The organism is Mycobacterium sp. NGS66 (genome assembly GCF_059812225.1).
In genome coordinates this window covers 1-114,184 of sequence record NZ_JCALCG010000014.1, presented here as the reverse complement: position 1 = coordinate 114,184, position 114,184 = coordinate 1, and the positions used below count along the sequence as shown (strand labels likewise).

The window sequence follows — 114,184 nt, the reverse complement described above, 5'->3', positions numbered from 1 at the left end:
TCGGGGAAGTACAGCCGATCATCGTGGTCGGTCTCGGTGACTACCAGGCAGTGGTCACTTTCTGCGACGAGGACGTCGTCGAACCACACCTGACCCGTGTGAGGGCACGGAGTCGCTTCGATGCGGTAGTCGGGGTGATCGGGCCATGCTGATTTGACCTGCACTGTCATGCCGTCACTGGCCTACGCATCGATGAAGGTGGACGGACGACGAGTTGCTCGAGGCCGACGACGGGAAAGTTCAGCGCACTCGCGTAAACGCCCGCCAGCACGTCAGCAACGTCCTCGGGCGTCATCAGCTGCTCCTGAAGCAGACCGCGCGCGATCCAATCTTGGACAACCACGCCCAATAGGTCGGGGTCAAACGCCGCGGTGAACTCCGTCGGCATGGTCCCTCCCACCGTGACGCAGCAGAACCGGAAACCCGGATGCTCGTTGCGCCAAGCGTTCAGGCTCTCGGACAGCGCTGCCTTACTGGAGGAATAGGCGCCGAGGGCAGTCCGCGGCTGCCCCACGGTTTCGGAGGACAGTGCACTGACGATCGCTGCGGGCGCAAGCACCGGGACACAAGACTTGATCACTTGGTGGACGCTGATGACGTTGGTACGCATCACGTCAAGCCAGTCATCGGCGGAGGTGTCGGCGAACATCCGCAACGGGGCGTAACCCACCGATATGAACAGCACGTCGATGCCGCCCAGCGTGTCTCGCGCGACATCAGCGAGGTGTGCGCAACCCTCCATGCTTCGCACATCTGCGGTCACGGCCCTACCGCAGCCGGCTTCGGCGACAACCTCTTCCAGCCGATCCCGTCGGCGTGCCGCAATGAGCAGCTCCGCGCCCTCCTTACCCGCGCGCACGGCGAAAGCCCGCCCAATCCCGGCCGATGCGCCCACGACCACGACGCGCTTGCCGGCCAAGGTCCGGTCACTCATGGCGCCCTCCTTCTCGCGTTCGCAGGCCAACCCGCCTTCGCTCTTTGGAGAACACTAGTACATGTGTTGTTCAGTTGCGCCGGTGATCCGCCGCGAATCAGCTATCTTACGCGACAAATATGCCCGATGTGTTCTATCCATGCCGCGATGAGCAGCTTCGAGGGCGCGATCACTGAGCATTTCTACATATATCGTTCGTTTGTTTAGTATGAGTCTTTGCCGGTTCGCTCGCACGAAAAGGGGCTTGGGCGTGGACTTGGGTGTGGCGGGGCGCAACTTCGTTCTCGTCGGCGGCACCACCGGGATAGGGTTCGCCGCCGCCCGGCAACTCGCCGAAAACGGCGCGAACGTCGCACTTTTGGCTCGAAATGGCGACCGCGCCCGCGAACGCGCACAGCAACTGAGCGCCGCCCACCACGTCCGTGCGGTCGGCATCGCCGTTGACGCCGCCGCCAACGGTGACGGCGTGGACCGAGCAATCGACCACGCTGCCACGAGCCTCGGTCCGCTACGAGGTCTAGCGGTCACGGCAGGTCCGATGAATCAGCAGGGACCGTTCCTCGAACACGGCGACGAATCATGGGACTGGTACTACCAGCTAATCCTGATGGCGACCGTCCGCTCTTGCCGGGCCGTCATCCCCCACCTGCAGCGCAACGGCGGCGGGACGATCGTGACCACCGCCGCGTACTCGGTACGGGCGCCAAAGATTCTGATTCCTCCCTACAACGCGCTGAAGGCGGCGGTCCTGACGTTGTCGAAGATCCTGGCCAAAACGCACGGCCCCGACGGCATCAGGGTGAACACCGTATGCCCAGGACTGTTCGACACCGAGGTGAACGACTTCATTCGCGCTCAGCGGGCGGCGGAATACGACGTTCCGCTGGAGGACGCGATCTACACACACACCTGGCAAGCAATCCGGACTGGAACATGCGGGTCGCCCTTGGCCGCGGGGGCCGTCCTATTGAGGCGGGTGAGCTGATCGCATTCCTGCTCGGCGAGCGCGCAGCCTTCATGACTGGTGCGGCCATCAACATCGATGGCGGCACGGACTTCTGAGGCGCTCGAACCGGCTGGCGCGGCGAGTTTCAGATTCCGATCTCGTCCGCGAGCAGTCCGCGGTGGAACGTGGGGTCGCCCAGCAGGTGGCCGGAGGATTTCGCTCGCTTGTAGTACAGATGCGCGGGGTGGTCCCAGGTGAAACCGATACCACCGTGAATCTGGATGTTGGCCGCGGCGGCGCGCGCATACGCGTCGGAGCTGCATGCCTTGGCCAGAGACGCGACCGCCGGCAGCTCGTCGGAGAGTTGGGCTGCTGCACGTGCCGCGTAATGCGCAACACCGCGCGCACATTCGACGTCCAGCAACACATCGGCGCACTTGTGGCGGATGGCTTGGAAAGATCCGATCGGCTTGCCGAATTGTCTGCGCACCTTGGCGTAGTCGACTGCCAGCTCGAGGCATCGCTGTGCCCCCCCGACATGTTCGGCCGAAAGCGCGGCACAGCCGAGCGCCAGGGTCCGCATCAGCACCGGCCACGCCGCACCTTCGCGACCGACCAGCGACGCCGGCGTTGCGTCGAAGTCGATGCGCGCCTGCTTGCGCGTCTGGTCCAGGGTCGACAACGGCCGGCGAGTAACACTGTGAAAGCGGTCGACTGCGAAGAGCGACAACCCCGCATCGGTGTGGGCCGCCACAAAGACCACGTCGGCACTGCAACCATCGAGCACATACGCTTTGGTTCCGTCGAGAACCCAACCCTCGCTTGTGGTGCGCGCCCGTGTCCGGATCGCGCCGATTTCCCAGCGGCCCGACCCTTCGGTGATCGCCACCGTAGCGACAGTGCCGCCGGACGCGATGCTCGGCAGGTAACGCGCCTTGGCGGCGTCGTCGGCGGAATGCATGATCAGGTTGGCCGCCAGCACAACCGACGCAAAATAGGGCGAAGGAAGCAGAGACCGGCCCATTTCCTCGAGGACAATTCCGAGTTCGACGAAGCTAAAGCCCTGCCCCCCGAATTCCTCAGGGATGGCCAACCCCACCAGGCCCATCTGGTCCGACATCTGAGCCCACACACTCGGGTCGTAGCCCATCGGCGATTCCATCTGCCGACGCACCTCGGTCTCATTGGCCTTGCTCGCCAGGAATGAGCGCACGGTACTGCGCAGTTCGTTCTGCTCTTCGGTGAACATGAAACTCATGGCATTGCCGGGCATTTCAGGTCGCCGGGCCGGCACGGCCGGTGGGGTCGACGCGAGGCACGTCAGCACCTCGGCGCAGGGTTTGCAGCCACGCGCCAGCGGCGGCGGGTGCCGGCACCGGCGCATCGAAGCGTCCTGGGTCCGCGGTCCAAAAGGCCTCCCAGGACGGGAAGGCGTCGTGGAAAGCGCCGTCGTGGTGCGGGGTATCGGGCCAGCGCATCTTGCGCGGACCAACGGGTGGGTCGGTAATGTCGCTCTGATACCAGAACAATGGTGTGCGGCGGGCGAAGTACCAACGGCCTTGGCGCCGTTCATAGCTGTCAAGATAAGCCAGCAATTCGATGACCCATTTCGACTGCGTCTCCAGGTCGTTGCGTGAGTACACGAGTCCACTGGCATTGTCGGCGTCATGTACGTCGATGACATGGCCGAGGACACCATGTGCGCTCCCCAATAGCGAGTGCCTGATCTGCGCGTCGTACCACTCTCGCATCGCCGCGCGGCCACGACCCTTGCCGGGCACGCCGACGTCGTCGACGAAAAGGTTTGCCAAGGAATCGAAGTCGCGCATGTCCAGCGCCACCGCGTACTTGGCTGCCAGTTGCCGGATCTCGTCAATGGCCTCCAACCGGGCGATGCGTGCCTCCAAGTCCGTCACGCCAATTCCCCGGATTCCAGTAGCTGCACCAGCCGGTTCTTGTCGATCTTGTTGGTGGTGGTGTACGGCAGCCTCTCGGCGTGGGGCAGGATCACCCACCTCTTCGGAATCTTGTAGGCGGCGAGTTCTTTTCGGCATGCGGCGAGGAGCTCGTCTTGCGACGTGTGCCGTCCTTCGTTGGGGACGACCACGGCACACACCACCGCGCCCCTATCCGCGTCGGGAACGCCGACAACATAAGCGACCCGGACACCGTCAACCCCGGTGATCACCGATTCGACCTCGACGGGCGCGACGTTGGCTCCCGCGGTCTTGATCATGTCGTCGGTGCGGCCGGTGAAATATAGGAACCCGTCATCATCCAGGTACCCGGCGTCCCTGGTGTGATACCAACCGTCGGCGTCGAACAGCTCCGCGCGCTGCCGTCCGATCATGCCGCGCATCATGGCCACACCTCGGACGCAAATCTCGCCCACCGTGCCATTGGGGACCTCCGCGCCGGAGTCATCGACAATCCGGTGTTCGTAGCCGGGTGCGGATACGCCGAGCGAACCGCGCTTGGCCTCGGGCACCGGCTCGTGCGGCGGCCACCACGTGTGAGAGCTGCAGGTTTCTGTCATCCCCAGCTGCGTTACCCGCAACGACGGGTCGGTGGCGCGCAGTTCCGGCGCCAGCAAAACCTGGTGGTATCCCTCGCGCAGGCTGGACAGGTCGGTGGAAGCGAAGTCCGGGTGATTCGCGAGGGCCGGACCTACATGTGGGAAACCCGTTGCGTAGGTGGCCCGTTCGGATTCGAGCAGGCGCAACGCATCACCGGCCTCGAATCGATGCTCGGTCAGAATCGTGACACCCGTCTGCATCGGTCCCAGTAGGCCGAAGACCAGTCCACCCACCCAGAAGAGCGCCATCGGGATGTAGACGCGGTCGTGGGGCTTCCACTCGTGCTGGGTGGCGATGAAGCGGGAGTGTGCAATCACCGTGGCGTGCGTGTGGATAACTCCCTTGGGATCCGATGTACTTCCCGACGTATAGATGACCACCAGGTCATCGGAGGGGCGCACGGTAGATTCACACGCCCGCAGGAATGCCTCGGACACCGGCTGCGGCCACGCCGTCGGCCAGCGCCGGTCGGTATCGCCGAGCGCAAAGACGTTGCGCAAGTGTGGCAGTTGCTCTATGGCTAGCCGCTCAGTCGAGGCGGGAAAGCCGCCGGCGGCTTCGCTGACCCGCGCAAGCATGTCTTTGCCGAGCAGCGAGTCGACAGACAACAGCGTGTGAATGTCGGCATCACGAAGCAGCCAACTCAACTCCTGCGGCTGGAAGAAAGTGTTGATGGGCACCGCGACGGCACCGATCCGGGTGGCGGCCAAGAACGCGACGACGAAATCGGGTCCGTTCGGTGCGATCACTCCGACGCGCACACCCTTGGTCACTCCCGCCGCCAACAGGCGCCGGGCCATCTCGGCGGACCGGGAATCGGCTTGCGCATAGGTGATCCGCTCGACGGTGCCGTCACCGACCGACGAGACGATGAAGTCGCTGTCGCCATAGGCCGCAACTAGACCGCGCAGCATCGCCGGCAGCACCGGTGGGTACGGCAGCGGGTCATAGCTGAACGTTCGATTCATGGCGCAACTGTCATTCGACTACCCACCGCGGTTCGCGCTTTTCGGCGAACGCGAGCATTCCTTCCCGGTAGTCGGGGTGGGTCAGCTGGTGTTGCAGGACGTAGCGGTAGGCGACATCGTGGGCCGCGTGCAGACCGACGTCGAGGCTTGCCCACATCGCCTTGATGGACGCCTGGACAGTCGCGGGCGACAGTTTCGCTATGTCCAAAGCGATCTCCCGCGCCCGCTGCTGCAGTCGCTCCGCGGGCACCACTTCGTTGATGAGTCCGATCTCATAGCCTCGTTGCGCGCTGATGCGCCCCTTCTTCGTCATCAGCGCCAGCTGCATCACCATCGACAGCGGCATTCTGCGTAGCAGGACAGCGGGCTCGAGCGCGAATACGTTGCCGACGCTCAAGTGGGTGTCGATCAGCTCGGCATGTTCGGCGGCGATGATCAGGTCGGAGTCGGCGACCTGATGCAGAGCGCCTCCGACGGCCATCCCGTTCAGTGCGCAGATGACCGGCTTCCACACGTTGTGGTGCAGCCGGGAGCCGGGAATCTTATTGCGGATGCCGTTCTCGGCAGTGGCCCGGATGTCCTGGCCCGCGGAGAACGCCCGGTCTCCGGCTCCGGTGATGATGGCGACTCGGATGTTAGGGTCTTCACGCACGCGTGCCCACGCGATGCCCAGTTCCGTGCGTGTCAGGTCGTCGGTGGCGTTGAGTCGCTCCGGACGGTTGATCGTGATCGTGGCGACCTGCTCACTGACATCGAACAAGATTCTTTTCATTTCCACGACATCCCCTGGCGTTGACGCGTAGTGACTAAACACTGTAGCAGCAAGTGTTTCATCGTATTCCTCACGGCATCCATTGCCCACCCGATACCGAAATCAGTTGGCCCGTGATGTGTTTGGCCGCCGGCGAGCACAGGAACGCGACTACGCCGGCGACATCAGCCGGGTCCCCGAGACGACCAGTCAACGTGGTCTGACGCATCTGCTGCAATTCATCCTCGCTCTTACGACTCAGCAGCCACGGTGTCGCCGTGGTGCCTACCACCACCGTGTTGACCCGTACCCCGTGCGCTCCTAACTGGACCGCCATCAGCCTGCTCAGACCTTCCACACCCGCCTTCGCGGCCGCATAGGCCGGCGGGCCGGTCCGCACGCCGTGCGCCGAGACCGAGCTGATGTTGACGATGACCCCGTTACGCTCGGCTACCATCTGCCGGGCGACGACCTGCGCCATGATGAACGTGCCCTTGAGGTTGACGTCGACGATGCGATCCCAGTCCTCGTCGGTTTGCTCGAGAAACGTGCCCGGCAGCGTCATCCCAGCGTTGTTGACCAACGCGGAGATTGGCCCGTACCTGCCCGCGAGGTCGCTAAGCGCGGCTTCCACCGCCGGGCGATCGGTGATGGACAACTCCAGCGGGATGAGCAGTCCCGACCGAGCGGCATCCGAATCATGCGAGCCTGCAATGGCTTTTGTGTTCACGTCGATGGCTGCCACCCGATGCCCGGTGGATATCAGCTCCGCGACGATGGCCTCACCAATGCCCCGCGCCCCCCCGGTAACGATTGCGAGTGGACGCGGTTCAACCGACACGTTCGTTCCGTCCGCGCGCGGCGGCGTGCTCGATGGCGGCGATCGACGGCCGTACCAGCTCCACGGACTCGGCCATCAGCTCAGACAGATCGTCCTGACCGCCGCCGGCGACCCACACATCGATCGCGGCGCGATTGGCGCCGTTGATCAGCGTTGCGGTCAGCCGCGGCCGCAGGTCCATTCCGATGTCGCTGTCCAGCCACCGCGCCACTTCTGCGGTGAGCTGATCGATCCAGTCCTCGTTGATTCGCAACATCGTCGCGCGCAGTGCTGGAACACTGTGATACATCCGCGCCCGCACCAAGAAGAGTTCGGGCTGGTCGGCGATCGCTTCCGCCACAGCCGACGAGGTTTCGGCAAGGGCTGTCCACAACGAATTTGACCGCGATGCACGAAACCGGCGGGTGGCCTCCTGAAGCCGTTCGGCGTAGCCGTCGAACAGAATGTCGTCCTTGGACGCGAAGTGATGAAAGACCGTGCGCGGCGCAACCCCGGCCGCGGCCGAGATCTGTTCGATCGTGGTCGCGTCATAACCCTGGTTCGTGAACAGTTCGATCGCCGCATGAATGAGCGCCTGTCGGTTGCGCAATCCGCGGGCTCGCCGTTGGTCCATGGTCAACCTCCTGCCAACGTGGCGGTACCTGAATTCAACGCGACGATCTCACCTTGCAGCGTTCGGAACCGCACAGAATTGCCGGTTCGCCACATCTCGGTGCGCAGCCCAGCATCCAACTGCACCGGCTTGGCAAACCGGCAACTGATGGACGTCAACGATTGCGGGTCCCCGTGGCCGATCTCGTTGATCACCGCCCGCGCGGCGAATCCCAGGGTGCAAAGCCCGTGGAGGAACACGTTGTTGAAGCCGAACTTGCGGGCTGCCGCCGGGTCGATGTGCAGCTGGTTGCGGTCGCCGGACAGCCGGTAGATAGCAGCCTGCTCGGGCCGGACCACGTCGTCGTATACCGCATCGGGCGTACCGTCGGGATCCGGCTCGGCCGCCGGTCCCCGCTGGCCACCGAATCCGCCCGCCCCGAGGACCATGGTCTGTGAGCGTGCGATGAACACGATGCCCTCGGCGTCGGTGCCATGGCTGGTCAGCTCCACGGCGGCGTGTTTGCCCTTGTCCCAGACCGCCGAAACCTCGGCCCGCACCGACAATTCCCCGCTGACACCGATCGGTCGGTGCAGTTCCAGCGACTGTGCGGAGTGGACGATCGGAAATGCGCCAAGGTCGAGCACAGTGCGGAGATCCCTAACGGCCCACCAGTTCGCGATGAGGGCAAACGTCGGCAGCACCGCTGGACCACACGCCTCGTTGAGCAGTGCAAGCTCGTCGGGCGGACGCGCGCCAACCCCGAGCGCATACAGGATCGCGTCCGTCGAATCCCACTTGAAGGTCGTCGGGCTCAACGCGGTTCCGACCACGGAGTCGGATAGGGCCACGACGCCTCCCAGAAGTGAACGAATTGACGCTATATGTTCAATCGTGCAATATAGTGGCAGTACCTGCAACTATTTGCCCGGCTGAAGGAAGGGACCGATATGAAGTTCGGTGTGTTCATCCTCGGCGACAAGCCCAACCACCTCAGCGAGCGAGAGGTGCTGGCCAACGTACTCGAGGAAGCACGCTGGGCAGAGGAGCTCGGCTACGACGAGGTCTGGCTGGCCGAACACCACTTCTCTCCGTACGGGATGCTCCCCGACCTGCCGCAGGTGGCTACCGCGATTGCAGCGCAGACCGAACGCATCCGCATCGGGACCGCATGCATGGTCGCGCCGTTCCACAATCCGATCCAACTCGCAGAACGCATCGCGCTCGTCGACGTCTTGTCCGGCGGACGCTTCGACGCCGGCTTCGGCCGCGGCTATCAAGCGCACGAGTTCAAGGGTTTTGGCATCTCGATGGATGAGGCCACCAGCCGCTACCAGGAGTGTGTGGAGATCGTTGACCGGCTGCTGACCGAGGAAAACGTCAGCTACCACGGCAAGTACTTTCAGCTCGAGGACGTGACCATCTATCCGCGACCGGCGCAGCAGACGATTCCGGTATGGGGCACGGTGATGAAGACGCCGTCAAGCTTTGAGTGGCTCGCCGAAAAGGGCTTCGGCGCGATCATCGGCAACCCCTACCAGGTCGACCCGGACCTGCAGGGCGCGCTGGACATCTACCTGAAGGTGCAGTCCGAGAAAGGACTCGACGCCGCCACCGGTAACGTATGGGCGCTGCTCAACGCGTTCTGCCACGAAGATGACGCGTTTGCCCGCAGCTACCCGCGCGAGAGTGTGGAGCTGTCCATCCAGACCCATCGCAAGTATTCGAGTCCGTTCGAGCGGGGCGGCGAGATACCGGCCGACTACAAGGCGTACTCGGACTGGTTCGAGAAGCACGACAAGCAGAGCTACGAGCAGGTGCTGAATTCACACCTGACGCTGATGGGCAATCCGGACCGCATCGTGGAGAAGATGCGTACCGTCATCGACATGGGTTGGCGCAACATCATTTTGCGGATGTCGCGGGGAGGGGCGATGGAACGCGCCAAGGTCTATGAGTCGATGAAGTTGTTCGCCCAAGAGGTGATCCCAGCGGCCACCGAGCTCGCGGCAGCTGCGGCTTGAGCCGGCAGCTGGCCGACCGCATCCGCGCGGTTCTTGCGCTCGACCCCGGGGCACCCGCGATCGAGTACCAGGGTTCTTGGACGAATTGGCAGGCACTGGCAGACATCGCTTCGGGAGTTGAAAGTCAGCTGACAGCAGTAGGTTTGGACGAGGGGTCTGCTGTCGGCCTGGTGCTACGCAACCATCCCGCGATGGTCGGGGCGATGCTCGGGGTGCTACTGGCCAACCGTTGCATCGTCACGATCAACCCATCACACGGGGACGCCGGACTGGCGTCGAGCATCCGTGAGCTGAGGTTGCCCGCGGTGGTCGCGTCGCCGACCGACTGGGAGCGCCGGGGAGTCGTCGATGCCGCCGCCGGCGCGATGGGGCTGCAGGCCACGGTCGACCCACTCTGTTGTCAACCGGTGCCCGGGCTCGAACGTCCGGGGCCGGGCCCGTTTCGAGATCCGGCCGAAGGCCCGGAAGCCGTAGCCGTCGAAATGCTAACCAGCGGCACCACCGGTCCACCGAAGCGAATCCCGCTGTCCTACAGATCTTTTGAACAGACCATCGCCGCAGCTGGCGCGCACTACAGCCCGGACCGAAGTCCGGAGCTCCGGTTGCGCTCAGGCGTCGCGATCGTCGCCTCGCCGCTGGTCCACATGTCCGGCCTGTTCCGCACGCTGCTCAACGTCTGCGAAGGCAGACGGATCGCGCTCCTGGAGCGATTTCGCGTGCCGGATTTTGTGGATCTGGTGGTGCGGCATCGGCCCCGCGCGGTCAGCCTGGTGCCGTCGGCGCTGTCGATGATCCTGGACGCCGGGGTGGCGCCGCAGGTGTTTTCCAGTGTCGAGGTGGTGACCTCGGGCACCGCACACCTGCCTGTCGACGTGCAGATCGCGTTCGAGGAACGCTACAACGTCGCGGTACTGCCGTCATACGGCGCAACGGAATTCGCCGGGGGCGTGGCGGGCTGGAACCTTGCCCTGCACCGCCAGTGGGCGAAAACCAAACGGGGAAGCGTCGGGCGCCCGCAGCGGGGTCGCGAAATCCGCATCATGTCAATCGAGGACGGCACCGAACTACCCGCCGGCCAGCAGGGCCGAATCGAGGTGCGCACCACCGGCGGCGATTGGGTGCCGACCACCGACCTCGGCCGAGTCGATGCCGACGGATTCGTGTTTGTCGACGGGCGCACCGACGACGTCATCATCCGCGGAGGCTTCAAGGTCACCCCCACCGACATCGTCAACGTCCTGCGCGCCCATCCGGCAGTGCGCGACGCCGGCGTGACCGGCCTTGCTGACGATCGGCTCGGCCAGGTGCCGGTCGCCGCGGTCGAGTTGGTCAATGGCGGCCAGGCCACACCGGAGGAACTTTTGACCTATGTGCGTGAACGAGTCAGTCGCTACCAGGTTCCCGACCGCTTGGTGGTGGTCGATGAGCTGCCCCGCACACCGTCGCTGAAGGTCAGCCAACCCGGCGTACGCAAACTATTCGAAGAGGTGCAAACGTGACCAGCGAAATCCGGGGCGCGGGCGCCGTTGTCGGTGTGGCCGACGAGGTTTCGCCAACCGGTGTGATTGACGTCCCCCTCCGGGAGCTCGAAGCGCGCGTCATCACCGCCGCGCTGGCCGACGCGGGGTTGTCGCTCGGTGACGTCGACGGGCTTTGCACCTGCACCGGCGGAACACTCATGCATTCGGTCGAGCTGGCCGAATACCTCGGAATAGCACCACGATTCACCGACGCCACCCAAACCGGGGGCGCCAGCTACGGGTTGTACGTCGAGCACGCCGCCGCAGCGATCGCGGCCGGCGAGGCCGAAACTGTGGTGATCGTGTATGCCTCGACCCCGCGTGCCGCCCGGAAGCGTGGCGAAAAGGGCCTGGGTGTTTTCGCGACCCCCGAAAGACTCGAATGGGAAACTCCCTTCGGGGTGATGCTTCCGATCAGTGCCTACGCGCTGGCTGCCAACCGGCACATGGCAACCTTCGGAACCACCGCCGAACAACTTGCGCAGATCGCGGTGGACACCAGACGCTGGGCGGCGATGAACCCGCGCGCTCACCTGCGCGAGACGATCACCGTAAACGACGTGATGAATTCCGGATTCATCGCCGAACCCGTGCACAAATTGGAGTGCTGCCTGGTTACCGACGGCGCCGCCGCCGTCGTGATCGCCGGCGCCGAACGGGCTCGCGATTTGGCCAAGCGGCCGGTCTTCGTCCTCGGTGCGGCATCGGCGGCCTCCCACGCGATGATCTCCCAGATGCCCGATCTCACCGTCACCCCGGGGGCGGTCTCCGGGCCGGCCGCGTTCAAGACCGCACAGCTCACCCCGGGTGACATCGATGTCGTGGAGCTGTACGACTCGTTCACCATCACGGTGCTGCTCGCACTCGAGGACCTGGGTTTTTGCCCCAAAGGCGAAGGCGGCCCCTTCGTGGGCGACGGTGCCTTAAGGCCCGGGGGGCCGCTGCCCGGCCAGACGACGGGCGGCGGTCTCGCCTACACCCATCCCGGAGCGTTCGGGGCGTTCCTACTTGTCGAGGCGGCGCGTCAGCTTCGTGGCGAGTGCGGGCAACGGCAGGTCGCGGACGCGAAAACGGCTGTGGCACATGGCACGGGCGGTGTGTTATCGGCGACATCCACAGTGATTCTGGGAACGGAGGCCACCCTGTGAGCGATTCGTTGCCGGTCCCCGAGCCCACCGCGGTGTCCGCGCCGTTCTGGGACGCCACCATGCGGGGCGAACTGACGATGCAGCGTTGCGAATCCTGCAACCGGCTCGTCTGGTACCCCCGGTTTGTCTGCCCGCACTGCGGCGGGTCAACGCTGCGATGGGAACGGCTGAGCGGGAACGGGGTCGTGTACGCGGTCAGCGTGCATCATCGGGCGGCGCTGCCCGCTTTCGCCGACAAGGTGCCCTACTCAGTGGTGCTGGTGGAACTGGACGAAGGAGTTCGGCTGATGTCCAACGTGTTTGGTCCCGCGCCCGCCGTTGGCGACCGCGTGGGAGTGGCATGGGCACCACTCGATGACGGTCGTAACCTTCCCGTCTTCGAGACAAAGTGAGTGTGGGCCCGACCTGATCCTGGAGCGCTGCTACTTCCACCGGATGCTGTTGGAGGAGCAGTCGCGACGCCGCGGCAACGGCAACTGAACGACAGCCCTCATCGAACGAATGAACAGATTTCGTCATATTGTAGACTCGTCGCACTGAGCGCATATCGCGAAGGAGCAGTGATGGCCACGCAGGTAGACCTCGGGATCGACACACTGAGTAGCGATCGCGCCGTCGAGTTGTACCGCCTGATGAGCAAGGTGAGCCACAGCGACCAGCGCGTCCGAAAAGGCCTGTCATCCGGCGAGATTGCCATGAGCTACTGGCCAGTCGAGGGACAGGAGGCGATGTCGGCCGGAGCCGCCCTTGCGCTCTCCAATAACGACCAGCTGGTCACCACCTATCGCGGTCTGGGTGATGTGGTGGCCAAGGGCATCGACCTGCCCAAGTACTTCGCCGAAATCCTCGGCCGATCCACCGGTTTGTCAAAGGGCAAGGCCGGGGCAATGGGCATCTTCGACCCCGATCACGGCGTCGCGTGGACCACCGGCATCGTCGGCGCGGGGCCGCTGATCGCGAATGGGATCGCCCTGGCCGCGGACATGAAGCGCACCGATCAGGTCGTACTGGTGAGCTTCGGTGACGGTGCGACGAGCATCGGCTACGTCCACGAGGCGATGAACATGGCGGCGCTCTGGTCACTCCCCGTGGTGTTCTTCTGCCAGAACAACGCGTGGGCCGAATGCACTCCGATGGCCGGCTATACGCGTTCGGCCCGACTATCCGACCGCGCCGCGGGCTACCCCATGCCAGGGGTAAGCGTCGACGGCACGGATCCGCAGGCCGTGTACCGCGCGGTCGCGGAGGCCGCCGAGCGCGCTCGGTCCGGCGGCGGCCCGTCCTTCGTCGAAGCCGTCGGCTACCGGCTGCAGGGTCACTACTTCGGCGACCAAATGCCCTACGCGGACCCGGACGAGCTTGCGGCGAAGCGAGCCGACCCGCCCTTCGCGCGCTATCGGCATCGTCTCATCGACGACGGTGTGGCCACCGAGCCGGAGCTGGACCGCATCGACACCGAATTGAAAGCCGAGATCGATGCGGCGTTTGCCGCCGCCCGCGACGCAGCGCCTCCCGCGGTCGACGAACTCACCCGGGATGTCTTCGCCACCGACGGCACGCAGCTAGCGGCGCCGGTGACGCGACGTGCCGGGGTGCCCGAAGGCGAAACGGAGAATCTTGGCCTCGTGCAAGCGATTCACCGCACGCTGGATCGGGCCATGGCAGCCGACGAATCGATCGTGCTTCTCGGAGAAGATATCGCCGACCCGTCGGGCGGCATGTTCAAGATCACCGCCGGGTTGTCCACCAAATACGGCGCCGACCGGGTGCGCGACACTCCGATCGCCGAGTCCTCGATCATCGGTGCCGCCGTCGGTGCCGCGCTGGGCGGGCTGCGACCCGTCGCTGAACTGATGTTCATGGACTTCCTGGGTGTCGCCATGGACCAGATCGCCAACCACGCCGCCAAAATTCGCTACATGTCCGGCGGGCGACAGGGCGCACCGATGGTCATCCGCGCCATGGTGGGCACCGCCGCCGGACCGCAACACTCGCAAGCGTTCGAAGCGTGGGCGATGCACACCCCAGGGATCAAGGTGGTGTGGCCCAGCACCGCCGCGGACGCGGTCGGCCTGCTCAATGCGTGCCTGGCAGACGATGATCCGTGCCTGTTCATCGAGTCGATGAAGCTTTACTACGGAGGCGGCAAGGGACCCGTGCCGACCGCCGACTATGTGATCCCGCTCGGGCAGGCCGACGTCAAACGGCCCGGCACCGACGTCACGCTGTGCACCTACGGCACCATGGTGCACGCGGCGCTCGATGCGGCCAACCAGCTTGAAACCAATGGCGTTTCGGTCGAGGTCGTCGATCTGCGGACCCTGGTGCCGCTGGATCTGGCCACGGTGATCGAATCGGTTCGCAAGACCCGCCGCCTGGTCGTCGCGCACGAATCGGTCGAATTCTGCGGGCCCGGAGCCGAACTCGCCGCCGCCGTGGGCACCGAACTGTTCGGCGTGCTGAGCAGCCCCATTCAACGGGTGGCCGGCACCTACACCCCGGTGCCGCGCGCGGCCACCCTGGAGGCGGCCTGCCGTCCCGATGCCGCTCAACTCGTCGAAGCCATCGGGAGGATTGTGTGATGGAGGTGCGGATGCCCAAGCCGGGCGACGCGATCACCGAAGCGGAGCTGACCGAGTTGTACGTGGAAGACGGCGCCCACGTCTCCGAGGGGGACCCGCTCTATCAAATCGCCACGGACAAAGTCGAAATGGATATCGAAGCGCCGACCTCGGGTGTCGTCTCCTGGAAGGTCAGCGCGGGCGAAACCTACCACGTCGGTGAGCTCCTCGCGATGATCGAGGACCGCCGGTGACCGCACTACCCGATTCGGTCGACATCGACCTGGGCACCCCCGAGCTCATCGCGCGGGTCGAGGGCGACACGCTGACCGTCACCATCAGTCGGCCCGAAAAGAAGAATGCCGTCACCGCCGACGGCTATCACGGGATCAAACGGGCCGCGATGATCGTCGCCGACGAGCCAGGCTTGAGCTTCTTGGTGATTACCGGTACCGGCGACGCGTTCTGCGCCGGCGGGGACATGAACGCAGTTGGTAACCCAGACCGGCAGTGGGACGCGTTCACCGAGTCCTACGACGGGACGCCGTTCGAAACGCTGGGCAGGATCCCCAAACTCGTAGTGTGCGCGGTCAATGGCATCGCACTCGGCGGCGGATTGGTGATGACGTTGTTCGCGGATCTAGTCGTGGCGTCCGATCGAGCCCGATTCCGTGTTCCCGACCTCACCCGCGGCGTATACGAGGCGTTCGTTGCCGCCCGATTGCCCCAAAGACTGGGCACCCTGAGGGCCAATCACCTTATCTACGGCAATGATTGGATCGATGCGCAAGAGGCCGAGCGCCTCGGTCTGGTCGGTAAGGTTGTGCCGCACGATTCCCTGCTGTCGGAGACTGCCGCCTTGCTCGCGCGAGTCCGAAAGACAGGCCCCGTAGCTCGCGCCGCGATCAAACGCGAGATGGCACGTGCGCTGCCACCCGTGGACGTCACGGGCTATTGGTCGTCCATTGGCACCGCCGAACAGATCGAGGCCTTCACCGCGTTCCTGCAGAAGCGATCCCCAGAATGGCCCGTCGGCCACGACCGCGACGCGTTCGTGCAATCGCGTCGACGAGAATGGCTACCCGCAGGAGACGAGGGTGATCGCCGATGACGGAGCTACCGGAGGGCACACCGGAGCTGACCGGGTGCGATGAAATCCTTGTTGCCGCAGACGGTCCCGTTCGGATCGTGACGTTGAACAACCCTGACAGCGCCAACGCGGTCAACAACAGAATGCACACCGCGTTCACCCGGCTGTGGGCCACGCTGGCCGAGGACCCCGACGCGCGCGCGGTGCTGATCACGGGGACGGGCGACTACTTCTCGGCGGGCGGCAACCTGGTCGAGTGGCTGGAAACGCACGTCAACAACCCGGTAACACGCCGTGCCGGAATGCGCGACGCACGGCGCATCGTGCGCGACATGATCGACTTTCCGTTGCCGGTCGTCGCGGCGGTCAACGGGCCTGCGGTCGGTTTTGGCTGCAGCATCGCGGTGTTGTGCGACATCGTGCTGATGTCGGACCGGGCGTACTTCGCCGACACCCACGTCGCGAGCGGCCTGGTGGCCGGAGACGGGGGTTCGGTGCTGTGGCCGTTGCTGATGAGCCTGCTGAAAGCCAAGGAATACCTGATGCTCGGCGAGCGCATCAACGCCGACAAGGCCGTTGAGCTGGGGCTGGCCAATCGTGTTGTCCCGCACGGGGAAATCAAGCGGCAGGGACTAGCGGTGGCCCAGCGACTCGCTGCGCTGCCCCCGCGGGCGGTTCAGGACACCAAACGAACGTTGAATCTGCACGCCCAGCGCGCGATCACCGGCATCCTCGAGTACGGGATATCGGCCGAGACGGAGTGTTTCACCACTCCCGAACACCGCGCCGCAATCGACAAGTTTCTCAACCGCCAGGGGTGATCCGATGGTCGACGACGCTGACGCGGACGCTCTGCTAATTCGCTACGAAGAGCGAGACGGCATCGCCGTCGTTCTATTGGATCGGCCGCGCTACCGCAATGCCTTGTGCTACGAATCGTGGACAGAGCTATCGATCACACTCGGTGGCGTCGTTGCGTACGGCGCACGCGGTGTGGTTTTGGCCGGCGCGGGCGGATTCTTCAGCTCCGGAGGGGATTTGAAGACCGGACCCGCCCGTGGCAGTGGGCCGCTAGGGCCCGCGGGCCGCGTCGAGCACGCGCAACGGGTGATGGAACAACTCAAAGCTGTGCCGGTGCCGACCATCGCGGCGGTCGAAGGCGCGGCGATTGGCCTCGGCTGGAGTCTGGCACTGTCGTGCGACCTAGTTGTCTGCGCGTCCGACGCCTACTTCGCCGCGCCGTTCGTGGCACGCGCGGTAGTACCCGACGGCGGCCTGGCGTGGCGCCTCACTCAACAGCTGGGCCGGCACCGCGCGGCGTCCCTCTTGCTCCGCGGCATACGGCTATCGGCCGCCGAGGCCGAACGGCTGGGACTCGTGACTGACGTCGTAGAGCCAGGTTCGGCGATCGCGCGTGCCCGGGCTATTGCCGATGAGCTCACGCAAGCCGATGCAGGCGCTGTGGAAATGACCAAACGGCTGATCAATTCGGCCGAGTGCGGGCAGCTTGCCGCATTCAATCCGCTTGAGCTGGCAATGGCGACCGTGGCGCAGCAACGTTCGGCGGCCGCCGAAGGACGAGCTCCCTACTCCTGATTTCAGCGTGGCATGCCCAAGCCGATGGTCGAGATCAGATCCCGCTGAATCTCGCTGGTACCTCCGCCGATCGCATGCAGCAGCGACAACAGCAGCCCCTCGGAGAAGTGCCCATGGAGGATTGAATCCGGATCATCCGGCATGAGTTCTCCTGCGGGACCGAGGATTTGGGCGCCTAGCGTCCGTAATTCGGCGGTCAGCTCGGAGTGATACAGCTTCGACAACGACGGCAACGCGGGATCCAAAGCACCCGCGGCCTGCAGATGCGCTACGCGGTAGGACAGGGCGCGGCCCGCCTCGACGCGTTCGACGGCGCGCGCCAGCGCGACGCGGGTAGTCGGTTCAGCCAGTGGATCGTGCGCCGAGCCCTGCTGCGCGTGGCACCAGTCGATGAGCTCGTCGAGATAGCGCTGAGCCTGCGCGGCCCTGGTGATATTTGAGCGTTCGACCTCCAGCAGCGCCTTCCCGACCGTCCACCCCTCGCCTTCGGCCCCAACGAGATTGGCCGCCGGTACCCGTACGCTGTCGAAGAACTCTTCGGCGAAGGTCGGATATCCGGTCATCGAGCGGATGGGTCGGCGAGTGATGCCCGGCGTCTCGAGGTCTACGAGGAAGAACGAGATTCCGGCCTGGCGCTTCTCTGTCACCGGCGAGGTGCGGGCCAAGACGAAGATCCAATCGGCGAGCACGCCGTTGCTCGTCCATGTCTTCTGTCCGTCCAGAACGTAATGGTCGCCGTCTCGACGAGCGGTCATGCGCAGTGCCGCCAGATCCGAGCCGGCCTCCGGTTCCGAATACCCCTGTGCCCACATACGTTCCGAGCGGGCGATGGCCGGCAGGTGCTCCGCCTTCTGCTCGCGCGTGCCGTATTTGAACAACACCGGCGCCAGCATGTTGACCCCGTTGGTGTTGACCAACGGTGCCCCGGCGTAGGCGAGCTCCTCCCTGATGACCACCTGTTCGACGACGCTCCGGCCGCCCCCGCCGTACTGGGCCGGCCAATGTGGCACGAACCATCCTTGGGCGTGCAGCGCCTGGCAGAACGCCACCGCACGGTCATGCGCATCGCGTGGGAGGTAGTCGGGATTGGCTGCGGTGCGGCGGAATTCATCAGGCAGGTTGCCGGCAATCCATGCACGGACCGAAGCCCGCAGGGACTCGGTCTCGTCGTCGCCGCCGAACCGGATGATCGGTTTAAGGGGCATGCTCAGATGCGTTCACTAGGCTTTGAGCCCTTCTTCATCAGCTCCATCATGAACTCCTGGAACTCTTTGCTGCCGGTCACCATCGCCTGAAGGTCGTTGCTGGCTTGCTGATGGGTCCGGAACCCCATGGTCTCCCAGGCCCGGATGACGCCGGACTTGACCGCCTGCAGCGTGATCAAGGGGGCCTTGGCGATCTGCGCGGCCAGTTCCTCGACGGTCGCCTCGAGTTGGTCGGCGGGTACCACCCGGTTGACCAGACCGAACTCCAAGGCTTCGGCGGCGGTCAACCGCTGGGCTGTGTAGAGGTATTCGGCGGCGCGCTTATAGTTCATGAAAACCCATGGCTCGAACATGGTTTCGGCGCCGGGTAGCCCGAAGCCAGGGACCAGAGGCATCTGGAACCACGCGTCTTCGGAACACACGGTGATTTCGGGAATCAGCGCCCAGGTCGTGCCCCCGCCGATCGCATAACCGTGCACTTGAGCGATCACCGGTTTGGGGAACTCCCACAGCTTGAGGACCGGCCAGAGAAATAGTTGGGCAGCAGACCGCCAGACTTTCCCCGATGCTTCCAGCTCGGCCTTGAATTCGGGATAGGCACCGGTGGGGACATGGCCAGAGCAAAAGCCCTTGCCGTTGGCTTTGATGATGACAACCTTGATGTTGTAGTCATATTGCGCGTCGTCGAGGGCTTGGTTGACGCTGTGGACCATTTCAGAGGTCTGGGCGTTGGCGGCGTCCGGATTGTTCAGGATGATCCGCGCGATATGGCCGTCCTTTTCGTAGACGACATGCTCGAGATCTCGGGTTTCCACGTTTGTTCGTCCTCCTCAACACCGGGTGGTCAATCACCGCAATGGTGCAACTATACAGATAATGTATTACTGTTCTTCTCCGAGAGGACGATGCCGATGACGACAACCGACTTGCGTTGGGATCCCTTCGACCGTGCCCTGCACAAGGACCCCTACGCCGTGTGGAAACGGCTGCGCGACGAAGCGCCGACCTACTACAACAAACAGTACGATTTCTACGCGCTCAGCCGGTTCACCGACGTGCTTGAGGCGTCGCTGGACACCGAGACGTTCTCGTCGGAGCACGGAGTCACCCTGGATGCGATCAGCGAGCAACCGTGGCCCTCGCCCAGGGCGATGATCATGATGGACCCGCCCGACCACACAGCGCTGCGAAAGATGGTCAACCGCACCTTTTTCCGAACCGAGGTTGCCCGACTCGAGGATCGGGTCCGCATGCTGTGCAGCCAATATCTGGATGCCTTCGTCGGCACCGATGGCTTCGACTATGTGCGCGACTTCTCGATGAAGTTACCGGTGATGGTGATCAGCTCGCTGCTGGGTTTTCCCGAGGAAGATCACGACAACCTGCGCGAGTGGTCTGATGCCCAGCTGCACCGCGATGAGGGCAGTACCCAGCTCAGCGAGGACGGCCAGGAGGCCAACGTCAAGCTGCTGGGCTACTACGCCGACCAGATCCAGCGCCGCAGGACCACACCGACCGACGACATCGTCGGTAACCTGATGAGCTCCGACCTTGTCCAGGCGGGTCGCCAGACCCGTCGCCTCGACGATCGTGAAGTGTTGATGTTCATCGCCATGATCAACGTCGCCGGGAATGAGACTGTGGCGCGACTACTGGGCTGGGCTGCGCTGACACTCGCGCGTTACCCCGAGCAGCGGGCCAAACTGGCCGCCAAGCCAGAACTGATCGGCAACGCGGTCGAGGAATTGCTGCGTTACGACGCCCCGTCGCCCGTCCAGGGCCGCTACACGAACCGCGCTGTCACCTACAACGGCACCCTCATTCCAGCGGGCTCGCGGGTCGCTCTACTGACCGGGTCGGCGGGCCGTGACGAGCGCCAGTACAAGAACCCGGACGTCTTTGACGTCGAGCGCACGGGAATCCGTCACATCAGCTTCGGTCATGGTTCACACTTCTGTCTGGGCGCGGCGCTGGCCCGCCTTGAGGCACGGGTTGCGTTGGAAGAGACGCTGAAGCGGTTCCCTAACTGGGATGTCGACGAAGAGGCGGTGACCTACGTGCACACCAATTCGGTGCGCGGTCCGGCCAGCGTGCCGATCCGGCTGTGATCCCCGATCTGACGGTTCGCACCGAGGACGCCGTCCGTTGGTTGGTATTGGACAGGCCGGACGCAGGCAATTCGGTGACGCGGGCCATGCAGCGCAGCCTGATTGAGAATCTGCAGGCCGCGTCCAACGATCCGGACATCAGAGCGGTGGTGCTCACCGGCCGAGGCGACCGGCACTTCTGCACCGGGCCGAATCTTGATGATCCAGGCATGCAACCCAAAAAGGACAGGGTCGCCGGCGATGCCGCCCGGATCTTACGTACCGGATCTCAGGCGGTAGTCTCGGCTTTGCTCGACTGCGAAAAGCCAGTGCTGTGCGCGCTCAACGGCATCGCCGCTGGAGTGGGCGCCAGCATGGTGTTCGCCTGCGACCTCGTCGTCGCCGCCGAAAGTGCCCGGCTCATGGCGCTTTTCACCCGCCGCGGCCTCGCACCCGACGGCGGCGCCGCCTATCTCCTGGCCCGCAAGGTGCCCTTCAATATCGCCAAGCAGCTGCTGTTTTTCGGCGAGGAGCTGTCTGCGCCCGAGGCCCACCGGATGGGCCTGGTCAACAAGGTGGTCGCCGACGGCGACCTCGAGGGCGAGGCGGCCGCATGGGCCCGGCGGCTTGCCAATGGACCCACACGCGCGCTAGCAGCGACCAAGGCAATGCTCAACCAAGCGTTTGACGTCGACCGCGAGGCGGCGTTTCGTACCGAGGCGCTGCTCGTGGAGCAGGTCGCCGGCACGGACGACGTCGCCGAAGGGATGACCGCTTTCGTCGAGCGACGCGATCCCGATTTCCGCGGCCGCTGACGTCCGCTTGCGAGTAAGACTGCTAAAGGCCCAGTTTCAAGCCCGCACCGGCGTCGACGAATATCTGTTGACCGGTAACGTACCGTGACTCGTCGGAGGCAAGGTAGACCACCAGGTGAGAGATGTCCTCGGGCTCGACCCATGGGACGGGCATCGCCTGCAGGATCGGGAACACCAGCTCGGCGTCCTCGCGAGTCGGTTCGGGGAGGTCCGGACGAAACGTCCGGTACATCGGAAGGTTATGCAGCATACCGGTATTGACGTTGGTCGGGTGCACGATGTTGATGCGGATCTGCTCTGGCGCCAGCGTCAAAGCCAACCCCTTGGTGTACTCCCCCAGCATCTTCTTGGCGAGACCGTAACCGGCACCCCCGGGACCCTGCGGTCCGCCCCCGGTGGCCAGGTCCTTCTGCGGAACCAACCCCGCGATGGAGCCGGTGACAATGACAGATGCACCGGCCCGCAGATGCTCGAAACTAGCGTGGACCGCGTTGACGACGCCGACAAAGTCGACATCGAACGCATCCATAAACCCGCGGGACGGAATATTGCTGCCCATCGGTAGGATTCCGGCATTCGCCACCACGACGTGGAGACCGCCCAACTCGGCGACCGCGTCGTCGATCGCCTTCTTCATCGACATGCGGTCGCGTACGTCGACGACCGCCGAGACCGCCCGGCGGCCAGACTTTTCCACCAGCTTGACGGTCTCCTCCAGGTCCTCCCGGGTAGCAAGCGGGTATTCGTTGGTCTCGATGTCGGCACAAATGTCCAGTGCGATGATGTCGGCGCCCTCGTCGGCCAGGTGAATCGCGTGGCTGCGGCCCTGTCCGCGCGCCGCTCCGGTTACCACGGCGACTTTGCCGCTCAGACGCTGCATCTGCTCCTCCATCATCATCTGATGAGCCGGATGGCTCGAACTCACGTCCCGCATGCGGCACAGTGCCGAACGCGCGGGCGCGACCCCGCGACATCATTGGATAATAGAACACTCAGTGTTAATCTGTCACGCGGTGGGCAAGGCAACTCGTCTGATCGGTATGAGGGAAAACTAGTGACGCTGCACCGAAACGCGGCATCGCTGGATGGCCGGGTGGCGGTCGTCACGGGCGCCGGGTCCGGAATCGGACGCGCGGTCGCCGCAGCATTCACGGAATTCGGCGCAAGAGTCTCGATCTGGGAAAGGGACGCGCACGCGGCATCGTCCGCGGCCGAGGAAATCGGCGGCCTCGCCTGCATCACTGACGTTCGCGACGAGGATCAGGTTGATGCGGCGCTCGCCGCCACCGTCGAGAAGCTGGGGACTCCAACCGTATTGGTCAACAACGCCGGCGGCGTCTTCTGGTCCGGTCTACTCGAAACGTCCATCAACGGGTGGGACGCGCTAATCCGCATTAACCTGACCCAGGTCTTGCTGTGCACGCAACGGGTCGCGCGCGCCATGGTCGAGGCGGGCGAAGGCGGCAGCATCATCAACGTCACCACGATCGAGGCGGTGCGGGCTGCACCCGGGTTTGCTGCCTATGCCGCAGCCAAGGCAGGGGTGGTGAACTTCACGAAAACCGCTGCACTCGAACTCGCCCCACACGGTATCCGAGTCAACGGAGTGGCGCCCGACTTCACCCTGACCGAGAGCCTGGCGAAGATGGCCCCCGCGGGTGTCGAGAATGCCAAGCTTATGGTGCCGATGGGCAGGGCCGGCCACGTTGACGAAATGGCGGGAGCGGCAGTCTTTCTGGCCAGCGGTCTCAGCGCGTATGTGACCGGACAGACGCTGCATGTCGATGGCGGAACATCGGCGGCGGGCGGCTGGTACCACCATCCGCAATCCGGGCACTACATACTCGGTCAGCCGACGCCGGTGCCCTAACACCCACGAGGACTGCGGAAGAGCATTCGATGGATCACGCTGGCCCAGTACGGGACATGTTGGCACGCGAAGAGATTCGCCAGCTGCCCTACCGTTACGCAGCCGCGATCGAAACTCGGGATGTCGAGGCAATGGCCGACCTGTTCGTCCCGCACGCGCGGTTCGGCGACCACGGGGAGGGCCGCGAGGGGCTGCGCCGGCTGATGTCCCACAGCGTTAACGCCAGCCTGTTCGCGGTCATCCTCGTCGCCAACCACCTCATCGAGCTCGACGCCGAGGACCGCGGGCACGGGCAGGTCTGGGCACAGTGCTTCGCACAGACCCACGCCGACGGCTTCATCGAACAGCTCATCAAGTACGAAGACAGTTACGAATACTATGACGAACATTGGCTTTTCGTGCATCGACGGCACCGGTTGTGCTACGGGGTCAGCCGTCAGACGTCACCCCTGACGCAACAGGCCGCGGAGTGGCCGCGAAACCAAACCGGTGTCGGGGACCTGCCGCTTGCCGATCCGGTGTTCGCCGCTTGGTGGCAGAGCATGGCAAACGCGGCCGCTCAGACCGACAAGGAACAGCGGCGGTGACCGGGGGCCGTTGTCTGATCGGTGGGCTTGCCTTCCCCGAAAGCCCCCTCGCCTTCGACGACGGTTCGGTTGTGGTGTCAGAGATGGCTGGGGGGAGGATCACCCGTGTTCGCCCGGACGGGTTCACCGAGACTGTCGCCGAGACCGGCGGTGGGCCCAACGGATTGGCTCGACTCGCGGACGGTCGACTGGTGGTCTGCCAGAACGGCGGTTCTACGTTCGGGCTCGGGCCGTGGCCTTACGACTTCGACGGCTGTGCAACGCTTTTCCGGCCGGTAGGTCCGCCCGACGAGCCCGTCGTTCCGGCATTGCAGCTTGTCGATCCGAGCGGTTTTGTCAGCACGCTCGCAACCGAGTTCAGCACGCGTTCGGGGAGCGTGCTGCCGTTGACGCGGCCCAGCGACATCTGCGTTGACAGCCATGGTGGCTTCTATGTCACCGATGGCGGAACGGTGCAGGGCCGCACCCGCAGCATGACCGGACTCCTCTATGGCACGCTCGATGGCGACCTGCGCGAAATCGTCTATCCGCTCGAGATGCCGAATGGGGTGGCGCTGTCACCCGACGGTTCGCTGTTGTACGTGGCGGAAACGCGCACGCGCCGCATCTGGGAATTCGAACTTGATGGACCTGGCGTCGTGCGTCGTTCGCGCGGGCTGGCCACGGTGCCCAGTGGCGGGCCGCTCAACGTCGGTGGGGCTGACGGGCTGTGCGTGGACGCGACGGGCCGAATCCTGGTCGCAACCCTGGGCACGGGTGGCGTCACCGTCTTCGCGCCCACGGGTGAGCAGTTGGGCACGATCGCCGCCGACGACCCACTGACGACCAACGTGGCTTTGAGTGCTGATGGACAGACAATGTTCATGACGCTTGCCTCATCCGGCCGTCTGATCGTGGTCGAAAACTGGCTGGACGCAGCGGGACTCGCGGGCACCGGCAAGCTATGAAGATGCCTTGGCACCTTCGCCGAAAGCATCCCGTCGCGTGGGCAAGCAGGACGCTTTTGGCATTGGGTGCGGTGGTACCGACCGCCCTTGGATCTACCGTGATCGCCATCATCGCGTTCTGGGCGCTGCCGACCGGCGCTGCGCTGAGCCAACGTCCCGTGCTGCAAATCAATATCGTTGCGGTCGCGATCTTTTTATCGCTCGTTATTCCTGTCGCCGTCGTTTCGGGATATTTCTGGTTGACCATGCCGGCCGACGCCGACGAGCGCGCCGGACAGCGCATCCTGCTGACCGCGCCGCTTCGACTGGCGATCATTCACGGGACTGTCTGGCTGACCGCCGCTTTGGTGCTCGTGCTCGTCAACCTCCGCAGGCCCTGGCTGGCAGCGACATTGGGCGTGAACATCCTATTGGGCGGAACGGTGACGACAGCGATGTCCTACTGGTTCTGCAGGCGCGCGTTACGATCGCACGTCGCGAAATTGCTGACGGATGAACCCCCAACCCAACCGCGCCCGCCAGGATTGCGGCTACGCGCGGTCAGCGCGTGGGTGGTGGGAACCGGGGTGCCCCTGGCGATGCTGATGCTGGTCGGGTCCAGCGCGCTGGTGGTCAACTACCAAAGCCACCGACTGGCGTTGGTGGTCTTGATCGTCGGGGCGTGCGCGATCGTCAGCGGACTCGCGGTCGCTACATTCACCGCCGCTACCACCGCGGATCCCATCGACGAGGTAAGGCGCGGCATGCAACACATCCAATGTGGCGACTTCGACGTGTCGGTCCCCGTCTTCGACGCCTCCGAACTCGGGCTGCTGCAGGCCGGGTTCAACACCATGGCCAGCGGACTTCGCGAACGCGAACGTCTCCGTGATCTGTTCGGCCGGCATGTCGGCCGGGACGTAGCGCGCCGCGCAGAGCAGGTCGCCCGCGACGACGACGAGACCACAATGGGCGGCGAGAAATGCGAAGTGGCCGTCTTGTTCGTCGACCTGGTTGGTTCGACACGACTGGCCAACACGCTAGAACCCGACGACCTGGTGATCATGCTCAACGAATTCTTTGCCGTGGTTGTCAGCGTCGTCGAACACCACAACGGATTGATCAACAAATTCGAGGGCGATGCCGCCCTCGCGGTTTTCGGCGCCCCGAACGCGAATGCCGAGTGCGCTACAGACGCACTCGCGGCAGCGCGTGAACTCGATATCCGGCTCAACCCGCCGGACGGGGACATCAAGGTCGGTATCGGGGTGTCTGCGGGCACGGCGGTGGCCGGCAACATCGGTGACCCCAACCGGTACGAATACACGGTGATCGGCGACCCGGTCAACGAGGCGGCACGACTCACCGAGGTCGCCAAGCTCTCCGTTGGTGTCGCGGCATCAGGTGCAGCACTGAGCCGAGCGAACGAGTCAGAGAGGGAGCGGTGGCGCGTCGTCGACTCCAAAGTCCTACGCGGCCGGGATGATTCAACCGACATCGCGGTCCCGCTCGATCGGCCGCTCAGACCTTCTGAGCCTTCTGCTCCTCCATTTTGTTCATGAAGGCCTCCATGCCGAGTCCGCCGTGACCCGCCATGACCTCGTCATAGTCATACTCGGCCGGGTTGCCGTTGTTCGGGCGCCACCCGGAGTCCGCCGTACAGGACTTGAAGCCCTCTTCGGGGAAGGCATACCAACGCCGAGTGTTGAGCTCGACGATCTTGGCGGCCTCGTCGTCGGGCACATCTGCCAGCATCTCCTCGGCGCGCGCGCGACTCTTGGGCCAGAACGAGTCGGAGTGCGGATAGTCACACTCCCAGGTGATGTTGTCGATTCCGATCTCGTGACGCATGGCCATCCCGACTTCGTCTTCGATGAAGCATCCGGAGATGTTGCGCCGGAACAACTCCGACGGCGCCACCGTCGGATGAATGTTCTGGTAGTACTTGTGTTTGCGCCAGACGTAGTCCGCGCGCTCGACCAGGTACGGCATCCAGCCGACGCCGCCTTCCGAGAACGCCACCTTAAGGTTTGGATGCTTATGGAATACCGGCGAGAAGATGAGTTCGGTGGCGGCAGCCATCGAGGTGGTGCCCATCAACGTGATCATCACCGCGAACGGCGCCTCCGGCGCGGTCTGAGGCGGGAATCCGCCGCTGCCGAAGTGCATCACCGCCGTCAGATTGGTCTCTTCCAACGTCGACCACACCGGCTCCCAGTAGGCGGTGTGATAACTGGGCAGCTTGAGGTTGGTCGGGTTGTCCGGGAGGCCAATCGCCCGGGCCCCCTTGGCTGCCACTCGCTCGATCTCGGCGACGATAAGCGCCGGGTCCCACAGCGGAGTAATCGCCATAGGGATGAAACGGGCGGGATCCGTGGAGCACCACTCATCGAGCGAGAAGTCGTTCCACGCTTTAACGCTCAGCAGCGCCAGTTCCTTGTCCTCGCCCTCGAGGAAGACCGTGCCGCAGAATCGCGGAAATGATGGGAAGCACAACATCGCATGGACGCCGTCGATGTCCATATCGGCCAAGCGAGCCTTCGGGTCATAGCACCCCGGAATCATGTCGGCGTAGCGGATCGGTTCGACCCCGAACTCTTCCGGTGGCCTGCCCGCGACAGCGTTCAGCCCGATGTTCGGATACGGTCGACCCTCGTAGACCCACTGCTGCATGGGTGGAGCACCCTCGCGCGGGAAATCGACAATGCGAGGACCGTCAGCGATGTACTTCTTCGGCAGCCTGTCGATCCAGACATGGGGTGGCTCGATGAGATGATCGTCGACTGACAGAAGCTTCATCGATGACTTTAGTGGCATCGTCCGGTCCTCATCTCTCCGATTAATGCGATACAGTACAGCTAAACACTATCTGCCTAATTGACTATACCGTCGGCTTCGAACTGAGCTCAAACGGGCGGCGCGGTGAGGAGAGACCATGGACCCGCATGAGCGCATACCCCGCGACGACTGGGCCGACCAAGACTTGCTCACCAAGGGCGAAGCGGCCGAACGCCTCTCGGCGGAGATAGCCGAAGTCAGCGCGAAACTCAGTGAGGCCCATGCGGGTGACGAGATCCTCGAACGGCGACTCAAGGGACTCAAAGAGGCGTACCAGCACCTGACCGAGCCGCGCGCTTAGGCGCGTGGCAGTCCGAGCACCCGCTGCGCGACGATGTTGCGTTGGATTTGCGCCGTGCCCCCGTAGATGCCGGCAGCGCGCGACCACAGGTAGATGTCCCATTCCAGGCCCTCGGTGAGAAGGGGCCCGCTGGCGCACAGATCCATCATGGTGTGGCCCAAGTATTGGTCAGCCCGGGCCATCAGCAGCTTGTCGACTGACCCCTCCGGCCCCGGAAGTTTTCCGTGCTGGCGTTCTGTGAGTGAGCGCTGAACCTTGATCTGCAGAGCCCGCAACTCCACGTAGGCCCGCCCAAGCCTGGCCCGCGCGGCAGGTGAGTCGACGAGCCAGCCCGTGCGGATGTCGTCCTCCAACCGCCGCAATTGCGTCGAAAGCCGGCTGACCCAGTTGATGTCGCCGGGACCGCGTTCGTAGGCGAGCAGCTGGTTGGCAATGGACCAGCCTTGGCCCCGCTCGCCCAGCAGATTGGCCGCGGGCACGTCGACGTCATCGAAGGTGACCTCGGTGAATTCGCGGTTTCGCGCGGCGTTGACAATCGGGCGCACTTGGATGCCCGGCGTCGACATCGGGACCAACAGCACCGAGATGCCTGCGTGCTTCGGTGCGTCGGGCTCAGTGCGGCACAGTAGGAAACACCAGTCGGCGACGGCCCCGAAGCTGGTCCAGATCTTGCGGCCGGTGACACGGAAGCGTTGATTGCCACCGATATCGATCAACTCGGCGCGGGTCTTTAGGCCCGCGAGGTCGGATCCCGCCTCGGGTTCGGAAAATCCCTGGCACCACCGAACCCGGCCGGACAACAGCCCGGGCAGCAGGGTGTCCCGCTGCTTGTCGGTACCGAACAAACGCAACGCATTGCTGAGGTGGCCGACCCCCTCGATAGGCGGGGCGCCGGCGCGGCCGAGTTCGTCGTTGAGTATCGCCTCGTAGATCGGCGCCTTGCCGTGCCCTCCATACTCGACGGGGAAAGACAGCCCGATATATCCAGCCTGGTAAAGCGTTTGATGCCAAGCATTTTGCGCATCAGCGCGGGCGGCGGGGTCATCTGGGATAGAGGCGTCCGCCGCGTGCTCGGATAGCCATTGCCTTAGCTCGGCGCGAAACTGCGCTTCGGGCGCGCTGTCATTGAAGTCCATCGCTATGCCAACTCCCGGTTGGCCAACCGCATCGCGGCGATCGCATCGTATTGAACTGCCTCGTCACCGAACAGACGCCGGTCCAGCAGCGTCCGACGCAGCCGCAGATGCGACACGTGCTCCCAGGTGATTGCGATTCCGCCGAATACCTGAACAGTGGTCTCGACGACCTCGCGGCCCGCCGCGGCGGCGTATGCCTTCGCCGTCATCGCTGCCAACCGTGCCTCGTCGACCGGCAGTTGGTCGATCGCCCACGCGGCGTGCCACAGGCAGCTGCGGGCGCCTTCGACTAGTACCAGGGCGTCTGCGAGCAGATGCCCTACCGCCTGGAATGAGCCGATCTTCACCCCGAACTGCGCGCGTTCGCCGGCGTAGCGCACCGCATCGTCGAGCGCACCTTGCATGACGCCGACAAGGTCTGCGGCGACCGCGGTCATCGCCAGCGCCTCGACACGCTGCCACCGCTCTCCATCGATCGGCTCCCCGGTTTGGACCCCCGAAGCGGCCAAATCGCAAGGCGTGCAGCGGAACACGCGGGTGAGGTCGAGCGCAGCCGCATTATCACCATCCAGCGGCGCGCAGACCAGCCTGCGTTTTCCGTCCATCCGGACCACGAGCAGCGCGTGGGCGGCGCCTGCCGCGTCGAATGCCACCGCCGGCTGATTCGCCACGGCGAGCCCTGTCAAGTCCATGTTCAGCACCGGCGCCACGCGCAGGCTTCCGTCCGCGACGAGCTGCAGTTCCTTCTCTGCGCGGGCAGCCTCCAGCAACTCGGTTGCCAGCACCGCTTGGCCCAGCACAGGCACGGCACTGAGAGTTCTGGCCAGCTGCTCGATGACGATGGCGGTTTCCACGCCGCTGGCCGCGAGGCCGCACAGGGCGGGCGAACGCAGGGTCGGCACACCAAGTTCCACAATCCGGTCCCACTGCGCGTCGAGCGCCTCATCCTTAGGAATCGCGCCCGGATCAGTGATGCCAATACTGTCCGCAAGTCGTGCGGCGGTGTGGTGCAGCAATTGCTGCTCATCGGTGAAGGCGATGTCCATGGTTAGCGCAACGACATCTCCACGCTCGTGTAGCCGCGTACGGTCGCGGTGAGCACTCGTTCGCACGCCCCTATGGAGTAGTCCGGGAACTTCCTGGCGATGTAGTCGAACACCAGCTGCGCCTCCCGTCGGGCCAACCATTGCCCAAGACAGATGTGGATTCCCCAGCCGAAATAGACGTCGGTGCCGCGGGGTCTCCCGATGATGAAACGGTCGGGTTCGTGGTATCGGCGTTCATCTCGGTTGGCGCTGCCCAGCAGCAGCAGCACCCAGTCGCCGACGTTCATCGTGATGCCGTGACGCTCGATCGGCCGTGTCAGTGTGCGGGCCACCCAATGACTCGGGGTGTCATACCGAAGTGCCTCGTTGACCGCGACGGGAATCACGCTGCGGTCTCGGACAATCCGCTGCCATTGGTCGGGATGCTCAGCGAGGGCGACCAACCCGTTGGAGATCAACTTCTGGGTGGTTTCTGATCCCGCGGCCGACAGCAGGTTGCAGAACATGAGCACCTCGTGCGCGGTCAGGCTGCGCTCCCCGCCGGCGTCGGGGTCATCGAAGGTGGCCCGCAAAACAATGCTGATCAGGTCGTCGCCCGGGTCGGTGCGGCGCCGTTCGATGAGGTCGCCGATGTACTCGCTGATCATCCGGTTGGCTTCGATGGCCTTGGCCGGCATGACCACTTCGCCTTCCTCGCGCGTCAGGAAGGCTTCCCACCAAACCCGCAGTTGCGCACGATCGGCCTGCGGCACGCCGAGTAAGTCGCCAATCACATCGGTGGGAACCGAGAACGCGAAAGCCTCCATGGCGTCGACGGTGGTCCCCGGGCGCAGCCGGTCCAGGTGCGTATTGACCACCGCTCGCAGGGTGGACTCCATCGCAGCCACGGCCTTCGGTGTGAAGAAGCCCTTGAGGACACCCCGAATACGGTCGTGGCGCGGGGGATCCATCGAGATTACGGAGTATTTGCGGCCGTTGTTGTCGGGGTTCTCCGGCGCCGGTCCCAGCTTGGACGAGAACGTTTCCCAATCCCGCAGCGCCTGCGAGACGTCATCGAACCTGGACAACACCCACCACCGGTCCTCGGGATCCCGGTAGACCGGTGCCTCATCGCGCAGTCGCCGGTACACGGGGTACGGATCGTCGAAGACCGCCTTCGAGAACGGCGAATACATCAATTCGCTGGTGGCCGGCACAGCCATGACTCTATCACTCGGTTGAACAATCGGACGTTTCGTGATCAGTTGCTCAATCTCCGAGGACGGCGTTCAATCAATTCGAGCCAGTTGCCGTCGGGATCGGTCGCCATCATCCCGCGGTTGCCACCCTCGAATGTCACCGTGCGTTCGGGTCGCGCCCGCCCCCCACACCGCTCAATGCGCGTGATGAGTTCGTTGGGATCCTCGACGAGAAACGACAAATGGGTAAATCCCACCGCATTCATCTGCCGGGGCTCAAGGTTCCGGTGAACCCCCGGGACTGCGTAACTCAGCAACTCGAGACGAAATCCGGCCCGCTGCAGGTAGACAAGGTCCAGCTGCAGACCGGGAACGTCTAGCAGTTGTGCTGTCTCGGGTCCGTCGATGTGCATCCGACTGAGCTCAGCGAATCCCAGCGCCTCGCAATAGAATTCGACTGACCGGTTCAGGTCGCTGACACATAGCCCGATGTGGGTCAGCCGATGGCCGACGGTCATGTGGTGTCGTCGATGAGTTCGTCGAGCAGGGCGTTGTGTTCGCCGAGGAGAGGCGGGCGCGTCGGGGCGGTCGTTGGTGCCGCGCCGAACACGTACGGTGTGCCGGGGTAGGTGAACGTCTGCTCTAACTCCGGGTGCCGTACCGGCAGCTGAAACCCGCGTGCGGCAACGTGTTCGTCCTCCAAGGCCTCATCGGGTGACAACACCGCGCCCGCCGGGAATCCGCGCCGCTGGCTTTCCAAGAAGTACTCCTTGGCAGGCATCCGGGAAGCAATCAACATAATCGCGTCGCGGGCCGCCGTCAGGATCGCGGTCGTTTCGTCGTCGGCGCCGATCAGCGCGATGTCTACCGGCACGTCGCGCGAGGCGGCAATTTCCAAGAAGATTGCCTCGGGCAACTCGTCGGTGAGACCCATTTCCGCCAGCCAGTCCGACAGATTTTTGAATTCGTGAGGCTTGCGGGGAAGCACGCCCGTCGTCGCATACGCGCCGTCCGCGCACTGAACTTGGGTCCGTTGACTTGGCGTGAAATACGCATGGCGGCCGGTCTGTCGAACGCACGTCTCGTTGTTGACCAGCCAGTGGTAGGTGGTCTGCTCGGAGCTGACGTTGCAGGCCGCGTTGACATTGACATCGACGAGCTGTCCCTGGCCGGTCTGGTCGCGGTGCGCCAGGGCGACTAGCGCACCGATCGCGCAGTACAGGCCGGCAAGGTTTGCCGACTGCTCGCCGGCGCCCCGGATCGGTGGCAACGAGTGGTCGTCGTAACCGCAGTTCCAGACCGGACCCCCGCCGGCGAGCATGGTGAGATCGGTGACCGGTTGGTCGGCCCGGACGCTGTTGAGCCCAAATGGACTGACGGCCACCCAGATCAGCGACGGATGCTCGGCGGCGAGCTGGTCGTAATTGAACGTGCCGTCGCTGACCGGGCCGGCCCCCGAAATCGCAATGTCGGCGCTGGCGATCAGGCGCTTCAGTATGTATATCCCCTGCGGCGCGTCGAGGTCGACGGTCACCGAACGCTTGCCGGCGTTGCCGCCCCACCATCGCAGGCTGGCATCCGACCCGGGAAGGTCGAGCGCGAACGGTGGCCGCGACCGATGTAAGGATCCGGTCGGAGGTTCGACGACAATGACATCCGCGCCCAGTTCGGCGAGTACCCGTCCCCCTATGGGAGTGAACTGGTCGCTGATCTCGACGACGCGAATTCCCGTTAGTGCGTTCAGATCACACCCTGCTTCTTCAGTTCGTCCAGCTCGTGGTCGCTGTGCCCGAGCAGCCCGCTCAGCACATCGCGGTTGTGTTCGCCGAGGCAGGGCGCGGCCCGTGTAACCGTCCACGGCGAGGCCGACAAGCGCAGCGGCAGACCCTCGACGCGCACCGTCCCGATCTCGGGATGCTCGACCGTCGGGAAGAGGCCCCATTCCGCTAGGTCAGGATCTTCGTCGATGCGTTCACCGGGTGACTTGACGACACTGGCCGGGACTCCCGCGGTGGTGAGTTCACTTGCCAGCAGCGAGGCTTCGCGCGTCCGGGTGCATGCGCAGATCAACTCGTCGAGTTCGTCAGCGCCGCGCAACCTCTGTTCGAGCGTGGCGAAACGTTCGGCGGTCAGTTCCGGCTGGTCCAATACTTTGGCCAGCAGGGCGACGTCGCGCTCGTCACGGCAGGCTATGGCGATCCACCGGTCCTGGCCCAGGCACGGGTAGATTCCGTGCGGCGCCATCTCGCCGAAGTCAGCGTGATTGCCGTTGGGGCGCCCGGCGCTGCGTGCCGGACGCCTATTCACTGTCCAGTCGAGGACTTCGGTGGGCAGCATGGCGATGCCGGCCGGCACCGTCGCCAAATCGACGTGCTGGCCTTCGCCCGTGCGTTCGCGCTGATGCAGAGCCGCCAAAATCGCGACGGTCATGTAGTAGGCGGCGATGTGGTCCATGTAGGAATAGCCCCATCCCGCGGGTTCCTTGTCGGGCAGCCCTGCGGTGAAGGTCAGCCCACTGAGAGCCTGCACAATCGGGCCCCAGGTTTTGAAATCACGGTACGGGCCGGTGTGGCCGAATCCGCAGTTGGAGACGTAGATGATGTCTGGTTTGATTCGTCGCAACTCCGCGTAGCCGAAGCCCATCCTGGCCAGCACGCCGGCCGCGAAATTCTCACAGACAACGTCTGACACCGCGATCAGCTCGTGTAGCAGCTGCTTGCCGGCATCGGCGCGCAGGTTGATGGTCACGCCGAGCTTGCCCACGTTGTGGTTGTTGAAACCGGCGCCCAGGTTCACGCCCCGTCGCTCGTCGACGAAGGGGCCCACTCCGCGCAGCGCGTCCCACATGCCGTGAGTGAGCGGATCTTCGACGCGGATCACCTCGGCACCGAACGCTGCCAGAATCTTTGTCGCGCCGGCTCCAGCCAGCTGGCCGCCCAGATCGCACACCCGAAGGTGAGACAAGCCACCGGTCACCTGTGTAACAATAAAACACATTTTGTTCTGCTGCCAACCAAGGGCTATTGTTCAAGTCTATGGTCACGATCGCAGCCGCCCGGTTCGACGAGCCGGCGTTCTACCTCGACGACCCGAACGCGACGTTTGCGCGGTTGCGTGTCAGCGATCCCGTTCATTGGTATGACGAAGGCCAGTTCTGGGTCATCACCAAATACGAAGACATCAAAGGTATCTCGGCGCGTCCCGAGAAGTTCAAGTCCGAGCGCATCGGCATCATGATGGACCTGATCGCGCATCGGGAAGGGCGAGACCCGCAGGGATACCAAACCCGCGGCATCATGTTCATGGACCCTCCCGAACACCGCGTGCATCGCAAGGCCATCGGCGTTCGCTTCACGCCGGCCGCCGTGGCAAAGATGGAAGCCCGGGTGCGCCAGGTCGTCAACGATGCGCTCGATGGATTGCCAGAAGGCGAATTCGACTGGATCGAGCGGATCGCCGAGCCCATTCCGGTATATGTGTTCGCCTACCTGCTCGGAGTACCCGAGGCGGACTGGCCCAAAGTCGCGGGTTGGGCGACGACGATCGCAAATGTGGGCAGCGGGCTGGCCAATGACGGCGACATGGCATTGATTTTCGACCGGATCGGCCCATACCTGCTGAGCTTGGCCGCCGAACGCAAAGACCACCCGCGAGACGACCTGCTCACCTTGTTGACGGAAGTAACCGTCGACGGCGAACCCTTCAACGACGCCCAGGTGATGATCTACGCGCTGACGTTGTTGGCCGCCGGCAGCGAAACGACGCAGAGCCTGATCGCGGGAATCGCGGACTGCCTCGACGGACATCCCGACCAGGCCGAGAAACTGTTCGCGAATCCGAGCCTGGCCGACAACGCGGTCGAGGAGGTGCTGCGGTACTGGACGCCGGTGATGAGCATGGCCCGCCAGGCTGCCCGCGACGTGGATCTACGTGGCGTCACCGTCAAAGAGGGCGACGGCGTGCTGCTTGCGTATGCGTCGGCCAATCGCGATGAAGAGCATTGGGGCCCAACAGCCGAACAATTCGACATCACCCGCGCTGATGCCGCGAGTCATCTCGGCTTCGGCGTCGGCGAACACTTCTGCATGGGTGCCGCGCTGGCTCGGCGCGAGGCGCGTTTATTGCTGGAGGAAATCGCGAAGCGCGCCAAGGGAATTCACGTGGTCGGCGAACGTGTGCAACGGGCATCCGCGCTGGTGCACACCCACGACCGGTTGCCGGTCATGCTGAACTACCGCTAAGGGGCGTTCAATGAGCGGACCGATGGCTGGCGTGCGCGTACTCGAGGTTGCGCAGTGGACGTTCGTTCCCGCCGCGGGAGCAGTGTTAGCCGACTGGGGTGCCGATGTCTTGAAGATCGAGCATCCCCGCACCGGCGATTCCCAGCGCGGCCTGCGCCAGCTCGGCAACATCACGATAGCGGGCGCGCGTAATCCGGTGATGGAACACGCGAACCGGGGTAAGCGGTCCGTCGCGTTGGATATCTCCACCCCCGACGGTTATGCGCTGCTAATGGATATCGCGCGGACCAGCGACGTGTTCCTCACCAACTTTCTGCCCGATGCCCGTAAGAAGCTCAAGATCGATGTCGACGACGTGCGGCAGGTCAACCCCGACATCATCTACGCCCGCGGCAGCGCGTACGGGCCGCTCGGCGACGACGGCACCAAGGGCGGCTATGACATGACCGGGTTCTGGAGTCGTGCCGCCGGCGCTGCCAGCACCACGCCGAGTGATGTGAATGGGGTTGTCGCCCAACCGGGTCCGGCATATGGAGATTCGATCGGCGGCATGACCATCGCCGGTGGCATCGCCGCTGCGCTCTTCGAACGCGAACGGACCGGCGTGGTACGCACCGTAGATATCTCGCTGCTCGGTGTCGGAGTGTGGGCCATGGGCGTAGCCGTCAACGCCGCCCTCGTCAGCGGCCAGCCGTGGGTGGCCAACCCCGCCGGTGCCAACGTTGCGCCACACAATCCGCTCACCGGTTTCTACCGGACCAGCGACGATCGGTTCCTGGGATTGTCGATGTTGCAGGCATTTCGGTATTTCGCCGACTTCTGCGCACGGGTCGGCGTTCCGGAGCTTGCCTCCGACGAGCGATTTTCCAGCCATGAGCTGTTGGCCAAGAACGCCGGCGAGGCCGCCGTTGTGCTGCGCGACGCAATCGCGAGGCAGCCGCTGGCGCACTGGCGTAAGGCGCTCGCGGAATTCGAGGGCCAGTGGGCGCCGGTGCTGAACACCGCCGAGGTGGCGACCGACCCGCAAGTGCGCGCCAACGGCGGCATCGTGGCCATCGATCAAGACGGCGAGTCGTACGACCTAGTGGCAAGCCCCGTGCTGTTCGACGAGACCCCGTTGCAGCTCGCACCGTCGCCGGAGTTCGCCGAACACACCGAAGAGCTGATCCTCGAGCTCGGCGGCGGCTGGGACCGTATTGCCGCGCTCAAAGGCACCGGCGCAATCGGCTGAACACGAGGTCATCGACCAAACACGGCAACGACGCAGGACCCGCCGCCGCCCATCGCCTGCGCCAAACCGACCCGCGGATCGCAGACCTGGCGCGAATCCGCTTCTCCCCGAAGCTGACTGATTACCTCGGCCACCTGGGCCAAACCCGTGGCGCCGAACGCGTGACCACGGGCCAGGCAGCCGCCGTCGGTGTTGGTCGGCAGCCGGCCACCCGACGTGAGCCCACCTGATTCGGCCAACTCGGCGACCTCCTTGACATCGGCGAGCCCAAGCGCGATCAACGCGGTGATTTCCTCGCTGGCGCACATGTCGTGCAGGGAAACAACTCCGATCTCGTTTGGAGCGGCCTGCGCAGCATCGAAGGCTCGTCGTGCGGTCATAGCGATCTGCGAGGGTGGGCCGACGCACGGGCCGGCCACCGGCCAGCTCGGGTCGTGCGGCCAGCTCGTCTGCTCGATGGCGTTGACCGCCACGGACCGCTCGCGCTGATCGGCGGTCACCACGATCGCCGCACCGCCGTCGACGGAGGCATGGCACATCATCTTGGTCAGGGGTTCGGCGACCATGCGGGCTGACATGACCTGCGCAACGCTTACCTCATCGTCGCTTCGCCGCGCCGCCAACGGATTCAGCCGAGCCTGGTTGTACGACTTGGCCGCGACCGCGCCGATCACTTCGGGGCCGCACTGCGCGTCGTAGAGCCACCGGGCGGCCTCGATGGCGTAGTGAATCTGCGGCGGGAACCGGTCCCAGAAATCAACCGCCGCCGGCACTACTCCCCCGGGTTCCAGCGTGGTGGTCTTCTCGTAGCCGATTGCCAGCGCGGTGCGACAGCGGCCGGACGCGACTGCCCAGACAGCGTGGCGCAACGCGACCATGCCACCCGCTGAAGCACTTTCGATCGCCGTCACCGGAATTCCGCTGCGGCCCAGGCGATGTGCCACTTTCAGCGCGGTCTGCGGCGGTGCCATCGAGGAGGAGGCGAATACCTCGCCGATGGCGTCATAGCCGAGTCCGGCGTCGGCGAGCGCCCGCTCGGCGGCGTCCACTCCCAGATCGGCCAATGGGGCGTCGCCGAACCTGCCGAACGGGGTTACCCCGACGCCGGCGACATGGACGCCGGTCATGCCGGATCCGCCTCGAACAGCACGGCTTTCGTTTCACCGAAAGTCTTCTCGACGACCCGACCGACGGTGCCGGGTGCGGGCCGCGGCCCAGACACCAGCACTTGCAGTCGACCGTCGGGAGTGTCGACCCAGGCGACACTGTAGCCTTCCTCGCCGTACCCGGGGATGGGTGACGCCTTCGGGACGAAGGTAGAGGCCCACACCGTCGCGGACACGTCAACCGGCACTGGTGATCCTTCCCTGATGCACGTTTGCGTTGCCCAGGGCTGGCGGCGGCGCGAGCGGAATTGGGCCGTGGCCCGCGAATCGCCAAGGCAGCCCGACGAGACGGGCGGTGCCGATATCGGGGTCGGGATGGTTGATCTCGGGGAAGAAGCCGCGTGCGGCCAGATGCGCGTCGGCCACCAGGTCCTCGGCATACTGCACCGGCGCAGCGCACAACCCCGCGGCGCTCAGACGCTCGGCCACGACATCGGCCGGCGCGGCGGCAATCAATGTTTCCAGCCGCTCGATCACCGCGCGCTGCGGCGAACCATTAGATGCCGCAACGAAGTCCGCTAAGCGCGTCCAAACACCGGGCCCCACAACTTCGATGGCGACCCAGCGGCCATCGGCGCTGAGGTAGACCCCGCGATGGGGGGCGACGGTGCTGCCGGATAGGGCCTCGGGTTGAGCGACCGAGGCCGCGGTGACGAATTCGGCCACGGTGGAGGCGACGACCTCCGCCATGGACATATCGACCACCGCACCGATGTCACGGGCAGGTCCAACAGCCCAGGCGGCGATAACCGTGGCTGCTACCACCGAGGACAGTGGGTCCGCGATGACCGTTCCCAGCCGCGCCGGCGACCCGTCGGCGGCGATGGTCAGCCCGGCCAGACCACCGTAGGACTGAACGTTGTTGGCGTACACGCGGTATCCCGCCATCGGACCGGTCGAGCCGAACCCCGACACCCGCACCGCGAGCCTGCCCGAGTCGGCGACCGCAGCCGTATCGACGCCCAGCCGGGTGAGTCGCGGCGTGCCGACATTCTCGATGAGCACGTCGGCATCAGCCAGCGCTGCGGCGACGTCCTGCACAGCGTGAGCGGGTTCGATCAGCACGCTCCGCTTGGAGTGGTTGGCCACCGCGAAATATGCACCGCGTTCGACACCGGGCTTTCCCATGGCGAAGGGGCCGGTGCGCCGGTAGATGTCGAGACGGTCGGGGTCTTCGAGCCGCACTACCCGGGTGCCCATGGCGCCGAGCAGCGCCCCGATGATGGGCCCGGCCAACACATGCGTCAGCTCGGCGATCCGCAGATCGGCGAGCCGTCCCGTGCGGTGCCGATCGGACCGCCCGCCGGGATGTGTCAGCCAAGGTGGATTGAGGACGGACACGTCGACGCCACTGAGCCGTGTCGGCAAAACCGCTCCACGTGAGGTGAATTGAGGCGAGGTCAAGATTTCCTCGGCGGTATTCACCGGTGTCGACGGCACCCCATGGGCCTGCAGCAGCGCGGCGCACTCTTCTTTGTCGTATGTTGCCGCCCAGGCGGCAACGTGATCGTTGATCAAGTTTGCGTGCTCGATCCGCGCTGCCCGTTCGTCAAGGCCTACCGCCCACGCCGGGTGGCCGAGCGCAGCGAGCAGTCCCTGCCACTGGTGGTTTTCGACCGCGGTAATGCGGACCAAGCCGTCGCGGGACTCGAACGTGCCAGACGGCGCGAGATAGCGTCCGCTGCCCGCCCTCCCGGGGCACGAGTACAGCACGTGAGCGCACTCTGGCAAAGCCGCGGTGAATACCACCGCCTCTTGGACGGATACGTCGACGTGCACTGCCGCGCTCCCGCTGTTGCGCCGATCGAGACCGTGTAATGCGGCCAGCGCGGCAACCGCGCCCGCCGCTTTCAGCGCGACGTAGCCCGGAGCTGGCACAGGCGTCGCGCCGGGTCCCCCAATCGTGGCGAGCAGGCCGCCGGCGGCCTGGGCGATGAGCTCACTACCCGGCTGGGACGACCGCGGCCCGTCCAGACCGAACGGGCTGACGGAGACCACGACGGCGTTCTCGACTCTCGGCGGGTCGACGGCGAGATTGCGATCGACGATCACGATGTCATGGTCGCTCATCAATTTTGCTGTGAGCGCTGGCGTTTCGACGACGCGCTTGCCGCGGTCGAGCGTCAGATCAACGGCGGCAACGAGTCCCGCCCGGGTGCTGATCTTCGGTCCTACTCGCTCGGGCGCGTCACCGTCGCAGACTCTGGTGACGTCGGCACCTAGGCTGGCCAGCAGAGCCGCCGCCGCCGAACCGGCGAGACCGTCACCGAGTTGGAGGACCCTCGTTCCGGACAGGAAAGGGATGCGGGCGGAAGGGGTCACACACCACGCCCCTCATTGTCGGCCGCGTTATTCGCCGAAGGATAGCGGGTGCCGAGCCAGCGCGTGACGACGTCGCGGTGGTAGGCCCGCAACCCGAGCGTGGCCGCGACGCTCGCGGCCCGCCGAAGGTGGACATGGGCGTCGTGCTCCCACGTGTAGGCGATGCCGCCGAACACCTGGGTCGCGCCCTCGGGTATCGCGCGCAGCGAGTCGATACCCCAATATGCGGCAAGCGATGTGAGCGCCGCCGCGTCCGGATGCCCGTGCTGGCATGCATCGGCTGCACGGTTGACGAGGGCCCGCCCAACCTCGATCGCGCACCGCTGGTCGACGAGGCGGTGCTTGATGGCCTGAAACGCACCGATCGGGCGGCCGAAAGCGCTGCGCTGCTTGGCGTATTCGGTCGCGGATTGGTTGGCGGCCGATGCGATACCGACCAGTTCGGCCACCTGAGCCATCCGTGCACGCATTACCGCGCCGTGATACCGAAGCTCGGCTGACTCACCGACCTCGATGACGTCAATCTTGCTGTACTGCAATGTGATTCGCGCAGCGGGGTTATGATCCAATGGGGTTACCGCATGACAGGTCACGCCTGCGCCGGTCGGGTCGATCACCCCCAGAACAGCCTTGTCGTTCGTGCCGGCACAGACCACTAGCCTGGTCGCGATCGCGGCGAAGGGCACGACGGGCCACATCCCTGAGATGGTGCTGGCGCCAGTGAGCTCACCGCGTCCGGGCAGTACCAGGCTGATGCCGTCAGCGCACCGCTCTTCGCACCAGCCGGCCGAGGCCGCTACCGCTAGCGGGAGCGGGGCCGCCGCGGCGCCTGCAGCTTCGGCCAGCACACACAACTCGCGAAGACCCTCGCCTCCCCCGCCGTTCACCTCGCTCACCAATACATCGGGCCAGCCCAGCTCGGTGACGGTCTGCCACAATCCCGGGTCGAACACCGGCCCGGGGCCGTCAAGGCGACTCCGGAATGCTTGTGGTGACCACGCCCGCCGCAGGATGTCGTCGGCCGACCGCCGCAGCCGAGCGAGTTCTGTTGCGGTGTCAGCCATCTCGGTCAGCGACGACCGGGCGTCAGGGGTCACGGGGCAGCCCCAGTAGCTTCTCACCGATCACGTTGCGCTGGACTTCCGAGGTGCCTGCACCAAAGGTTGCTGCGCGCATCAATAGGTAGCTCCGGGCAACATTGCCGTCCTTGGCCGCCCCGGCCGAGCCGCGTTCCAGCGTGCCGGCGGGTCCGGCGAGGTCCAACCCGAAATTCGCCATCGCCTGGTCGACCTCCGACGTCAGCAACTTGGCAACCGACGCTTCCGGACCGGGACTGACACCACGCACACCCGCGGCGGTCGCCTGCGCCGAGATCTGCCGGAGCGCCTCAACCTGAGCCGCGAACCTAACGATCCGATCGGCGACATAGCTGTCGCTAAAGCCCTTGCAGGTCAGCGCATTCTCCTGCTGGGCCATCCTGACCAGGATCGCAAGCCGACGCTCGATGCGATCGGTGCGACTCTGGCCGACACGCTCGAAGCCCAGCGTGGACTTGGCCACCTTCCAACCGTCATGCAAGGGCCCGAGGACATTGATGAGTGGCACCCGCACTGAATCGAAGAACACTTCGTTGAACTCCGCCTGACCGGTGATCTGCCGGACAGGGCGCACCTCGATTCCGGGGCTTCGCAACGGCACCAGGATGTAACTGATTCCGTGGTGCTTGTCCGCGGCCGGATCCGTACGCGCCAGGATGTAGATCCAGTCTGCGTATTGGGCTTTCGAGGTCCAGATCTTCTGACCAGTGATCACCAGCTCGTCGCCATCGATCTCGGCCTTCGTCTTCAGCCCGGCCAAGTCACTACCGGCTTCGGGCTCACTAAAGCCCTGGCACCATACCTCTTCTCCGGACAGAATCTTGGGCAGATATCGCGCGCGTTGCTGGTCGGTGCCCCACTGAATGATGGTAGGCCCCAGTTGATTGATGGCGCTTCGATTAATGGGTTCGGGTGCGTGGGCCCCGGCCATCTCGGCGTTGAAAATCAACTGCTGAATTGGGGTGGCGCCGCGACCACCGAATTCCGCCGGCCAAGAAATCGCAGCCAGACCGGCGTCGTGAAGCCGGCTCTGCCACAGTCGCATTCGGTCAAGCCGGTCGCTCTCGTCGCCTCCGGAACCGCGGACATCGGCGGTCAACGCTGAGGCCAGAAAGGTGCGGACCTCGTCGCGGAACTCGCGATCGGCGTCGCCGAGGATGACGCCGTAGTCCGGTTCGGTCACGCTCCACCGCGAAGGATCGATGCCATCCGCTGCTTCATCTCGCCGTAGGTAATTGCGGTGGTGCCCGCCTTGGGCGCGCGCCCGGCATCTACTTTCGGCGCGGACAGATCCGAGCCAATGATCCTCTCCCGCAACGCAGCAACGGTGCAGTTTTGCCTGCCGAGCCGCTCGACGCCGGTGTAGCCGAAAGCACGCGCTGCGTTCTTCCAGGTGATGGCTTCGACCTCATCGGGACTACAGCCCTCCAGCTGGGCGGCCAGCTGCTCAGGTGCGTCGGGCCAGCTGCTGTCCGAGTGTGGATAGTCCATCTCCCAGCAGATGGTCTCCACACCGATACGCTCCCGCATCTCGATACCTACGCGGTCTCGGATGAAGCACGACATGAAGTTACGCCGGAAGACGTCGCTGGGACTCAATCCATCACCGAGGTCGTCACCGGTCCATGCCCGCTGGCGCGAGTAGATGTCCTCGAATCGCTCCAGCAGGAACGGGATCCAGCCGATGCCGCCCTCTGACAGCGAGAACTTGATGGTGGGGAACTTCTTCAGGATCGGGGAGAACAACATGTCTGCGGTGAACCGCTGGGTGTCGATCGGCAACATCGAGTTGTAGGCCAGATAGGTGGTCAGATCAGACGGCACGGGGAAGCCCCCGCCGGTGCCGATGTGGATATTGACCACAGAGTTCTCTTCGCAGATCGCCTCCCACAGCGGATCCCAGTGTGGGTCCTGCCACGGCGGTTGGCCGTAGTTACCGATGTGCTGCGGGGCGGTGACCGCTCGGCAGCCCAGCGCTGCCAGTCGGTGCACCTCGGTGGCGGCCAACTCCGGATCCCACAAGGGCAGGATGCCCATTGGGATGAACCGGTCAGGATGGCGGCCATACCAATCCTCGATATGCCAGTCGTTGTAGGCGCGGACCATCACCTCGGACACCTCTCGGTCTCCCCGGTAGGTGAACAACGCGCCCGAAATGGTTGGAAACGACGGAAAGCACAGCGACGCCAGCACACCCGAGGCGTTCATGTCGTCAACCCGAGCATCGACGTCGTAGCACCCCGCTCGCATGTCTGCGAATCGCGACGGCTCAAATCCCCATTCGTCGTTGGGCCGGCCCGCGACTGCGTTGAGCCCAATGTTGGGTAGCTGCAGACCGTCGTACACCCAGAAGCACGTGCCGTCGGCATCCTCGATAATGCGTGGAGCGTCGTCGGCGAAGCGATCCGGCACCCGCCCGGTGAACATGTCGGGCGGTTCGATGGTGTGGTCGTCGACGCTGATCAGTACCAGATCGAGAGGATCAATCACTCGAAGTATCTTAGACTAATTAACAGATGCTGTCTAAGTGTTCTATCCCGCGCCGCGGGCGTTGGTGAAGTCCTGCACCCAGCCCGCCATCAACCCGTACACGGCCTCCATGGCATTGCGCGCGGCGGCATCATCGCCAATCGGCTCATAGTCGATGTCCCAGACAACGGTCGATTCCCCTTCGGCATCCGTGCTTTCGGAGACGGTATTGACCGCCACAAAGTGGCTCACTGGCATCGGGTTGTTGGCGATCTCGTACGACAGCGCGCGCTCGTCCGGCTTGATCCAGATGAGCGTCTCGATGACCGGCTTCGCAGTGCTCGCGCCGATGAAACGTCGCATGCCGGGCCCTTCGCCCTCGACCCGGACATCGCTGGGTCCGGGGATCCAATCGACGTTGCCGAAGTCGGCTAGAACGGCCCATACCGCGTCGGGTGGTGCCGCGAGGCGCTTGGTGACCGTGAATGTTGGCATTCGCTGACCGTATCACCCCGTGTAACAGTTGATCGACTAGTGTACTTATGTACTGCGGAGCGGGAAGGATCGTGATAATGAGCACCGACGCCACCGCTGAAGGCGAATTCGAAGTCGATGAGGACTGGATCCGCTATGAAATCGTCGAACCGCACATCGCCCAGATCACGATCAACCGGCCGGACCGGCGCAACGCCATCCTGTCGCCGGACATGCACACGCTGTTCAAGGAGCGACTCACGTGCGCCGAGGAGGACGACGATGTCAAAGTCGTTGTCCTGCTGGCCGAAGGCAAGGACTTCTGCAGCGGTGACGATGTCCGTCGGCTACCGGTGGAGCAGGCCGGGCTCACCAAGGGCAAGCGATTGCCCCAAACCGCCCGCCTCGGCAACGCCAGGCGACTGCACCGCCACCTGACGAACTGGCTGGAATTTCCCAGGACTGTCATCGCCGGCTGCCAGGGCGCCACACTCGGGGCCGGGATGAACCTCGCCCTTGCCGCCGACATCCTGGTGGTCTCCGAGGACATGTACCTTGCCCGGCCTCAGGCGCGCATCGGCTTCGCCGGCTTCTCCACGGCCCTGCCGCTGGCGCTGCTCAAGCTGGGGCCCAATCGCGGCTACGAGGCGATGATCACCGGCCGCAAGGTCACCGCGACTGAGCTGCGCGACTGGGGAGTGGCCGCATCGGTGGTGCCCGCCGCGTCGCTGCGCGACGAGGCCATGCGGTACGCCCGCGCCATCGCCCATCATTCGGCGGATGGCTTGATGGTGGGTAAACACGCCCTGATCACGTTCTGGCATGCCGTCGGAATGGCACAGTTCGGCGACTGGGTTCCGATGGGCCACACCGTGTTCAGCAACCTGTCCTGGCGTGACGACGAGTTCAACTTCATGAAGGAACGTAGCGTCCGCGGCGGTCGTGAGGCCATGGCCGAGCTTGAGCGTCGCTATACAGAGTGGGGATTCGAATAGCTGTCAATAGTTCAACACCTATACAAATCTTGTGCGTGTGTTCTGTATGCTAGAGCAAGCGCAGTGGGGAGCTGAATGACAATGGGTGTGCTTGACGGACGTACCGCGCTGGTGACGGGTGCCGGCCGGGGAATTGGCGCCGCGGTCGCCGAGGGCCTGGCGGCTGAGGGTGCGACGGTCCTGGTCTCCGATGCCGGCGTCAGCGTCGACGGGACCGGCCACGACGCCGGTCCCGCGGAGAGTGTGGCCGCAGCGATCACCAGCAGAGGTGGAAAGGCATTCGCCGATACGACCGACATCACCGACTTCGCCGCGTGCGCAGATCTCGTCAACCGCGCCGCAGAAACGCTCGGCGGCTTGGACGTCGTGGTGAATGCCGCAGGGATTCTGCGCGACGGCATGGTCTTCAAGATGAGCGAGCAGGACTGGGACGCAGTGATCTCGGTGCACCTCAAAGGCACCTTCAACGTCACCCGCCACGCGGCAGCATGGTGGCGCGAAAACCGAGGCGGGCAGTACCGACTGATCACCTTCACGTCGATGTCGGGACTACAGGGCGCGCCCAGCCAGCCCAACTACGCCGCAGCGAAGATGGGTATCGTCGGCCTGACGTTCTCCTGCGCCAACGCATTACGAAACTATGGGGTGCGCTCCAATGCGATCGCGCCCATTGCCGGTACCCGCATGACCCAGGGCATCAAGGGCGGCGGCAGCATGGACTATTCGGAGTCCAATGTTCGCCTGTCGCCCCAGAACTGCGTGCCGCCCGTGGTGTATCTGGCCAGCGTGCAGTCTGATTGGCTCAACCGCCGGGTCATCTTCGCCGGCAACGGCCGCATCAGCCTGATGTCCAACCCGGTTGTCGAACGCGAGATCGTGTCGGCGTCGGGAACATGGGATATTGCCACCGCATTTGCCGAGATCGAGACGTCGTTCAAGGAAGCCGTCTTGTATCCCAACATCTTTGACAAGCCGCCAGCCAGCTGAGCATACGGAGACTTCGATAATGACGGAGCTGGCCACCGAGGTGGTACCCGAGAAGTTCGCCTGCGGGGACACTTTCGTGCCGAAGAGCCGGTACGTAGACCCGGAGTTTCTCCAGCTCGAGTTGAACCGATTGTTCACACAGGTCTGGCAGCCCGCCTGCCGCGAAGAGGAAATCCCCTCCCCCGGTTGCTATTACGAGTACACGATCGGCCGGCAGTCCATCGTGGTCGTACGCCAAAAGAACCGCAGCATCAAGGCGTTTCACAATACGTGCGCCCACCGCGGGATGAAGATTGTCCGCGGCAGCGGATGCTCGGAGGGCAAGGAATTCCGCTGTGGGTTTCACGGTTGGCGCTACGAGTTTGATGGCCGATCGTCGTTCGTTCCGTGCCGTGAGGAGTTCGCCGCCCGTCCACGCGATCAGTGGGGCCTTCGCCCCGTCGCCGTGGGCACGTGGGGCGGGTGGGTGTTCGTGAGCATGGCGGAAAACCCGCCGGATCTGCTCGAGTGGCTGGACCCTTTGCCAGCCGCGCTGGCGCCGTTTCGGCTGCAGGACATGCGCTACCGCTGGCGCAAGCGCACTTTCTTACCGGCGAACTGGAAGACCGTCGTCGACGCTTTCATCGAGGGTTACCACACCCCTGGCACCCATCCGCAGACGCTGCGATCCGCCGAAGGGCCGCGGCCGTCGGCTGCACCCGCGGCGCCACAGGAGTACGTCTATGCCCCGTACACCCCGACCATCACGTACAAGAACCACTCCCGGTTCGTCTATACGCAACGTCCCGAACACGCGGGCCGCGATAGCGGGCGTCAGCAACTGGCCGCGCGACCTGAGGTGTTTGCGAACTCGATGCAGTATCAGTACCTGGAGGTCGGGTCGCTGGTCACCGAACGTGACTACCGGGCGGCGCAGCAGCTGGCCGCGATGGAGCCCAGCGAGGTCCCGCCTTTCGTCCGCTATCACCAGCTATGCGAGGAGCTGGCCCGCGCCGAAGGCGTTGATTTTCCCCAGATGTCGATGGAGCAATACTTCGCGGGAAACGGCGACTGGCATGTCTTTCCCACCATGGTCATCCTCGTCGAGAAATCGTGTCTGCTCGGCTACCGCATGCTGCCCGACGCGGAGGACCCGAATCGATCCACATTCGAGATGTTCTCCCTGGAGCATTTCGCGTCCGGAGAGGTGCCGGAGACGCAGTGGCAGGTCTTCGAGCGATGGCAGGATCACGACGGCTGGGGCGAGCTACCGTCACAGGATCTGAGAAACATTGGCGCCATGCACGCCGGCATGCATTCTGCAGGTTTCTCCGGACTGTGGCTGAATACCGCGCAGGAAATGTCGATTCGCAACGAGCACGCGATCGCCGACAGATACTTGTTTGGGTCCGGCCGCGAGCAATAACCGATTCCGCTGCCCCCTGAAACGGGTAGGCCGCGACGCTGGCTAGCCCCCGCCGACTCCCGTGTACTTGTCGATCAGTTGCCTCTTGTAAAGCTTGCCGGCGTCGGTCCGGGGCAGCTGACTCTCGAAATGCATCGCCCGCGGACACTTGTAGTGCGCTATGCGATTGCGAAGCCACGCGATCAACTCATCGGCGAGTCCGGTTGACGCCAGAGTCGGATCAGCCAACTGCACAACGGCGGTCACCGACTCCCCCATGACCGGATCCGGCACGCCGAATACGGCGGCGTCGACAACTAGCGGGTGGCTGATGAGCTGGTTCTCAATCTCCTGCGGGTAGATGTTCACCCCACCGGAGATGATCATGTAGTTGCGGCGATCAGTGAGGTAGAGGTAGCCCTCGTCATCTAGGTAGCCGACGTCCCCGACGGTGACCCAGCCTTCGGGGCTTCGCGCCGCGGCGGTATTCGCCTTGTCGTTGAGGTACTCGAACGGATAGCCGCCCTCGAAGTAGATTTCACCAATTTGCCTCGGTCCGAGCTCGTTTCCGGCGTCATCGAGGATGTGCGGCGTACCACGCATGGGCTTGCCCACCGATCCTGGGTGGGCAAGCCACTCATCGGCACGGATGAACGAGGTACCGGCACCTTCAGAGGAGCCGTAGTACTCGTCGACTATCGGACCCCACCAGTCAATCATTTGGCGCTTGATCTCAGGTGGACACGGAGCGGCAGCGTGGACGACACGCTGCAAAGTCGATAGGTCGTAGCGCATCCGGGTTTTTTCGGGCAGCCGCAGCATCCGCACAAACATCGTCGGCACGAACTGTGCGTGCGTGACACCGTAGCGCTCTATGCATGCGAGGGCATTTTCGGCATCAAAGTTTTCCATGAGAACCGTTGTCGCGCCGGCTGCTTGCGCGGCCAGGGTCCACATCGCCGGCGCGGTGTGGTAGGTCGGAGCAGGGCTCAAGTAGACCGAGTCGGCCCGTACTCCAAGCGCCTCGAAGACGGGCGTCGACAAATTCGAAAAACCTGTACCTAGCGGGTTCAAAGGTCGGCGGATTCCCTTCGGGCGACCAGTGCTGCCCGCCGAGTACTGCAAAAGCTGCCCATCGCACTCATCGGCAATCGGCGTCGAAGGCTCTGAGGCGGCGCATTGGGGATAGCGCTGCCAGCCGATGAGGTCGTCATCGGCGATCAGCTTAACGTCCGGCAATACGGACGGAAGTTGTTGGGACAGTTGATGACACACATTTCGGATCGCTCGGGAGGAGATAATGGCTTTCGCCCCGCTGTCTTTCACGATGTAGGCGATCTCGGAGGGGCTCAGATGGGTGTTGACCAGCGTGTAGTACAGGCCGCTGCGCTTGGCCGCCCACATCGCCGCGTGGATGTGTTGGTTATTTTCCATGAGCACCGCGACCGTGTCCCCGGCTACGAGGCCCGATCTTCGCAGGAAGTGAGCGAGTCTGTTCGCGTCGGCCTCAAGGCGCGCGAAGCTCACTACGGCGCCGGAGGGATGAAGAATCACTGCCGGTTTGGCGGAACCTGCGTGATCACGCAGCTGCATACCGGGCGCCTCGAACCGTCATGGCGTTGCCCTGTTCCAGGGTTGGTCCCAGCGATCGGTGGCCGCCACCTCATCAAGCGGTTTGCGCCGCACAGGATGGTGGCCCCCCTTGGGCCAGCCCGCCGTCAGCAGGGTTGCGATCTTCCAATCGTCAGGAATTCCGACCATCGACCGCAGTTGGTCCTCGCAGGAACCGTGCCAAAGGGTGATAGCCGCGCCAAGGCCTTGCGCGCGTGCTGCCAGCAGAAAGTTCTGCACTGCAGGAAAGATCGAACCCGCCTGCTGAAGTTCAGTGGTTCCGCGCTGCGGCTGCACGCAGAACAGGACAAGCACAGGTGCCGCGCCACCGACGCTCATGTGCTCGGCCATCGCTCGTAAAACGCGCGATTTTGGGTCGTCGGCCTCGTCCCCGGGCATCGAAATCGAATAAAACTCGGTCATCACGTCCCAAGTCTTCTGGGCCGCAACCGTTATCACGTCGCGCAGGCTTTGCGCGTTCAGCACGACGAACTTCCACGGCTGCTGATTGCCTCCGGACGGCGCCCAACTCGCGGCGCGCAGACAGGTTTCGATCACGTCATGGGAGACGGGCTCGTCACGGTAGCGCCGCACAGCCGCCGCCGTACGCATGACCTCCCACAGGTCCGTCGATGTTTGCGAGACAGCTCGTTCGGTCACGACTTCACCGTCGTGGGGAGCACTCCGTGCCACGTCCCGCCGCGCACCGGGCCGGTGACCAGTGGTAGATCAAGCGTCGACAGCACACCCGGTGGCGCAGCGATGACTGCCGGGATCGCATTGAGTTCCCGCATTACCGTCGCATATGTCAAGCCCCGCATAGTGTTTCCCCGTCCGTGCATTTCAACGTCAACCGTGTACGTGGGTAGACCGTCGACAATGACGCGATAACCACCATGCGGCGACGGGTGCCGTGGCCACTCCGGAGCCGACCCTTCGCCCATGCGAGTGATGTGCTCTAGCACCACTCGCTGCTCACCGTCGACGATTCCAGCGAGCTTGAAGCGCATTCCACCCATCGTGCCCGGCTCGATCCAGCCCGACGCAACCTCGTATCGCTCTGTGGCCAACCATTTCTCGATGGTTGTGTCGACGCGATCGAGCGGCAAGCCGACGCCGTCCGCAACCAAATGTACGATCGGCGCCCACAACGCGGCCAGGCGCGCGGTGTCGAACAACGGCGCCGGGTGGTCTGGCGGGTGGCCGAATCCCATGAAGTCGAACATGACGTCGGGTTGGTTGATGGGACCGTAATCGAGGATCTCGAGCATGGCGATGGTGTCGACACGGCTGCTGAATCCCGTCATCGTCAACGCGATGACATCGTTGGCCCAGCCGGGGTCGACGCCGCTGTTGAAGAAGCTCGTGCCGCCCTCTTCGCATGCAGCCGAAATGAGGTCGACGGTCTGCTTGTCGGCAGCCGGTGGATAACACATCGGCACCAGCGAGGTACACACGACGTTCTTGCCTGCACGTAGGCAGCGCGCGATGTCTTGGGCCGCCTCGTGGTACCGATAGTCGCCCGACGCGAAGTAAGCGACGACGTCGGCATCCAGAGCCAGTGCGGCCTCGACGTCACGGGTGGCGATGACGCCGGTCACGGGCATTCCGCACAGATCGCCGGCATCCTTACCCTCTTTGGCCTCGGCGTGCACGACCACGCCGACGAGGTCCAACCCCGGATGCGCGATCAGCGCGCGCAAAGCGGCGACCCCGACCTGACCGGGACCCCACAGAATCACCCGCGGCTTACCTTGGCAGTCCGTCATCTGCTCCCTTCCCGGTTGACCCGTCCAACCTGTGAGAACATACCTTCTCGGATATTGATAACACCATTGCCGTACCAGAAGAGCCATGGAGGAAATAGTGACCGATTACGAGTTCTTGAAGTGGGAGACGTTCGACGACGGCCAGATCGTCCGAATCTCGTTGAACCGTCCGGAGCAACGCAACGCGCAAAACCGCGGAATGCTGGTCGAACTCGACGACGCCTTCGCCCATGCCGAGGCCGACGACAACGTCCGCGTCGTCATCCTCGCCGGCGAGGGGCCAATGTTCTCCTCTGGCCATGACATCGGCTCGAAGCAGGCCCGCGCCGAGTTCACTCCTGGACCGAGTCAGCACCCGACGGCGGCTATCAACGGCGGAACCCGGGATGGCGCGGAGAAGATCATGCTGCAGGAGTGGCACTACTTCTTCCAGAACAACCTGCGCTGGCGAAACCTGCGCAAGATCACGATCGCGCAGGTCCACGGAGACGTGTTCTCTGCGGGCCTGATGCTGATCTGGGCATGCGACTTGATCGTAGGAAGCCAAGAGGTGCGCTTCGCCGACGTCGTCGGTACCCGGCTCGGTATGTGCGGCATGGAGTACTTCGGGCACCCATGGGAGTTCGGCCCCCGCCGCACCAAAGAACTGATGCTGACCGGCGATGCGATCGACATCGAGGAGGCCCACCGACTTGGCATGGTCAGCAAAATCTTCAAACGAGAGGAACTACCCGACCGCACACTCGAAATGGCTCGTCGCATCGCCACAGTGCCGACAATGGCGGCTCTGCTTATCAAGGAGTCGGTCAATCAGTCCGTGGACAACATGGGCTTCTACAACGCCCTGCAGTCCTGCTTCACCCTGCACCAGCTGAACCACTCGCACTGGGTCGGCGTACGGGATGACAAGCGTGCCACTGCCGGCGAGGAGCAGGGCGTGCCGGATTGGCGAACCGCTCCCCCGATAGTCCTGTCGATCAAAGACCAAGTGCGAGCCGAGGCGTGACGGTTCAGTTCGCCACGGCCCCGTAGCGGGCGTCCGCGACGCGATCGAGGGCGACGGCCGATTCGCCGTACACCATCGCCCAACCCCGAACGCGGCGGTAGTACAGCTGGATGTCGCCTTCCATGCTGAAACCGTAGCCACCATGGATATGCAAGCTGCGCTGGGTCGCGTCACGCGCAGTCTCGTAGGCGAAGGCGAATGCCATGGCGGCCAGCTCGGTCACGCGCTCCGGCTCCTCGACGAATGCGCACGCCGCCTCGAGCGCCAGCAGCAGCGCGCCGTCGGCCGCAGTGGCGCTGTCCGCCAACGGATGAGACACCGCTTGAAAAGATCCAATCGGCTTCCCGAATGCCTGTCGCTGCTTGGCGTACTCGACACCCAGTTCGACGGCCTTCTTCGCCGCACCGGCGAGCGCTGAAGCGGTCAGGGCCAGCCACAGATCCAGTGCGTCGGAGAAGATCCGCTGTGCCGCGTCTCCATCGGCAAGCACCACGACCTCGTCCTCGACCGTGACATCGGCCAGCGGAAGCGAGCCGAGATTCTGCACGCGCCGACGGTTCTCGCCGAGCGGCACCGCGATCAGGCGCCCGTCCGAAAGCGCCACCACCGTATCCGCGACGGCGCCGCCGGGTACTAGGCCAAGTGCGCGGTCTCGTGCGACGCGCGGGGCAAAGCTGACGAGGTTGTCGCCGGCCATGGTTTCCGCCAGCAGAGCGGCGCCGTTATTCCCACACCTGGCGAGCAGCCTGGCTGCGACTTGGGCCTCGATAACCGGGGCGGATGCCAGCGCCCGACCGTACTGCTCGGCGATCAAGGCCAATTCGAGCTCGGATGCACCCCAGCCATCGGCGGCGTCGCCGACGGCCATCTGCACGGCACCGGTCTCGAGCAATGCCTTCCACAGCCGGGAATCGAAACCAATGGGCTCCGCAGCCCGGACCCGCTGCGACGTCGACTCGCGCGCATACATCGCGGCGAACGAGTCGACGAGCTGGCGCTGTTCGCTGGAAAGGCTCAGGTCCACGCTCAGGTCCCATCACATGCGGATATGGTTACTCTCACAAATGAGAGTAACATTATCGCGCGTGCGGCCACGGGGCTCGTTCTGAGACAGATTGGTTCTGATTCATGCACTTTCAGCTCGACGCCGACACCCAGGCATACCACGACGGAGTACGCAGCTACCTCGCAAAAGTCATGACGCCCGAGTCCGAAGAGCGGATCTACCGCAGCGGCGTTTCGCACGACGACGATTTCGCCAAGGGGCTGGTGGACGAAGGTTATTTCGCTCCAAGCTGGCCGACCGAATTCGGCGGCCAGAACGGCGATGCATGGGACGAGCAGGTTCTCCGAGAGGAACTCATGCGAGCAGAAGCACCCATGTACCTCTCGGAGACCACCCGAATGGTGGCCTCGATCATCCGGGCCGTTGGCACGCCGACGCTGAAGGGCCGCATTCTCGGCGGTGCGATGAAAGGCGATATCACGATTGCACTGGGGTTCACCGAACCCGAATGCGGCTCGGATGTCGCCGCGGCGACCACGAAGGCCGTGCGCGATGGCGACCAATGGGTCATCAACGGCTCCAAGATGTTCACCACAAACGGTCACATCGCTGACTACGTGTTCCTGCTGGCACGCACAAGTCCCGACAAACCCAAGCACCAGGGACTCACCATGTTTCTCGTACCGTGCGACTCCGAGGGATTCGAAGCCCAAGCGGTGTGGACGCTTTCGGGTGAACGCACCAACGTCACGTTCTACACCGACGTCCGCGTTTCAGACGAGTGGCGCGTCGGCGATGTCGACGCCGGCTGGCAGGTGATGGGGCTGTCGCTGCAGGACGAGCACGCATCCGGGTGGGGGCCGCATATTTCTCGGCTGCTACAGCACGTCGAGCAGTGGGCGGCGGACACTCTGGCCGACGACGGATCGCCACAGCTATGCAAGACCGATGTACGGCGGCGAATCGCCAGGGTGGCAATGGAAGACGAGGTTTCGAGGCTTCTGCTTCGTCGCTGCGTCTGGATGACCGTGACCGGCCAGAACCCGGTGGCGGAGGGACCGATGTCCAAGGTGTTCAGCACCGAAGCACTTGTGCGCGCCAGCCAGGACGTGATGGAACTGGTAGGGCCGGACGCGGCGCGAAGCTACTTCGAGCCGACGGCCCCGGAGCAGGGTCGTTTCGAATACCTCATGCGGTTCGCGTTGGGCACCACAATCTATGCGGGCACAAGCGAAGTTCAGCGCTCCATCATCGCCCAGCGCGGACTGGGCCTACCCCGTTAGCCTTTCGGGGCTTGCGAGCAGTGCTTCGCTTTGCCACCGCCTTGGCGGCCGTGCTTCGCTTCCCCGCAGACTTGGCGGCCGTGGGCTTGGGCTTGGGCTTGGCGGAATCTGCCGGCGGTGTGAGGGCTTGCTTGCACCAGGCCCATAACTGATCCTCGGCAAGCTCTGCGCCCTTGACCCCCAGGTGGAAGACCCCGATCTGGGCGAGTGCAATGAGTGTCGAGTTCAGCAGCGTGGTCAACTGCGCTGGCGTCAAGTCTTTTCGGATCAACCCGGCACGCGAGCATGCGGTGAGGATCTTCGTGAGCAGCTTCTGGTGCGGCTCCCAGATCTTCGCGAAGTCGGCAGGCCGCTCAATCTCCAAGCTCAAGTTGTAGATCGTCATCACCCGGCCGCCGATCGCCTCGGATGACTCGGCCCGGGAGAGAAATCCACGACAGAACGCCTCGAGTTGTTCCATCGGACCGTCTGCCATCGCAACCTCATGGCGGATGGCTTCGATGAACTGACTCGTGGCGTTCTCGTAGAGCGCGAGCAGGAGCTCTTCCTTGCCCGCAAAGTGTTGATAGAACGCACGCAGGCTCAGGTTCGACCGATCGATCAGAGTTTGGATGGTGAAATCAGCGCGCCCAGACTCCTCGACCAACTCCAGCGCAGTGGCAAGAAATCTCGAGCTGCGTGCCAGCGCACGGGCTCGGGCGGCGGAAAGACGCCGCTCTATCGTTCTTTCCTGCCAGCTCGTCGGCATCTCGCCGAGGTCGGCGTCGACGAGCTCAAGGCTGGCTTCGGTGTCCTGTGCGGGGCGCTTCTTAGCAGTCATGATTGCTTGAGAATACGCGTTGCCAGGTGGATTCGCCGAATCAACATGCACCGGTATGTTGATTGGCTTCGAATCGTGCCGGTGCGGGCGTGGCGGTCCTGCGACCATGCGTTACCCTGGAAACGGTTATTCTCGTTTGCGGGAATCAGGGTTTCATAGTTGAAGCCTGTATCGCCGAAGGAGCGCAGCGTTGAGCACTGACATCCGAATTGTCTCGCCGGACGACCATTTGGTCGAGCCTGCCGATCTGTGGACCAGCCGGCTGCCTGAGCGCTATCGCGACATCGGACCGCGGATCGTTCGGACCCGCGGGCGGATGGATCCGTCTGTGACTTCCGATGTCGCGTTCGTCGAAGACGACGAGGGTCGCGACGCCGACATCTGGCGCTACGAGGATGCCGTCATCCCGATCCCGCTCATCAGCGCGGCGGCCGGCTACGAACTCGACGAGCTCACCACCGACCCGATCACCTACGACGAGATGCGCCCCGGTTGCTTTCGCCCGGCCGACCGGCTCGCCGACATGGACATTGCGGGCATCGAGGCGTCGGCGTGCTTTCCCAACACGCTCGTCCGCTTCTGCGGCCAGCGCTTCCTGTACGGCAAGGACAAGGAGCTCGCCAAGCTCTGCGTCGAGGCTTACAACGACTTCCAGATCGATGAGTGGGGCGGCAGCTCGAACGGTCGGCTGATCCCGCTCGGCATCATCCCGCTGTGGGACGTCGAGCTCGCCGCTAAGGAGGTCGACAGAGTGGCCGCGCGTGGCATGCACGCCGTGTGCTTCTCCGAGCTGCCTTCTCGTCTCGACCTGCCGTCGATCCACAGCGGCTATTGGGACCCGTTCTTCGCCGCGTGCGAGCGAAATCAGGTGGGCATCATGCTGCATATCGGGTCGAGTTCGTCGCTCACGAAGTCCTCTCCCGACTCGCCGCATGTCGTGACCAGTGCGCTGATGGCGGTCAACTGCACCATCGCGCTGGTGGACTGGCTGTTTTCCGGCAAGCTCAAGCAGTTCCCAAACCTCAAGCTGGCGTTCGCCGAGGCGCAAGCGGGCTGGATTCCCTACTACCTGCAACGCGTGGACGAGGTCTGGGAGGACCGCCGGGCGTGGGGCGGAATACACCCGCTGCTGACTGAACCACCCAGTACTCAAGTCCCCGGCCGCGTATGGTTCTCCACGTTCGGCGACCCTGTCGCCTTCCGTATCCTCGACCTCGTCGGTGAGGACCAGCTCATGTTCGAGACCGACTACCCGCACAACGACACCAACTGGCCGCACAGCATGGAGGTCGCCAACAAGGCAACTGAGGGTCTGGACGAGGAAACCAAGCGAAAGGTGCTGTCCACCAATGCCAAGACGTTCTTCGGCATGGCATAACGCTCCGGAGTTGCTGCGCTAGCGCGCCTTCCAGTTCGGCTGACGCTTCTCGAGGAAGGCGCGTGGGCCCTCGATGGCATCCTTCGTCAGGGCAACCTTCATGCGGTAGTTCTCGGCGAGTAGCTCGGCCTCGTAGATGGGCAATGTCAGACCCTTACGCACGGCCATGCGCGAACCCCGCACCGCCAGCGGCGCATTGGAATTCACGATCTCGGCGATCTCCCACGCCCGATCCATGAGCTTGTCGTGGGCGACCACTTCGGTGAAAACGCCCAAGTCGTATGCGCGCTGCGCGTCGAGTTGTTCGTGTTTGCCCATCAAGATCAGCCGCATCGCGACCGGCAGCGGCAGGATCCGGGCCAGCCTGACCCCTTCGCGCCCGGAGCTCACACCGATGCTGACGTGGGGATCCATCAACGTGGCACGCTCGGATGCGACGGTGATGTCCGCGGTGGTAACCAAGTCCATTCCCGCGCCGCAGGCGATGCCGTTTACCGCACAGATGATCGGCTTGGTCATCTGAAGCCAGGGCGGCGTCGCCTCCTGCGGCGCATCCCATTGCCGCATCGAGCTGAGGATGGGCTCGCCCTGGTTGTCAATTCCCGCGGCGTTCTCCATGTCATGGTCGGCAGCCTTGTTGACGTCAGCTCCGACACACAGCGCGCGGCCGGCGCCGGTGATGATGACCGTCCAGATATCTTGGGAGCGTTCGATTTCGGCGTACACCTCGGCGAGCTCTGCGATCATCTCGTCGTTGATGGCATTGAGTACCTCGGGCCGGTTCAGCGTCACGCACGCCGTGTGACCCCGAACCTCGAATTCGACAGTGTCGTAATCCCTCACCTGCTGTGGCTCTCTTTCTCCAAAGCCGTTGCGGCGGTGGGACGAAAACCGAAGATATCGTTGAATCTCTCACAGTAGCGCGGCCAGACATCGGGGTTCAGCAGCCGGGGCGGCATGCCGCCCCCGAAGATCACCAGCCATTGGGTCGCGGTGGCCACGGCGATGTCGCGGGCGGCTTCCACGGTGATGCCGGCGACATGCGGTGTGGCAACGACATTGTCGAGGCCTAGCAGCGGATTGTCTGGCCGCGGCGGCTCGTCGTGGAACACGTCGAGGCCTGCCCCTGCGATGCCGTTGCTGACCAAGGCGTCGTACAGCGCTGTTTCGTCGTGCACGGGACCGCGCGCGGTGGTGATGAAGAACGCGGAGGGCTTCATCGCGGCGAACTGTTCGGGCCCGAACAAGCCACGTGTCTCAGCCGTGAGCGGACAGGTGACCTGAACAAAATCGGAGCGTCCGACCAGCTCGGCGAGTTCCACCAACGTCACGCCGCGCGCGGCGGCGGTCACGTGGTCGACATAGGGATCGTAGGCCAGTATCTCCATCGCGAAGGGCGCGCACAGCTCGACCAGGCGGCCGCCGATGGCACCGAGACCGACCACTCCGAGCGTTTTTCCGAGCAACTGACTGCCCCGCAAGGCCAAGCGGTCACCGAGCGGTCCGCTACGTAGTGCGCGGTCGGAGATGGTGATCTTCTTGGCAAGATCGAGCATGAAACCCAGCGCATGCTCGGCGACGGCCTCCGCTCCCGGACCGGAGTTGTTGCACACCGCGATTCCGGCCCTTGTGCACACCTCGACGTCGATCACGTCATAGCCGGCGCCCGCCGAACAGACGGCCAGCAGCTGATCGCAGCGTTGGACCAGGGCAGGACCCACCAACCACTGTTCGCCGTCGGGGACGGACGCCACATCGGTGCGCGTGGCGACCTGATACCCGTGGGCGGATTCCATTACCGCCCAAGCGTCCTCGGTCGGCGCATTCAGGTCGAGTTTGACGACGTCGATGTCGGCCGCCTCGAGAACTTCCGCGGCGACGGGATCGGTCCATCGCTCGCAGACGAGCCTCGGACTTGGGCCTTGGCTCATTGCTTCAGCTTCGGTTTCGCTTGCGCGGCCTTGAACATGTCGGCGAGTTCGGCGTTGACATTCTTGTAGTCGTTGCGCGCAATCGCGCCGTCCCGGCCGGGGACTACGTCATACCCCAGCCGCAGGTCCTTGTTCTCCATGTGGAAGTACTCGCGCCCGATGGGCAGTCGTCGGTCTCGGCGCGGCACCTCCATCCATGCGCGCAGGAAGCAGCGGGCCTTTTTCGGATCGTTGCTGCTGACGAAATCGGAACGCGAATGGCACATGGCGAAGTTGTTCGCCACCGCTGCCTCGCCCGACTCGAGCCGGAACTCAACTTGCTGCTCGACCAGAATGTTGCGGAGTAATTCGATCGCCTCGGTTTGTTCGGGCGTGAACTCCCGGCCGAGTGCGTGCATGGCGGGCAGGATGCTGCTGTAGGTGAAGTTGATGCAGATCCTGCCGTCGATCTGGGAGAACACCGGGACGTCGTACGGGGTGACATCCGGCTGGTCGTCGGGCTGCTCGCTGCGCCGGTGATGCGGAAACCCTTGATATAGCACTGGAAGCAGATCGGGTCGCTCCTTGAGAATCCGATTGTGTGCCGCCGGCCCGCTCGCGAACTGGCTCTCACCGCCCTGGGCTGCCGGATAGACGCACAGCAGCGACAGGATGTCAGCGGCATCATTGTGCATGGCAAGCTCCGCCCGCGACTTGGTGCCACGCGCGGGCTGCACGCCGTTCGGCAGTACCTCCTCCTGGACGCGCACCATTCGGTGGCCAAACGAGTTGTTCGACACGAGGTAGCCGAGATGGGTGCAAAACGCCCAGTAGATGCGCTCAAGCTCGTCGATCGAGTGCTGTTCGACCGGAAAACCACGCACGCACGCCAGGCCCTTACCGAACATCACATCCCGGTACAGCCTCGCCAGATCATCATCGAGATCGGGGTGGCGGGCATCGTCGCGGGTGATGTCGTCGCGATCCTTTTTTGACGTATTGGCCAAGATCGATTCCAGGGCAGCCACGTTGCGCGTCGATAGGTCGAAAGCGAAATCGTCCTTCCCCGTAAAATCCGCGCCGGTCCAGGACATCGAGTCGGTGACTTGCTGGTGATAGATCGCGGTGGGCATCCGTCCTCCTGTTGTGGTGGCGAGGCTTTCGGCTATCGGGTTATCCGTCGTTGCTACGTCTGCGGCGACCGTCGAGCTCTCGCAACGCGCATGCGCGGGCGGTCGCCGCCTCGGTCATCATCCCGATGTCCGTACCGGCCGAAATGAAACGCAGACCCAGATCTGTGAAGCGTTTCAGCAGGTCAACAGACTTAATACCGGCTATTCCCAGCGCCACGCCGTGTGCACGACAAGCCGCCGCGACCGATTCTACTGCACGGTGGAAATGGGCATTCTCATAGTCGCCGTGGATGCCCATTTCGGCTGTCAGATCGCTCGGGCCAAGAAGTAGCATGTCGACACCATCGACAGCCGCGATCGCGTCGACGTCGTCGACCGCTTGCGGCGTTTCGATCATCACCGCCACCACTGTGCGGCGCTCGAGGAAGTCGGTGAGTTCGGCCGCCGACCTGGGGTGGTACCCGCTCACCACATTCGGCCCGGAGATCGAGCGATGCCCGATCGGAGGGAACCGTGCCGCTTCGACGACAGCTGCCGCCTCAGCTCTCGAATTCACATGCGGCACAATGATTCCAATTGCACCGTTGTCTATCACCCGAGCGATGACACTCGGATCGTGGGAGGGCACGCGAACCAACGCCGAGATGCCTGCTCCCAAAGCGCTTGCGCAGAGCATCGCGGCCGTCTCCAGCGTCGTGGAGGTGTGTTCGAGGTCGACGTAGACCGCGTCGTATCCGCATGCTGCAGCGATCGCCGGGATATCTGGAGTGCGCGCGCTCATCAGCGCCAGACACAGCACCAGCTCGTCGCCGCGCAACGCCTCCCGTAGTGGTTTCTGCACACGCTCACGGTAGCCCACTGAGAACGGTCATTCCACCGAGTCGTGAATGGCATTATCAATGTGGTAACCATGACATATGCCAGCCAATCGAGTCGCCATCGTCGGCGTCGGCCTGTCGGATTGTGGACGGGTGCCGGATAAGACCGCGCTGGCGTTAATGGCTCAATCCGCACGCCGCGCCATTGCCGACGCCGGTCTGACGAAGGATGACATCGACGGCCTCGGCGGCCATGGGACCCTGCTGCCGCCCGTTGAGGTCAGCGAGTACCTCGGCTTGCGGCCGTCCTGGGTCGACGCGACCAACGTCGGCGGGTCGTCCTGGGAGGTGATGGCAGCACACGCTGCCGATGCTATTGCTGCCGGCACGATCGACGTGGCGTTGCTGACGTACGGATCGACGGCGCGTTCCGACGTCAAGCGTCGCGTACGTGCATCAGCGGCGGCGATGAGTACCGGCGGGGCCATGCAGTACGAGGCTCCTTACGGCGCAACCCTGATCGCAAAGTATGCGATGGCCGCCAGGCGCCACATGATCGAATACGGCACCACCGCAGAGCAATTGGCCGAAGTCGCGGTTGCGGCCCACGAGTGGGCGGCGATGAACGACGACGCATTTGAGCGCGACCGGATAACCGCCGCCGACGTTGCCGCAGCACCGATGCTGGCCGATCCCTTCACCGCCAAGCATGTGTGCCTGCGCACCGACGGTGGCGGCGCCGTGGTGCTGGCCAGCGAGCGGGTGGCGAAGGATTGCGCCAAGGAGCCCATCTGGATTCTTGGTGCCGCCGACTCGACATCGCACGTCAGCATGAGCGAGTGGGCCGACTTCACCACGTCCGCCGCCGCGCTGTCCGGCCCCTGGGCGTTCGCTCAAGCCGGCGTCGGGCCAGCCGATATCGACGTGTGTCAGCTCTATGACTCCTTCACCTCCACGGTGCTGCTCACGGTGGAGGATCTGGGTTTCTGCGCCAAAGGCGAGGGCGGGCCGTTCATCGCATCAGGTGCGCTACGTCCGGGCGGATCGCTACCGACCAACACCGACGGCGGCGGTCTAGCCGCGTGCCATCCCGGCATGCGGGGAATGTTTCTGATGGTCGAAGCGACGAGGCAGCTACGCGGCGAATGCGGACCCAGACAGGTTGACGGCGCGCGTCTGGCATGCGTGCACGCCATGGGAGGCTTTTTCACCCACAGCGCCACCATGATTCTCGGGAGGCAGTGATGGATGTGCCGGTGGCCGCGAACAGGCCCACGATCGACTGCGACAGTGAATCGTGGTGGCAGGCCATCCAGGATCGACGGCTGCTGATCAACACGTGTGCCGGGTGCGGCCAGAACTCGCTGTACGTGCGCCCGTTCTGTCCGCACTGCTGGAGCGAGGACGTCGCGCAGGCACCGGCGTCCGGGCGGGCACGGCTCTACACGTGGACCGTGGTGCACCAGAATGCCGCACCCTTCGATACGCGCACACCGTATGTGGTCGCCATGGTGGATCTCGCCGAGGGCCCCCGGATGATGACGGTTCTGGAAGACTGCCCCGCCGAAAACCTTTGTGCAGGCATGGAACTCACTATCGCATTTCGCGATGACGATGACGGCTTTATTGTCCCGGTCTTCCGGCAGGTGGCAGCAGGTGCGGGAAAGGAATAGGGATGAACACGGCGGACAAACCAGCCGACTGACGCTCAGCCAGCTGCCGCGAGGCGGTCGGCGAGCACCCGCGGCCTCCCTTCCGAGCGCGCACCGAGCTTGTTGCGCTCGACCTTGCCGTTGGCATTGACCGGCAGCGGCTCGTTCCAGAACACCAGTTCCTCGGGCAACTTGTACTTGGGCAGTCCCGCCGAGATCAACGCGTCGGCGACCTCCGCGAGCGACAGTTCGACGTCGGCGTCGAGAACCATTGCGACAGCGAGTCGTTCGCCGGTCGTGGCGTCGGCCACCGAGTACGCCGCGCAGTCGCGCACCTCGGCGATCCTTGCGACGGCCTCCTCCACCTCAGCAGCCGCGATCTTCAAACCGTTGCGAATGATGATGTCCTTCAAGCGCCCGACGATGCGCACCCGGCCTTCGGAGATTTCGGCCACGTCGCCGGTGCAAAACCAGTCGCCATCGAACGCCTTCGCGTCGTCCGCGGCGTCGGTGTACCCGAGGAACGTGTGTGGCCCCCTTATGCAGCACTCTGTCGGATCCGCTGCGGAACCGACTTTCACCTCGACGTCCTGCAGGGCGACACCGTCGTCGGCGTGACGCACGGCCGCGGACTCAGACCGCAGGCTAGACGTGCTCACCGGCACTTCGGACGAGCCATAAGCGCGCATCACGATGATCCCGAAATCGTCTTCAATGCGCGTCACGATGCGCCGGTCCAGCATCATCCCGCCCAGATAAACGGCTTCCAGCGGCACATCCAGGCCGCGAACCACCGCCTCGTCGAGCAACCTGTCCAGCAACCGGTCGGGTCCGCCGTACCACGTCGCACCCGACGAGACGAGGAACTCGCAGGTTGCGGCGGCATCCCAGTTGTCCTCGAGGATGACGGGCGCGCACAGCATCGGCGCGATGAACAATGCCTGCAACACTCCCGTCACCGACGCCAGCGGACTGATGAGAAAAATCCGGTCCGCCGGCTCCAGTCCGGCGGCCGCGATGTAGTTCGACGACGCCTTCATCAGCGTGCTCTGCGAGTGGATGACTCCTTTGGGCACCGAGGTGGTTCCCGACGTATACAGCACAAGGCAGGGCTCGTCGGCCGCACGCTGGGACCGGTACTTCGTTTGCGGTGTGCCGCCGGCGTCCACAGCGACCCATCTCAATTGCGTGGGCACCCCTTTCCGCTGGGCCGCAGGCCAATTCGGTGCAACCCCAACTTCGGCCCCCGTGCGCGCGACGATGTCCGTCAGCTGTGCCTCACCGGCGTTGCGGGGCACCAGCAGGACCACGGCATCGAGGCGCAACGTTGCATGGACGGCAACCACTGAATCCACGTCGTTACCCACGACCACAACGGTCGGTGTCGACGCTGCGACGCCCGAAGCCGCCAAAGCGCCACAGGCCGCATCGATGCGCACGTCGAGTTCGGCGTAGCTAAGCTCCGCCCCCCGGGCACACAGAGCCAGCTTCTCCGGACCTCGTTCCGCGGCGGCTCGAACGACGTCGGCGGGCTGACCCGACCAGAAGCCCGCCTCGCGGTATCGATCCCGCAATACCGCGGCGCGCCGCTGCGCACACTGCAACAGCGCCGGCGAGCCGCTCATCGATGTCCTCCGATGCAAATGATGGTTCTCATTCAGAGTAAATGTAACCTCTCAGCATGCCGTCAATGAATTTCGACAATCAGGTAGCCATCGTCACCGGTGCAGGCGGTGGCCTTGGCCGCTGTCACGCCATCGAACTCGCCCGCCGGGGCGCACGCGTAGTCGTCAACGACCTGGGAAGTGCAGTGGACGGCACCGGTGCGTCGATATCGGCCGCGCAGGCGGTGGTCGACGAAATCACGTCGGCGGGCGGCACCGCGATCGCCAACGGCGATTCGGTCGCCACCGAGGAGGGCGGCGCGGCCATTGTGGCCGCGGCCATGAACACATTCGGACGGGTCGACATTCTCATCAACAACGCGGGAATCCTGCGTGACGCGGCGTTCAAGAACATGACCGCCGAACAGGTGGACGCGGTCATTTCCGTTCACCTGTCCGGGGCGTTCCACGTCACCCGCGCGGTATGGCCGGTCATGCGAGAGCAGAACTATGGACGAATCGTCCAAACGACCTCGGGTACCGGCTTGTTCGGAAACTTCGGGCAGGCCAATTACGGCGCGGCCAAGATGGGGCTCGTCGGCATGATGCATGTCCTCGCCATCGAGGGAGCGCGAAACGGCATCGCGATCAACGCGGTCGCCCCCATCGCACGGACGCGGATGACCGAGACCATCATGGGCGAAGCAGGCAAGGCGATGGACCCTGAGTTGGTCACTCCGGTCGTGGTTTATCTGTCGCATCGCGACTGCGACCGCACTGCGCACATTTATTCAGTGGGAGCGGGCAAGGTGTCGCGGGTGTTCATCGGCGTGACCAAAGGGATCGAGAACGCCTCGCTCACTGCGGAATTAGTCGCTGAGTCGATCGACGAGATCGACGATGCCGCAACGTTCACGATCCGCGGTGGGCCTGCGAAGGAGTGAGGATCAGCGGCCCAAGAACCGCGGTTCGCGCCGCTCCGCGAACGACCGCAGGCCCTCCTGAAGGTCAGCGGTTCGCGACACCGCCTCCTGTGCCCATGCCTCTTGTTCGAAAGCGCGGTCACGGCCGGACTCCGAGGACACCAACAGCAGTCGCTTGGTGTGCCCGAGCATCACCGTCGGCCCAGCCGCAAGCCGGCCGGCCAGCTCACCGGCGACCGCATCCATAACGTCCGGTGCGACCACGCGATTGACCAGTCCCAACCGCTCACTGGTGGCGGCGTCCACGGGTTCGCCGAGCATCAACAGCTCGGTGGCCTTACGTAGTCCCACGATCCTCGTCAGCAGAAAAATAGCGCCGGAATCGGGAAGCACACCGCGGTGCGCGAAGGCCGCGACAAGCTTTGCCTCCGTGGACATGACGACGAGATCGCAGGCGAGAACCAGGCTGATTCCTGCCCCGGCCGCAGTGCCCTGCACCGCGGCGACCACCGGCTTGTCGCAGTCGAGGATTGACGAAACCAACCGTTGCCAGCCGTTCTGCAGCATCCGAGCGACGTCCCCAGACCGCTTCTCGGCCATGGGCGGCTGGGGCGCTGATCCAGCTGCCAACCCGGCCCCCGCGCAGAAGTGCCGCTGTCCAGTCGCGCCCAGTAATACCGCACGCACCGCCGGGTCGTCACCGGCGCGTTGGAAAGCCTCGGTCAACGCATCACGAGCCAACGGGGACAAGGAGTTTCCCGCTTCGGCCCGATCAATGGTGATGCGGCAAACACCGTCGGCACCAACGTCCGTCAGGATTCCTGGCTGCTCCTCGCCCAACTCACTCACCCCTGCCGTTAACGGCGTTTCCGCTTTTCGGGTATCTTAATTTCCACACTTGCCGGAGCCACGATATTCGCCAGAACTGAGGAGGCGCGCCATGACCGGCTCCTCTCAATCGGGGCACATCACCGACGAAGGGCTGGCCAGGTTGCGTGCCAACATCGGCATCGCCGTTCCACATACCCTGCCACCCCACTACCTCCGCCCCAATGAAGACACTTTCCGCCATGTCGCCGAAGCCTACGGTGACGCCAATCCGATGTGGACCGATCCGGACTATGCCGCAAAGTCGGTCTGGGGTGAATCGATCGCGCCGCCTGCACTGGTCGGAGGTGACACGTTGATCGGCGAAGACGAAGTCACTGAGCTCTCCGAGAAGGATCGCGCCCTCACCAAGGGCGACCCACTGCGCGGGGTGCACGCGTTCTACGCGTCGTCTGCACGAGAGTGGTGGGCTCCGCTGCGGGCCAACCACCGGGTATTTAGGCGCAACGCGCTTGTCGCTGCGCTCGACAAAAGCAGTGAGTTCGCCGGTCGGGCGATTCACGAGTGGTCGGCACAGGTGTTCCGGGACGATGAAGGCATGCTTCTCGGCGGGCAGTACCGCAACATGATCCGCACCGAGCGCAGCGAGGCCCGCGGTCGCAAGAAATACGCGTCGATCGAACTCAAGACCTGGACAGCTGAGGAGATCGCCGAGATCGACGAACGCTACGCGCGGGAATCCCCGCGGGGCGCCGAGCCACGGTGGTGGGAAGACGTCAACGAGGGCGATGCACTCGGCACATTGACCAAGGGTCCGCTCACCGTGACCGACATGGTCTGTTGGCATGTCGGCATGGGTACCGGTATGTACGGGGTGCGTCCCCTGCGGTTGGCGTGGCGCAACCGGCAACGCATTCCCCGCTTCTACACCCCGAACGACCATGGCGTCCCCGATGTCCAGCAACGCGTGCACTGGGATCCGGACGCGGCCCGAAATGCCGGCAACCCCACCACTTTCGATTACGGCCGGATGCGGGAGACGTGGTTGATCCATCTGTGTACGGACTGGATGGGCGATGACGCCTGGTTGTGGAAGCTGGACTGTGAGTTCCGGTTGTTCAACTACGTGGGCGATCTGCACACCATCACCGGAACAGTGACTCGAAAGTATCTCGCGGAAGGCGACCGCCCCGCCGTCGACGTGGAACTCGCGGCGACCAACCACCGCAACGAGATCACCGCACCGGGACACGCGACCATCTTGTTACCCAGCCGGGACCGCGGCCCGGTGCGGCTGCCCGATCCGCCCGGCGGAGCGACGAACCTGACGGATCTCCTCACCGCCCTATCAGCCGAATTCGCAGAACGGTGACAGCTGCCGTGGCATATGCGAGCGTTCCCGGACTTCGGGCCGAGCATCAAGGCCCGGTTCTGTGCCTCACGATGGACCGCGCCGAGCGGCGCAACGCCGTCAATGACACCATGCTCGACGCAATGATCGAACACCTCGCCGCCGCCGGCATCGATGAGGCGGTGCGCGTCATCCGCATCGACGCCGACGGACCGGACTTCTGCGCGGGATCCGACCTCATCTCCAACAACGCGAAATCCGAGCGCAAGCCTCGAGTCGGCAGCACGCAGCGCCGACTACCGAACAAGGCCAATCGGCTTATTCCGTTGATGCTGGAGACCCAGGTGCCGATTGTCGCGGTGGTCCGCGGCTGGGCTGCCGGCTTGGGCTTTCACATCGCGTTGGCGTCCGACTTCTGCGTGGCCGCCGAGGACGCTCGGTTCTGGGAACCGTTCATGGCCCGTGGTTTCACGCCCGACAGCGGCGCCGCCTGGCTGCTGCCACGTTTGATCGGGATGGTGCGGACCAGGCAGCTGCTGATGCTCGGCGAGGAGATCTCCGGCACCACCGCGGCCGACTGGGGCATCATCCACCGCGCTTATGCACCAGAGCAATTGGCTTCTGCTGCAGAGGAACTCGTTACGCGGGTTGGTGAGGCGCCCACCGTCGCCCTCGGTCTCACCAAGTGGCTGCTGCACAGTGCCAACGGGCTGGACCTCGACCGCCATCTGCAGAACGAAGCCTTGGCGCTGGAATTGTCCAGCCGCAGCGACGATTTCAAGGAGGGTTTGGCGGCCTTTCGCGACAAACGCGACGCGAAGTTCCAGGGCCGCTAACAGATCATGACACGATTGCCGATCACCGCCGACACCTCCGCCGCCGACGCCGTCGACATGGTGCGGCAGTGGATCGCCGCGGAAGTACCCGCGGCGTGGCGCTCGGCCGCCGCCCAAGGGCCGGAGGCCCTGCGGGCCATCCGCTCCGCTGCCGACTACCGCGATTGGTATCCGACATTCGCCGACTCGGGACTGGTTGCACCGACCTGGCTTCCGGAGCACGGTGGCCTCGGCGTCGGCAACGACATTGCACGCGCCATCGAGAGCGTTCTCGCACCGCTCCGGCTCACCCGGCTGAATCCCCTGGGGCTCAACAACGCGGCCGCGGCGTTGTTCAGTCACGGCACCGAAGAACAGCGGCTGCGTTTCCTGCCGCCCATCGTCCGCAACGAAGAGAAATGGTGTCAGCTCTTCAGCGAACCCGGCGCAGGCTCCGATCTCGCGTCGTTAGCCACCCGGGCCGTACGCGACGGGGACCACTGGGTGATCTCCGGACAGAAGGTGTGGACCACCTGGGCCGACGAGGCGGACTTCGCGATCCTGCTCGCGCGCACCGATCCAGACCAGCCGAAACACAAGGGCATCACGTACTTCCTGCTCGACATGCACCAACCGGGCGTGGACGTGCGACCGCTGCGCCAGATCACCGGTGAAGCGGAATTCAATGAAGTCTTTTTCGATGGCGCGCGGGTGCCCGACGAGCATCGGGTCGGGGAGATCAATGACGGCTGGCGGGTCAGCGCGTCGACCCTGTCCAGTGAGCGGCAGATGGTGTCCGGATCCGGATCCGGCGGTATGGGCCGCCTGGGTGGTTCCAGCGCAGAGCGCTTGATCTCCCTGGCCCGAGAAATCGGGCGTTGGGACGACCCCGTGGTGCGAAGCAAGATCATGCGTTTGTGGGCCCAGGAGCAGATCCGCGGCTGGACCAATACCCGCGTACGTGCGGCACTTTCGGCCGGCCAGTCGCCCGGTGCAGCGTCCTCGATCGGCAAGGTCCATCAGGCAACGCTCAATCAGCAGATCCAGAATTTGATGGTTGATTTGCTGGGCACCGCCGCGGTGGCGTGGCCGGCGACCGGCGACCCTGACGCGTTGCCCCGCGAGGTGCAGGGCATGCTGCGTAGCCTGGCCAACGCCACCGAGGGAGGCACGACTGACATCAACAAAAACATCCTCGGCGAGCGCGTGCTCGGCCTGCCCAAGGAACCGGATCCGTGGAAGGGTAAGCCCTGGAAGGAAATTCCCCGCTCATGAGCGGCTACGAGCGGTTGATCGTCGAGAAGTCGGACGGAGTCGGCTGGCTGATCCTGAACCGCCCGGATGCCGGCAACGCGTTCGATGCGCTGATGCTCGACGAACTCGAGGCCGCCTGGGGCGAGTTGGATGCCGACCGCGACGTGCAGGTGATCGTCAATGCCGCCAACGGCAAGGCGTTCTGCACCGGAATGGACGTGGTGCAGGTGGCTCGTGACAAGGCCGCCATGCGGCGGCACTCGCGCCGGACTAGGGACGCCGAGCTGAAGATTTCGTCGTGGCACTGCGCGGTGTGGAAACCGGTGATCGCGGCGGTCAACGGGGTATGTGCGGGCGGGGGTCTGCACTTGGTTGCCGACGCCGACATCGTGATCGCCGCCGAGCAGGCCTCCTTCGTCGACCCGCATGTCTCGGTGGGTCAGGCCGTCGCATACGAGGCAATCACACTGCTGCGTAAGTCTCCGATGGAGGCGATCACCCGAATGGCGTTGAGTGGTAGGGGCGAGCGTATCTCGGCGCAACGGGCCTACGAATTGGGCATCGTTTCGGATGTCGTGCCGGCCGATCAGCTTCGGGCGGCCGCCGGCCGGCTGGCCGCCGCCGTCGCGACCAACTCGCCCACCGCGATGCGCGCCACCAAGAAGGCGTTGTGGCATGCCCTGGAAGTCGGCCTGTCCGCGGCCAAACACGCTGCCAGCGAGGAGATTTGGCGGTTGCGCAATCATCCTGACCATGCCGAGGGCGCACGCGCGTGGCGCGACAAGCGGCCCGCTCGCTGGCAGCCGCTCGACCCCGCGGAGGCGTCGTGAGCTATCAAAGGTTGCTCGTCGAGCGGCGCGGCCCGGTCGGCTGGATCATCAACAACCGACCGGATCGACTCAACGCATACGACGCGACAATGCGCGCGGAATTCCCCAGGGCGTGGGCGGAATTGGATGCGGACCCCGGCGTGCGCGTCATCGTGCACACCGGCAATGGCAGGGCCTTTCAGGTTGGCGCCGACGTCGAAGATTTAGACGGTGAGGCGGTGCAGCAGTTCCAGGAATCGATGCGCACACTGGACCTGAAGTTGACCGGCTGGCATTGCAATGTGGGGAAGCCCGTCATCACTGCCGTCAACGGGGTGTGCGCGGGCGGTGGATTGCATTGGGTTGCCGACGCCGACGTCGTCATCGCGTCGTCCGACGCAACCTTCCTCGACCCGCACGTCTCCATCGGTCAGGTCAGCGCGCTGGAGACCATTGCGCTGATGCGAAAGATGCCCGCCGAGGCGGTGTTGAGGATGGCGCTCGTCGGCAGCCACGAACGTTTGACCGCCCAACGCGCGTATCAGCTCGGGATGATCAGCCAGATCGTCGACCCGCCCGACAAGCTGCGCGACGTCGCACAGGAGCTGGCCGAGAAAATCGCGATGAACTCGCCTGCCGCGATGCGGGCGACCAAGCGCGCGTTGTGGGGGGCGCTCGAATACGGCTTGACAGATGCGTGCCGAGCGGGTGCCAAGCACTTGACATCAATGTGGGGCCACCCCGACCAGAACGAGGGGCCACAGGCATTCGCCGACAAACGCACACCCAATTGGCAACCGCTGGAGCCTGACTCGTGAGTCTCGCCGAACTGCTGGCGGGCCTGCCCGATACCGCTGTGCACACGTTGACCGTCGACGTGTCGCGCAACGACCTCGTCGCGAGTGCCGACCGGCTGGCCGCAGTGCTCGCCGAATCCGGTTTGGCAACCGGACAGGTCGTCGCCGCCATGCTGCCCAATGACGCCACCACGGTGGCCGCACTTTTCGGGACGTGGCGTGCCGGTGGGGTCTACACGCCGCTCAACCCGCGCGCCGCCGATGCGGAGGTGGCGTCACAACTCGCCACCTTGCGGCCGGTCACGGTGATCACGACACCGGACCTTGCCCATCGGTTCGCGGAATCCGGGTTGCCCGTCGTAACCGGATCGAACTTGATGTGGTCGCTTTCGCCGTCGGCCGCACCGTCTCCCGATCCGCGGCAATACGACGCGGACGTGGCGCTGCTGCAGTTCACGTCGGGGACCACCGGCCCGCCCAAGCCGGTGCCATTGCGCCACGCCACCGTGCTCGACCTGATCGACCGGCTATTGGCCAAGCTGCGTGGCGCAAAATCGACTGCCACCCAAGGGAACCGGACGCAGATGCCGAACCTCGTGCCGCTCTCATTGTCGTTGTGGGCCGGGATCTACCAAGTGCTGTTTGCCTTTCGGGCGGGCTCGGGTGTCGTGTTGATGGACAAGTTCTCACCTTCCGAGTTCGCCGCACTGGTCAAGCGGCACCAACTGCGTTCCACGGTCTTGCCCCCCGCTGCCTTGACGATGGTCCTGCACGACGAGTCGGTCACCGACCTGTCGCCGCTGAAGATCGTGCGATCGATCACCGCTCCCCTGTCCCCCGTGCAAGCCGGTCGGTTTCGCGACAAGTTCGGTGTAATCGTGCTCAACTCCTACGGCCAAACCGAACTCGGTGGCGAAGTCGTCGGATGGTCGGCCGCCGACGCACGGGAATGGGGCGAGACCAAGCTCGGCTCGGTGGGACGCCCGCTGCCTGGGATAGATGTCACGATCACCGACGACGAGGTGATGGTACGCACGCCGACGACGGCCGCTCGCCAGATCGACCCGGCGTTCCTCGACAGGCTCACCGATGACGGCTGGTTTCATACCGGTGACCTTGGGTGGCTCGACGGCGACGGGTTCCTGTGGCTGGACGGCCGGGTGTCGGACATGATCAACCGCGGTGGGCTGAAGGTCTTCCCGGGCACGGTGGAAGATGTACTGCTGGCCGCCGAGGGAGTACGCGAAGCGGCGGTGGTCGGGATTCCCGATGAGCGCCTCGGCGAGGTGCCCTGGGCGTTCGTCGCCTGTCACGACCGCGCGCTGTCCGAAGACGACCTGATCGCCTGGTGCCGTGAACGTCTCACGCCCTACCGCGTACCCGTGCGGGTGGTGTTCGTCGAAGAGCTGCCGCGCAACGATGTCGGCAAGGTCGTCAGACGCAAACTGGCCGCGATGGCTAGCGCCTGATTCTGCGTCGGCCGTTACGCATGGGAACTTTAGGGGCGGTAGCGGTCGTATACGGCCGTTTGCTATCTTGAGAATCAACATTCTCACGCATGGTGGAGGCGCTGGTGACCGACGTAAAAGCATTCGAAGTCTGGGACGCCGACAACCACATGTACGAGACGATCGATGCCTACACGCGCTACCTGCCCGAGAAGTATTCCGAGGCGCTGAAATTCGTCGACGTGAACGGACGCAAGAAACTACAGATCCTCGGCGTGGTCACCGAGTGCATCCCGAACCCGACCTACGAGGTGATCCCGACGCCAGGCGCATGGGCCGACTACTACCGCGGCATCAATCCGGAGGGCAAGTCGCTGCGAGAACTGGCCCAGCCCATCCGCTGCCCGGACGCGTTCCGGCGCCCGGATTTACGGCTGGAGCTGATGGACCAGCAGGGTGTGGACGGCGCGGTGATGTTCCCGACCACGGCGGGCATGCTCGAGGAACGGACAAAGTCCGACACCGAACTGACCCACGCGGTGACGCATGCCTTCAACCGCTGGCTGCTCGACGACTGGACGTTCAACTACCAAAACCGCATCTTTCCCGTGCCTGCGATCTCGCTCAACGATCCGGCTGAAGGGGTCAAGGAACTCGAGTGGTGCCTGGAGAAAGGCGCCAGGACGGTGCTGATCCGGCCGGCCCCAGTACCGCGCGCAGACGGCACTTCTCGATCGCCGGCGCTACCCGAATTCGACGACTTCTGGCGGCTCGTCGAGGCATCGGGTATCTCGGTGCAGATGCACAATTCCGATTCCGGCTACGACCGTTACGTCGACGACTGGGAAGGCGGCGACGAGTTCCAGGGGTTCCAACTCACCAAGCTTCGCGGCTTCATCTACGAAGAGAGTCGCCACATCTTCGACACGCTCGCGGCGTTCATCGCCCACGGCGTCTTCGAGCGCTTCCCCGGTCTTCGCATCGGTGTGGTCGAGAACGGCGGATCGTGGGCTCAGCGGTTGATGGAGGTATTCGACCGGGTCTATCGCAAGAAGCCCAAGGACTTCACCGAACACCCCTGTGACGTCTTCCGCAGGCACGTCTGGGTCAACCCGTTCCATGAAGAGGACATGTCACACCTCGTCGACGTCCTCGGCGCCGACCGGGTGATGTTCGGTTCGGACTTCCCGCATCCAGAGGGGCTCGCCCACCCGGCGGATTTCGTCAAGGAACTCGTTAACCTTCCCGCCGACACCACAGCACAGGTGATGGGCGGCAATTTGAAGCAGCTCATCGGCCTGTAACCAGTCAGGAACCGAACCGCGCACGCAGTTCGTTCTTCAGCACCTTCCCAGTAAGGTTTCGTGGCAGCGCTTCCACGACTTCGAGTCGCTCCGGAAATTTGTGCCGGCTCAACCCTTGCGCCTGGCAGTGTCCGGCCAACTCGTCAAGTGTCAGTTCACGTCCGGCCTCCGCGACCACGATCGCGCAAACCCGCTCACCCGTGCGAGAATCCGGGACCCCGATGACCGCGACGTCGGCGACCGCCGGGTGGGTAGCCAATGCGTCCTCGATTTCCAGCGCCGAAATGTTCTCGGCGTTGCGGATGATCGCGTCCTTGATGCGTCCGGTGATGGTGACGTTGCCGTCGCCGTCGATATGTCCGCGATCGCCACTGCGGAACCACCCATCGCTGTCAAATGCGTCGGCGTTCAACGAGCTGTCGACATATCCCAGGAAGCACTGCGGCCCCTTGAGCCGAAGTTCACCTTCCTCGCCGACACCAACCTCGCGCTCGCGGTCGTCGACGACGCGCACAGACACCCCCGCGACCGGACGTCCCACCGTCCGGTCGAGGAGATCCGGGGCCGCTTCTGGCCGCTGCGACGTCGCGACCGGGAACTCGGTCAAGCCCCAGGAATTGGCGACGCCGTTCACTGAAAACGTTTCCCGCACTTGCCGTCCCAGCTCCGCGGTGATCGGCGCGCCACCGGCGACGCACCCACGTAGATCCGGGTAGAGCGGTTGGGCTCCGTGTGCGCGCTGCGCGGCCATGAACGCGACGAAAAACGGCGTCGCGGTGCCTAACAGCGTTGGCCGGTGTGCGGCGATCGCCTGCGGTGTGGTCGCGGGATCGAACGTGTCGAACAGCACCAACCGCATGCCGGTCCGCAAGCTGCCCGCGAGCATCGCCGCGCCACCGATGTGCGAGATCGGAAATGCGATCGGGTTGACGTCATTACTCGATGCCCCCACGATGCCGACCACCCCCGCAGAACCCGCGATCACCGAACGGTCGCAATGCCGAGCACCTTTTGGCGCCGCCGTGGTACCCGAGGAGTAGTAGACCCAGCGTGGGGCCTCAGCGGTTGCCGGCGGCGCAGGCAGCATGGCCGGATCGCTGATCGGCAACCGCAGCGCCCCGGTGATCGGCGCGTCATGGTCGATCACCACAACGGCCATTGGCTGTTCGGCCGTTAGTTCGCGGGCAAGCGCGGTGTGGTCGAAACCGCGCCAACGACCGGGCACGACCAAAACCTCAGTCTCGAGTTGTCTTGTCGCGAAGCGAACTTCGCGTTCTCGCCAAATCGGCAGGATGGGATTCTGCACGGCACCTAATCGGGTGAGTGCGACCATCACCACCATCGTTTCCAATGTGGTCGGCAATTGCCACGACACCACAGTGCCCTCTCCCACTCCGGAAGCCGCCAGCGCTGCTGCCGTCCGCAATGCCTCGTCGCGAAGTTGCCCGCAGGTCAGGCTGCGACCGAAGTCGTCGGCGAGGACGATGCGGTCGGGGTGTGCCTCGGCCGCGACTTCAACCAAGCCCCAGTACGTTTCGGACATCAGGGGCTCGGCAACAAAAGCCGACGTTTGGCGAGGATGTTACGCATCATCTCGGAGCTTCCGCCGGAGATCGTATAGGCGCGTGACCACAGCCAGCATTCTCGCAGACGTTGTTTGGCCTGTTCGACGCTAGGATCCGCAGCCACCGTGCATACCGTCGCGGCGAGTTCGGCGCCATACGCCGAAACCCGGTGATAAGTCTCGGCGAAACTCAGCTTGGCGATCGAACCGTCACCCGGGTGCTCGGCACCGGCGATGAGACGTTCGACATGGTCATCGATGAAAGACTTCGCCACCTCGACTTCGACGGCGAGCTCGGCAACTGCATGGCGGATGTCATCGTGTTCGAGCGCCGAGGTGCCGTCGAGAACGGCGTTGCGCGCCACCATCACCAGATCATCGATCAGCAGCTCGAGCAAGATGACGTTGCCGCCGATCCCGAACCGCTCGAAGTCCAAGCCCGCCATGATGATCGACCAACCCTGGCCGACTTCGCCGATCAGGCTTCCCGCAGGCACCGTCGCACCGTCGAGGAACACTTCGTTCACCTCGACCGCCTCGTTGATTGTCCGGATCGGACGAACCTCGATGCCCGGCGTCGACATCGGCACCGCGAACACCGAAAGGCCATGGTGTCGTGATGAATTCGGGTCGGTGCGGATGAGCGCCAGCCCCATGTCGGCCCACTGTCCGTCGGTGATCCAGATCTTGTGACCGTCGATCACCCATTTCCCGTCGGGTTGCTCTGCGGCCCTGCTGCGGATGGCGGCGATATCGCTGCCGGCGTCAGGCTCGCTGAACAACTGACACCACACATGCTCGCTGCGGCGAATCGGTGGCAGCCACGCTGCTTTCTGGTCGACCGACCCAAAATGCAGCAGCACGTGGGCCGCGAGGTTGACCTGGTCGACGGGCCGCGGAGCACGGGCACGCAGGATCTCCTCGCTGACGATGCGGTCGTGCAGCGGGTGGTGATCGGCGCGGCCGCCATGCTCGACTGGCCAGTCTGCGCCGAGGAAACCCGCGCCGAACAACGAGGCGAACCATCTCCGCAACTGCGCTTCCTGCTCAGCGCTTTCCGGTGCCCGGCGTCCTTCCCTCGCTTCGAATGGCGGTGCGTGTTCGGCGATATGCGCCCTGACGCGCTGTCTGAACTCGGTCAACTGCGCGTCGCTTGGTCGGGCAACTGCGGCACTCACCAGCCCGCCCTTTCCGCAAAAAGCGCCCGACTGGACCGAGCCGTGCCGAGCAGATAGGCGTTCGTGAAGACCCGGCGCAGCTCATGGTGCAGCGGGTACTCCCAGGTGAAACCGATGCCGCCCGACAGTTGCATGCATTCGTCGACGGCGGCGGTGGCCTTGGCAGTGACGAACGCGTGAGCCGCCGCTGACAAAGCGACGGCGTCATCCGAAATGCCATCGGCCACCAACGCGCGGGCGGCCTTCATGACGACCGCGCGGGCCTTCGCCTCGAAGACCAACAGATCCACCAGCCGGTGTTGCACCGCTTGGAAACTCGCGATCGGCACACCAAAGGCGATGCGCTCCTTCAGGTAGCCGACCAGCCGATCGAATGTGCTCGACAGCGCTCCCAGCGAATCCGCGCTGAGCAAGACCCTGGCCACCGCCAGCAGCTGAGCCGCTCGTAGCGGATCGGCGATCAAAACACCCTGTGTCCCAGCGACATTGACACGCCACGCCGCGCGGTCGACATCGAGCAATTCGTCATCGCGGCTTCTCGGCATTGCTTTAGACGCCTCGAACAGCTGGATCCCGTTGTGCCCCAGCGTGATCAAGATATCGATCGCGTCGCCGCGCGCAACCCGAACGGTTTCGCCGGACAGCGCACAGCCTGCGGTCGCGGTTCCGTCGAGCATCGCAGGCAGCCATCGGTCGCGCACCTCACGGGGGGCCAAAGTCAATGCCGCCGCTGCCAGCACACAGCCGAACCACGTCGAGGAGTTCCGTGCGCGGCCGAGTTCCTCGGCGATGACTGTCGTCTCAACTGGGCGCCATCCGCTGCCACCAAAAGTCTCCTCGACGAGCAGCCCCGTCCAGTCCATCGCGGCGAGTTCTTTGACGGAGTCCTGGGCGACCCGGCCCGTCAGGAAATCGCGTGCCGATGCGCGCAGCAGATCGAGGTCGACGTCCCCCTCGTCTGCGTCAGCCATCGAGTTTTAGCTCCGCTGTATCAACTGGTCAGCGTTGTCACGCATGATCCGTTTCTTGGTGGCGTCGTCGAGCGGTTCGAGCAATTTGACGAAGTCAGCAGGCTCGGCCAGCCCTTCCGCGTGCGGGTAGTCAGAGCCCATCACCAGGCAGTCGTCGTAGCCCAGGCTGTTGACGATCGCGGGAGTGTCGTCCTCGGGGTACGGCACCACCCGAACGTGCTGCCGGAAGATGGCGGACGGCTTTTCCGTCAGTTTTCCCCCGATCCATGGACCATTTCGGCCCATGCCGCGGCTCTTGTCCATGTGCTTGGTGAAGAACGGCACCCACTCTGCACCGTGTTCGGCGACAAGCACGTTCAACCCTGGGAATCGGCCGAACAGGTTGTCGAAGATCAGGGCTGACAGGGTGTCCTCGATGGGGCGCTGGCCGTAGATGTTCATCCACTGCCAGGCCGACATGTGCCACGAGGCAGGGTCTGCGCAGTGCCCCCAAGCAGGTGAGATCGCATCGAAGTACCAGAACGGCATGATGTGGAACACCAGGACACAGCCGGCTTCCTGAAGGCGCGCGTAAATCGGATCAAAGTAGGGGTCCCCCGGAGATCGACCGTATGCCGGGCCGGTGGGCAGCAGGACAAATTTTGCACCCTGCGCGATCAATGCCTCGGTTTCGGCGACGGCCGAGTCGAGGTCGCGAAGTGAAAGCAGCCCGGTCGCGTAGATGCGGTCCTGGTAGTTGAACCCCCACTCCTCGTCGAACCATCGGTTGAACGACCGGAGATTTGCGTACAGCGCCGCGGTGTCATCAACGTAGTGCTCGGCAGACAGGGCCATGCCGCTCGGATAGATCACCATCCGCTCGACGTTCTGCTTCTCCATCACCGCGAGCCGTGCTGAACGCTCGATGTACTCGGGCTGCATGGGCTGCGGCTCGTAGGACTCCTCTGGGTTGCCGGATCCCATCTGCCTCAGCATCTCTTTCAGCGATCCGGGGCGGTACGCGACGTCCAGGCCCAGCCCGCCTTCACTGTTGAAGGTTGCGACACGATGGCCGGCCAGGATTACCTCGACGCCGTCAGCTCCGCGCACGGTCGTGATCGCCCGGTCCTGGAACTCCTTGGGCAGGTAGCGGGTAAACGCATCGCGCGTCTCGTAGCAATGCGTGTCGCAGTCGATGATCCCGTAGTCGAGTTTCGTCGTCACCGCGCGGCCCCTTCACGTGAGAATGGATATTCTCCTATTTCAGAAAAGATACTATCCTCGTCCGGGAATGCCTATCCCGGGTCGGGCCGGGCGCACCTGGAGGCAGGCGATCGATGAGTGAGGCCGACGAACTCCGGCGCGCGGTGCGGAAATTTCTGGAGGTCACGTCACCGACCGGGCGGGTGCGGGAACTCATGGCCACCGAAGAGGGATATGACCACACTGTGTGGCGTCAAATGGCCAGCGAGCTTGGACTGCAGGGCATCGCCGTTCCCGAAGAGTACGGCGGGGCAGGTGCCACGTTATCCGAGCTCGCCGTCGTGTTCGAGGAGATGGGCGCCGCGCTGTTGTGTGCGCCGTTCTTCTCCACCGTCGCACTGGCCACGCAAGCGATTCTGTGCAGCGGCGACACCGCAGCTATGGGCGACTATCTACCGGGTTTCGTCGACGGGTCCACGACCGCGACGCTCGTCCTTAACGGCCAGCTCGATGCGTGGGATCCGCAGGCCGTCACGCTGACGGCACGCGCCGACGGCGCCGGTCATCGGATTCAGGGCGACGCGGCTCTCGTCCTCGACGGCCACACCGCCGATGTTGTTCTCGCCGCGGCGAATACGAGCGCAGGCACGTCGCTGTTCGCCATGTCGGGGAACGCGGACGGGCTCACCCGTGAACCGCTCACGACTCTGGACCGCACGCGAAAAATCGCACGTTTGCAGTTCCACGACGTCCCCGCCCGGTTGATCGGAAGCGAGGGTGACGCGGCCGCGGGCTTGGCCCGCACCTGCGACCTCGCGATCGCTGCGTTGGCCGCTGAGCAGGTCGGTGCCGCCCAACGCTGCCTCGATATGGCGGTGGGCTACGCCAAGCAGCGAATCCAGTTCGGGCGCGCCATCGGCAGCTTTCAGGCGATCAAGCACCGGTGCGCGGACATGCTGGTGCTCGTTGAGGGCGCCCGTTCAGCCGCGGTCCACGCCGCGGAATCCGCCGACCGCAGCGACCTGCCGATCGCTGCGTCAGTAGCGAAGATGGCCTGCTCGGAAGCCTTTCTGCAGGTCGCATTGAACAACATGCAAATCCACGGCGGGATCGGATTCACCTGGGAACACGACGCCCACCTGTACGTTCGACGCGCCAAGGCCACCGAACTGATCTTCGGGAGCCCCGACCACCATGCCCAACGCTTGGCAGCCCTCGTCGCACCATGAAAGGACTAACGTGGCCATCTCCTACTCTCTGGAACTGCCCACTCACCGGGTAGACGCCGTATCTGAATTCGTCACCGCCGAAGCGATCTCCGAGATCGCGCGCGTCGGCGAGGCGAGCGGATTCTCCGCCGTGCACGTCACCGACCACCCCGCCCCGGACGCCAAATGGCTCGACCACGGCGGACACCACGCCCTCGACCCATTCGTGGCGCTGTCGTTCGCGGCGGCCGCCACAACGGACGTCAAGCTGCTGACGAACGTCTACATCGCCGCCTACCGCAATCCATTCCTCGGCGCGAAATCGATCCAGAGCCTTGACGTCCTGTCCGGGGGCCGGCTGATACTCGGCACCGCCGCGGGTTACCTCAAACCCGAATTCAGAGCGCTCGGAATAGATTTCGACAACCGCGGGGCGCTGCTGGACGAAGCGCTGGATGTCCTGGCCAAGGTGCTTACCGGCGAGGATGTCGCCTATGACGGCACCTCGTTCACCGCCCGCGCTGTGCGCCTGTATCCCGTACCGGCGACTCCCCCACCGATCTGGGTTGGCGGCAACAGCAAGCCCGCTGTCCGCCGCGCGGTTGGCCGTGGGCAAGGGTGGGCGCCCTTCAACACGTTCGGCTACGCCACCGCGTCACGAACCGCAGAGATCTCGACGCTCGACGAATTGGCGGCAGCAATCACCTGGGCCAGGAAGTACGCGGCCGAGATCGGCCGTACCGAACCGCTGGACATTTGTTTCTCGGCAGGCAACCTGCTCGACGAAACCAAGTCGACCGACGAACGGCACGCCACGATCGCCAAGCTCGAAGCGATGGGCGTGACCTGGCTGACCATCGCACCTGCGGGGGCGACCCGGGCCGAGGTCATCGATCACGCGCAGGCCTTCGCAGCGGAGTTCATCGCATAAGGCTGTCGGCTGCGAAGGCGTCCACGCTGATGCGCCGATGCGCGAACAACCACCGCCCGTTCAGCGGTACGAGGACGTCGCGATAGCGTCCCCAGTGGTCGAGACCGATGTCAGTATGGACGGCGAAATAGCTACTGACCTCAACCCGGTCCTTGGCAACAGACCCGAACCGGATGCTTGAAACGTGATGGCGCACATGTGTTGGCGCCGGTCTTGCCGGATCGGGATTTTTGGCCATGGCAGCGCCGAGCCCGGTCTCGATCTCTGCGGGCCCGGTGAGCGGTTGTGCACCTCCGGTGAATTCGAGCACGCCGTCGGGTCCGAAGCAGGCCGCCAGACCGCGCAGATCAAAGCGGTCGGTGGCCGCGGTGTAGTCGGCGAGCGTCTGGCGTACCGCCTCGCGGATCGCAAGTTCCCAGGTATCCATTTGCTCTCCTTCAAGAATTGGCTGGAAATTGCGTTCTCGCACACGATAACGTCTATTCTCATGCCGCAACCCAGCCTGCTTGATCTGTTGACGCCAGCCACCACCGCCCTGGTTACTCAGGAATGCCAGGGCGGCGTGATCGGTCCCCAGGCCGGTCTGCCCATGCTCGCCGAGGAAGCCAGACGGGAAGCGATCCCGAACATCGCCACGCTCCTCCAGGCCGCTCGCGCCGCCGGCGTATCGGTCGTCCACTGCGTTATGCAAAAGCGCCCCGACAATCGTGGGTCCAACACCAACGCCAGGCTGTTCATGGCGGGAAAGTCATTCGCCGCCGATTTGACTCCGGGCAGCCCGGGCGCCTCGCTACTGCCTGAGTTCGGCCCGGCTCCAAGCGATCTGGTGTTGACCCGCACGCACGGTGTCGGACCGATGACGGGCACCGACCTCGACTCGGTACTGCGCAACCTCGGAGTCCAAACCATTGTGGGCGTGGGCGTCTCGGTCAACATCGCGATTCAGAACTTCGTGATGGACGCGGTGAATCGCAGCTATCAGTTCGTGCTTCCTCGTGATGCGGTATGCGGTTACCCACGCGAATACGCGGAATCGATCATCGACAACACGTTGGCCCTGCTGGCGACGGTGACCACCACCGAAGCGGTGGTGAAAGCGTGGACCGAGCTCTCCGGGCCTGGCCCCCGATAGATGTTGCATGGCGTTGGTGATAACGTCATTTCCATATATCGTAAACGGTCATATTCGCTGCTCTGGAGGGATCAGTCACATGTCCACCCGGTCCTTGCCCTATCCGGTCTTCGACATCGACAACCACATGTACGAGACGACGGACGCGCTCACCAAGTATCTGCCCAAAGAGCACCGCGGCAAGGTCGGCTACGTCGAGGTCAACGGACGACCGAAGCTTGTCGTCAAGGATCGCATCAGCCACATGATTCCCAACCCGACATTCGAGCGGGTGGCTAGGCCGGGCAGTGCCGAGGACTACTTCTTGGGCAACAATCCAGAGGGGCTGAATTTCCGCGAATTCATCGGTGAAGCAATGGATGTCATCCCCGCATACCAGTATCCGGGCCCCCGGCTGGAGCTGATGGATGAACTCGGCATTGATCAGTGCGTCATGTATCCCACACTCGCCAGCCTCATCGAGGAGCGCACCACCGACGATGTCATCCTGACCCACGCAATCATCCACGCGCTCAACGAGTGGATGCACGAACACTGGACGTTCAACTATCACGACCGCATCTTCGCGACGCCCGTCGTCTGCCTGCCACTCGTCGACGAGGCCGTCAAGGAGCTGCACTGGTGCCTCGAACGGGGAATGAAAACGTTTTTGGTTCGGCCCGCTCCGGTGCCCAGTCGCTTCGGCGGCTCGCGATCGATGGGTCTGCCCGAGTTCGACCCGTTCTGGGAGGAAGTCGTCAAGGCCGGCGTTCCGGTGACCATGCACGCGTCGGACAGCGGATACCAGAAACACCTCATGGAATGGGAGGGCGGCGATGAGTACCTCTCGTTCAAGCCGAGCGCACTGCGCGAGGTGGTGATGGGACACCGCGCCATCGAGGACACCTTGGCCGCGATGATCTGCCACGGCGCGCTGTCGCGCTTCCCCGACCTGAAGATCTTTTGCGTCGAGAACGGCAGCGGATGGGTGCGCAATCTCCTCGAGCAGCTCAACACCGCGTACAAAATCATGCCCAAGGAGTTCGACGAACATCCTGTCGAGGTGTTCAAACGCAACATCTACATCCACCCGTTCCTCGAGGACGACGTCAAAGGGATCGTCGACATCATGGGTGAGGATCACGTGATGTTCGGCTCCGACTTTCCCCACCCCGAGGGCATCGGTGACCCGTTGAGCTTCGTCGACCGGCTCGACGGCATCTCCGACGTCGCGAAGGCGAAGATCATGGGCGGCAACGCCATTGAGCAATTGGGACTCAAGGTCCCGGCATGACGCCGGCCTCTCCCACGGTCTACGAAGGCATCTCCGGTTTTGAATCGCACGTCGGCGAACACCTCGGCTACAGCGGGTGGCACCGGGTCACCCAGAGGGAAATCGATCTGTTCGCCGAGGCGACCGGTGACCACCAGTGGATTCATGTCGATGCGGAGCGGGCGGCCGAAGGTCCGTACGGTAGGACGATCGCTCACGGATATCTCACCCTGTCACTGGTTCCCATTCTCGTGCAACAGATTTACCGGGTGACGGGACTGTCGATGCAAGTCAACTACGGATCTGACAAGCTTCGCTTCCCCGCCCCGGTACCGGTCGACTCCCGCATCCGCGCCGGCGCCGAACTGATCAAGGTGGAACGCAACGACACGGGCGGCCGCGCCACCGTGCGAGTCACCGTCGAGGTCGAGGGGTCCGACCGGCCGGCATGCGTGGTCGACACTATTGCGGCTATGGTCGACGCCTGAACCTACGCGTTCAGCAGCCGCTCGCCGATAACCTGATCGGCACGCAGCTTCGTCAGCTCGTCATCTGACAGACCGAGAGTGGCCAGCACGTCGTCGTTGTGTTGGCCGAGCGTGGGCGACGGTGCGCGGTGATGCCGCGGGGGTCCCGGCGTGATCCGAAATGGCCAGCCCGGGAAGCGATGTCGCCCAGAGAGCGGATGTTCGAGCTCCTCGTAGAAGCCGCGCGACTCGAGCTGGTCGACATCGTACATGCGGTCGGGGGTGAGAATCCGCTCTGCGGGTACTCCTGCCCGACGCAGGCGCTCGGCGGCTTCGTCGGATGTCCGGGCCGCAGTCCACTCGGCGAGCACCTCGTCGAGAGCGTCGTGGTTTCGCAGCCGTGCCTTCGGTGCGGCGAACCGCGGGTCGTCCCGTAGGTCGGGGCGGCCGATCACGTCGACGACGGCGGCCCAGTCGGCATCATCACGCACCGAAATCGCCACCCACTCATCGTCGCCACTGGCCGGGTAGACACCTTGCGCATAACTGCGGTGGCGGTTGCCCTCTCGCTCGTAAACCCGCCCCGTGAGCGAGTATTCGATGACGGGCTCGGCCGTCACCGCCGCGCCGATCTCGATCTGCGCGACCTCGATCAGTTGGCCTTCACCGGTTCTGCGCTTGTGCTCGAGGGCGGCCAGCAGTGCGACGGTGGCGTGTACACCCACGATCGGATCGGCAGGCCCTTGCAGGTTGCACGGTGGACCGTCGGGGTAACCGGTGGCTGCCGACATCCCCGATATCTGCTCGAAGTTCAGTGCCCATCCGACGTAGTCGCGCCATGGGCCTTCGAGTCCGAGGCCCGGCATCCGGACCATGATGACATCCGGATTCACCTTCACCAGCGACGCGTAATCCAAACCGAACTGCTCGACCACGCGCGGAGAGAAGTTCTCCACCACGACGTCTGCCTCCGCGGCCAGCTTCAGTGCTAATTCACGGCCGGCTTCGGTGCCGAGATTCAACGTGATATCGCGCTTGTTCAGGTTAGTGCCCTGCCACATCGGTCCTATCTCGTACCAGTCATCGCTGCTGCGCAGCAGCGAGCCCGAATACCGGTGTGCGTCCGGACGTTGGATCGACTCGACCTTGACGACATCAGCGCCGAACGCACCCAGATAGCAGGTGAGGTAGGCGCCGGACCAGAATGTGCTCAGGTCGAAGACCTTCAGATCCGCGAAAGGCATTGCCGCATCGGCAACCTGCGACGCGGCCGGCGTAGTCCGTCGATCGTGCGAGGAAGCTGTCGCGCGGTCACCGAGCCGAGGCGCTGGTTTCGGTGGCTCGACCGGCGTACGGGCCAACCGGAAGGGTGCGCCCGGCCGGAGGAAGCGTTGGCCTCCCGCTTCGCTTTCGATGAAGAATCCCCGCTCGCGGTACTGGGGACAGTCGAGGATGGATGCTCCGTCGTTGACCGGTGCCGCGGGAATTCGCATCGCCTGGCTTAACTCGACCAGATCGGAGACGGTCATCGAATCGAGCCAGGGCTGCGCCTTTGCGAAGAACTCCTCGCGTTCGGGGCCGCCCAGCATGATGGCTATTTGGTGGTCGCCGAATTCCGGCAGTCCTACCATCGCGCAGACGTCCAGCCAGTGCTGCCCGGTCAAGCAGTTGATCCCGATCCAGCCGTCGGCGGCGCGCACAATGCCCAGCATCGGGGCCGCTTTTGAATTCGGCGGAAGATTAAGGCTTTTCAAGCGTTCAGCCATCAGCATCGGATAGGCCAAGGTCGATAAGAGCGACTCGAACGCCGAGACATCGACCTCGATCACGCGCTCAAGGCCCGCATCCGCGACCCGCAGGGCCGTCAGCGCTCCTAGCGCGGCGTAGCTGCCCGCGATGTACTCGGGGATACGGGCGCCGGCCTGCACCGGCGGCCGGCCGAATTCGCGAGCGTTGACCCACCCTGACGCGGCCTGCAGGGTCAGCGACGTCGACTGGCGATTCCGCCGCGGCCCCTCCTGGCCGTAGTCGGAGATCCGGACGACCACGAGATCCGGATTGAGGTGTTGGAGAGCCTCACGGTCGAGCCCCCAGTTGAACCTGTCGGCTGATCCGGCTGGCAGATCCTCGACGACCACGTGCGCTTGAGCGATGAACTCGACGAGCGCTTCGGGATGCGCCTCGAGATCGATTGTCAGCCCGTGCTTTCCGGCGTTCAAATACTCAAACAGTCCACTCGATGGGCCCCACCTTCGCAGCGGATCCCCTGCCGGCGACTCAACCTTGTACACGTCGGCACCCAGATCGACGAGCAACTTCGTGCAATACGGTGCCGCAATGTCGGTTCCGACCTCGACGACCCGCAGCCCCGACAGGGATCCGGTCACGCAGGCACTCCGATCGCCTTCGGTTCCATGTAGGCCCGCAGTCCCATCACGCCACCTTCGCGCCCGATTCCGCTCTGCTTGAAGCCGCCGAAGGGCGCGTCGCCGGGTATTGTGCCATTGATCGAGACCTGACCGGTCCTGATCCGTCGCGCAAGTCCGACCGCGCGCTCGATGTCGGTGCCCCAGACCGCGCCACCGAGGCCGTAGGCCGAATCGTTCGCGATGCCAACCGCTTCGTCGTCGTTGCGGTATCGCAGCACCGTCAATACCGGCCCGAACACCTCCTCCTGCGCGATAAACGACTCGGCGGTGGCATCGGTCAAAATCGTTGGCTCGAAATAGAATCCGCGGTCGAGTCCGGTCGGCCGCCTGCCGCCGGCGACAATCTTCGCCCCGTCGGTTTCCGCGCGCCTGACGAAACCCTCGACCCTGTCCAGATGTTGGCGACTGATCAGCGGACCCATGCCGGTCGCCTCGTCCGTCGGGTCGCCCACTGTGACGTTGCGAGCCAGCGCGGCCAGCTGATCGACGACATCGTCGTGCAGCGTGTCCGGGACCACCAGACGGCTGTTCAGGATGCAGGCCTGACCCGCGTGCATCGTGCACCCTTCGAAGAGCAGCCGCTCGAGCAATTCGTCGGTCAGATCGACATCGTCAAGCAGAATGCTCGCCGATTTGCCGCCGCACTCGAGCAGGATTCGTTTCATTGAGGTTGCGGCGCCGGCCATCACGTCGCGACCGACGGCCGAACTTCCGGTGAAGGTCACCATGTCGACCCGGGGATCGAGCGTCAGGATCTTGCTGGCCTCGACGCTGCTGGGGGTCACGACGTTGACCACGCCGGGTGGAATGTCGGTCTCCTCGTCGATCAGCCGCGCCAGTGCGAGGCCCGCCATCGGTGTCAGCGGTGAGGGTTTGAGGACAAGGGTATTGCCCGCGGCCAGCGCGGCACCCAGCTTCATCACGTTCAGCGTGTGTGGAAAATTCCACGGTGTCATCGCCGCGACCACACCGAGTGGCTCGTAGCGCAACAGGGTGGTGCCCGTCGCGCCCCACGCATCCATCGGCGCCTCAGCCGGCTCGAGCGCGAGTTCCGCGGCATGGCCGACCATGACCGCGGGCCCCTCGACGTGGATCAGCCGCTCGTTTGCTGTGCAGCCCCACTCGGCCTGGGCCAGCGCGTAGATCTCGTCGCCGCGGGCGAGCAGCGCGTCGCTGAGCTGTTGGAGGCAGCGGGACCGCTCGGCTGGATCGGCCAGGGGCCACGGACCGGAATCGAAGGCGGCACGCGCCGCACCAATGGCCCGCTCGACCTGCGCGACGCCGGCGTCCGGCGCCGAGGCGATCACATGCTCTGTTGCCGGGTTGAGGACGTCGTATCGCCCGCTGTCCGGTTCGACCCATTGACCGTCGATGTAGACGCCATAGCTGTCGATGAGGCTCGACTCGGCCATCACATCACTGGACCTTCCTGGTCGGTCGCCGAACTGCGCACTCCTCGGATGTCGATACGAGGATGCCCGACAGTTCTTCCAATTGTGTACACCCACTAATGCACCACCGTCAACGACATCGATTTCAACTGGGCGAATAGTGATTGACATGAATACTGTCTGTGCTGTAGACACAGCACTACCGGACATTTTCGAAATATCTGTCCAAGTCGTCGGTGTCGAGGAAGGCCCGCAGTGCCCGCTAACTCCACCCCCAGGCCAACGTCCACGCTGCCGCTGCACTCGCCGGACTTCTACGCCGGCGATCCGTACCCGGGCTATCGGAAACTGCGCAACAGCACGCCGGTCGTCTGGAATGACGTCACCAACTTCTGGGCACTGACGAAGTACGAGGACATCCGCCACGTCTCCGGCCATCCACTGACGTTCACGTCGACGAAGGGCATCTCGATCCCAGATCCCGCGATGCCAAGCCCGGTGCAGGAAGGAAACCTGATATTCACCGATCCACCGCGGCACCGGCAGCTCCGCAAGCTGATCAACTCGGGCTTCACCCGGCGGCAAGTCGCGTTGCTGGAACCCAAGGTGCGGGAGATCGTCAAGGGCATTCTCGACGACGTCGACCCGTCGCGGGACTACGAGTTCGCCGAGGAGATTGCGGCGCCGCTGCCGACCCGGATGATCGCGGAGATGCTCGGCGCGCCGGCCGAGGACTGGGAGCAGTTCCGGGCATGGTCGGACGCGGCGGTGGGTACCGCCGATCCAGACATCGAGCTGGACAACATGGTGGCGCTCGGCGAACTCTACGAGTACTTCACCAAGCTGATCGACGCACGGCGTTCCGGCAAGGTCACCGGGCAAGACGACCTGCTGTCCATCTTGGCGGCCGCCGAGGTCGACGGCGAGCGCCTCACCGATGCCGACTTGCTGAACTTCTCGTTCCTGCTGCTGGTGGCCGGCAACGAGACAACACGCAACCTGATCGCGCTGGGCACGCTCGCGCTGCTGGACCATCCCGGTCAGTTCGCCCTACTGCGCTCGAAGCCCGAGCTTCTGCCGCTGGCCGTCGAAGAGATGCTGCGGTTCACCAGCCCGGTAACCCATATGGCGCGCGAGGCCACCGAGGACGTCGAGATTCGCGGCCAGCGGATCAAGGCGGGTGAAACGGTGGTCATGCTCTACGGTGCGGCCAACCGCGACGAGGAGATCTTCGGCCCCACCAGCGAGGAGTTCGACATCACCCGAAACCCGAACCCCCACATCGCCTTCGGTGCCGGTGAACACGCGTGTCTCGGGGCGCAACTGGCACGGCTGGAGGCAAGAGTGATGTTCGAGGTGCTGCTGGGCGCCTATCCGAGCATCCAACTGACCGGCGATGTGACGCGGCTGCGCGCCACGATGGTGCCGGGCGTCAAGCGCATGCCGGTACGGATGGGTGCGGGTGTCTGATGGATTTCGACTACACCCCCGAACAAGAACAGCTTCGGAAGGAGTACCGCGAACGTCTCGAGGCGGTGATGACCCCGGAACGGCGCAAGGCGGTCGCAGGGCTGATGGAGGGCGGCGCCGCGATGACCGAGTGCCGGCGTGCGCTCGGCGAGGCCGGATTACTCGGCGTCGCGTGGCCTGTTGAGTACGGCGGTCGCGGCCTCACTGCCCTTGAGCAGTACATCTTTGGCGAGGAAGCACGACGCGTACACGCACCTCTGCCGTTCGTCACGCTGAACACGGTCGGCCCCACGCTTATTCAGTACGGAACCGAGGAGCAGAAGCAGAAGTTCCTCCCCGCGATCCTCAAGGGCGCGGTCGATTTCGCGATCGGCTACTCGGAGCCCGGCGCGGGAAGCGACCTGGCCTCATTGCGGACCAGCGCGGTGCGCGACGGCGACGAGTTTGTGATCAACGGCTCCAAGATGTTCACCAGTGGCGCGGAGTTCGCCGACTACATCTGGCTGGCCGCCCGCACCGATCCGAATGCCAAGAAACACAAGGGCATCACGGTATTCATTGTGCCCACCGATTCCCCCGGCTTCTCCTGGAAGCCCCTGCGCACGATGCCCGGTGTCTCGACGTATTACACCTTCTATGACGACGTGCGCGTCCCCGAGAGCGCCATCGTGCTCGGCGAGAACCAAGGCTGGAAGCTGGTCACCAACCAGCTGAACCTCGAGCGCGCCGCACTCGGCAACCTCGGCGCGCTGGAGCCATTGTTCGACAAGACGTTGGAGTGGGCCGAGACCACGGAACTCGACGACGGGTTCGTCATCGACCAACCGTGGGTGCAACAGGCGTTGGCTCGGGTGGAGGCGCAGGTCGCGGCCTACCGTCTGCTCAACCTGCGGGTGAACACCAACATCAGCTCCGGTGGTCTGGGTATGGGCGAGGCTTCGGCCGCAAAGGTTTTCGGTACCGAGCTCACCCAGCAGGTGGCCCGCGAGCTGCTCGACGTAGTGGGCCAGGCGGGCCTGCGCAAGGACGCGTCGGCCCCACTCAAGGGCGAACTGGAGAGCGCCTATCGACTCGCCGTCATCAACACATTCGGCGGAGGAGCGAACGAACTGCAACGCGACATCATCGCCATGGCTGGCCTGGGGATGCCGCGCGCGCCGCGCGACATGCGAGCCTCCTGAAAGGAGTGTCGTCACCTATGACCGAATTGACCAAAGACGAACTGCGCCAGCGACTCGACGCGCTGGTCGGCACGCCCACCGACGGAGTCGGCAAACCTGCTCGCGCCCCCGATCCGGTGAACCCCGCGATGATCCGGCACTGGGCGTACGCGTTGGACGACATGAACCCGGCCTACCTCGATGAGGAGTTCGCCCGCAACTCCCGATATGGCGGCTTGGTCTCGCCGCCGGTGATGCTGCAGAGCTGGACGATGCCGCCGCCGAAGCTGGTGGGCATTCGCGAGCGCGGCGGTGTGCCAATCGAAGTCAAGAGCAACCCACTGCAGTTCCTGTCCGACGCCGGTTACACCGGCATCATCGCAACGAACTCCGAATTCGAGATCGAACGCTATCCCCGGGTCGGAGACCAAATCACCGCCGAGACAGTCTTCGACTCGATCTCCGACGAAAAGAAGACGGCGATGGGCGATGGCTTCTTCATCACCTGGGTGACCACCTACCGCGACCAGAATGACGAGATCATCGGCCGCCAGTGGTTCCGCACTCTGCGATTCAAGACAAGAAACTGATGGCCAGCAGACTCGCCCCTTCGATCAGTCCGGACACCGAATTCTTCTGGTCGGGCTTGAAAGACAACGAACTTCGCATCCAGCGCTGCGCAGACTGCGGGGCGTTGCGCGTGCCGCCACGACCGATGTGCGGTAAGTGCCAGTCGCTGAAGTGGGACTACGTTGTGGCGTCGGGTCGCGGCACGGTGTATAGCTTCGTGATGCCGCATTACCCGCCGCTGCCGTTCCTCCAGTACCCATATGTCGTTGCGCTCATCGAACTCGAAGAGGGTGTGCGCATCGTGTCGAACCTCTGCGACATCGAGCCCTCTGCCATCGAGGTCGGCATGCCCGTCGAGGTCTTCTACGAGACGTTCGAAGCCCTCCCGAGTGGCGACGAGTTGGTGCTGCACCAATTCCGGCCGGCCGGCTGAGCAAAGGCGAAAAACACAATGGATTTCAGCTTCACCGAAGAACAAGAGACAGTCGGTAAAGTGGCGCGTCAGCTGTTCGAGCACCGCGCCACGCCCGAACATCTGACCGAACTTGAGTCCGGCGACGTGCGTTACGACGCCGCGCTATGGAACGAACTCGCATCCGCCGACCTGCTCGGCATCGCCCTGCCCGGATCCGTGGGCGGCAGCGGCGGCGGTTTCCTGGAGTTGGGTGTGCTGCTCAGCGAGGTCGGGTTCAGCGTCGCACCGGTGCCGGTCTACGCCACGCTCGTGCTGGGCGCGGATGCGATTGCACGGCACGGTGATTCCGCGTTGCAGCAACGGTATCTACCGGGCGTGGTCGACGGCAGCACGATCCTCACCGCGGCGCTCGTCGAACCGGGCAACTCCGACCCGACAACACCGCGCACCACCGCACGATCCGACGGCGACAGCTGGCGGCTCGACGGCAGCAAGGAGCTTGTGCCCGCGGCACAACTCGCATCGGCCATCGTGGTGTCGGCGCATACCGAGGCCGGTCCGGGACTGTTCATCGTCGACACCGGGGCCGATGGCGTCGCCATCACACCGGTTTCCACTACCAACGGTGAACCCCACGCCGATGTGGACTTGACGGGAGCTGCCGGCCGCCGGCTCGCCGAACACGACGCCGGAAATATAGTCAGCTCGCTCTACACCCGGGCGCTTGTCGGCCTCTGCGCGATCCAAATCGGTGTTGTGGAAAGGGCTTTGAAACTGGCTGCCTCCTACACCAGCGAGCGTGAACAGTTCGGCCGCCCCATTGGATCCTTCCAGGCGGTCCAGCAGCGCCTCGCCGACGCTTTCATTGACGTCGAAGCCATCAGGTGGACCACCTGGCACGCCGCATGGTTGATCGCCCGGGGACGACCGGCCGATCGCGAGGCCGCCATCGCCAAGTTCTGGGCCGCCGAGGCAGGCGCCCGCGTCGCGGCCTCGGCCCAGCAGGTACATGGCGGCATAGGAATCGACGTCACGTACCCGCTGTCTCGTTATTTCTTGTGGGCCAAACAGAACGAACTTGCACTGGGCTCGGCGTCGCAGCATTTGGCTCGTCTGGGCAACGCATATGCGGAAGGAAGTGGCAAATGACCTCCACCATCAAGCGCAGCACGACCCTGGCGTGGAACGCCATCAACGTGGGTGATGAGGTCACACCGATGGACGTGCCGGTAACGACCACGCTGATCGTCGCGGGTGCCATCGCCTCGCGCGACTACATGCCGGTGCACCACGACCGCGACTTCGCCAATTCCCAAGGCTCCAAGGACATCTTCCTCAACATCCTGACCACTAACGGGCTGTGTGTGAAATTTCTGCACGACTGGGCTGGGCCCGAAGCAATGGTAAAAAAGCTCTCCGTTCGCCTCGGTGTTCCCGCATACCCCAACGATCCCTTGCGCTTCGAAGGCAGAGTCACCGACAAGTCGTCCGTCGACGGCGAAGGCTTCGTGGAGGTCACCTTCAAGGGCAGCAACAGTTTGGGTGACCACGTCTCCGGCACCGCGGTGCTCAGCCTTCTCGACGGGGTCGATGCATGAGCGCAGGCATCGGCGGGAAAACCGCTCTCGCCGGTATCGGCCAAACCGAATTCTCAAAGGAGTCTGGCCGCACCGAAATGCAGCTTGCCTGCGAGGCGGTCAAGGCGGCCATCGACGATGCGGGCCTGCGGCCGCGCGATATCGACGGCATGGTGACGTTCACCGTCGACGAGAACGAGGAGATCGAGGTCGCACGCAACGTCGGCATCGGGAACCTCTCGTTCTTCACCAGGGTGCCGCACGGCGGCGGAGCGGCAGCGGGCACCGTGATGCAAGCCGCGATGGCCGTCGCGACCGGTGCCGCCGAGGCAGTGGTGTGCTACCGCGCGTTCAATGAACGCTCCGGCTTTCGTTTTGGCGGCGCCGGACGCCAACCCGGTGTGACGCCGTTGTGGATGGCGCCGTATGCCCCATTCGGGTTCATGACGCCGGCCGCGTGGGTCGCCTTGCACGCCCAGCGGTACATGTCGACCTACGGGGTCACCAACGCGGACTTCGGCAAGATCTCGGTCATCGACCGCAAACATGCCGCCAACAACCCGGACGCCTGGTTCTACGGTAAGCCGATATCCCTTGAGCAGCACCAGGAGTCGCGCTGGATCATCGAGCCGGTGCTGCGCCTGCTGGATTGCTGCCAGGAAAGCGACGGCGGCGTCGCGATGGTGGTGACCAGCGTCGAGCGGGCGCGAGATCTGCCCAACCCTCCTGCCGTCATCACCGCGGCCGCCCAAGGCGCAGCCTACGACGGCGAGGTGATGACGAGTTATTACCGCGAAGACATCACCGGGCTCCCCGAAATGGGCGTGGTCGGCGACAAGCTGTGGCGCGACTCCGGACTGAAACCCAATGACATCTCGACGGCGTTCCTCTACGACCACTTCACGCCTTTCGTGTTCACTCAACTCGAGGAGCTCGGGTTCTGCGGACGGGGCGAGGCCAAGGATTTCGTGTCGATCGACGAGCTGTCGTTGGGCGGGCGGATGCCGATCAATACCAACGGCGGGCTGCTCGGCGAGGCCTACATCCACGGGATGAACGGCATCACCGAGGGAGTGCGACAGGTGCGCGGCACGTCCCACAACCAGGTCGATCACGTCGAACACGTGCTGGTCACCTCGGGCACCGGCGTCCCGACCAGCGGACTGATCCTCGCGCCCGACAGGTGAGCCGCAGCACCGCTACTCTGATCGGGAGCTAGAAAGGGGTCCTCCATGACGCAGGCGACCGCGACCGACACCCGCGCTGCCATCATCGCGGCGGCCTTCGCCTGCTTTCGGACCCAGAGCCTGGCCAAGACGACCATTGTCGACATCGCCCGGGCCGCCGATGTGTCCCGCAGCACGTTCTATGAATACTTCCGGGACAAGGAGACAATCGTCGAGGCCTGTGCCGAGGCGGCATCGCAGCGGTTTTACCGCAACATGGCCAAGGCGATCGACCGTCGCGGCGGTAGCACGCTGGAGGGCCGGCTCGTGGAAGCCGCCGTCTTTGTCACCCAGGCACGCCGGGTCGTCGAGCCGGAGGCGTACTTCGACGAGGCGGAAGTCAGCCTGATGATGACGAAGAACGCCGCCATGCTTCTCAAGGAATGCACCGAGTTCCTGGCGCCGTACGTATCCGCCGCCAGGTTGACCGGTGAGGTCCGAAGTGATCTCGACATCCCCACGGCGACCGAGTGGTTTGCTCGAATCCTGTTCTCGCTGTTCACGACTCCGTCGCCGACGATCGATATGCGTGACGACGACGCGGTTGCCGACTTCGTGCGGGCCTATGTCGTCAACGGGTTCGTCGACGGCCGCGCGCGGCGGCGATAGCGTAGAGACCGAGGAACACGAACTTGGAATTCAACCGAGATCGCTGAGCTTACAGGATCGCCCCGGATTCCTTGTACTTCGCGATCATGTCCCAGTCGATGCCGGCATCCATCAAGACTTCCTCAGTGTGCTGTCCGTGCTCGGGCGCTCCGGCTGGAATAACCGGCTGTTCGTCGAATTGAACGGGGTTGGTGGGCAAGGCAAACGGCATGTCGCTGACGGTTTGGGTGTGTGCGATGTAGCCGTTCGCCACGACGGCGGGGTCCTGACAGAGCTCGGCCGGCGTCTGCACGATTCCCCACGCCCCTGAGAGCACCGCCAGAGTCTCGCGCCATTCGGAGAGCGTGCGCTTGGCGAACGCCTCGTCCAGCAGCGCGACCAGACTGACTCGATTCTCGAACCGAGATGCGGGATCGGCGAATCGCGGATCGTCCACCAACTCGGGAAGACCGATGACTCGCATCGCCTCGGCGTAGAACTTGTCGAGCTGCAGCATCATCAACTGCACGTAGCGATCATCTTTCGTGCGGTAAGTGGCGACCAGCGGGTTGGGAGAATCGGCGTGCCCATACTTGGGAATGGCGCTGCCACCGTGTATTTGGCTCACCGCGACGTCTGGGCTGAGGTTCCAGGCGGCCAAGCCGAGGAGCGAAACGTCGACCACCGAGCCTTTCCCGGTCGTTGCCTTCTTGTAGAGTGCGGCGGCGATCCCTCCCGCGATCGTCATCCCGCCGAGCAGGTCGCCAAACGCCGGCCGCGAGCGCACCAGCTCATCCGCCTCCTCGGTGAGGACAGCGGCGATTCCCCCCCGCGCCCAGTAGGACACACCGTCATAGCCAGGTTTGTCGGCATCGGGCCCCTTCGGCCCGTGCCCCGATCCCCGCACATAAACGATGCTCGGGTTGGCCGCTCTGATGTCGTCGACATCGATGCCGAGCTTCTTGCGGCGCTCCGGCAGGTAACTGGTCAAGAACACGTCGCAGGTTTTGGCAAGTTCGCCCACTAGCTCCTGGCCGCCCGGCGTGCTCAGATCCACACCAATGGATTTCTTACCCCGATTCGGGATTTCGATCATGTAATTGACCGACCCGCCGCCCGCGTCGACGATCCCCATCGTGACCAGGCCGCGCTGCGGATCACCACCGTCACGCGGCTCGACCTTGATGACTTCTGCGCCCCACTCTGCGAGTACCGCGCCGGCTGACGGCACAAATGTCCACGCGGCGACCTCCAGCACACGAACCCCACTGAGCACCTTGTCGTCGAGAATGACGCCCTCCCCAGCTTGCGATAATCAATATTTACGATAAATGAGAATGTCACTTTCCTCGTGTATTGTAAACGGATGCCTGGCTGCGGTGTATTTCGCAGGCAGATCAGACGAGAACCGGTGTTCTCGTCTGACGAAAAGGCGACTATCCTGTTGAGGCCCAATGAACGTCCCACGAGGATCCCGACCACATGCCCTTCCCGACAATCATCCCCACGATCCCGCGACTGGTGAGATCGTGCGCGGCGAGTTTCGGCGACAAGCTGTTCCTCATCGCCGACGGGCAGGCGCTGACGTATGTCGATCTCGACGTACGTTCGTCGCAGTTGGCGATCGCACTCCTCGCCGAGGGCATCGGAAAGGGCGACCACGTCGGGATTCTGATGCCCAACAGTGTGGAATGGGCGCTCGCCTGGTTCGCGGTTACCCGCATCGGCGCCGTCGCTGTTCCACTCAACACGTTCTACAAGTCGCCCGAACTTGCCTGGACCGCCCATCACGCAGACCTGAAAGCGATCCTGGCGTGCTCGACCTTCCGCAACCACGATTTCGTCGAGCGACTCGAAGAGGCGTTACCCGGTCTCGCCGATCAGCGTGAACCGGGCCGCATCGTCCTGCGCAGGGCGCCTTTTCTGCGCACGATCAGGGTCTGGGGATCGTGTGATCGGCCCTGGGCGACGCCATTTGAGAACAGGGAAGTACCGACTGGCATCGATACTGATTTCCTTCTCGACGTCGAGTCCTGCGTAACCCCGGCCGACGAGGCGATGATCATCTACACCTCGGGCAGCACCGGTGACCCGAAGGCGCCGGTGCACACGCAGGGCACCTTGGTTCGCCACACCTACAACCTCACCTTCCAGTACGGCGTCACGCACGACAGCGTCTTGTTCACCGCAATGCCGTTCTTCTGGGTGGGCGGGCTGATCACCGGATTACACGCCGTGATTCACCACGGCGCCACGCTTGTGACCCAGCCGGCGTTCGATGCGGCAGACGCCTTGGAATTGATGGAGCGGTACCGTGCGACGATCGCCCTCGGTTGGCCACAACAGGGCAAGTCTTTGTCGGAGCACCCCGATTTCGCTGAACGCGACCTGGGTTCGGTGCAGCGCACCAGCATGCCCGCGATGGTGCCGCCCGAGAGGCGACCCAAAGGACCGAACGCCCTAGGCATGACCGAACTGTGCGGCAACCACATCGGCGTGGACCCTTATCCGCCGCAGCCGCCGGATCGCGCTGAGACCGGAGGGTTTTCGGTCGAGGGTCTCAGCCACGTCCTCATCGATCCCCAGACCGGTGTACCGGTCCCGCTCGGGACGGAAGGTGAGATCTGGGTGCGCGGCTACTCATTGATGCAGCGCCTGTACAAGCGCGAGCGCGAGGATGTGTTCACCGCGGACGGGTACTACCGGACCGGTGATTGCGGCGTCGAGTACGACGACGGCTGGATCAAGTTCACCGGCCGGTTAGGTGATCTGATCAAGACAAGCGGCGGAACCAATGTCACACCAAGCGAAGTGGAGCTGGCACTTGTCGAGTGCGACGGCGTGCTCGAAGCCTATGTGGTCGGCGCCGAGAGTCCCAAGGAGGGAACGGTGGTTGCAGCCGCGGTGGTGCCGCGCGGCGAATCGACACTCGACGACGAGACATTGCGGCGACAACTGCGGCGCCGACTTTCGGCATACAAGGTGCCGAAGTTCATCTGGGTTACCTCGAAGCAGAATCTGCCATTCACCGCGACGGGGAAGGTCAAGAAGGTGGAGTTGGCGCAGCAGCTCAGCGGACTGATGGTGCGCGGCGAGGTTTAGCACGTCGCCTCCAGACCCACGAGCGGTCGCGACAGCAGCCCGCTGTGACCGGCACTTGAGTATCTGCCTATCACGGCACTAGGCAATGTAATTCAGCACACCGAGACGCGCGACTGCCGGCTCACGATGGAAGGTCCCGACAGCGGATTGGCGATCACGCCGGGCGGGGCATCGACGACGTCGGGAATCGCGTTGACAGCGGCCATCGCCGTGACGGCCACACCTGGATTCACCCGGTCGGTTGCCGACTGCTCGAAATGCAACTCCAGGCTCATACTCGGACTGCCCTCAACGCGGAACACCATGCCGCCTTCACCCTCACGGGCAGGCTTGGGCCAGCGATCCGGCCATGGCGTGCTGCTGACTGTCGCGAAGTATTGCACGGCGACAACCGGTCTCGCACCGACTATGCCGGCAAGTTGCCAGCGGTGGGCACAAATCGTCCCCTCCGGGATGACACTTAACGCGGTCTCTAGATCTGACGGTGCAAGCAGCGTCTCCCAATCCAGTTCTATCCGGTCCAGCTCGAAACCCAGGATGTCAGCGATGTAGCGCACCACCGTGTCCCAGTCCTTGCTCACCTTTCCCGAGGCGATGCGAACCGGCACGTGACCGTCGGGCTTCCCAAAGCCCATCGACTCGTGTAAGACGTCCCAGATCGGATACGCCTTGTCCAGATCGAGCGCGTACTCGTCCATTCGATAAGAGTCGACCCGACCTGCCCCCGCGAAAAGAGCGGTGGGGATGTTAAGGCTGATAAAACCCGGCTCACTGCCGGTCGCATAGAACGTCGAATTACCCTTTCGCGCTGCACTTTCCAACAGTTCCCGCCATTCTGAGGGGGCCGCGGCCGGATAGACCAACGGAATGGTCGAGAACGTCACCACGTTGATGCCCGCCTCGAGGTAGCCGGCGATGTCGGCGATGGCTTCGTCTTCGCGTCGGACCGCTGTCGCGCAATAGGCGACACAGTCCGGAGCCAAAGCCAATACCGCTGATATGTCGCTGGTCGCCGCTACGCCGACATCCGCCGTCCCACAAAGTTGGCCGGCATCCACCCCGACCTTCTCCGGGGTCGACACCTTGACGCCCACGAGTTCCAGCACAGGATCGTCGATGATTGCCCGCAGCGCCTCACGGCCGGTCAGCCCGGTGCCGACGTGGACCACGCGGTAGCGCCGCGTGCCTTGAGACTCCAATGTGTCACTACTCCTTATCATTTCGGCACTAACAATCACCTGTAGAACGGCCCCGGCTTGCCCGCATTCTGCAGATGGCCGTACGGATCGTAGACTTTCATACTCGGATAGGGGTTCTGGTCGTAGGCAGGCTCGCTCAGGCCCGCCGCCCGCAAACTCGCGAGCAGAGCCAGCGGCACCGCGAACGACACCAGACCCACCGTCACCGAGATCAGCAACTGTCGGGTCAACGTCAGACGTCCTCGCCACGCGGGCAACCAGTAAGCAATCCGGTTGATCAGCACCAGTTCGCCATCGTCGTCGCGCACGCACATCACCGCGACCATCGCGAAGATGAACGAGTCGTACACCGCCATGATCAGCGGAAAATAGACATGCCCGACGTGCAACACGGGGCCGACAGCTTCCGTGTAGAAGAAGATGCCGCACCTCATCCAGATGAACTGAACCAGCCCGTTGATAGGAATCGCAATGACGGCCGCGCCGAGGAACACCGCGATAAGCCGATGGCGCGCAAGCCAACTCGTGCGCGGGATCAGCGGTTTGACGAATCGGTTATGCAGTTGGAGGATGGCGAGGCCGGTGAGCAGATAATAGGCGGCATACCCGCCCAGGAACGCCAACGCCGGTTCAAGATTCGGCGATATGTTGACATACGGCCAGGTCAGCGGGAAGTGCAGCATGCGCGGATCGAAGGTCGCGAACGTTGCCCAGTTCGCCAGAGGATCGAGCGCACCGGTGATCAACCCGGCGAAGGCGATCACCACCGCCCAGTGCACCTTCCGCTGTCTGTAAGACAGCCATACCAGAGTGCCGATCAGGCCGATCGCCATCGGAATCGAGCTGATAGACACGGCGAGCGGCCAGTTGTCGAAGCCGAGGAACGGTGGATAGGGCGCAGGACCAGGACGCGGATTGGTCCTCGTCGGGTCACCATGCAGACCCGATTGAATTGTCGCGATGGTGATGATCGCAAAAGCCAGATAGGCGACAATGAACAGCCCCCACCCCACCCGTGCGGGCCACGATGACGGGGACTTGGCCACCTCGGCGGCGCCGGAATCCGGTGCGGAATCAACAGTATTCGTCATGTCACCCGCACCGGCAGGGTCGCCCAGCCTCGGACGCTGGTGGTGTGAGCCCGCTTCGCGTTGTCGTAGTCGACTTCCCAGTCTGGCCATCTGGTGAGCACTTCTTCGAGAGCGATGCGCGCCTGAAGCCGCGCCAGCGCCGCACCCAGACAGAAGTGGATGCCGTGGCCGAAGGACAGATGCGTCGCCCGCCGATGGATGTCGAATCTGTCGGCGTTGGCGTACTGTCGCTCATCGCGGTTCGCGGATCCGTTGAGCAGCAATATCACCGAGCCTTCGGGAACCGTCTGCCCGTAGTGTTCGACATCGCGGGCGACATAGCGCGCCTGTACTGGCGATGGCGCCTCGTAGCGCAGCACCTCTTCGACCGCGCCGGGAATGAGGCTGAAATCCGCTGCGAGCTCGCGGCGCTGGTCCGGATGATCGGACAACAGCTGCCCGGCGAAGCCGATTAGCCGCGTCGTCGTCTCATTGCCGGCGCCCACGAGGGTGCCCGCATAGGTCAGCACCTCCCCGCGGGTCAACCGACTGCGGCTACCGTCGGGCTCTTCGATCTCCGCATTGACCAGTTCGGTCATCAGATCATCGGAGGGGTGGTCATAGCGCCAGTCGATGAACTCCTCCAGCATCGAGCCTTGGCGCGTCAGCATGTCATCGGCCACCTCGACGAGCCCGCCGTCTTTCAGTTCAAGGAGCCGGTCGGTGCTCCGTCGGATCGCGACCTGCCTGTCCTCGGGTATGCCCAGCAAATATCCGATCGTGCGCATCGGCATCCACGCGCCGAGGTCGGCGATGAAGTCGAACGTATCGGCGTCCGCGAGGGGCTCCAGCGCGCGCCGGCAGAACTCCCTGGCCAGCGGTTCGACGGCCGCCATCCGCCGCGGCGTGAACACCCCGGAGAGCAATCGCCGGTGCAGGTCGTGGATCGGCGGGTCCTCGAACAGGATGATCCCGGGTGGTATGTCGATTCCGTTGAGGATGATGTCGGCCGTGGTGCCTTTACCAGACCGGTAGTCATTCCAGTTCACCAGCTCACGCGCGACATCCGCGTGCCTGCTCAACGCGTAAAAGCCGTACTTGTCGTTGTGGTACAGCGGCGCGACATCACGCAGCTGTTTCCACACGGGATACGGGTCGTCATCGATCTCGAAGTCGAAAGGGTCGTAGTATGGAGCAACCTTCACACTGTATGTCACAGGATGAGAATAGGCGTTATCGGCTGCGGTAGCGACTTTTTGGCCCTACTAGGATCACCACTGCCAATACATCGAAGGGAGCGAGGGTTGACCGCCAGCACCCGTCCGCTACGAGTCATTCAGTGGGCCACCGGCGCCGTGGGCACCGAGATGGTCAGGACAATCCTCGATCACCGGTCAGACCTCCAGCTAGTGGGCGCGCGGGTCTATTCCAATGCCAAGAACGGCGTCGATGTAGGAACCCTTGTCGGCAGAGACCCGATCGGCGTGACCGCGACCACCGACGTCGCGCAGATCCTTGCGCTCGACGCCGACCTGGTGTTGTACGCGCCGTCGTTCACCAGTGTTGACGACGTTTGCGCTCTGTTGGCGAGCGGAAAGAATGTGGCAACGCCGGCGTTCCTCTTCCACCCGCGACGCAGCCCCGAAGCCGACCGCGTGCGCCTGCAGGCCGCGTGCGACAAGGGCGGCAGCACCATCCACGGCAGCGGATTGAATCCGGGAAACCTGTCCGGGGTGCTGCCGCTGGCGCTGTCTGGGATGAGCCGCACCATTGATCGGATCACTTTGCAGGAGCGGGCCGACTGGACGCTGTGGGAGAGCACCGAGGTCACCTTCGACGGGATGTGGTTCGGTCGACCACCGGACGAGGTCACGCCAACGGCCAACGACTACCTCAGCTTCTTGACGCGACTGTTCGTCGAGCAGACCTGGTTCATCTCTGACACCCTGAATGCGGATATCGACGATGTGTCGGTCACGCTCGAAACCGTCGCCGCGACAAAGGAGTTGCAGATCTTCGACTATGTTGTCGCGGAGGGCACCACCGCCGGGCAGCGATGGAAGTTCGTCGGCCATCGCAACGGTGAGACGCTGGTCGAGTTCGAGACGCTGTGGACCGTCGGCGGTGAATACCCGGAGCACTGGCCCAAACCTCTCGACGGCTGGACGCTGACGATCGAGGGTGATCCATCCATGCGCACGCACTTCTTGCCGTTGGCCAGTTTTTCTCGGGCCGCCTCGATCGAGGAGCACGTGAGAGCTGGACTGATCGCCGTCGCCATGCAGGTCGTCAACGCCGTTCCGGCCGTGTGCGCTGCGCCGGCAGGGTTCGCGACGATGGCCGACCTGCCACTGATCCGCAGTTACACGGGTTTCGGCAATCGAAGCCCGGGTGCGCTCTAGCGGTTGGTCCAGTGCGCGACGAATGGGGCGATCGTGGAAAGGTCGTAGAGGCCCGGTTCGGCCGCAATCACCGTCGGTATCGCGTTGATCGCATGCATGGCGGTGGCCAAGCAGGCCTGTTCGGAGTGATCCTGGTCGTGCGAGCCGATCACGAGGTGCAGCCTCAGGCTTGGTTCGCCGTCAAACGTCACCTCGTAGCCGATCTCCGTAGGCCAGTCCGGTGCGAGATCATCGGCCATGCGGGTGAGGTGCTCGACCGCTAATGTGGTTGCGCCGCAATCGACCTCGACACCGAACCGCATCGCACCGACCGTGCCGGCGGGGATCTCGCCGGCAGCCACCGTGAGCGCCCGTGGCGTGGTCTCGACTTCACGGAACCCCTGCACCGACCTGATCTCGAGTCCCAACGACTGCGCGAGCACCGTGGCACTGCCGATCCAGGCGCTGGCCGCATAGTCGGTGTTACTCAGTAGCGGCGACGTGTCGTCGGGCGCATGCCCGAAACCCATGGCATTGAAGATCAGATCATGGCTGGCGTAGGTCGAGTAGTTGAGCACTTCACGGATGCTGATCCGTCCGACGCGTGCGGTGAGCCGCGACAGGATGGGCGCCAGTGATTCGCCGACGAATCCCGGATATAAACCGAGTCCGAGGAACGAGGATCGCCCTGTGCGACAGGCATTTTCGATGCCGTCTGCCAACGACGCATGCAGCGATCGGGGATGGATGAACCGGCTTCCGGTGGCCACGACATTCTTGCCCGACGCGAGCAGCTCGCAGACGTCGGCAAAACACCCGGGCGTATCGGTCTCAACCTTGCCCATGTAGAGCACCACGTCCGCGTCGGTGCTGATGATCTCGTCGCGATCGGCGGTGGCGGGAAGTCCGACTTCGCTTGCACCGCATAGCGTGCCGACGTCCACCCCGGCCTTCGCGGGGTCGTATACGCGCACCCCCACCAATTCCAGATCCGCCCGTCCGATGACGTGACGAAGTGAGATCATCCCGGTAACGCCGGTCGCCCATTGGATCACCCGTGTCATGGCATACCTCTTTCAGTCCCACACCACGTCGAGGCGGGGCGGGGAACGGAACATGGTGCCGGTGATGTACGGCGGCGGTGCGTCAGCATCGAGCCGCAGACCGGGCAATTCATCGAACAGCGCGTTGAAGATTTTGGTTGTCTCGAGCCTGGCCAGGTGCATACCGAGACACACATGCGCTCCGTGAGCAAAGCCGATGTGCGGCTTGCGTTCCCGGAAGATGTCGAACCTCTCCGGTTCTTCCCATCGTGTCTCGTCGTGATTCGCGCTGCCCAGGCTGAGCATCATCGTCGCCCCTTTTGGCAGATGTACGCCGCCCATCTCGGTATCGGAGGTGACCTCGCGCATGAAGTTGAGCAGCGGCGTTTCCCAACGGATTCCTTCCTCGATGGCCTGAGGCAACAAGGTGCGATCGTCGCGGACGGCGTCGAGTTGGTCGGGATGCGTCAAGAGCGCCAGGGCAAGATTTGCCGTCGACCGCGAGGTCGTCTCCGCGCCGGCCGGTAGCAGGTTGCGCATGAAACCGTAGATCTGCTCGTCGGACATCTTCACGCCGTTGACTTCGGCACCGGCCAAGATCGAAACCATGTCGTCCTTGGGGGATTTGCGTTTGTCGGCAAGTATCCCGACGAAGTACTCCTTCATCTCGGCCGATGCGCGCAACGCACGTTCCATGTCCCCGCGGAAGCCCAGCAGGTCGATGGCGAGCCGGTGAAACTGCAACACTTCGGCATCCGGAAGGCCCAGCAGTGCCGCGATCACCCGCACCGGGATCGGCATGAAGACCGCATCGACGAGGTCGGCGCGCTTGGCGTCCTTGAATTTCGCGATGGTTTTGTCCACCAAGGGACCGACGAGTTCGGCGTCCCAGCGCTTCATCGAAGAGCGGGCGAAGGCGAACTCATGCAGTTTGCGGTAGACCGCGTGTTCAGGTTCCTGCATCTCCAGAATCGTCGGACCTTGTAGCGGCCGGACAACCTTTTCGTAGCAGCGCGTGCTGAACGTGATGTTGTCGGTGAAGATTGCCTTGACGGTGTCGAACGTGTAGGCGGTGAACGTTGGCGGGCCGCCACCCGAATTGCCGACCATCCCCATCTCCGGCCAGCCGGCGTGCACCGGGCTCTGCGCACGTAGCTTCTTGAGCAACGGATATGGCGATGCGGCGCCGTCGGCACCCATGCCTTGGTTGAATCTGTCTTGCGCGTCTCGAATTCTCTGTTCGAGCTCCGCGACGGTCGCCGGCTCGGCCATCTGACGACTCCTCACTCGTGCCATCGGCTGCTTGACAACCTACATGATGTAGGTTGAGGGAGGCCAGTAATCGCGGCCACGCGAAAGAGCAACCAGGAGCGTTCGATTGACGATTCGAGTGGTGCAATGGGCGACCGGCGCCGTTGGCCGTGCTGCCCTGCAGGAACTGATTGAGAATCCTGATTATCAGCTGGTCGGGGTATTGGTCTACGACCCCGCCAAGGCCGGTCAGGATGCCGGCGCGCTGTGCGGGTTGCCGCCCACCACCGGAGTGGTGGCCACCGCAAACAAGGAGGAGATCGTCGCGTTGGGAGCCGATGTCGTCGTGCATGCCGCCAGCAAGGCTCACGCCGTCGAGACCAATGCCGAGGACATCTGCCGGCTGCTTGCCGCGGGCTCCAACGTCATCTCCACGACGTCGTACAACCATTTGCCCACCTACGGGCCGGAGACCGAGTCGGCGTTTGCGGAGGCCTGCCGCGCGGGCGGATCGCGTTTCCACGCCGCCGGGGAGAACCCGGGCTTCATGTTCGAGCGCCTGGTCGCCACGGTGACGGGATTGAGCAAGACGATCGACCGTATCGATCTCTACGAGGCGACGGACGTGTCCGCCGTCGACAGTCGGCCCATGCTCGTCGACCTCATGGGCATGGGACGGCCACCCGAAGACGTCAGCGTCGACTCGCCGATCATCAAGAAGCTCGACATGGCCTACCGGCAGGCCCTCAACGGGACGGCCGACGTCCTTGGCATCACGCTCTCGCATGTCGAGGTGTCAGTGGACGCCACCACGCTCCCCCACGACCTCGAGGTGCTCGCAGGCACGATCGAGGCGGGAACGGTAGTGGGACGGCGCTTTTCGTGGGTTGGCCATTGGGCGGGCCGACCACTGCTCGCGATTCACGAGGAATGGGTGCTCACCCGCGATCTCCCGCAGTGGGGGTTGAAACCGCTGGCCCGCGGGGAGAAGGCGCCGCTGATTCGCGCCGTCATCAAGGGCGTGCCCAGCTTCGAATTGCAGCTCGACGTCGGGTGGGACGACCATGCGCCGACAGGGCAGCACGCCCAGCCTGGACACCTGATGATCGCGATGAGCGCGGTCCGGGCGATTCCCTATGTGCTGGCGCAGCCGCCGGGCATTGTGACCGCGCCGGTGTTCGGGGCGATTCAGCTAAGAGCCGACACCAACCGCCCGTGAGATGTGGTCGCTGGGCGTCGCGTGAAATACATGCGCCGAGCCGTCGGGCAGCACACGGCGGGCGATCAGGTAGTCCGTACCCATCCAGCCCTGCCGGATGTAGCGTCCGAACCGCAGGAAAGTCCCCGGCGCACCGCTGGCCGACGGCACGAGCTTGACCTGCTCGATGCCGCGCTTGACGCCCTCGCCGGTCAACGGACGCGCGGCCGCGAGGCCCCGCGTGATCACCGTAGCCACATCGTGAGTGAGCCCGGGCATCGAATGTGCCGGCCGTCGGCCGAACCGGGCCTCGAACCGATCCAAAAACGCCTGCCCGACCAGGTTGCGCTCGTCATAGCTGTCCAATCCGATCCACCCCGACAGTTGCCGCATCCACTCGGCGTTGATGTGTGCCATCTCGAAGGCGGTGGTGGTGTAGCGCGGCGGATCCCAGCCCTCGGCCGCCAGCGCGTCGGTGAAGCCCCACAGCCCGTGGCCGAACCCGACGTGCACCAGCGCGTCCGGCTCAGCAGCCCGCAGCTGTTTGACCACCCTAGTTTTGTCGGCCTCCACCTGAGGTATCGCGACCGTGGTAACGATCTTCAATCCCGCAGCCGCATAAGCCTTTTCGGCGAATGCCAAGTATTCCTTGCCGATCAGCGATGCTTCGTAGGCGATCGCTATCCGCGTCCGGCCGTCGCCGAGCAGCACGGCAGCCAGCATCACTGGCTCTTCGGGCATCGATCCGTTGTTCAGCGCAAATGTCCATTCTCCGAGCGCCCCCTCAGAGCCCGACAGGATGATGTTGGGAACTTTGGCGACTCGATCGGCGTGCGCGGCCAGTGGCACCGCGTTGTCGGAGACATACGGACCGTAGATCGCGAGACACCCCTCGGCGACCAGCTCGTCGTAGGCGGTCTCCACGGCGTGGTAGGTGCCGTTGGGCAGGCCGATCACCTGGCGCTGCACCAGCTCTATGGGCCGATCGATGAGTCCGGCGGCGACGGCCTCGTCAAAGACCAACCGCAGGGTGTCGAGAGTGTCATTGTCGGTACCGGCTTGAGTCGGATAATCGTTGAGCAAGCCCACTTTCAGCGGCGCCACCGATCCGTAAGCACGAACCTTGTCGTCAGCCATACCGGCAACATACAGGATGCATGTTGCTACGATGCGAACATGGCCAAACGCGGTGGCACCGACACGGAGCGTCGGGCACGAGGCGACCAGACCCGACGGAATCTGGTCGACGCCGGCCGGATCCTGTTCGTGGAAAAGGGTTACTTCAACACCAGCATCGGCGAACTTGTTGCCACCTCCGGCGTGGGCACCCGCGGCGCCTTCTACCACCATTTCAAGGACAAGGCCGAACTCTTTCGCGCGGTCTTCGAAGAAGTCGAACGCGACCTGACACTGCGATCGCTGGCCTCGCCGCCGCGCGGCAGCGATCCGTGGGCGCGGCTTTCGGCGGGTCTGCACGGCTTTCTCGAATCGGCACTCGAACCCGAGGTTCAGCGCGTGATGCTGCTCGACGGCCCTGTGGTACTGGGCTGGCAGACATTGCGCGCCATCCAGGAGGCCAACAGCATCGCCCTGATCAACGAAATGGTTCGGGAAGCAATTGCCGAGGGCGTCATCGACGACCAGCCCGTCGGGGAGCTGACGCACATGGTCGTCGCCGCGCTGGAGGAGGGCGCGCTTCTGGTCGCGCACGCCCGGCAACCGTCCCGGGCCCGCCAGCGAGCGGCCAAGGTGCTTGATCGTCTGCTGCTGAGCTTCGCCGCAGAGCCGCGAAAGGCACTGCGGAAATGATCATTATCGGTTAACGCATATAGTCACTCTTAATTTCTGATAGCCTCGCTCTCGACATCCGGTAAGGAAGACCATGACTGACCAACCGGCCCTGCGAGTCGCCGTTGTCGGAGCCTCGGCGGGCCTGGGGCGTTGCATCGGCATCGGCCTCGCCCAGCGCGGTGCCAGGGTGGCCTTCCTCGCGCGACGCCACGACCGATTGGTCAACGCGGCCAAAGAAGCCCAGAACGGTGCTGCGGCCGTCGCGTGCGACGTCACCGACGCGCCGAGCTGTCAACGGGCCGTCGCGGAAGTGGTCGGCAACTTCGGCGGCTTGGACGCACTGGTCTATGCCACCGGCATGGGCATTCTCGCACCGCTGGCCAACATCAGCGGCGAGCAATGGGCGAAACTGTTCGCGACCAACGTAACCGGCGCAGCGCTCGTCACCGCCGCCGCCGCGCCACACCTCGCCGCGTCGGCGGGGTCCGCGGTATACCTATCGTCCTTGAGTGCGTCGTATTCATCACCCTGGCCGATGCTCGGCGCCTATGCCGTCACAAAGGCCGCACTCGACAAACTCGTCGAGGCGTGGCGCATCGAACACCCGAATATCGGCTTCACCCGACTGGCGGTGGGTGACAGCTTCGGCGGTTCCGGTGACTCACAGACCGAGTTCAACAAGAACTGGGATCCACAAGCCCTGGAGACCGCCATCAGGTACTGGATGGAGCATGGCTATATGCAGGGCGGCCTGGTGGACGCCGACCACCTTGTCGGTGTTGTGCACTCCGTACTCAACTGCGGCAGTAGCAGTTTCATCCCTTATCTGACCCTGGCTCCCCGACCGGCCAACGCGGTCAAGGAACTTCGGCAGTGGTGAAGGACATCTGAAGGAATCCACTATGAAATCCAAAGCGGCCGTGTTGCGCGGTGTGGGTATGGACTGGGAGGTCACCGAGGTCGAACTCGATCCACCCCATGCCAGCGAGGTCTTGGTCAAAATGGCGTACGCCGGCATCTGTCACTCCGACGAGCACTTCTACACCGGCGACAGCGTGCCCAGCAGGGAAATGGAAGAGCTGATGCGGGAATCGGGACTTCCGGTGCCCGAGTGGTTTCCTATGCTCGGTGGTCACGAGGGGTCGGGCGTCGTGGAATCTGTCGGTCCAGAGGTCAAGACACTCAAACCCGGTGACCACGTGGCGATTTCGTTCCTGCCCGCCTGCGGCAACTGTCGCTGGTGCGTCACCGGCCGCACCTACCTGTGCGACGTAGGCGCCGATATCTACAGCAAGGCCATGACAACCGACGGAACCCGACGTCGCCATCTGGGTGATGAAGACCTGATGGCGATGATGCAGGTTGGGACATTCTCGGAATACGTTGTCGCGTCGGAACGCTCGTTGGTCAAGATCCACGATTGGATTCCGCTGGATGCAGCGTCGTTGGTCTCCTGCGGGGTAACGACTGGATTTGGTTCCGGCTCCGTCGCGGCGGGCACCGAGCCCGGTGACACCGTCGTGGTGATCGGTGTTGGCGGAATCGGCATGAACGCTGTTCAGGGTGCCAAAATTGCTGGGGCAACGCATATTGTCGCGGTCGATCCCAACGAGTTCAAGCGAGAGGTCGCACCGTCGTTCGGTGCCACGCATACCGCCGTAGATGCAGCTGCCGCAATCGAATTGGTCAAAGACATCACCTGGGGGGTGATGGCGGACCGCGTCGTTCTGACCGCCGGGGTAGTTCCGGTTGATCTCATACTGGTGGCAATGATGCTGTTACGCAAAGGCGGAACTTGCGTACTGACGGGCATGGCAAAGGTGAGCGACCTGATGGTGCCCATGAGTCTCGGTGACATGGTTAGCTCATGTAAGACCTTCAAAGGCGTGCTCTATGGCGAGATGAACCCACGCGAGGCCATGCCGAAACTGCTGTCGATGTATGAGGCGGGCCTGATCAAGCTCGACGAGCTGATCACGCAGAAGTACAAGCTCGATGACATCAATGAAGCGATGAAAGACCTTCGCGCCGGAAAGAATATCCGAGGCGTCATTGCCTTCGAGTGATTACCATCCCATCCACGCAAGGTCGACGCCCAGAACTGGCTGAACCGCACGCGACGTGCGCTATGCAAAGCACACAATGTGCGTTACGCTCAGCCGATGGCGCAGCTCACATTCCAGCGCGCCCGCACTGAGGAAAAGAAGCGCCAACGTGCGGATGCCCTCGTGGAAGCCGCACGCTCGCTGGCAATGGAAACCGGCGTCGCGTCGGTCACCCTGACCGCGGTCGCCAACCGCGCCGGAATTCACTACTCGGCGGTGCGCCGCTACTTCACCTCGCACAAGGAAGTCCTGCTGCATCTGTCCGCCGAGGGCTGGGTACGGTGGTCGAATACCGTGTCGGAGAAGCTGGCCGAGCCCGGCGCGAAGTCGCCCTCGCGTATCGCCGAGACACTGGCCGAAGCGCTGGCCGCAGACCCGTTATTCTGCGACCTGCTGGCCAACCTGCACCTGCACCTGGAACACGAGGTGGACGCGGAACGGGTCATCGAAGTCAGGCGGATCAGCACCGCGGCCACACTCTCGCTGGCCGATTCGATCGGAAACGCGCTGCCCGAACTTGGACGATCGGGCTCGCTCGACATCCTGCTGGCCGCGTACTCGCTGGCGGCGACGCTATGGCAAGTCGCGAACCCGCCGAAGCACCTGACCGACGTCTACGCCGAGGAGCCCGAAGTGGTTCCGCCCGAGTGGAATCTGGACTTCGCCTCCGCCCTTACCCGCCTGCTGACGGCCACCTGCATCGGCCTGATCTCGGAATCCGCATAACCCCAGAAAGGAGGCCGGAGCGTTTTGGCATGGCGAACTGCAACCGGTGAAGACGGTCCCGAACTCTCCGTGCGCCCGGGGCACGAGCCGACCGCGCAACCCTCCGCCTCGACCCGTATGGCACAGGAGGCCGCGCCGCCGTCGGACATCAAGCGCCGCGGCGGCGCCCGAGGGGTGGAAGGTCGTCAAAGGGGGACTGCGGTGGCCAACGAGTTCAAGGCCGCCCCGGGGCGCGCCAAGAAACAGGGGCTTCTGGGGCGTTTCTGGCTGGTGCTCACGATCGCAGCCGTCGTCGCGGTATCAGGATTCGTGGTGTACCGGTTGCACGGCGTCTTCGGCGTTCACAAAGGATCGTTCGGTGGTGGCACCTCGGGCGAGGTCCTCGATGAGTTCAACGCCAAGACGATCACGCTCCAGGTCTGGGGCCCACCGGGCAGCAGGGCGACCATCAACTACCTCGACGAAAACTCCCACCCCCAGCAGGCCCTCGACGTGCCCTTGCCCTGGAGCAAAGTATTGAGTTCAACGAAGCCCGGCATCCCGGCAAACCTGGTAGCGCAAGGCGACGGCAGTTGGATCGCCTGCCAGTTCGTGGTGAACAAGCACGACGGGAGCGGTGACGTCATCAAGACTCCGAACCGCTCAGATCCCACCCAAACCGTGAACGCCTTCGTCTACTGCCTGGACAAGTCCGCATGAGCGAGCCAGCCGAGGCTAATTCTGCCGCGCCGCGCGTCGACCAGCCGTTGATTCCGCCGTTCCTGCCGCGGATGATCCACCGGCTGGCGCTGCCGATCGTCCTGGTGTGGTTGGGCATCGTGTTCGTCACCAACACCGTGGCCCCGCAGCTGGAGGTCGTCGCCAAAAACCACTCGGTATCAATGAGTCCGACCGACGCGGCGTCGTTTCAGTCGACGATGCGGGTCGGATCGACATTCAAAGAGTTCAACACCGACAACTCGGCCATGATTTTGCTGGAGGGCGACCAGCCCCTCGGGGCCGAAGCGCACCGCTACTACGACGAGATCGTCAGGCGCGTCGAGCAAGACAAGAAACACGTTCAGCACGTCCAGGATTTCTGGAGCGATCCGCTGACGGCGGCTGGTTCCCAGAGCCACGATCAAAAAGCCGCGTACGTCCAGGTCTACCTCGCCGGCAACATGGGCGGCGGGCTGGCGAACGAGTCTGCCTTGGCCGTGCGCAAGATCGTGGACTCGGTGCCCGCGCCGCCGGGAATCAAGGCCTACGTCACCGGCGCGGGTCCGCTGTTCGCTGATCAGTCCCACGCGGGTGAGAAGGGTGTCGCGACGGTCACGCTCATCACCTTCGTGGTGATCATCGTGATGCTGTTGTTCGTGTACCGGTCGATCGTCACCGTGGCGATCATGCTGGCCATGGTGTTCATCGAGCTGGCAGCGGCCCGCGGTGTCGTCGCGACCCTTGGTAACTACGGCGTCATGGGGCTGTCGACCTTCGCCAACAACATGTTGGTGCTGATGGCGATCGCCGCCGGGACGGATTACGCGATCTTCGTGGTCGGCCGCTATCACGAGGCCCGCGGGCTGGGCGAGACCCGCGAAGAAGCGTTCTACACCATGTTCCACAGCACCGCGCACGTCGTGCTGGGATCCGGCTTGACCATCGCCGGCGCGATGTACTGCCTGAGCTTCTGCCGACTGCCGTACTTCGAGTCGCTGGGGGTGCCTTGTGCGGTCGGCATGCTGGTCGCGGTGCTCGCGGCTTTGACCCTGGCGCCGGCAATCCTGACGGTGGCTTCGTTCTTCAAGCTCATGGATCCGAAGCGCAAGCTGCAGACCCGGGGCTGGCGTCGCATGGGCACCGCGGTCGTCCGCTGGCCCGCACCGGTTCTCGCGGTAACCATCGGCGTCGCGTTGGTTGGTCTGCTCGCCCTACCCGGTTACAAGACGGACTACGACAACCGCCACTTCCTGCCGGCCGACACGCCGGCCAATGTCGGTTATGCCGCCGCGGACCGGCACTTCGACCAGGCTCGGCTCAATCCTGAGCTGTTGATGATCGAGACCGATCACGACCTGCGTAATCCGGCCGACTTCCTCGTCCTGGACAAGGTCGCCAAGGCGGTCTTCCACATCCCCGGTATCGGCCGGGTGCAGACCATCACCCGGCCGTTGGGCACACCGCTCGACCACAGCACCCTCGGTTTTCAGATGAGTGCACAAGCCGCGGGGCGGATCCAGACCCAGCACTATCAGGAAGAGCAGGCGGCAAACCTGCTCAAGCAGGCGGACGAGCTGCGCAAGACGATGGCGACGCTGCGTGAGCAGATGCGGGTTACCCAGGATCTCAGCAACACGACGCACGAAACCACGAGGCTCACCAAGGAAACCGTGCAGATCACCGAGGCGTTACGCGACGACATCGCGGTCTTCGACGATTTCTTCCGACCGATCCGCAGCTACTTCTACTGGGAGAGGCACTGCTACGACATCCCGATCTGCTGGGCACTTCGGTCGATCTTCAATGCGCTCGACGGCATCGACCAAGTGGCCGAGAACATCGTGAACCTCAGCGCGAACCTCGATCGGCTGGATCAAATCCAGCCCCAGCTGGTGGCGCTGATACCGCCGCAGATCGAGAGCCAGCAGCGCAATCTCGACACCATCATGTCGAACTACGCGATCACGATGGGTCTCAACGAACAGGCGAAAGCGCAGTCCGACAACGCCACCGCCCAGGGCGATGCCTTCGACAGAGCGAAGAACGACGACACGTTCTACCTCCCGCCGGAGGCGTTCAAGAGCCCGGATTTCGCGCGAGGTCTCAAACAGTTCATCTCGCCGGACGGGCACGCCGTTCGGCTGATCATCTCCCATGAAGGCGACCCGGCGAGTCCTGAAGGCATCAGGCACATCGAACCGATCAAGCAGGCCGTGCACGAGGCGATCAAGGGCACACCTTGGGAGGGCGCCAAGGTCTACCTCGGCGGTACCGCCGCGACGTATAAGGACATGCACGACGGCTCCAACATTGACCTGCTGATCGCCGGAATTGCCGCAGCCACACTCATTTTCATCATCATGCTGGTCATCACTCGAAGCGTCGTGGCGGCCGTCGTGATCGTCGGAACGGTGTTGCTATCACTGGGCGCCTCATTCGGACTCTCCGTGCTGCTATGGCAGTACATCCTGGGCATCAAGTTGCACTGGATGGTGCTGGCAATGGCGATCATCCTGTTGCTGGCGGTCGGCTCGGACTACAACCTGCTGTTGATATCGCGGTTCAAGGAGGAAATCCACGCCGGGCTTAAGACAGGGACGATCCGCGCGATGGCCGGTTCGGGCTCGGTAGTGACCTCCGCGGGTCTGGTGTTCGCCGCGACGATGGCTACGTTCATGTTCAGCCCGCTGCTGGTGATGGCCCAGGTAGGTACGACGATCGCGCTGGGTTTGTTGTTCGACACCTTGATCGTGCGGTCGTTCATGACGCCGTCGCTGGCCACCTTGCTCGGGCGCTGGTTCTGGTGGCCGCAGCACGTGCGTCCCCGGCCGGCCAGCACCATGCTGCGACCGTACGGACCGCGTCCCGCCGTGCGCGAGCTGATCCTCAACGACGTCGACGAGCACCCACCGGGCGGAGTGGTACAACCGCGCTGATGTAGCGTGGTGGTCTCAGTATCAGCCGCCATTAGGGACGATGATCTGCCGCGGGGTTGGGCCGTAGCTCCGGCGAGGTCGTGACTGCAATCGCCGAACGGGCCGTCGCGGCGCTCGATCGCGGCCGCAAGCGATGGCCGTGGCGGGCAGCTCTGCGGTGGCCAACGGCGACACCGGTCGCTCGCTTCCAAGCATTCGTTGAGCAGCCGCCAAGACCCGTATTCGAACCTCAGGAGGTCCCTCCGACAACCGGCCCTTCAGGCGGAGCCGCCATCAGTAAGGAAACACAAGATGACCATCACCGAACCCACGCCGACTCCAGTCGCCGCAAAGGCTCGCACCTACAGCGGCCTCGCAGTTACGGCATTTATTCTCAGCCTGACTCCCCGCTTCGCGCTGCACGGCGCAACAGACGCTGACATCACCCGCATATTCGACCTCCTCGCGGTCCTGTTGAGCGTAGTTCTCGGGATCGTTGCGCTACGCCGCATCAATAAAGACGGTCAACAGGGCCGGGTACTCGCGATTGCGGGCCTGACGATCTCCGGCGT

The 114,184-nt window shown here is 64.1% G+C and carries 109 protein-coding genes and 1 pseudogene (1 of these 110 cut by a window edge); 59 read left to right on the top strand and 51 right to left on the bottom strand.

From position 1 onward, the window contains the following. On the bottom strand, positions 1-170 hold the beginning of the coding sequence (locus AC5Y2L_RS22650; RefSeq protein ID WP_499932116.1) for a DUF427 domain-containing protein. 1,111 nt of this gene lie to the left of the window's left edge; only the first 170 of its 1,281 coding nucleotides appear in the window; its start codon is at positions 168-170; its stop codon lies beyond the left edge, outside the window. Continuing rightward, positions 167-934, bottom strand: a complete 768-nt coding sequence (locus AC5Y2L_RS22645) for an SDR family NAD(P)-dependent oxidoreductase (RefSeq protein WP_499932118.1) — start codon at positions 932-934, stop codon at positions 167-169. Before AC5Y2L_RS22645 ends, AC5Y2L_RS22650 begins: the two co-directional genes overlap by 4 nt. A 250-nt stretch (positions 935-1,184) precedes the next feature. Here AC5Y2L_RS22645 and AC5Y2L_RS22640 point away from each other — a divergent pair, with 250 nt between their 5' ends. Next, positions 1,185-1,919, top strand: coding sequence for an SDR family NAD(P)-dependent oxidoreductase (locus AC5Y2L_RS22640; protein WP_499932120.1), 735 nt, complete (start codon positions 1,185-1,187; stop codon positions 1,917-1,919). Then, a complete protein-coding gene (locus AC5Y2L_RS22635; RefSeq protein WP_499932122.1) occupies positions 1,868-1,996 on the top strand; it encodes an SDR family oxidoreductase in 129 nt (42 codons plus the stop codon). Before AC5Y2L_RS22640 ends, AC5Y2L_RS22635 begins: the two co-directional genes overlap by 52 nt. A 29-nt stretch (positions 1,997-2,025) precedes the next feature. On the opposite strand, the gene AC5Y2L_RS22630 is transcribed toward AC5Y2L_RS22635, so the two are convergent. The 7 genes from AC5Y2L_RS22630 to AC5Y2L_RS22600 form a co-directional block, all read right to left on the bottom strand. Then, complete coding sequence (locus AC5Y2L_RS22630) at positions 2,026-3,129, bottom strand: acyl-CoA dehydrogenase family protein (protein WP_499932124.1); 1,104 nt, start codon at positions 3,127-3,129, stop codon at positions 2,026-2,028. 25 nt (positions 3,130-3,154) lie between these two features. Next, on the bottom strand, positions 3,155-3,796 hold the full coding sequence (locus AC5Y2L_RS22625) for a nuclear transport factor 2 family protein (RefSeq protein WP_499932127.1): 642 nt from the start codon (positions 3,794-3,796) through the stop codon (positions 3,155-3,157). Beyond that, positions 3,793-5,424, bottom strand: coding sequence for a class I adenylate-forming enzyme family protein (locus tag AC5Y2L_RS22620; RefSeq protein WP_499932129.1), 1,632 nt, complete (start codon positions 5,422-5,424; stop codon positions 3,793-3,795). Before AC5Y2L_RS22620 ends, AC5Y2L_RS22625 begins: the two co-directional genes overlap by 4 nt. A 10-nt stretch (positions 5,425-5,434) precedes the next feature. Then, positions 5,435-6,196 carry an enoyl-CoA hydratase/isomerase family protein gene (locus AC5Y2L_RS22615; protein ID WP_499932131.1) on the bottom strand — a complete coding sequence of 254 codons (762 nt, stop codon included), beginning with the start codon at positions 6,194-6,196 and terminating at the stop codon, positions 5,435-5,437. A 70-nt stretch (positions 6,197-6,266) separates the two neighbouring features. After that, positions 6,267-7,016 carry an SDR family NAD(P)-dependent oxidoreductase gene (locus AC5Y2L_RS22610; RefSeq protein ID WP_499932134.1) on the bottom strand — a complete coding sequence of 250 codons (750 nt, stop codon included), beginning with the start codon at positions 7,014-7,016 and terminating at the stop codon, positions 6,267-6,269. Beyond that, entirely contained in the window at positions 7,006-7,629 is a 624-nt protein-coding gene (locus tag AC5Y2L_RS22605) for a TetR/AcrR family transcriptional regulator (RefSeq protein WP_499932136.1), read from the bottom strand. Before AC5Y2L_RS22605 ends, AC5Y2L_RS22610 begins: the two co-directional genes overlap by 11 nt. Positions 7,630-7,631: 2 nt before the next feature. After that, on the bottom strand, positions 7,632-8,459 hold the full coding sequence (locus AC5Y2L_RS22600; protein WP_499932138.1) for a MaoC/PaaZ C-terminal domain-containing protein: 828 nt from the start codon (positions 8,457-8,459) through the stop codon (positions 7,632-7,634). A gap of 99 nt (positions 8,460-8,558) precedes the next feature. On the opposite strand from AC5Y2L_RS22600, the gene AC5Y2L_RS22595 reads away from it, so the two are divergent. The 9 genes from AC5Y2L_RS22595 to AC5Y2L_RS22555 all read left to right on the top strand — a co-directional run bounded on the left by AC5Y2L_RS22595 (position 8,559) and on the right by AC5Y2L_RS22555 (position 17,547). Beyond that, a complete protein-coding gene (locus tag AC5Y2L_RS22595) occupies positions 8,559-9,632 on the top strand; it encodes an LLM class flavin-dependent oxidoreductase (protein WP_499932140.1) in 1,074 nt (357 codons plus the stop codon). Then, positions 9,629-11,131: a class I adenylate-forming enzyme family protein gene (locus tag AC5Y2L_RS22590; protein ID WP_499932142.1), complete on the top strand. Its 1,503-nt coding sequence runs from the start codon at positions 9,629-9,631 to the stop codon at positions 11,129-11,131. The genes AC5Y2L_RS22595 and AC5Y2L_RS22590 overlap by 4 nt, the downstream gene beginning before the upstream one ends. After that, on the top strand, positions 11,128-12,300 hold the full coding sequence (locus tag AC5Y2L_RS22585; protein ID WP_499932145.1) for an acetyl-CoA acetyltransferase: 1,173 nt from the start codon (positions 11,128-11,130) through the stop codon (positions 12,298-12,300). Before AC5Y2L_RS22590 ends, AC5Y2L_RS22585 begins: the two co-directional genes overlap by 4 nt. After that, entirely contained in the window at positions 12,297-12,692 is a 396-nt protein-coding gene (locus tag AC5Y2L_RS22580; protein ID WP_499932149.1) for a Zn-ribbon domain-containing OB-fold protein, read from the top strand. Before AC5Y2L_RS22585 ends, AC5Y2L_RS22580 begins: the two co-directional genes overlap by 4 nt. A gap of 171 nt (positions 12,693-12,863) precedes the next feature. Next, a complete protein-coding gene (locus AC5Y2L_RS22575; RefSeq protein ID WP_499932151.1) occupies positions 12,864-14,882 on the top strand; it encodes an alpha-ketoacid dehydrogenase subunit alpha/beta in 2,019 nt (672 codons plus the stop codon). Further along, entirely contained in the window at positions 14,882-15,115 is a 234-nt protein-coding gene (locus AC5Y2L_RS22570) for a lipoyl domain-containing protein (protein WP_499932153.1), read from the top strand. Before AC5Y2L_RS22575 ends, AC5Y2L_RS22570 begins: the two co-directional genes overlap by 1 nt. Beyond that, positions 15,112-15,972, top strand: a complete 861-nt coding sequence (locus tag AC5Y2L_RS22565) for an enoyl-CoA hydratase/isomerase family protein (protein WP_499932155.1) — start codon at positions 15,112-15,114, stop codon at positions 15,970-15,972. The genes AC5Y2L_RS22570 and AC5Y2L_RS22565 overlap by 4 nt, the downstream gene beginning before the upstream one ends. Next, entirely contained in the window at positions 15,969-16,772 is an 804-nt protein-coding gene (locus tag AC5Y2L_RS22560) for an enoyl-CoA hydratase/isomerase family protein (RefSeq protein ID WP_499932156.1), read from the top strand. Before AC5Y2L_RS22565 ends, AC5Y2L_RS22560 begins: the two co-directional genes overlap by 4 nt. A gap of 4 nt (positions 16,773-16,776) precedes the next feature. Next, positions 16,777-17,547 (top strand): enoyl-CoA hydratase/isomerase family protein, encoded by a 771-nt coding sequence (locus tag AC5Y2L_RS22555; RefSeq protein ID WP_499932158.1) that lies wholly within the window; start codon positions 16,777-16,779, stop codon positions 17,545-17,547. Positions 17,548-17,549: 2 nt separating this feature from the next. On the opposite strand, the gene AC5Y2L_RS22550 is transcribed toward AC5Y2L_RS22555, so the two are convergent. Together AC5Y2L_RS22550 and AC5Y2L_RS22545 are read right to left on the bottom strand one after the other, a co-directional pair. After that, complete coding sequence (locus AC5Y2L_RS22550; RefSeq protein WP_499932161.1) at positions 17,550-18,752, bottom strand: acyl-CoA dehydrogenase family protein; 1,203 nt, start codon at positions 18,750-18,752, stop codon at positions 17,550-17,552. A 2-nt stretch (positions 18,753-18,754) separates the two neighbouring features. Then, a complete protein-coding gene (locus AC5Y2L_RS22545; protein WP_499932163.1) occupies positions 18,755-19,567 on the bottom strand; it encodes an enoyl-CoA hydratase/isomerase family protein in 813 nt (270 codons plus the stop codon). Positions 19,568-19,663: 96 nt separating this feature from the next. Between AC5Y2L_RS22545 and AC5Y2L_RS22540 the strand changes: the two genes are divergently transcribed. Beyond that, positions 19,664-20,860: a cytochrome P450 gene (locus tag AC5Y2L_RS22540; RefSeq protein WP_499932165.1), complete on the top strand. Its 1,197-nt coding sequence runs from the start codon at positions 19,664-19,666 to the stop codon at positions 20,858-20,860. Beyond that, complete coding sequence (locus AC5Y2L_RS22535) at positions 20,857-21,654, top strand: enoyl-CoA hydratase/isomerase family protein (protein WP_499932167.1); 798 nt, start codon at positions 20,857-20,859, stop codon at positions 21,652-21,654. The genes AC5Y2L_RS22540 and AC5Y2L_RS22535 overlap by 4 nt, the downstream gene beginning before the upstream one ends. A 22-nt stretch (positions 21,655-21,676) precedes the next feature. Here AC5Y2L_RS22535 and AC5Y2L_RS22530 read toward each other — a convergent pair whose 3' ends face one another. After that, positions 21,677-22,534: a mycofactocin-coupled SDR family oxidoreductase gene (locus tag AC5Y2L_RS22530; protein WP_499932169.1), complete on the bottom strand. Its 858-nt coding sequence runs from the start codon at positions 22,532-22,534 to the stop codon at positions 21,677-21,679. Between the two features lie 174 nt (positions 22,535-22,708). Here AC5Y2L_RS22530 and AC5Y2L_RS22525 point away from each other — a divergent pair, with 174 nt between their 5' ends. Genes AC5Y2L_RS22525 through AC5Y2L_RS22510 form a run of 4 tightly spaced genes read left to right on the top strand, consistent with a single transcriptional unit; the run spans position 22,709 to position 26,599 of the window. Next, on the top strand, positions 22,709-23,524 hold the full coding sequence (locus AC5Y2L_RS22525; RefSeq protein WP_499932171.1) for an SDR family NAD(P)-dependent oxidoreductase: 816 nt from the start codon (positions 22,709-22,711) through the stop codon (positions 23,522-23,524). Between the two features lie 56 nt (positions 23,525-23,580). Then, positions 23,581-24,111: a nuclear transport factor 2 family protein gene (locus AC5Y2L_RS22520; protein ID WP_499932173.1), complete on the top strand. Its 531-nt coding sequence runs from the start codon at positions 23,581-23,583 to the stop codon at positions 24,109-24,111. After that, positions 24,108-25,058 (top strand): SMP-30/gluconolactonase/LRE family protein, encoded by a 951-nt coding sequence (locus tag AC5Y2L_RS22515; protein ID WP_499932175.1) that lies wholly within the window; start codon positions 24,108-24,110, stop codon positions 25,056-25,058. The genes AC5Y2L_RS22520 and AC5Y2L_RS22515 overlap by 4 nt, the downstream gene beginning before the upstream one ends. A gap of 2 nt (positions 25,059-25,060) precedes the next feature. Further along, positions 25,061-26,599, top strand: coding sequence for an adenylate/guanylate cyclase domain-containing protein (locus AC5Y2L_RS22510; RefSeq protein ID WP_499932177.1), 1,539 nt, complete (start codon positions 25,061-25,063; stop codon positions 26,597-26,599). On the opposite strand, the gene AC5Y2L_RS22505 is transcribed toward AC5Y2L_RS22510, so the two are convergent. Further along, positions 26,559-27,854, bottom strand: coding sequence for an amidohydrolase family protein (locus tag AC5Y2L_RS22505; RefSeq protein ID WP_499932179.1), 1,296 nt, complete (start codon positions 27,852-27,854; stop codon positions 26,559-26,561). The two genes, AC5Y2L_RS22510 and AC5Y2L_RS22505, sit on opposite strands and share 41 nt — an antisense overlap. Positions 27,855-27,972: 118 nt before the next feature. On the opposite strand from AC5Y2L_RS22505, the gene AC5Y2L_RS22500 reads away from it, so the two are divergent. Beyond that, complete coding sequence (locus tag AC5Y2L_RS22500; protein ID WP_499932181.1) at positions 27,973-28,176, top strand: hypothetical protein; 204 nt, start codon at positions 27,973-27,975, stop codon at positions 28,174-28,176. Here the strand turns inward: AC5Y2L_RS22500 and AC5Y2L_RS22495 are convergent. The 6 genes from AC5Y2L_RS22495 to AC5Y2L_RS22470 are packed head-to-tail and all read right to left on the bottom strand — an operon-like array spanning position 28,173 to position 34,512. Then, positions 28,173-29,312 carry an acyl-CoA dehydrogenase family protein gene (locus AC5Y2L_RS22495; RefSeq protein ID WP_499932184.1) on the bottom strand — a complete coding sequence of 380 codons (1,140 nt, stop codon included), beginning with the start codon at positions 29,310-29,312 and terminating at the stop codon, positions 28,173-28,175. The genes AC5Y2L_RS22500 and AC5Y2L_RS22495 overlap by 4 nt on opposite strands. 2 nt (positions 29,313-29,314) lie before the next feature. After that, complete coding sequence (locus tag AC5Y2L_RS22490) at positions 29,315-30,358, bottom strand: acyl-CoA dehydrogenase family protein (RefSeq protein WP_499932187.1); 1,044 nt, start codon at positions 30,356-30,358, stop codon at positions 29,315-29,317. Between the two features lie 2 nt (positions 30,359-30,360). Next, positions 30,361-31,560, bottom strand: a complete 1,200-nt coding sequence (locus tag AC5Y2L_RS22485; RefSeq protein WP_499944641.1) for a cytochrome P450 — start codon at positions 31,558-31,560, stop codon at positions 30,361-30,363. A 38-nt stretch (positions 31,561-31,598) separates the two neighbouring features. Continuing rightward, entirely contained in the window at positions 31,599-32,054 is a 456-nt protein-coding gene (locus AC5Y2L_RS22480) for a VOC family protein (RefSeq protein WP_499932191.1), read from the bottom strand. Continuing rightward, entirely contained in the window at positions 32,051-33,262 is a 1,212-nt protein-coding gene (locus AC5Y2L_RS22475; protein WP_499944704.1) for a CoA transferase, read from the bottom strand. The genes AC5Y2L_RS22480 and AC5Y2L_RS22475 overlap by 4 nt, the downstream gene beginning before the upstream one ends. 14 nt (positions 33,263-33,276) lie before the next feature. Then, positions 33,277-34,512, bottom strand: coding sequence for a CaiB/BaiF CoA transferase family protein (locus tag AC5Y2L_RS22470; RefSeq protein WP_499932193.1), 1,236 nt, complete (start codon positions 34,510-34,512; stop codon positions 33,277-33,279). A gap of 59 nt (positions 34,513-34,571) precedes the next feature. On the opposite strand from AC5Y2L_RS22470, the gene AC5Y2L_RS22465 reads away from it, so the two are divergent. Both AC5Y2L_RS22465 and AC5Y2L_RS22460 read left to right on the top strand, forming a co-directional pair. Further along, complete coding sequence (locus AC5Y2L_RS22465; RefSeq protein WP_499932196.1) at positions 34,572-35,777, top strand: cytochrome P450; 1,206 nt, start codon at positions 34,572-34,574, stop codon at positions 35,775-35,777. Positions 35,778-35,787: 10 nt separating this feature from the next. Then, entirely contained in the window at positions 35,788-37,008 is a 1,221-nt protein-coding gene (locus AC5Y2L_RS22460; RefSeq protein WP_499932198.1) for a CaiB/BaiF CoA transferase family protein, read from the top strand. An 8-nt stretch (positions 37,009-37,016) separates the two neighbouring features. Here AC5Y2L_RS22460 and AC5Y2L_RS22455 read toward each other — a convergent pair whose 3' ends face one another. From AC5Y2L_RS22455 to AC5Y2L_RS22425, 7 genes are read right to left on the bottom strand one after another with little or no spacing between them, the layout of a single operon-like run. Continuing rightward, on the bottom strand, positions 37,017-38,135 hold the full coding sequence (locus tag AC5Y2L_RS22455) for a thiolase family protein (RefSeq protein WP_499932200.1): 1,119 nt from the start codon (positions 38,133-38,135) through the stop codon (positions 37,017-37,019). Further along, a complete protein-coding gene (locus AC5Y2L_RS22450) occupies positions 38,132-38,362 on the bottom strand; it encodes a hypothetical protein (protein ID WP_499932202.1) in 231 nt (76 codons plus the stop codon). Before AC5Y2L_RS22450 ends, AC5Y2L_RS22455 begins: the two co-directional genes overlap by 4 nt. Further along, the gene (locus AC5Y2L_RS22445; RefSeq protein ID WP_499932204.1) at positions 38,352-40,496 is read right to left on the bottom strand and encodes a CoA transferase; all 2,145 of its coding nucleotides are present in this window, start codon (positions 40,494-40,496) and stop codon (positions 38,352-38,354) included. The genes AC5Y2L_RS22450 and AC5Y2L_RS22445 overlap by 11 nt, the downstream gene beginning before the upstream one ends. After that, positions 40,493-41,593, bottom strand: coding sequence for an acyl-CoA dehydrogenase family protein (locus AC5Y2L_RS22440; RefSeq protein WP_499932207.1), 1,101 nt, complete (start codon positions 41,591-41,593; stop codon positions 40,493-40,495). Before AC5Y2L_RS22440 ends, AC5Y2L_RS22445 begins: the two co-directional genes overlap by 4 nt. After that, entirely contained in the window at positions 41,583-42,776 is a 1,194-nt protein-coding gene (locus AC5Y2L_RS22435) for an acyl-CoA dehydrogenase family protein (protein WP_499932210.1), read from the bottom strand. Before AC5Y2L_RS22435 ends, AC5Y2L_RS22440 begins: the two co-directional genes overlap by 11 nt. Beyond that, positions 42,773-44,083 carry an amidohydrolase family protein gene (locus AC5Y2L_RS22430; protein ID WP_499932212.1) on the bottom strand — a complete coding sequence of 437 codons (1,311 nt, stop codon included), beginning with the start codon at positions 44,081-44,083 and terminating at the stop codon, positions 42,773-42,775. The genes AC5Y2L_RS22435 and AC5Y2L_RS22430 overlap by 4 nt, the downstream gene beginning before the upstream one ends. A gap of 42 nt (positions 44,084-44,125) precedes the next feature. After that, positions 44,126-44,557 (bottom strand): SRPBCC family protein, encoded by a 432-nt coding sequence (locus tag AC5Y2L_RS22425; protein ID WP_499932214.1) that lies wholly within the window; start codon positions 44,555-44,557, stop codon positions 44,126-44,128. A gap of 77 nt (positions 44,558-44,634) precedes the next feature. On the opposite strand from AC5Y2L_RS22425, the gene AC5Y2L_RS22420 reads away from it, so the two are divergent. The 3 genes from AC5Y2L_RS22420 (at position 44,635) to AC5Y2L_RS22410 (ending at position 47,923) form a co-directional block, all read left to right on the top strand. Continuing rightward, complete coding sequence (locus AC5Y2L_RS22420; protein ID WP_499932217.1) at positions 44,635-45,531, top strand: enoyl-CoA hydratase/isomerase family protein; 897 nt, start codon at positions 44,635-44,637, stop codon at positions 45,529-45,531. An 81-nt stretch (positions 45,532-45,612) separates the two neighbouring features. Then, the gene (locus tag AC5Y2L_RS22415; protein WP_499932219.1) at positions 45,613-46,518 is read left to right on the top strand and encodes an SDR family NAD(P)-dependent oxidoreductase; all 906 of its coding nucleotides are present in this window, start codon (positions 45,613-45,615) and stop codon (positions 46,516-46,518) included. Between the two features lie 19 nt (positions 46,519-46,537). Then, complete coding sequence (locus AC5Y2L_RS22410) at positions 46,538-47,923, top strand: aromatic ring-hydroxylating oxygenase subunit alpha (RefSeq protein ID WP_499932222.1); 1,386 nt, start codon at positions 46,538-46,540, stop codon at positions 47,921-47,923. Between the two features lie 42 nt (positions 47,924-47,965). Here the strand turns inward: AC5Y2L_RS22410 and fadD4 are convergent, their stop codons facing one another. From fadD4 to AC5Y2L_RS22395, 3 genes are read right to left on the bottom strand one after another with little or no spacing between them, the layout of a single operon-like run. Further along, the gene (gene fadD4 / locus AC5Y2L_RS22405) at positions 47,966-49,495 is read right to left on the bottom strand and encodes a fatty-acid--CoA ligase FadD4 (RefSeq protein WP_499932225.1); all 1,530 of its coding nucleotides are present in this window, start codon (positions 49,493-49,495) and stop codon (positions 47,966-47,968) included. An 18-nt stretch (positions 49,496-49,513) separates the two neighbouring features. Further along, complete coding sequence (locus AC5Y2L_RS22400; RefSeq protein WP_499932227.1) at positions 49,514-50,125, bottom strand: nitroreductase family protein; 612 nt, start codon at positions 50,123-50,125, stop codon at positions 49,514-49,516. 44 nt (positions 50,126-50,169) lie between these two features. Then, complete coding sequence (locus AC5Y2L_RS22395; RefSeq protein WP_499932424.1) at positions 50,170-51,255, bottom strand: NAD(P)H-dependent amine dehydrogenase family protein; 1,086 nt, start codon at positions 51,253-51,255, stop codon at positions 50,170-50,172. A 124-nt stretch (positions 51,256-51,379) separates the two neighbouring features. Between AC5Y2L_RS22395 and AC5Y2L_RS22390 the strand changes: the two genes are divergently transcribed. Continuing rightward, entirely contained in the window at positions 51,380-52,288 is a 909-nt protein-coding gene (locus AC5Y2L_RS22390) for an enoyl-CoA hydratase (protein WP_499932426.1), read from the top strand. Between the two features lie 4 nt (positions 52,289-52,292). Here AC5Y2L_RS22390 and AC5Y2L_RS22385 read toward each other — a convergent pair whose 3' ends face one another. Then, positions 52,293-53,312 carry an acyl-CoA dehydrogenase family protein gene (locus AC5Y2L_RS22385; RefSeq protein WP_499932229.1) on the bottom strand — a complete coding sequence of 340 codons (1,020 nt, stop codon included), beginning with the start codon at positions 53,310-53,312 and terminating at the stop codon, positions 52,293-52,295. A 104-nt stretch (positions 53,313-53,416) separates the two neighbouring features. On the opposite strand from AC5Y2L_RS22385, the gene AC5Y2L_RS22380 reads away from it, so the two are divergent. Continuing rightward, on the top strand, positions 53,417-54,577 hold the full coding sequence (locus AC5Y2L_RS22380; RefSeq protein ID WP_499932231.1) for an acyl-CoA dehydrogenase family protein: 1,161 nt from the start codon (positions 53,417-53,419) through the stop codon (positions 54,575-54,577). Here the strand turns inward: AC5Y2L_RS22380 and AC5Y2L_RS22375 are convergent. Continuing rightward, positions 54,543-55,397: a TetR/AcrR family transcriptional regulator gene (locus tag AC5Y2L_RS22375; RefSeq protein WP_499932428.1), complete on the bottom strand. Its 855-nt coding sequence runs from the start codon at positions 55,395-55,397 to the stop codon at positions 54,543-54,545. The two genes, AC5Y2L_RS22380 and AC5Y2L_RS22375, sit on opposite strands and share 35 nt — an antisense overlap. 190 nt (positions 55,398-55,587) lie before the next feature. On the opposite strand from AC5Y2L_RS22375, the gene AC5Y2L_RS22370 reads away from it, so the two are divergent. Next, positions 55,588-56,775 (top strand): amidohydrolase family protein, encoded by a 1,188-nt coding sequence (locus AC5Y2L_RS22370; protein WP_499932233.1) that lies wholly within the window; start codon positions 55,588-55,590, stop codon positions 56,773-56,775. Between the two features lie 18 nt (positions 56,776-56,793). Here the strand turns inward: AC5Y2L_RS22370 and AC5Y2L_RS22365 are convergent, their stop codons facing one another. Genes AC5Y2L_RS22365 through AC5Y2L_RS22350 form a run of 4 tightly spaced genes read right to left on the bottom strand, consistent with a single transcriptional unit; the run spans position 56,794 to position 60,659 of the window. Further along, entirely contained in the window at positions 56,794-57,618 is an 825-nt protein-coding gene (locus AC5Y2L_RS22365) for an enoyl-CoA hydratase/isomerase family protein (RefSeq protein ID WP_499932235.1), read from the bottom strand. Next, positions 57,615-58,706 (bottom strand): hydroxyacid dehydrogenase, encoded by a 1,092-nt coding sequence (locus AC5Y2L_RS22360; protein ID WP_499932236.1) that lies wholly within the window; start codon positions 58,704-58,706, stop codon positions 57,615-57,617. Before AC5Y2L_RS22360 ends, AC5Y2L_RS22365 begins: the two co-directional genes overlap by 4 nt. Further along, positions 58,703-59,818 (bottom strand): TauD/TfdA family dioxygenase, encoded by a 1,116-nt coding sequence (locus AC5Y2L_RS22355; RefSeq protein WP_499932238.1) that lies wholly within the window; start codon positions 59,816-59,818, stop codon positions 58,703-58,705. The genes AC5Y2L_RS22360 and AC5Y2L_RS22355 overlap by 4 nt, the downstream gene beginning before the upstream one ends. A 40-nt stretch (positions 59,819-59,858) precedes the next feature. Then, a complete protein-coding gene (locus tag AC5Y2L_RS22350) occupies positions 59,859-60,659 on the bottom strand; it encodes an HpcH/HpaI aldolase family protein (RefSeq protein ID WP_499932240.1) in 801 nt (266 codons plus the stop codon). A gap of 76 nt (positions 60,660-60,735) precedes the next feature. Between AC5Y2L_RS22350 and AC5Y2L_RS22345 the strand changes: the two genes are divergently transcribed. After that, on the top strand, positions 60,736-61,881 hold the full coding sequence (locus AC5Y2L_RS22345; protein WP_499932242.1) for an acetyl-CoA acetyltransferase: 1,146 nt from the start codon (positions 60,736-60,738) through the stop codon (positions 61,879-61,881). Continuing rightward, positions 61,881-62,309, top strand: coding sequence for a Zn-ribbon domain-containing OB-fold protein (locus AC5Y2L_RS22340; protein WP_499932243.1), 429 nt, complete (start codon positions 61,881-61,883; stop codon positions 62,307-62,309). The genes AC5Y2L_RS22345 and AC5Y2L_RS22340 overlap by 1 nt, the downstream gene beginning before the upstream one ends. Before the next feature lie 35 nt (positions 62,310-62,344). Here AC5Y2L_RS22340 and AC5Y2L_RS22335 read toward each other — a convergent pair whose 3' ends face one another. Next, positions 62,345-63,913, bottom strand: a complete 1,569-nt coding sequence (locus tag AC5Y2L_RS22335; RefSeq protein ID WP_499932245.1) for a class I adenylate-forming enzyme family protein — start codon at positions 63,911-63,913, stop codon at positions 62,345-62,347. A gap of 56 nt (positions 63,914-63,969) precedes the next feature. Between AC5Y2L_RS22335 and AC5Y2L_RS22330 the strand changes: the two genes are divergently transcribed. Beyond that, positions 63,970-64,836: an SDR family NAD(P)-dependent oxidoreductase gene (locus AC5Y2L_RS22330; RefSeq protein ID WP_499932247.1), complete on the top strand. Its 867-nt coding sequence runs from the start codon at positions 63,970-63,972 to the stop codon at positions 64,834-64,836. A gap of 3 nt (positions 64,837-64,839) precedes the next feature. On the opposite strand, the gene AC5Y2L_RS22325 is transcribed toward AC5Y2L_RS22330, so the two are convergent. Continuing rightward, entirely contained in the window at positions 64,840-65,664 is an 825-nt protein-coding gene (locus AC5Y2L_RS22325) for an enoyl-CoA hydratase/isomerase family protein (protein ID WP_499932249.1), read from the bottom strand. A gap of 91 nt (positions 65,665-65,755) precedes the next feature. Between AC5Y2L_RS22325 and AC5Y2L_RS22320 the strand changes: the two genes are divergently transcribed. From AC5Y2L_RS22320 to AC5Y2L_RS22290, 7 genes are all read left to right on the top strand, one after another. Continuing rightward, positions 65,756-67,015, top strand: coding sequence for a hotdog family protein (locus tag AC5Y2L_RS22320; protein WP_499932251.1), 1,260 nt, complete (start codon positions 65,756-65,758; stop codon positions 67,013-67,015). An 8-nt stretch (positions 67,016-67,023) separates the two neighbouring features. Then, entirely contained in the window at positions 67,024-67,830 is an 807-nt protein-coding gene (locus AC5Y2L_RS22315) for an enoyl-CoA hydratase/isomerase family protein (protein WP_499932253.1), read from the top strand. Between the two features lie 6 nt (positions 67,831-67,836). After that, positions 67,837-69,084 (top strand): acyl-CoA dehydrogenase family protein, encoded by a 1,248-nt coding sequence (locus AC5Y2L_RS22310; protein WP_499932255.1) that lies wholly within the window; start codon positions 67,837-67,839, stop codon positions 69,082-69,084. Next, entirely contained in the window at positions 69,081-69,893 is an 813-nt protein-coding gene (locus AC5Y2L_RS22305) for an enoyl-CoA hydratase/isomerase family protein (RefSeq protein WP_499932257.1), read from the top strand. The genes AC5Y2L_RS22310 and AC5Y2L_RS22305 overlap by 4 nt, the downstream gene beginning before the upstream one ends. Next, positions 69,890-70,690: an enoyl-CoA hydratase/isomerase family protein gene (locus tag AC5Y2L_RS22300; protein ID WP_499932258.1), complete on the top strand. Its 801-nt coding sequence runs from the start codon at positions 69,890-69,892 to the stop codon at positions 70,688-70,690. The genes AC5Y2L_RS22305 and AC5Y2L_RS22300 overlap by 4 nt, the downstream gene beginning before the upstream one ends. Next, on the top strand, positions 70,687-72,138 hold the full coding sequence (locus tag AC5Y2L_RS22295; protein ID WP_499932259.1) for a class I adenylate-forming enzyme family protein: 1,452 nt from the start codon (positions 70,687-70,689) through the stop codon (positions 72,136-72,138). Before AC5Y2L_RS22300 ends, AC5Y2L_RS22295 begins: the two co-directional genes overlap by 4 nt. Before the next feature lie 89 nt (positions 72,139-72,227). Further along, positions 72,228-73,421: an amidohydrolase family protein gene (locus tag AC5Y2L_RS22290; protein ID WP_499932261.1), complete on the top strand. Its 1,194-nt coding sequence runs from the start codon at positions 72,228-72,230 to the stop codon at positions 73,419-73,421. 4 nt (positions 73,422-73,425) lie between these two features. Here AC5Y2L_RS22290 and AC5Y2L_RS22285 read toward each other — a convergent pair whose 3' ends face one another. From AC5Y2L_RS22285 to AC5Y2L_RS22270, 4 genes are read right to left on the bottom strand one after another with little or no spacing between them, the layout of a single operon-like run. Beyond that, the gene (locus tag AC5Y2L_RS22285) at positions 73,426-74,964 is read right to left on the bottom strand and encodes a class I adenylate-forming enzyme family protein (RefSeq protein WP_499932264.1); all 1,539 of its coding nucleotides are present in this window, start codon (positions 74,962-74,964) and stop codon (positions 73,426-73,428) included. Beyond that, positions 74,964-76,163 carry an acyl-CoA dehydrogenase family protein gene (locus tag AC5Y2L_RS22280; protein ID WP_499932266.1) on the bottom strand — a complete coding sequence of 400 codons (1,200 nt, stop codon included), beginning with the start codon at positions 76,161-76,163 and terminating at the stop codon, positions 74,964-74,966. Before AC5Y2L_RS22280 ends, AC5Y2L_RS22285 begins: the two co-directional genes overlap by 1 nt. Further along, positions 76,160-77,134, bottom strand: coding sequence for an acyl-CoA dehydrogenase family protein (locus AC5Y2L_RS22275; protein ID WP_499932268.1), 975 nt, complete (start codon positions 77,132-77,134; stop codon positions 76,160-76,162). The genes AC5Y2L_RS22280 and AC5Y2L_RS22275 overlap by 4 nt, the downstream gene beginning before the upstream one ends. Positions 77,135-77,140: 6 nt before the next feature. Then, complete coding sequence (locus tag AC5Y2L_RS22270; protein ID WP_499932270.1) at positions 77,141-78,337, bottom strand: amidohydrolase family protein; 1,197 nt, start codon at positions 78,335-78,337, stop codon at positions 77,141-77,143. Positions 78,338-78,450: 113 nt separating this feature from the next. Between AC5Y2L_RS22270 and AC5Y2L_RS22265 the strand changes: the two genes are divergently transcribed. Then, entirely contained in the window at positions 78,451-79,545 is a 1,095-nt protein-coding gene (locus AC5Y2L_RS22265) for an acyl-CoA dehydrogenase family protein (RefSeq protein WP_499932273.1), read from the top strand. Between the two features lie 10 nt (positions 79,546-79,555). Continuing rightward, positions 79,556-80,455: a TIGR03619 family F420-dependent LLM class oxidoreductase gene (locus AC5Y2L_RS22260; RefSeq protein ID WP_499932274.1), complete on the top strand. Its 900-nt coding sequence runs from the start codon at positions 79,556-79,558 to the stop codon at positions 80,453-80,455. On the opposite strand, the gene AC5Y2L_RS22255 is transcribed toward AC5Y2L_RS22260, so the two are convergent. Continuing rightward, on the bottom strand, positions 80,445-80,882 hold the full coding sequence (locus AC5Y2L_RS22255; RefSeq protein WP_499932277.1) for a nuclear transport factor 2 family protein: 438 nt from the start codon (positions 80,880-80,882) through the stop codon (positions 80,445-80,447). The two genes, AC5Y2L_RS22260 and AC5Y2L_RS22255, sit on opposite strands and share 11 nt — an antisense overlap. A gap of 60 nt (positions 80,883-80,942) precedes the next feature. On the opposite strand from AC5Y2L_RS22255, the gene AC5Y2L_RS22250 reads away from it, so the two are divergent. The 3 genes from AC5Y2L_RS22250 (at position 80,943) to AC5Y2L_RS22240 (ending at position 83,327) form a co-directional block, all read left to right on the top strand. Beyond that, the gene (locus tag AC5Y2L_RS22250; RefSeq protein ID WP_499932279.1) at positions 80,943-81,587 is read left to right on the top strand and encodes a cysteine hydrolase family protein; all 645 of its coding nucleotides are present in this window, start codon (positions 80,943-80,945) and stop codon (positions 81,585-81,587) included. Between the two features lie 79 nt (positions 81,588-81,666). Beyond that, positions 81,667-82,860 carry an amidohydrolase family protein gene (locus AC5Y2L_RS22245; protein ID WP_499932281.1) on the top strand — a complete coding sequence of 398 codons (1,194 nt, stop codon included), beginning with the start codon at positions 81,667-81,669 and terminating at the stop codon, positions 82,858-82,860. Continuing rightward, complete coding sequence (locus AC5Y2L_RS22240) at positions 82,857-83,327, top strand: MaoC family dehydratase (protein WP_499932283.1); 471 nt, start codon at positions 82,857-82,859, stop codon at positions 83,325-83,327. Before AC5Y2L_RS22245 ends, AC5Y2L_RS22240 begins: the two co-directional genes overlap by 4 nt. A 2-nt stretch (positions 83,328-83,329) precedes the next feature. Here AC5Y2L_RS22240 and AC5Y2L_RS22235 read toward each other — a convergent pair whose 3' ends face one another. Further along, positions 83,330-85,693, bottom strand: coding sequence for a CaiB/BaiF CoA transferase family protein (locus tag AC5Y2L_RS22235; RefSeq protein WP_499932285.1), 2,364 nt, complete (start codon positions 85,691-85,693; stop codon positions 83,330-83,332). Further along, complete coding sequence (locus AC5Y2L_RS22230) at positions 85,690-87,147, bottom strand: aldehyde dehydrogenase family protein (RefSeq protein WP_499932287.1); 1,458 nt, start codon at positions 87,145-87,147, stop codon at positions 85,690-85,692. The genes AC5Y2L_RS22235 and AC5Y2L_RS22230 overlap by 4 nt, the downstream gene beginning before the upstream one ends. A 276-nt stretch (positions 87,148-87,423) precedes the next feature. On the opposite strand from AC5Y2L_RS22230, the gene AC5Y2L_RS22225 reads away from it, so the two are divergent. The 8 genes from AC5Y2L_RS22225 to AC5Y2L_RS22190 are packed head-to-tail and all read left to right on the top strand — an operon-like array spanning position 87,424 to position 94,153. Beyond that, entirely contained in the window at positions 87,424-88,596 is a 1,173-nt protein-coding gene (locus tag AC5Y2L_RS22225; RefSeq protein WP_499932430.1) for a cytochrome P450, read from the top strand. Next, on the top strand, positions 88,596-89,777 hold the full coding sequence (locus AC5Y2L_RS22220) for an acyl-CoA dehydrogenase family protein (protein WP_499932290.1): 1,182 nt from the start codon (positions 88,596-88,598) through the stop codon (positions 89,775-89,777). Before AC5Y2L_RS22225 ends, AC5Y2L_RS22220 begins: the two co-directional genes overlap by 1 nt. Positions 89,778-89,794: 17 nt before the next feature. Then, entirely contained in the window at positions 89,795-90,346 is a 552-nt protein-coding gene (locus AC5Y2L_RS22215; protein WP_499932292.1) for an FAS1-like dehydratase domain-containing protein, read from the top strand. Then, positions 90,346-90,759 carry a Zn-ribbon domain-containing OB-fold protein gene (locus AC5Y2L_RS22210; protein ID WP_499932294.1) on the top strand — a complete coding sequence of 138 codons (414 nt, stop codon included), beginning with the start codon at positions 90,346-90,348 and terminating at the stop codon, positions 90,757-90,759. Before AC5Y2L_RS22215 ends, AC5Y2L_RS22210 begins: the two co-directional genes overlap by 1 nt. Positions 90,760-90,777: 18 nt before the next feature. Beyond that, a complete protein-coding gene (locus tag AC5Y2L_RS22205) occupies positions 90,778-91,890 on the top strand; it encodes an acyl-CoA dehydrogenase family protein (protein ID WP_499932296.1) in 1,113 nt (370 codons plus the stop codon). Further along, the gene (locus AC5Y2L_RS22200) at positions 91,887-92,339 is read left to right on the top strand and encodes a MaoC family dehydratase (protein WP_499932298.1); all 453 of its coding nucleotides are present in this window, start codon (positions 91,887-91,889) and stop codon (positions 92,337-92,339) included. Before AC5Y2L_RS22205 ends, AC5Y2L_RS22200 begins: the two co-directional genes overlap by 4 nt. Next, on the top strand, positions 92,336-93,505 hold the full coding sequence (locus AC5Y2L_RS22195) for a lipid-transfer protein (RefSeq protein ID WP_499932300.1): 1,170 nt from the start codon (positions 92,336-92,338) through the stop codon (positions 93,503-93,505). Before AC5Y2L_RS22200 ends, AC5Y2L_RS22195 begins: the two co-directional genes overlap by 4 nt. A 45-nt stretch (positions 93,506-93,550) precedes the next feature. Next, entirely contained in the window at positions 93,551-94,153 is a 603-nt protein-coding gene (locus AC5Y2L_RS22190; protein ID WP_499932304.1) for a TetR/AcrR family transcriptional regulator, read from the top strand. 49 nt (positions 94,154-94,202) lie between these two features. Here the strand turns inward: AC5Y2L_RS22190 and AC5Y2L_RS22185 are convergent, their stop codons facing one another. Continuing rightward, on the bottom strand, positions 94,203-95,423 hold the full coding sequence (locus AC5Y2L_RS22185; protein ID WP_499932432.1) for a CaiB/BaiF CoA transferase family protein: 1,221 nt from the start codon (positions 95,421-95,423) through the stop codon (positions 94,203-94,205). 191 nt (positions 95,424-95,614) lie between these two features. On the opposite strand from AC5Y2L_RS22185, the gene AC5Y2L_RS22180 reads away from it, so the two are divergent. Then, positions 95,615-97,234 (top strand): class I adenylate-forming enzyme family protein, encoded by a 1,620-nt coding sequence (locus tag AC5Y2L_RS22180; RefSeq protein WP_499932307.1) that lies wholly within the window; start codon positions 95,615-95,617, stop codon positions 97,232-97,234. 92 nt (positions 97,235-97,326) lie between these two features. On the opposite strand, the gene AC5Y2L_RS22175 is transcribed toward AC5Y2L_RS22180, so the two are convergent. The 3 genes from AC5Y2L_RS22175 to AC5Y2L_RS22165 are packed head-to-tail and all read right to left on the bottom strand — an operon-like array spanning position 97,327 to position 100,720. Continuing rightward, positions 97,327-98,454 carry an NAD(P)H-dependent amine dehydrogenase family protein gene (locus AC5Y2L_RS22175; RefSeq protein WP_499932309.1) on the bottom strand — a complete coding sequence of 376 codons (1,128 nt, stop codon included), beginning with the start codon at positions 98,452-98,454 and terminating at the stop codon, positions 97,327-97,329. Between the two features lie 14 nt (positions 98,455-98,468). Next, entirely contained in the window at positions 98,469-99,479 is a 1,011-nt protein-coding gene (locus tag AC5Y2L_RS22170) for a hypothetical protein (RefSeq protein ID WP_499932311.1), read from the bottom strand. A 41-nt stretch (positions 99,480-99,520) separates the two neighbouring features. Beyond that, positions 99,521-100,720, bottom strand: coding sequence for a cytochrome P450 (locus tag AC5Y2L_RS22165; protein WP_499932313.1), 1,200 nt, complete (start codon positions 100,718-100,720; stop codon positions 99,521-99,523). 150 nt (positions 100,721-100,870) lie between these two features. On the opposite strand from AC5Y2L_RS22165, the gene AC5Y2L_RS22160 reads away from it, so the two are divergent. Continuing rightward, positions 100,871-101,905, top strand: coding sequence for a dihydrodipicolinate reductase (locus AC5Y2L_RS22160; protein WP_499932433.1), 1,035 nt, complete (start codon positions 100,871-100,873; stop codon positions 101,903-101,905). Here AC5Y2L_RS22160 and AC5Y2L_RS22155 read toward each other — a convergent pair. Together AC5Y2L_RS22155 and AC5Y2L_RS22150 are read right to left on the bottom strand one after the other, a co-directional pair. Next, positions 101,902-102,948, bottom strand: a complete 1,047-nt coding sequence (locus AC5Y2L_RS22155; protein ID WP_499932315.1) for an NAD(P)H-dependent amine dehydrogenase family protein — start codon at positions 102,946-102,948, stop codon at positions 101,902-101,904. The genes AC5Y2L_RS22160 and AC5Y2L_RS22155 overlap by 4 nt on opposite strands. 12 nt (positions 102,949-102,960) lie before the next feature. Next, the gene (locus AC5Y2L_RS22150) at positions 102,961-104,199 is read right to left on the bottom strand and encodes a cytochrome P450 (protein ID WP_499932318.1); all 1,239 of its coding nucleotides are present in this window, start codon (positions 104,197-104,199) and stop codon (positions 102,961-102,963) included. A gap of 121 nt (positions 104,200-104,320) precedes the next feature. On the opposite strand from AC5Y2L_RS22150, the gene AC5Y2L_RS22145 reads away from it, so the two are divergent. Next, a complete protein-coding gene (locus AC5Y2L_RS22145) occupies positions 104,321-105,397 on the top strand; it encodes an NAD(P)H-dependent amine dehydrogenase family protein (protein ID WP_499932435.1) in 1,077 nt (358 codons plus the stop codon). On the opposite strand, the gene AC5Y2L_RS22140 is transcribed toward AC5Y2L_RS22145, so the two are convergent. After that, positions 105,371-106,513, bottom strand: coding sequence for an ABC transporter substrate-binding protein (locus AC5Y2L_RS22140; protein ID WP_499932320.1), 1,143 nt, complete (start codon positions 106,511-106,513; stop codon positions 105,371-105,373). The two genes, AC5Y2L_RS22145 and AC5Y2L_RS22140, sit on opposite strands and share 27 nt — an antisense overlap. A 39-nt stretch (positions 106,514-106,552) precedes the next feature. Here AC5Y2L_RS22140 and AC5Y2L_RS22135 point away from each other — a divergent pair, with 39 nt between their 5' ends. The 7 genes and pseudogenes from AC5Y2L_RS22135 to AC5Y2L_RS22105 form a co-directional block, all read left to right on the top strand. Next, the gene (locus AC5Y2L_RS22135) at positions 106,553-107,185 is read left to right on the top strand and encodes a TetR/AcrR family transcriptional regulator (protein ID WP_499932322.1); all 633 of its coding nucleotides are present in this window, start codon (positions 106,553-106,555) and stop codon (positions 107,183-107,185) included. A 73-nt stretch (positions 107,186-107,258) separates the two neighbouring features. After that, entirely contained in the window at positions 107,259-108,047 is a 789-nt protein-coding gene (locus AC5Y2L_RS22130; RefSeq protein WP_499932324.1) for an SDR family oxidoreductase, read from the top strand. Between the two features lie 22 nt (positions 108,048-108,069). After that, positions 108,070-109,233 carry an NDMA-dependent alcohol dehydrogenase gene (locus AC5Y2L_RS22125; protein ID WP_499932326.1) on the top strand — a complete coding sequence of 388 codons (1,164 nt, stop codon included), beginning with the start codon at positions 108,070-108,072 and terminating at the stop codon, positions 109,231-109,233. 96 nt (positions 109,234-109,329) lie between these two features. Next, positions 109,330-109,998, top strand: coding sequence for a TetR/AcrR family transcriptional regulator (locus AC5Y2L_RS22120; protein WP_499932328.1), 669 nt, complete (start codon positions 109,330-109,332; stop codon positions 109,996-109,998). 117 nt (positions 109,999-110,115) lie between these two features. Continuing rightward, positions 110,116-110,697 (top strand): MmpS family transport accessory protein, encoded by a 582-nt coding sequence (locus tag AC5Y2L_RS22115; protein WP_499932437.1) that lies wholly within the window; start codon positions 110,116-110,118, stop codon positions 110,695-110,697. Next, positions 110,694-113,633, top strand: coding sequence for an MMPL/RND family transporter (locus AC5Y2L_RS22110; RefSeq protein ID WP_499932330.1), 2,940 nt, complete (start codon positions 110,694-110,696; stop codon positions 113,631-113,633). The genes AC5Y2L_RS22115 and AC5Y2L_RS22110 overlap by 4 nt, the downstream gene beginning before the upstream one ends. 291 nt (positions 113,634-113,924) lie before the next feature. Then, positions 113,925-114,184, top strand: a pseudogene (locus tag AC5Y2L_RS22105) (hypothetical protein); the annotation flags it as partial.

Coding starts and splice junctions, on each gene's coding strand:
- AC5Y2L_RS22645 (WP_499932118.1), bottom strand. CDS start 934: ATGAGTGACCGGACCTTGGCCGGCAAGCGCGTCGTGGTCGTGGGCGCA.
- AC5Y2L_RS22635 (WP_499932122.1), top strand. CDS start 1,868: ATGCGGGTCGCCCTTGGCCGCGGGGGCCGTCCTATTGAGGCGGGTGAG.
- AC5Y2L_RS22630 (WP_499932124.1), bottom strand. CDS start 3,129: ATGTTCACCGAAGAGCAGAACGAACTGCGCAGTACCGTGCGCTCATTC.
- AC5Y2L_RS22620 (WP_499932129.1), bottom strand. CDS start 5,424: ATGAATCGAACGTTCAGCTATGACCCGCTGCCGTACCCACCGGTGCTG.
- AC5Y2L_RS22615 (WP_499932131.1), bottom strand. CDS start 6,196: ATGAAAAGAATCTTGTTCGATGTCAGTGAGCAGGTCGCCACGATCACG.
- AC5Y2L_RS22605 (WP_499932136.1), bottom strand. CDS start 7,629: ATGGACCAACGGCGAGCCCGCGGATTGCGCAACCGACAGGCGCTCATT.
- AC5Y2L_RS22595 (WP_499932140.1), top strand. CDS start 8,559: ATGAAGTTCGGTGTGTTCATCCTCGGCGACAAGCCCAACCACCTCAGC.
- AC5Y2L_RS22575 (WP_499932151.1), top strand. CDS start 12,864: ATGGCCACGCAGGTAGACCTCGGGATCGACACACTGAGTAGCGATCGC.
- AC5Y2L_RS22570 (WP_499932153.1), top strand. CDS start 14,882: ATGGAGGTGCGGATGCCCAAGCCGGGCGACGCGATCACCGAAGCGGAG.
- AC5Y2L_RS22560 (WP_499932156.1), top strand. CDS start 15,969: ATGACGGAGCTACCGGAGGGCACACCGGAGCTGACCGGGTGCGATGAA.
- AC5Y2L_RS22555 (WP_499932158.1), top strand. CDS start 16,777: ATGGTCGACGACGCTGACGCGGACGCTCTGCTAATTCGCTACGAAGAG.
- AC5Y2L_RS22550 (WP_499932161.1), bottom strand. CDS start 18,752: ATGCCCCTTAAACCGATCATCCGGTTCGGCGGCGACGACGAGACCGAG.
- AC5Y2L_RS22540 (WP_499932165.1), top strand. CDS start 19,664: ATGACGACAACCGACTTGCGTTGGGATCCCTTCGACCGTGCCCTGCAC.
- AC5Y2L_RS22530 (WP_499932169.1), bottom strand. CDS start 22,534: ATGCAGCGTCTGAGCGGCAAAGTCGCCGTGGTAACCGGAGCGGCGCGC.
- AC5Y2L_RS22520 (WP_499932173.1), top strand. CDS start 23,581: ATGTTGGCACGCGAAGAGATTCGCCAGCTGCCCTACCGTTACGCAGCC.
- AC5Y2L_RS22510 (WP_499932177.1), top strand. CDS start 25,061: ATGCCTTGGCACCTTCGCCGAAAGCATCCCGTCGCGTGGGCAAGCAGG.
- AC5Y2L_RS22505 (WP_499932179.1), bottom strand. CDS start 27,854: ATGCCACTAAAGTCATCGATGAAGCTTCTGTCAGTCGACGATCATCTC.
- AC5Y2L_RS22500 (WP_499932181.1), top strand. CDS start 27,973: ATGGACCCGCATGAGCGCATACCCCGCGACGACTGGGCCGACCAAGAC.
- AC5Y2L_RS22495 (WP_499932184.1), bottom strand. CDS start 29,312: ATGGACTTCAATGACAGCGCGCCCGAAGCGCAGTTTCGCGCCGAGCTA.
- AC5Y2L_RS22490 (WP_499932187.1), bottom strand. CDS start 30,358: ATGGACATCGCCTTCACCGATGAGCAGCAATTGCTGCACCACACCGCC.
- AC5Y2L_RS22485 (WP_499944641.1), bottom strand. CDS start 31,560: ATGGCTGTGCCGGCCACCAGCGAATTGATGTATTCGCCGTTCTCGAAG.
- AC5Y2L_RS22480 (WP_499932191.1), bottom strand. CDS start 32,054: ATGACCGTCGGCCATCGGCTGACCCACATCGGGCTATGTGTCAGCGAC.
- AC5Y2L_RS22465 (WP_499932196.1), top strand. CDS start 34,572: ATGGTCACGATCGCAGCCGCCCGGTTCGACGAGCCGGCGTTCTACCTC.
- AC5Y2L_RS22460 (WP_499932198.1), top strand. CDS start 35,788: ATGAGCGGACCGATGGCTGGCGTGCGCGTACTCGAGGTTGCGCAGTGG.
- AC5Y2L_RS22455 (WP_499932200.1), bottom strand. CDS start 38,135: ATGACCGGCGTCCATGTCGCCGGCGTCGGGGTAACCCCGTTCGGCAGG.
- AC5Y2L_RS22425 (WP_499932214.1), bottom strand. CDS start 44,557: ATGCCAACATTCACGGTCACCAAGCGCCTCGCGGCACCACCCGACGCG.
- AC5Y2L_RS22420 (WP_499932217.1), top strand. CDS start 44,635: ATGAGCACCGACGCCACCGCTGAAGGCGAATTCGAAGTCGATGAGGAC.
- AC5Y2L_RS22415 (WP_499932219.1), top strand. CDS start 45,613: ATGGGTGTGCTTGACGGACGTACCGCGCTGGTGACGGGTGCCGGCCGG.
- AC5Y2L_RS22410 (WP_499932222.1), top strand. CDS start 46,538: ATGACGGAGCTGGCCACCGAGGTGGTACCCGAGAAGTTCGCCTGCGGG.
- fadD4 (WP_499932225.1), bottom strand. CDS start 49,495: ATGCAGCTGCGTGATCACGCAGGTTCCGCCAAACCGGCAGTGATTCTT.
- AC5Y2L_RS22400 (WP_499932227.1), bottom strand. CDS start 50,125: ATGCGTACGGCGGCGGCTGTGCGGCGCTACCGTGACGAGCCCGTCTCC.
- AC5Y2L_RS22380 (WP_499932231.1), top strand. CDS start 53,417: ATGCACTTTCAGCTCGACGCCGACACCCAGGCATACCACGACGGAGTA.
- AC5Y2L_RS22375 (WP_499932428.1), bottom strand. CDS start 55,397: ATGACTGCTAAGAAGCGCCCCGCACAGGACACCGAAGCCAGCCTTGAG.
- AC5Y2L_RS22360 (WP_499932236.1), bottom strand. CDS start 58,706: ATGAGCCAAGGCCCAAGTCCGAGGCTCGTCTGCGAGCGATGGACCGAT.
- AC5Y2L_RS22355 (WP_499932238.1), bottom strand. CDS start 59,818: ATGCCCACCGCGATCTATCACCAGCAAGTCACCGACTCGATGTCCTGG.
- AC5Y2L_RS22345 (WP_499932242.1), top strand. CDS start 60,736: ATGCCAGCCAATCGAGTCGCCATCGTCGGCGTCGGCCTGTCGGATTGT.
- AC5Y2L_RS22340 (WP_499932243.1), top strand. CDS start 61,881: ATGGATGTGCCGGTGGCCGCGAACAGGCCCACGATCGACTGCGACAGT.
- AC5Y2L_RS22335 (WP_499932245.1), bottom strand. CDS start 63,913: ATGAGCGGCTCGCCGGCGCTGTTGCAGTGTGCGCAGCGGCGCGCCGCG.
- AC5Y2L_RS22330 (WP_499932247.1), top strand. CDS start 63,970: ATGCCGTCAATGAATTTCGACAATCAGGTAGCCATCGTCACCGGTGCA.
- AC5Y2L_RS22320 (WP_499932251.1), top strand. CDS start 65,756: ATGACCGGCTCCTCTCAATCGGGGCACATCACCGACGAAGGGCTGGCC.
- AC5Y2L_RS22310 (WP_499932255.1), top strand. CDS start 67,837: ATGACACGATTGCCGATCACCGCCGACACCTCCGCCGCCGACGCCGTC.
- AC5Y2L_RS22305 (WP_499932257.1), top strand. CDS start 69,081: ATGAGCGGCTACGAGCGGTTGATCGTCGAGAAGTCGGACGGAGTCGGC.
- AC5Y2L_RS22290 (WP_499932261.1), top strand. CDS start 72,228: ATGGTGGAGGCGCTGGTGACCGACGTAAAAGCATTCGAAGTCTGGGAC.
- AC5Y2L_RS22285 (WP_499932264.1), bottom strand. CDS start 74,964: ATGTCCGAAACGTACTGGGGCTTGGTTGAAGTCGCGGCCGAGGCACAC.
- AC5Y2L_RS22275 (WP_499932268.1), bottom strand. CDS start 77,134: ATGGCTGACGCAGACGAGGGGGACGTCGACCTCGATCTGCTGCGCGCA.
- AC5Y2L_RS22265 (WP_499932273.1), top strand. CDS start 78,451: ATGAGTGAGGCCGACGAACTCCGGCGCGCGGTGCGGAAATTTCTGGAG.
- AC5Y2L_RS22255 (WP_499932277.1), bottom strand. CDS start 80,882: ATGGATACCTGGGAACTTGCGATCCGCGAGGCGGTACGCCAGACGCTC.
- AC5Y2L_RS22250 (WP_499932279.1), top strand. CDS start 80,943: ATGCCGCAACCCAGCCTGCTTGATCTGTTGACGCCAGCCACCACCGCC.
- AC5Y2L_RS22245 (WP_499932281.1), top strand. CDS start 81,667: ATGTCCACCCGGTCCTTGCCCTATCCGGTCTTCGACATCGACAACCAC.
- AC5Y2L_RS22240 (WP_499932283.1), top strand. CDS start 82,857: ATGACGCCGGCCTCTCCCACGGTCTACGAAGGCATCTCCGGTTTTGAA.
- AC5Y2L_RS22230 (WP_499932287.1), bottom strand. CDS start 87,147: ATGGCCGAGTCGAGCCTCATCGACAGCTATGGCGTCTACATCGACGGT.
- AC5Y2L_RS22220 (WP_499932290.1), top strand. CDS start 88,596: ATGGATTTCGACTACACCCCCGAACAAGAACAGCTTCGGAAGGAGTAC.
- AC5Y2L_RS22215 (WP_499932292.1), top strand. CDS start 89,795: ATGACCGAATTGACCAAAGACGAACTGCGCCAGCGACTCGACGCGCTG.
- AC5Y2L_RS22210 (WP_499932294.1), top strand. CDS start 90,346: ATGGCCAGCAGACTCGCCCCTTCGATCAGTCCGGACACCGAATTCTTC.
- AC5Y2L_RS22205 (WP_499932296.1), top strand. CDS start 90,778: ATGGATTTCAGCTTCACCGAAGAACAAGAGACAGTCGGTAAAGTGGCG.
- AC5Y2L_RS22200 (WP_499932298.1), top strand. CDS start 91,887: ATGACCTCCACCATCAAGCGCAGCACGACCCTGGCGTGGAACGCCATC.
- AC5Y2L_RS22195 (WP_499932300.1), top strand. CDS start 92,336: ATGAGCGCAGGCATCGGCGGGAAAACCGCTCTCGCCGGTATCGGCCAA.
- AC5Y2L_RS22190 (WP_499932304.1), top strand. CDS start 93,551: ATGACGCAGGCGACCGCGACCGACACCCGCGCTGCCATCATCGCGGCG.
- AC5Y2L_RS22180 (WP_499932307.1), top strand. CDS start 95,615: ATGCCCTTCCCGACAATCATCCCCACGATCCCGCGACTGGTGAGATCG.
- AC5Y2L_RS22175 (WP_499932309.1), bottom strand. CDS start 98,454: ATGATAAGGAGTAGTGACACATTGGAGTCTCAAGGCACGCGGCGCTAC.
- AC5Y2L_RS22160 (WP_499932433.1), top strand. CDS start 100,871: ATGGTCAGGACAATCCTCGATCACCGGTCAGACCTCCAGCTAGTGGGC.
- AC5Y2L_RS22155 (WP_499932315.1), bottom strand. CDS start 102,948: ATGACACGGGTGATCCAATGGGCGACCGGCGTTACCGGGATGATCTCA.
- AC5Y2L_RS22150 (WP_499932318.1), bottom strand. CDS start 104,199: ATGGCCGAGCCGGCGACCGTCGCGGAGCTCGAACAGAGAATTCGAGAC.
- AC5Y2L_RS22140 (WP_499932320.1), bottom strand. CDS start 106,513: ATGGCTGACGACAAGGTTCGTGCTTACGGATCGGTGGCGCCGCTGAAA.
- AC5Y2L_RS22135 (WP_499932322.1), top strand. CDS start 106,553: ATGGCCAAACGCGGTGGCACCGACACGGAGCGTCGGGCACGAGGCGAC.
- AC5Y2L_RS22130 (WP_499932324.1), top strand. CDS start 107,259: ATGACTGACCAACCGGCCCTGCGAGTCGCCGTTGTCGGAGCCTCGGCG.
- AC5Y2L_RS22125 (WP_499932326.1), top strand. CDS start 108,070: ATGAAATCCAAAGCGGCCGTGTTGCGCGGTGTGGGTATGGACTGGGAG.
- AC5Y2L_RS22120 (WP_499932328.1), top strand. CDS start 109,330: ATGGCGCAGCTCACATTCCAGCGCGCCCGCACTGAGGAAAAGAAGCGC.
- AC5Y2L_RS22115 (WP_499932437.1), top strand. CDS start 110,116: ATGGCACAGGAGGCCGCGCCGCCGTCGGACATCAAGCGCCGCGGCGGC.
- AC5Y2L_RS22110 (WP_499932330.1), top strand. CDS start 110,694: ATGAGCGAGCCAGCCGAGGCTAATTCTGCCGCGCCGCGCGTCGACCAG.